Annotated in this window: 98 protein-coding genes and 1 pseudogene (2 of these 99 only partly in view); 49 read left to right on the top strand and 50 right to left on the bottom strand. The window is 73.3% G+C overall.

Going from position 1 to position 115,343, the window contains the following annotated elements:
* From purM to ACGFI9_RS21270, 3 genes are all read right to left on the bottom strand, one after another.
* A protein-coding gene (gene purM / locus ACGFI9_RS21280) for a phosphoribosylformylglycinamidine cyclo-ligase (protein WP_393180108.1) crosses the window boundary here: on the bottom strand, nucleotides 1-563 show its 5' end (the start). It extends 592 nt beyond the left edge of the window; only the first 563 of its 1,155 coding nucleotides appear in the window; the start codon lies at nucleotides 561-563; its stop codon lies beyond the left edge, outside the window.
* Between the two features lie 61 nt (nucleotides 564-624).
* Nucleotides 625-2,175 (bottom strand): amidophosphoribosyltransferase, encoded by a 1,551-nt coding sequence (purF, locus tag ACGFI9_RS21275; RefSeq protein ID WP_393180107.1) that lies wholly within the window; start codon nucleotides 2,173-2,175, stop codon nucleotides 625-627.
* 161 nt (nucleotides 2,176-2,336) lie between these two features.
* Complete coding sequence (locus ACGFI9_RS21270) at nucleotides 2,337-2,690, bottom strand: sterol carrier family protein (protein ID WP_393180105.1); 354 nt, start codon at nucleotides 2,688-2,690, stop codon at nucleotides 2,337-2,339.
* A gap of 163 nt (nucleotides 2,691-2,853) precedes the next feature.
* Between ACGFI9_RS21270 and ACGFI9_RS21265 the strand changes: the two genes are divergently transcribed.
* On the top strand, nucleotides 2,854-4,848 hold the full coding sequence (locus ACGFI9_RS21265; protein ID WP_393180103.1) for a carboxypeptidase-like regulatory domain-containing protein: 1,995 nt from the start codon (nucleotides 2,854-2,856) through the stop codon (nucleotides 4,846-4,848).
* Nucleotides 4,849-5,005: 157 nt separating this feature from the next.
* Here ACGFI9_RS21265 and ACGFI9_RS21260 read toward each other — a convergent pair whose 3' ends face one another.
* From ACGFI9_RS21260 to purS, 4 genes are all read right to left on the bottom strand, one after another.
* Complete coding sequence (locus ACGFI9_RS21260; RefSeq protein ID WP_393180171.1) at nucleotides 5,006-5,755, bottom strand: 2-phosphosulfolactate phosphatase; 750 nt, start codon at nucleotides 5,753-5,755, stop codon at nucleotides 5,006-5,008.
* Nucleotides 5,756-5,765: 10 nt separating this feature from the next.
* The gene (gene purL, locus ACGFI9_RS21255; RefSeq protein WP_393180101.1) at nucleotides 5,766-8,513 is read right to left on the bottom strand and encodes a phosphoribosylformylglycinamidine synthase subunit PurL; all 2,748 of its coding nucleotides are present in this window, start codon (nucleotides 8,511-8,513) and stop codon (nucleotides 5,766-5,768) included.
* A 67-nt stretch (nucleotides 8,514-8,580) separates the two neighbouring features.
* The gene (gene purQ / locus ACGFI9_RS21250) at nucleotides 8,581-9,264 is read right to left on the bottom strand and encodes a phosphoribosylformylglycinamidine synthase subunit PurQ (RefSeq protein WP_393180099.1); all 684 of its coding nucleotides are present in this window, start codon (nucleotides 9,262-9,264) and stop codon (nucleotides 8,581-8,583) included.
* Complete coding sequence (gene purS, locus ACGFI9_RS21245; protein ID WP_393180097.1) at nucleotides 9,261-9,524, bottom strand: phosphoribosylformylglycinamidine synthase subunit PurS; 264 nt, start codon at nucleotides 9,522-9,524, stop codon at nucleotides 9,261-9,263. Before purS ends, purQ begins: the two co-directional genes overlap by 4 nt.
* Nucleotides 9,525-9,971: 447 nt before the next feature.
* On the opposite strand from purS, the gene ACGFI9_RS21240 reads away from it, so the two are divergent.
* Nucleotides 9,972-10,550, top strand: coding sequence for a YbjQ family protein (locus ACGFI9_RS21240; protein ID WP_393180095.1), 579 nt, complete (start codon nucleotides 9,972-9,974; stop codon nucleotides 10,548-10,550).
* Between the two features lie 9 nt (nucleotides 10,551-10,559).
* On the opposite strand, the gene purB is transcribed toward ACGFI9_RS21240, so the two are convergent.
* Nucleotides 10,560-11,984, bottom strand: a complete 1,425-nt coding sequence (gene purB, locus ACGFI9_RS21235; RefSeq protein WP_393180094.1) for an adenylosuccinate lyase — start codon at nucleotides 11,982-11,984, stop codon at nucleotides 10,560-10,562.
* Between the two features lie 258 nt (nucleotides 11,985-12,242).
* Between purB and ACGFI9_RS21230 the strand changes: the two genes are divergently transcribed.
* The gene (locus tag ACGFI9_RS21230) at nucleotides 12,243-14,549 is read left to right on the top strand and encodes a PKD domain-containing protein (protein WP_393180093.1); all 2,307 of its coding nucleotides are present in this window, start codon (nucleotides 12,243-12,245) and stop codon (nucleotides 14,547-14,549) included.
* 170 nt (nucleotides 14,550-14,719) lie between these two features.
* Nucleotides 14,720-15,466, top strand: a complete 747-nt coding sequence (locus ACGFI9_RS21225; protein WP_393180091.1) for an SDR family NAD(P)-dependent oxidoreductase — start codon at nucleotides 14,720-14,722, stop codon at nucleotides 15,464-15,466.
* Between the two features lie 131 nt (nucleotides 15,467-15,597).
* Here ACGFI9_RS21225 and ACGFI9_RS21220 read toward each other — a convergent pair whose 3' ends face one another.
* From ACGFI9_RS21220 to ACGFI9_RS21210, 3 genes are all read right to left on the bottom strand, one after another.
* The gene (locus ACGFI9_RS21220) at nucleotides 15,598-16,371 is read right to left on the bottom strand and encodes a hypothetical protein (protein ID WP_393180090.1); all 774 of its coding nucleotides are present in this window, start codon (nucleotides 16,369-16,371) and stop codon (nucleotides 15,598-15,600) included.
* A gap of 410 nt (nucleotides 16,372-16,781) precedes the next feature.
* Nucleotides 16,782-18,074, bottom strand: coding sequence for an acetyl-CoA C-acetyltransferase (locus ACGFI9_RS21215; protein ID WP_393180088.1), 1,293 nt, complete (start codon nucleotides 18,072-18,074; stop codon nucleotides 16,782-16,784).
* Between the two features lie 197 nt (nucleotides 18,075-18,271).
* On the bottom strand, nucleotides 18,272-19,039 hold the full coding sequence (locus tag ACGFI9_RS21210; protein ID WP_393180087.1) for an ABC transporter permease subunit: 768 nt from the start codon (nucleotides 19,037-19,039) through the stop codon (nucleotides 18,272-18,274).
* Between ACGFI9_RS21210 and ACGFI9_RS21205 the strand changes: the two genes are divergently transcribed.
* Entirely contained in the window at nucleotides 19,029-19,178 is a 150-nt protein-coding gene (locus ACGFI9_RS21205; RefSeq protein WP_393180085.1) for a hypothetical protein, read from the top strand. The genes ACGFI9_RS21210 and ACGFI9_RS21205 overlap by 11 nt on opposite strands.
* A 39-nt stretch (nucleotides 19,179-19,217) precedes the next feature.
* Here the strand turns inward: ACGFI9_RS21205 and ACGFI9_RS21200 are convergent, their stop codons facing one another.
* Nucleotides 19,218-20,126: an ABC transporter ATP-binding protein gene (locus ACGFI9_RS21200; RefSeq protein ID WP_393180084.1), complete on the bottom strand. Its 909-nt coding sequence runs from the start codon at nucleotides 20,124-20,126 to the stop codon at nucleotides 19,218-19,220.
* Nucleotides 20,127-20,214: 88 nt separating this feature from the next.
* Here ACGFI9_RS21200 and ACGFI9_RS21195 point away from each other — a divergent pair, with 88 nt between their 5' ends.
* The 7 genes from ACGFI9_RS21195 (at nucleotide 20,215) to ACGFI9_RS21165 (ending at nucleotide 27,007) form a co-directional block, all read left to right on the top strand.
* The gene (locus ACGFI9_RS21195; RefSeq protein ID WP_393180082.1) at nucleotides 20,215-20,685 is read left to right on the top strand and encodes a GbsR/MarR family transcriptional regulator; all 471 of its coding nucleotides are present in this window, start codon (nucleotides 20,215-20,217) and stop codon (nucleotides 20,683-20,685) included.
* Nucleotides 20,686-20,745: 60 nt separating this feature from the next.
* The gene (locus ACGFI9_RS21190; protein ID WP_393180081.1) at nucleotides 20,746-22,104 is read left to right on the top strand and encodes a 3-oxoacyl-ACP reductase; all 1,359 of its coding nucleotides are present in this window, start codon (nucleotides 20,746-20,748) and stop codon (nucleotides 22,102-22,104) included.
* A 263-nt stretch (nucleotides 22,105-22,367) separates the two neighbouring features.
* Nucleotides 22,368-23,258 carry a MaoC/PaaZ C-terminal domain-containing protein gene (locus tag ACGFI9_RS21185; RefSeq protein ID WP_393180170.1) on the top strand — a complete coding sequence of 297 codons (891 nt, stop codon included), beginning with the start codon at nucleotides 22,368-22,370 and terminating at the stop codon, nucleotides 23,256-23,258.
* Nucleotides 23,259-23,339: 81 nt separating this feature from the next.
* Nucleotides 23,340-24,092: an NUDIX domain-containing protein gene (locus ACGFI9_RS21180; RefSeq protein ID WP_393180080.1), complete on the top strand. Its 753-nt coding sequence runs from the start codon at nucleotides 23,340-23,342 to the stop codon at nucleotides 24,090-24,092.
* Between the two features lie 57 nt (nucleotides 24,093-24,149).
* Nucleotides 24,150-25,109 (top strand): hypothetical protein, encoded by a 960-nt coding sequence (locus ACGFI9_RS21175; protein WP_393180078.1) that lies wholly within the window; start codon nucleotides 24,150-24,152, stop codon nucleotides 25,107-25,109.
* Nucleotides 25,106-26,341, top strand: coding sequence for an adenylosuccinate synthetase (locus tag ACGFI9_RS21170; protein ID WP_393180076.1), 1,236 nt, complete (start codon nucleotides 25,106-25,108; stop codon nucleotides 26,339-26,341). Before ACGFI9_RS21175 ends, ACGFI9_RS21170 begins: the two co-directional genes overlap by 4 nt.
* A gap of 48 nt (nucleotides 26,342-26,389) precedes the next feature.
* The gene (locus tag ACGFI9_RS21165) at nucleotides 26,390-27,007 is read left to right on the top strand and encodes a DedA family protein (RefSeq protein WP_393180074.1); all 618 of its coding nucleotides are present in this window, start codon (nucleotides 26,390-26,392) and stop codon (nucleotides 27,005-27,007) included.
* Nucleotides 27,008-27,082: 75 nt separating this feature from the next.
* Here ACGFI9_RS21165 and ACGFI9_RS21160 read toward each other — a convergent pair whose 3' ends face one another.
* Together ACGFI9_RS21160 and ACGFI9_RS21155 are read right to left on the bottom strand one after the other, a co-directional pair.
* The gene (locus ACGFI9_RS21160; protein ID WP_393180073.1) at nucleotides 27,083-28,291 is read right to left on the bottom strand and encodes a HEAT repeat domain-containing protein; all 1,209 of its coding nucleotides are present in this window, start codon (nucleotides 28,289-28,291) and stop codon (nucleotides 27,083-27,085) included.
* Nucleotides 28,292-28,328: 37 nt separating this feature from the next.
* Complete coding sequence (locus ACGFI9_RS21155) at nucleotides 28,329-28,967, bottom strand: TetR/AcrR family transcriptional regulator (protein WP_393180071.1); 639 nt, start codon at nucleotides 28,965-28,967, stop codon at nucleotides 28,329-28,331.
* A 78-nt stretch (nucleotides 28,968-29,045) separates the two neighbouring features.
* Between ACGFI9_RS21155 and ACGFI9_RS21150 the strand changes: the two genes are divergently transcribed.
* The 3 genes from ACGFI9_RS21150 (at nucleotide 29,046) to ACGFI9_RS21140 (ending at nucleotide 32,490) form a co-directional block, all read left to right on the top strand.
* A complete protein-coding gene (locus ACGFI9_RS21150; protein WP_393180069.1) occupies nucleotides 29,046-29,498 on the top strand; it encodes an SCP2 sterol-binding domain-containing protein in 453 nt (150 codons plus the stop codon).
* Nucleotides 29,499-29,500: 2 nt separating this feature from the next.
* Complete coding sequence (locus ACGFI9_RS21145) at nucleotides 29,501-30,715, top strand: acyl-CoA dehydrogenase family protein (RefSeq protein WP_393180068.1); 1,215 nt, start codon at nucleotides 29,501-29,503, stop codon at nucleotides 30,713-30,715.
* A gap of 209 nt (nucleotides 30,716-30,924) precedes the next feature.
* Nucleotides 30,925-32,490, top strand: coding sequence for an AMP-binding protein (locus ACGFI9_RS21140; RefSeq protein ID WP_393180066.1), 1,566 nt, complete (start codon nucleotides 30,925-30,927; stop codon nucleotides 32,488-32,490).
* A 32-nt stretch (nucleotides 32,491-32,522) separates the two neighbouring features.
* Here ACGFI9_RS21140 and ACGFI9_RS21135 read toward each other — a convergent pair whose 3' ends face one another.
* The 5 genes from ACGFI9_RS21135 to ACGFI9_RS21115 all read right to left on the bottom strand — a co-directional run bounded on the left by ACGFI9_RS21135 (nucleotide 32,523) and on the right by ACGFI9_RS21115 (nucleotide 37,745).
* Nucleotides 32,523-33,374 (bottom strand): hypothetical protein, encoded by an 852-nt coding sequence (locus ACGFI9_RS21135; RefSeq protein WP_393180065.1) that lies wholly within the window; start codon nucleotides 33,372-33,374, stop codon nucleotides 32,523-32,525.
* The gene (locus ACGFI9_RS21130) at nucleotides 33,367-33,885 is read right to left on the bottom strand and encodes a SigE family RNA polymerase sigma factor (protein ID WP_393180168.1); all 519 of its coding nucleotides are present in this window, start codon (nucleotides 33,883-33,885) and stop codon (nucleotides 33,367-33,369) included. Before ACGFI9_RS21130 ends, ACGFI9_RS21135 begins: the two co-directional genes overlap by 8 nt.
* Nucleotides 33,886-34,047: 162 nt before the next feature.
* Complete coding sequence (gene purD, locus ACGFI9_RS21125; RefSeq protein WP_393180063.1) at nucleotides 34,048-35,295, bottom strand: phosphoribosylamine--glycine ligase; 1,248 nt, start codon at nucleotides 35,293-35,295, stop codon at nucleotides 34,048-34,050.
* 90 nt (nucleotides 35,296-35,385) lie between these two features.
* Nucleotides 35,386-36,420, bottom strand: coding sequence for a type IV toxin-antitoxin system AbiEi family antitoxin domain-containing protein (locus ACGFI9_RS21120; protein ID WP_393180061.1), 1,035 nt, complete (start codon nucleotides 36,418-36,420; stop codon nucleotides 35,386-35,388).
* A gap of 35 nt (nucleotides 36,421-36,455) precedes the next feature.
* Entirely contained in the window at nucleotides 36,456-37,745 is a 1,290-nt protein-coding gene (locus ACGFI9_RS21115) for an adenylosuccinate synthase (protein WP_393180060.1), read from the bottom strand.
* Between the two features lie 122 nt (nucleotides 37,746-37,867).
* Here ACGFI9_RS21115 and ACGFI9_RS21110 point away from each other — a divergent pair, with 122 nt between their 5' ends.
* Both ACGFI9_RS21110 and ACGFI9_RS21105 read left to right on the top strand, forming a co-directional pair.
* Nucleotides 37,868-38,866: a hypothetical protein gene (locus ACGFI9_RS21110; protein WP_393180058.1), complete on the top strand. Its 999-nt coding sequence runs from the start codon at nucleotides 37,868-37,870 to the stop codon at nucleotides 38,864-38,866.
* A 74-nt stretch (nucleotides 38,867-38,940) separates the two neighbouring features.
* A complete protein-coding gene (locus ACGFI9_RS21105; RefSeq protein WP_393180056.1) occupies nucleotides 38,941-40,998 on the top strand; it encodes a chromosome partitioning protein in 2,058 nt (685 codons plus the stop codon).
* A 50-nt stretch (nucleotides 40,999-41,048) separates the two neighbouring features.
* On the opposite strand, the gene ACGFI9_RS21100 is transcribed toward ACGFI9_RS21105, so the two are convergent.
* Nucleotides 41,049-41,477: a DUF3151 domain-containing protein gene (locus tag ACGFI9_RS21100; protein WP_393180054.1), complete on the bottom strand. Its 429-nt coding sequence runs from the start codon at nucleotides 41,475-41,477 to the stop codon at nucleotides 41,049-41,051.
* Between the two features lie 316 nt (nucleotides 41,478-41,793).
* Here ACGFI9_RS21100 and ACGFI9_RS21095 point away from each other — a divergent pair, with 316 nt between their 5' ends.
* Nucleotides 41,794-43,008 carry an LOG family protein gene (locus ACGFI9_RS21095; protein ID WP_393180052.1) on the top strand — a complete coding sequence of 405 codons (1,215 nt, stop codon included), beginning with the start codon at nucleotides 41,794-41,796 and terminating at the stop codon, nucleotides 43,006-43,008.
* Nucleotides 43,009-43,063: 55 nt separating this feature from the next.
* Here ACGFI9_RS21095 and fbaA read toward each other — a convergent pair whose 3' ends face one another.
* Both fbaA and ACGFI9_RS21085 read right to left on the bottom strand, forming a co-directional pair.
* Nucleotides 43,064-44,089, bottom strand: coding sequence for a class II fructose-bisphosphate aldolase (gene fbaA, locus ACGFI9_RS21090; RefSeq protein ID WP_393180051.1), 1,026 nt, complete (start codon nucleotides 44,087-44,089; stop codon nucleotides 43,064-43,066).
* A 144-nt stretch (nucleotides 44,090-44,233) separates the two neighbouring features.
* Nucleotides 44,234-44,617 carry a phage holin family protein gene (locus tag ACGFI9_RS21085; protein ID WP_393180049.1) on the bottom strand — a complete coding sequence of 128 codons (384 nt, stop codon included), beginning with the start codon at nucleotides 44,615-44,617 and terminating at the stop codon, nucleotides 44,234-44,236.
* A gap of 152 nt (nucleotides 44,618-44,769) precedes the next feature.
* Between ACGFI9_RS21085 and ACGFI9_RS21080 the strand changes: the two genes are divergently transcribed.
* Nucleotides 44,770-44,982 (top strand): hypothetical protein, encoded by a 213-nt coding sequence (locus tag ACGFI9_RS21080; RefSeq protein ID WP_393180166.1) that lies wholly within the window; start codon nucleotides 44,770-44,772, stop codon nucleotides 44,980-44,982.
* Nucleotides 44,983-45,018: 36 nt separating this feature from the next.
* Here ACGFI9_RS21080 and ACGFI9_RS21075 read toward each other — a convergent pair whose 3' ends face one another.
* A complete protein-coding gene (locus ACGFI9_RS21075; protein ID WP_393180047.1) occupies nucleotides 45,019-46,080 on the bottom strand; it encodes an LCP family protein in 1,062 nt (353 codons plus the stop codon).
* A complete protein-coding gene (locus ACGFI9_RS21070) occupies nucleotides 46,080-46,562 on the bottom strand; it encodes a SigE family RNA polymerase sigma factor (protein ID WP_393180045.1) in 483 nt (160 codons plus the stop codon). The genes ACGFI9_RS21075 and ACGFI9_RS21070 overlap by 1 nt, the downstream gene beginning before the upstream one ends.
* Nucleotides 46,563-46,736: 174 nt before the next feature.
* Here ACGFI9_RS21070 and ACGFI9_RS21065 point away from each other — a divergent pair, with 174 nt between their 5' ends.
* The 5 genes from ACGFI9_RS21065 (at nucleotide 46,737) to ACGFI9_RS21045 (ending at nucleotide 55,048) form a co-directional block, all read left to right on the top strand.
* A complete protein-coding gene (locus ACGFI9_RS21065) occupies nucleotides 46,737-48,302 on the top strand; it encodes an LPXTG cell wall anchor domain-containing protein (protein ID WP_393180043.1) in 1,566 nt (521 codons plus the stop codon).
* Between the two features lie 174 nt (nucleotides 48,303-48,476).
* Nucleotides 48,477-49,979 carry a hypothetical protein gene (locus ACGFI9_RS21060; RefSeq protein ID WP_393180041.1) on the top strand — a complete coding sequence of 501 codons (1,503 nt, stop codon included), beginning with the start codon at nucleotides 48,477-48,479 and terminating at the stop codon, nucleotides 49,977-49,979.
* Nucleotides 49,980-50,154: 175 nt separating this feature from the next.
* The gene (locus ACGFI9_RS21055) at nucleotides 50,155-51,582 is read left to right on the top strand and encodes a 3' terminal RNA ribose 2'-O-methyltransferase Hen1 (RefSeq protein ID WP_393180039.1); all 1,428 of its coding nucleotides are present in this window, start codon (nucleotides 50,155-50,157) and stop codon (nucleotides 51,580-51,582) included.
* Nucleotides 51,579-54,095, top strand: a complete 2,517-nt coding sequence (locus ACGFI9_RS21050; RefSeq protein ID WP_393180038.1) for a polynucleotide kinase-phosphatase — start codon at nucleotides 51,579-51,581, stop codon at nucleotides 54,093-54,095. Before ACGFI9_RS21055 ends, ACGFI9_RS21050 begins: the two co-directional genes overlap by 4 nt.
* A 167-nt stretch (nucleotides 54,096-54,262) precedes the next feature.
* Nucleotides 54,263-55,048 carry a DedA family protein gene (locus ACGFI9_RS21045; RefSeq protein WP_393180164.1) on the top strand — a complete coding sequence of 262 codons (786 nt, stop codon included), beginning with the start codon at nucleotides 54,263-54,265 and terminating at the stop codon, nucleotides 55,046-55,048.
* A gap of 276 nt (nucleotides 55,049-55,324) precedes the next feature.
* Here the strand turns inward: ACGFI9_RS21045 and ACGFI9_RS21040 are convergent, their stop codons facing one another.
* From ACGFI9_RS21040 to ACGFI9_RS20965, 16 genes and pseudogenes are all read right to left on the bottom strand, one after another.
* Nucleotides 55,325-55,702 (bottom strand): helix-turn-helix transcriptional regulator, encoded by a 378-nt coding sequence (locus tag ACGFI9_RS21040; protein ID WP_007073957.1) that lies wholly within the window; start codon nucleotides 55,700-55,702, stop codon nucleotides 55,325-55,327.
* Between the two features lie 57 nt (nucleotides 55,703-55,759).
* Complete coding sequence (gene pyrE, locus ACGFI9_RS21035) at nucleotides 55,760-56,299, bottom strand: orotate phosphoribosyltransferase (RefSeq protein WP_393180036.1); 540 nt, start codon at nucleotides 56,297-56,299, stop codon at nucleotides 55,760-55,762.
* Between the two features lie 166 nt (nucleotides 56,300-56,465).
* On the bottom strand, nucleotides 56,466-57,275 hold the full coding sequence (locus ACGFI9_RS21030) for an SDR family NAD(P)-dependent oxidoreductase (protein ID WP_393180035.1): 810 nt from the start codon (nucleotides 57,273-57,275) through the stop codon (nucleotides 56,466-56,468).
* A gap of 284 nt (nucleotides 57,276-57,559) precedes the next feature.
* A pseudogene (locus tag ACGFI9_RS21025) lies at nucleotides 57,560-58,171 on the bottom strand (hypothetical protein); the annotation flags it as partial.
* Nucleotides 58,172-58,244: 73 nt separating this feature from the next.
* Nucleotides 58,245-58,973, bottom strand: a complete 729-nt coding sequence (locus ACGFI9_RS21020; protein ID WP_393180033.1) for a hypothetical protein — start codon at nucleotides 58,971-58,973, stop codon at nucleotides 58,245-58,247.
* An 85-nt stretch (nucleotides 58,974-59,058) separates the two neighbouring features.
* Nucleotides 59,059-60,051: a hypothetical protein gene (locus ACGFI9_RS21015; protein WP_393180162.1), complete on the bottom strand. Its 993-nt coding sequence runs from the start codon at nucleotides 60,049-60,051 to the stop codon at nucleotides 59,059-59,061.
* A gap of 37 nt (nucleotides 60,052-60,088) precedes the next feature.
* Nucleotides 60,089-61,657 carry a polyamine aminopropyltransferase gene (locus ACGFI9_RS21010; protein ID WP_393180031.1) on the bottom strand — a complete coding sequence of 523 codons (1,569 nt, stop codon included), beginning with the start codon at nucleotides 61,655-61,657 and terminating at the stop codon, nucleotides 60,089-60,091.
* Nucleotides 61,654-62,493, bottom strand: a complete 840-nt coding sequence (locus tag ACGFI9_RS21005) for a hypothetical protein (protein ID WP_393180030.1) — start codon at nucleotides 62,491-62,493, stop codon at nucleotides 61,654-61,656. The genes ACGFI9_RS21010 and ACGFI9_RS21005 overlap by 4 nt, the downstream gene beginning before the upstream one ends.
* Nucleotides 62,493-62,915 (bottom strand): DUF350 domain-containing protein, encoded by a 423-nt coding sequence (locus ACGFI9_RS21000; protein WP_393180028.1) that lies wholly within the window; start codon nucleotides 62,913-62,915, stop codon nucleotides 62,493-62,495. Before ACGFI9_RS21000 ends, ACGFI9_RS21005 begins: the two co-directional genes overlap by 1 nt.
* A gap of 35 nt (nucleotides 62,916-62,950) precedes the next feature.
* Nucleotides 62,951-63,376 carry a DUF4247 domain-containing protein gene (locus tag ACGFI9_RS20995; RefSeq protein WP_393180026.1) on the bottom strand — a complete coding sequence of 142 codons (426 nt, stop codon included), beginning with the start codon at nucleotides 63,374-63,376 and terminating at the stop codon, nucleotides 62,951-62,953.
* Nucleotides 63,373-63,864: a DUF2617 family protein gene (locus ACGFI9_RS20990; RefSeq protein WP_393180025.1), complete on the bottom strand. Its 492-nt coding sequence runs from the start codon at nucleotides 63,862-63,864 to the stop codon at nucleotides 63,373-63,375. Before ACGFI9_RS20990 ends, ACGFI9_RS20995 begins: the two co-directional genes overlap by 4 nt.
* 2 nt (nucleotides 63,865-63,866) lie before the next feature.
* On the bottom strand, nucleotides 63,867-64,496 hold the full coding sequence (locus ACGFI9_RS20985) for a DUF4178 domain-containing protein (protein WP_393180023.1): 630 nt from the start codon (nucleotides 64,494-64,496) through the stop codon (nucleotides 63,867-63,869).
* A 91-nt stretch (nucleotides 64,497-64,587) separates the two neighbouring features.
* Nucleotides 64,588-64,965, bottom strand: coding sequence for a hypothetical protein (locus ACGFI9_RS20980; protein WP_393180021.1), 378 nt, complete (start codon nucleotides 64,963-64,965; stop codon nucleotides 64,588-64,590).
* Nucleotides 64,966-65,107: 142 nt separating this feature from the next.
* Nucleotides 65,108-67,699, bottom strand: coding sequence for an ATP-dependent chaperone ClpB (gene clpB / locus ACGFI9_RS20975; RefSeq protein WP_393180020.1), 2,592 nt, complete (start codon nucleotides 67,697-67,699; stop codon nucleotides 65,108-65,110).
* Between the two features lie 206 nt (nucleotides 67,700-67,905).
* Entirely contained in the window at nucleotides 67,906-69,012 is a 1,107-nt protein-coding gene (locus tag ACGFI9_RS20970) for a hypothetical protein (protein WP_393180018.1), read from the bottom strand.
* A 32-nt stretch (nucleotides 69,013-69,044) separates the two neighbouring features.
* Nucleotides 69,045-70,127 (bottom strand): hypothetical protein, encoded by a 1,083-nt coding sequence (locus tag ACGFI9_RS20965; RefSeq protein WP_393180016.1) that lies wholly within the window; start codon nucleotides 70,125-70,127, stop codon nucleotides 69,045-69,047.
* Between the two features lie 31 nt (nucleotides 70,128-70,158).
* On the opposite strand from ACGFI9_RS20965, the gene ACGFI9_RS20960 reads away from it, so the two are divergent.
* From ACGFI9_RS20960 to ACGFI9_RS20950, 3 genes are all read left to right on the top strand, one after another.
* Nucleotides 70,159-70,656, top strand: coding sequence for a cation:proton antiporter regulatory subunit (locus ACGFI9_RS20960; protein WP_393180014.1), 498 nt, complete (start codon nucleotides 70,159-70,161; stop codon nucleotides 70,654-70,656).
* Nucleotides 70,657-70,663: 7 nt separating this feature from the next.
* A complete protein-coding gene (locus ACGFI9_RS20955) occupies nucleotides 70,664-71,872 on the top strand; it encodes a cation:proton antiporter (RefSeq protein WP_393180013.1) in 1,209 nt (402 codons plus the stop codon).
* A 171-nt stretch (nucleotides 71,873-72,043) separates the two neighbouring features.
* On the top strand, nucleotides 72,044-72,472 hold the full coding sequence (locus tag ACGFI9_RS20950) for a hypothetical protein (protein ID WP_393180011.1): 429 nt from the start codon (nucleotides 72,044-72,046) through the stop codon (nucleotides 72,470-72,472).
* A 58-nt stretch (nucleotides 72,473-72,530) separates the two neighbouring features.
* On the opposite strand, the gene ACGFI9_RS20945 is transcribed toward ACGFI9_RS20950, so the two are convergent.
* The 7 genes from ACGFI9_RS20945 to dnaK all read right to left on the bottom strand — a co-directional run bounded on the left by ACGFI9_RS20945 (nucleotide 72,531) and on the right by dnaK (nucleotide 87,472).
* Nucleotides 72,531-78,908, bottom strand: a complete 6,378-nt coding sequence (locus ACGFI9_RS20945; protein ID WP_393180009.1) for a PKD domain-containing protein — start codon at nucleotides 78,906-78,908, stop codon at nucleotides 72,531-72,533.
* Nucleotides 78,909-79,003: 95 nt separating this feature from the next.
* Entirely contained in the window at nucleotides 79,004-82,252 is a 3,249-nt protein-coding gene (locus ACGFI9_RS20940) for an ATP-binding protein (RefSeq protein WP_393180007.1), read from the bottom strand.
* 347 nt (nucleotides 82,253-82,599) lie between these two features.
* Nucleotides 82,600-82,809 (bottom strand): hypothetical protein, encoded by a 210-nt coding sequence (locus tag ACGFI9_RS20935; RefSeq protein ID WP_393180006.1) that lies wholly within the window; start codon nucleotides 82,807-82,809, stop codon nucleotides 82,600-82,602.
* Between the two features lie 255 nt (nucleotides 82,810-83,064).
* Nucleotides 83,065-83,505: a heat shock protein transcriptional repressor HspR gene (locus ACGFI9_RS20930; protein WP_393180004.1), complete on the bottom strand. Its 441-nt coding sequence runs from the start codon at nucleotides 83,503-83,505 to the stop codon at nucleotides 83,065-83,067.
* Nucleotides 83,506-83,535: 30 nt separating this feature from the next.
* On the bottom strand, nucleotides 83,536-84,720 hold the full coding sequence (dnaJ, locus tag ACGFI9_RS20925) for a molecular chaperone DnaJ (protein ID WP_393180002.1): 1,185 nt from the start codon (nucleotides 84,718-84,720) through the stop codon (nucleotides 83,536-83,538).
* A gap of 79 nt (nucleotides 84,721-84,799) precedes the next feature.
* Nucleotides 84,800-85,570, bottom strand: a complete 771-nt coding sequence (grpE, locus tag ACGFI9_RS20920; RefSeq protein WP_393180000.1) for a nucleotide exchange factor GrpE — start codon at nucleotides 85,568-85,570, stop codon at nucleotides 84,800-84,802.
* Nucleotides 85,571-85,618: 48 nt separating this feature from the next.
* Nucleotides 85,619-87,472 (bottom strand): molecular chaperone DnaK, encoded by a 1,854-nt coding sequence (dnaK, locus tag ACGFI9_RS20915; protein ID WP_393179998.1) that lies wholly within the window; start codon nucleotides 87,470-87,472, stop codon nucleotides 85,619-85,621.
* A gap of 208 nt (nucleotides 87,473-87,680) precedes the next feature.
* Between dnaK and ACGFI9_RS20910 the strand changes: the two genes are divergently transcribed.
* The 13 genes from ACGFI9_RS20910 to ACGFI9_RS20850 all read left to right on the top strand — a co-directional run bounded on the left by ACGFI9_RS20910 (nucleotide 87,681) and on the right by ACGFI9_RS20850 (nucleotide 103,616).
* The gene (locus ACGFI9_RS20910; protein ID WP_393179997.1) at nucleotides 87,681-89,519 is read left to right on the top strand and encodes an ABC transporter; all 1,839 of its coding nucleotides are present in this window, start codon (nucleotides 87,681-87,683) and stop codon (nucleotides 89,517-89,519) included.
* 17 nt (nucleotides 89,520-89,536) lie between these two features.
* Complete coding sequence (locus ACGFI9_RS20905; RefSeq protein ID WP_393180160.1) at nucleotides 89,537-91,195, top strand: GTPase; 1,659 nt, start codon at nucleotides 89,537-89,539, stop codon at nucleotides 91,193-91,195.
* A gap of 38 nt (nucleotides 91,196-91,233) precedes the next feature.
* Nucleotides 91,234-92,457 (top strand): hypothetical protein, encoded by a 1,224-nt coding sequence (locus tag ACGFI9_RS20900; RefSeq protein WP_393179995.1) that lies wholly within the window; start codon nucleotides 91,234-91,236, stop codon nucleotides 92,455-92,457.
* 38 nt (nucleotides 92,458-92,495) lie between these two features.
* On the top strand, nucleotides 92,496-93,278 hold the full coding sequence (locus tag ACGFI9_RS20895; protein ID WP_393179994.1) for a hypothetical protein: 783 nt from the start codon (nucleotides 92,496-92,498) through the stop codon (nucleotides 93,276-93,278).
* 628 nt (nucleotides 93,279-93,906) lie between these two features.
* Nucleotides 93,907-95,085: a pyruvate dehydrogenase (acetyl-transferring) E1 component subunit alpha gene (pdhA, locus tag ACGFI9_RS20890; RefSeq protein ID WP_393179993.1), complete on the top strand. Its 1,179-nt coding sequence runs from the start codon at nucleotides 93,907-93,909 to the stop codon at nucleotides 95,083-95,085.
* Entirely contained in the window at nucleotides 95,085-96,074 is a 990-nt protein-coding gene (locus ACGFI9_RS20885) for an alpha-ketoacid dehydrogenase subunit beta (protein ID WP_393179991.1), read from the top strand. The genes pdhA and ACGFI9_RS20885 overlap by 1 nt, the downstream gene beginning before the upstream one ends.
* Nucleotides 96,075-96,079: 5 nt before the next feature.
* Nucleotides 96,080-97,528, top strand: a complete 1,449-nt coding sequence (locus tag ACGFI9_RS20880) for a dihydrolipoamide acetyltransferase family protein (RefSeq protein ID WP_393180158.1) — start codon at nucleotides 96,080-96,082, stop codon at nucleotides 97,526-97,528.
* Between the two features lie 224 nt (nucleotides 97,529-97,752).
* The gene (locus ACGFI9_RS20875) at nucleotides 97,753-97,890 is read left to right on the top strand and encodes a hypothetical protein (protein ID WP_199737156.1); all 138 of its coding nucleotides are present in this window, start codon (nucleotides 97,753-97,755) and stop codon (nucleotides 97,888-97,890) included.
* 349 nt (nucleotides 97,891-98,239) lie between these two features.
* A complete protein-coding gene (locus ACGFI9_RS20870; RefSeq protein WP_393179989.1) occupies nucleotides 98,240-100,972 on the top strand; it encodes a hypothetical protein in 2,733 nt (910 codons plus the stop codon).
* A 178-nt stretch (nucleotides 100,973-101,150) separates the two neighbouring features.
* Nucleotides 101,151-101,282: a hypothetical protein gene (locus ACGFI9_RS20865; protein WP_393180176.1), complete on the top strand. Its 132-nt coding sequence runs from the start codon at nucleotides 101,151-101,153 to the stop codon at nucleotides 101,280-101,282.
* Between the two features lie 25 nt (nucleotides 101,283-101,307).
* Nucleotides 101,308-103,032 (top strand): recombinase family protein, encoded by a 1,725-nt coding sequence (locus ACGFI9_RS20860; RefSeq protein ID WP_393179987.1) that lies wholly within the window; start codon nucleotides 101,308-101,310, stop codon nucleotides 103,030-103,032.
* A gap of 81 nt (nucleotides 103,033-103,113) precedes the next feature.
* Nucleotides 103,114-103,416, top strand: a complete 303-nt coding sequence (locus tag ACGFI9_RS20855; protein ID WP_393179985.1) for a hypothetical protein — start codon at nucleotides 103,114-103,116, stop codon at nucleotides 103,414-103,416.
* On the top strand, nucleotides 103,413-103,616 hold the full coding sequence (locus ACGFI9_RS20850) for a hypothetical protein (RefSeq protein WP_393179983.1): 204 nt from the start codon (nucleotides 103,413-103,415) through the stop codon (nucleotides 103,614-103,616). Before ACGFI9_RS20855 ends, ACGFI9_RS20850 begins: the two co-directional genes overlap by 4 nt.
* 234 nt (nucleotides 103,617-103,850) lie before the next feature.
* On the opposite strand, the gene ACGFI9_RS20845 is transcribed toward ACGFI9_RS20850, so the two are convergent.
* Nucleotides 103,851-104,042 (bottom strand): helix-turn-helix transcriptional regulator, encoded by a 192-nt coding sequence (locus ACGFI9_RS20845; RefSeq protein WP_393179981.1) that lies wholly within the window; start codon nucleotides 104,040-104,042, stop codon nucleotides 103,851-103,853.
* Between the two features lie 384 nt (nucleotides 104,043-104,426).
* Between ACGFI9_RS20845 and ACGFI9_RS20840 the strand changes: the two genes are divergently transcribed.
* From ACGFI9_RS20840 to ACGFI9_RS20800, 9 genes are all read left to right on the top strand, one after another.
* The gene (locus tag ACGFI9_RS20840; protein ID WP_393179979.1) at nucleotides 104,427-104,672 is read left to right on the top strand and encodes a flavin reductase; all 246 of its coding nucleotides are present in this window, start codon (nucleotides 104,427-104,429) and stop codon (nucleotides 104,670-104,672) included.
* Between the two features lie 711 nt (nucleotides 104,673-105,383).
* Nucleotides 105,384-105,650, top strand: a complete 267-nt coding sequence (locus ACGFI9_RS20835; RefSeq protein ID WP_393179977.1) for a hypothetical protein — start codon at nucleotides 105,384-105,386, stop codon at nucleotides 105,648-105,650.
* Between the two features lie 73 nt (nucleotides 105,651-105,723).
* Nucleotides 105,724-106,554, top strand: coding sequence for a hypothetical protein (locus ACGFI9_RS20830; protein ID WP_393179976.1), 831 nt, complete (start codon nucleotides 105,724-105,726; stop codon nucleotides 106,552-106,554).
* 469 nt (nucleotides 106,555-107,023) lie between these two features.
* Entirely contained in the window at nucleotides 107,024-107,380 is a 357-nt protein-coding gene (locus tag ACGFI9_RS20825; protein WP_393179974.1) for a hypothetical protein, read from the top strand.
* Nucleotides 107,377-107,706, top strand: coding sequence for a hypothetical protein (locus ACGFI9_RS20820; RefSeq protein WP_393179972.1), 330 nt, complete (start codon nucleotides 107,377-107,379; stop codon nucleotides 107,704-107,706). Before ACGFI9_RS20825 ends, ACGFI9_RS20820 begins: the two co-directional genes overlap by 4 nt.
* A 193-nt stretch (nucleotides 107,707-107,899) precedes the next feature.
* The gene (locus tag ACGFI9_RS20815) at nucleotides 107,900-108,124 is read left to right on the top strand and encodes a hypothetical protein (protein ID WP_393179970.1); all 225 of its coding nucleotides are present in this window, start codon (nucleotides 107,900-107,902) and stop codon (nucleotides 108,122-108,124) included.
* A gap of 1 nt (nucleotide 108,125) precedes the next feature.
* Complete coding sequence (locus ACGFI9_RS20810; protein ID WP_393179968.1) at nucleotides 108,126-110,282, top strand: hypothetical protein; 2,157 nt, start codon at nucleotides 108,126-108,128, stop codon at nucleotides 110,280-110,282.
* A complete protein-coding gene (locus ACGFI9_RS20805; RefSeq protein ID WP_393179966.1) occupies nucleotides 110,279-111,334 on the top strand; it encodes a hypothetical protein in 1,056 nt (351 codons plus the stop codon). Before ACGFI9_RS20810 ends, ACGFI9_RS20805 begins: the two co-directional genes overlap by 4 nt.
* Nucleotides 111,335-111,840: 506 nt before the next feature.
* Nucleotides 111,841-113,676, top strand: a complete 1,836-nt coding sequence (locus tag ACGFI9_RS20800) for an NHL domain-containing thioredoxin family protein (protein WP_393180156.1) — start codon at nucleotides 111,841-111,843, stop codon at nucleotides 113,674-113,676.
* Nucleotides 113,677-113,742: 66 nt separating this feature from the next.
* On the opposite strand, the gene ACGFI9_RS20795 is transcribed toward ACGFI9_RS20800, so the two are convergent.
* Both ACGFI9_RS20795 and ACGFI9_RS20790 read right to left on the bottom strand, forming a co-directional pair.
* Nucleotides 113,743-114,492, bottom strand: coding sequence for a LamB/YcsF family protein (locus tag ACGFI9_RS20795; RefSeq protein ID WP_393179965.1), 750 nt, complete (start codon nucleotides 114,490-114,492; stop codon nucleotides 113,743-113,745).
* Nucleotides 114,476-115,343 carry the 3' portion of a biotin-dependent carboxyltransferase family protein gene (locus ACGFI9_RS20790; protein WP_393179963.1) on the bottom strand. Its footprint extends 80 nt past the window's final position, so only the last 868 of its 948 coding nucleotides appear in the window; its start codon lies beyond the right edge, outside the window; it ends in the stop codon at nucleotides 114,476-114,478. The genes ACGFI9_RS20795 and ACGFI9_RS20790 overlap by 17 nt, the downstream gene beginning before the upstream one ends.

Raw genomic sequence — 115,343 nt, 5'->3', positions numbered from 1 at the left:
GAGATGTCGTACTCGTCGGGGCGCAGCACGCCCGGGTGCTCCGCGGTCTCGCCGCCGAGCAGGGCGCAGCCCGCGTACCGGCAGCCGTCGGCGATGCCGGCGCCGATCTCGGCGACCTTGTCGGGGACGACCTCGCCGGTGGCGATGTAGTCGAGCAGGAAGAGCGGCTCGGCACCGCAGGCGACCAGGTCGTCGACGACCATCGCGACCAGGTCGATGCCGACCGTGTCGTGGATGTCGAGCTGCTGGGCGATCACCAGCTTGGTGCCGACGCCGTCGGTCGACGAGGCCAGGATCGGGTTCTTGTACTTCTTGGTGTCCAGCCGGAACAGGCCGGCGAAGCCGCCCAGGTCACCCAGGACCTCCGGGCGCCGGGTCTGCTTGACCTTGGACTTCAGCAGCTCGACCGCGCGGTCGCCCGCCTCGATCGACACCCCGGCGTCGGCGTACGAGACCGAGCGTTTGCGCGTCGTGCGGCTGGTGGCGGCCGTCCACGGCTGGCGGTCGCCGCCGGCGCCTGTCGGGCTGGTTCCTGCGCCGCTGCGCTCGGACACGTGGGTCACGGTTTTCCCCTTTGTGGTTCTCGCGGGCCGCTGTTGCGGAAGCGGACCCGCGTCGGAGGTGCTATGGGCGGTGGTTCACGGCGCCCGGAATGGCGGCGAGCGCAGCGGTGGGGTCAGCGGTGGGATCAGCGGTGGCCTGGGCCGCCTCGGCGGCGACCCGGCGGCCCACTCCTTCGAGCACATGCTTGCCGATCAGGTTCCCGGCCGGCAGTTCGATCGGGTACTCCCCATCGAAGCACGCCCGGCAGAGCCGGGTCTTCGGCTGCTCGGTCGCGGCGATCAGACCCGGAAGCGAAACGTAACCCAGCGTGTCGGCACCGATCGACCGCCGGATGCCTTCGTTGTCCAGCCCGTTGGCCAGCAACTCCGCCCGAGTGGCGAAGTCGATGCCGTAGAAGCAGGGCCAGCTCACCGGCGGCGAGGAGATCCGGACGTGCACCTCCAGCGCCCCGGCCTCGCGCAGCATCCGCACGATGGCCCGCTGGGTGTTGCCCCGGACGATCGAGTCGTCCACCACCACCAGGCGCTTGCCCCGGACGTTCTCCCGCAGCGGGTTGAGCTTGAGCCGGATGCCGAGCTGGCGCAGGGTCTGCGAGGGCTGGATGAAGGTGCGCCCGACGTACGGGTTCTTCATCAGGCCCTGGCCGTAGGTGATGCCGGACTCCTCGGCGTAGCCGATGGCGGCCGGCGTGCCCGACTCGGGCACCGGGATCACCAGGTCCGCCTCGACCGGGTGCTCCCGGGCGAGCTGGCGGCCGATCTGCACCCGGGCCGCGTGCACGTTCCGCCCGGCGATGGTGGCGTCCGGGCGGGCGATGTACACGTACTCGAAGAGGCAGCCCTTCGGCTCCGGCGCGGCGAAGCGGGTGGAGCGCAGCCCGTCCTCGTCGATGGCGATCAGCTCGCCCGGCTCGACCTCGCGGACCACGCTCGCGCCGACGATGTCCAGCGCGGCGGTCTCGCTGGCGACCACCCAGCCGCGCTCCAGGCGGCCGAGCACCAGCGGGCGGACGCCGTGCGGGTCACGCGCGGCGTAGAGGGTCGACTCGTCCATGAAGACGAAGCTGAACGCGCCCCGCAGCTGGGGCAGCACCTCGAGCGCGGCCGCCTCGACGGAGAGATCCGGCCGACTGGCCAGCAGCATGGTGACCAGGGAGGTGTCGTTGGTCGACCCGTCCGGGTCGATGCCCCGCTCGGCCACCTCGCGCTGGAGCTCGGTGGTGTTGACGAGGTTGCCGTTGTGGGCCAGGGCGATGGTGGTGCCGGACGTGGTCGCCCGGATCGTCGGCTGGGCGTTCTCCCAGGTCGAGCCGCCCGTGGTCGAGTAGCGCGCGTGGCCGATCGCGACGTGCCCGCGCAGGCTGGCCAGGGTCGGCTCGTCGAAGACCTGGGCGACCAGGCCGAGGTCCTTGTAGACCACCACGCCCGAACCGTCGCTCACCGCGATGCCCGCCGCCTCCTGGCCGCGGTGCTGGAGGGCGTAGAGCCCGAAGTAGGTCAGATTGGCGACCTCCTCCCCCGGCGCCCAGACGCCGAAGACGCCACACGCGTCCTGGGGGCCGGGTCGTTGGGGGTCAAGGTCGTGGCTCAGCCGGCCATCGCCTCGGGGCACCTGCCGCTCCCTCTGCTGGACTGGCCTGGCGGAGTCGGGGGGCAAGCTCCGCGTGGTCGGCCGGGACCGTCGTCGCCTGACAGTGTACGCGAATCCGTGTCGATACCGACAGTCACGATTCGCCTGCTGAAAGTGATATCCCCGGACCGGTGTCCGCCCAGCTAGATCGGCAGGTACTCGGAGAGGTCGGCGCGGATCCCGCTGACCCGTACGCGACCCTCGGTGACCGCCTCCGCCCAGCCGAGCCGCCCGGTGGCCAGCCGCAGCCAGGTCTCGGGGTCCGTTTCCACCACATTCGGCGGCGTTCCGCGGGTGTGTCGCGGCCCGGCCACACACTGCACGGCACCGTAGGGTGGAACCCGCACCTCCACCGATCGGCCGGGGGCGCGCTCCGCGAGGACGGCCAAGAGGGTACGGACCGCCTCCCGGAACACCGGCCGTTCGGGCGTACGCCCCTCATCCAGCGCCGTCAACGCTGCCGCAACCGCGGCGGACTTATTGTGCGGAGAGGACACGACGGGACGATACGACTCGACTCCACCACGGTCGAGGCCGGCCCTGGGTAGAGATGATCCGGTCAGACAAGGCATAGTTGCCGACGGCGTATTCGTACCGTGAGTGATCAACCTTGGTCCGGCACCCGGCCGGTCAGGAGATCAGACCCGGAAGGCGGTGGACGTGTCAACACACCGACGTGCCTGGAAGCAGCGGGCCGGTGTGGTCGTAGCGCTGGTCGTCGGCGCGCTGCTCGCCGTCCCCGCAACACCCGCCTTCGCCGCGCCGAGCATCGGCAACATCTCGGCCTCGCCGAGTTCGGTCGACGCGGGTGGCACCGTCAAGGTCACCTACAGTCTGACGATCGACCCGCTGTCGTCCGCCGACGTTTCGGTGACCTCCAGCAACTCGAAGCTCACCTGCGTCGACGGCTGCTCTCGCGGCCGGGTCCCGAGCGGCACCTACGACGCCACCTTCCGGGCCGCCTCGGACGCGCCCAACGGGTCGGCCACGATCACCGTCAAGGCCACCGACGCGACGGGGCCGGGCAAGGAAGAGGACTCGGCCAAGGTCGACGTCACGCTGGTCGCCAAAGCCCCGGAGGTGCAGACGGTCAAGTCCGTCTCCGGCAAGGTTGTCATCGCTGCCAACGGTGACCCCGTGGCGAACGCCCTCGTCATGCTCCGGGACAGCCAGGGCCGGCAGCGCCAGGCCACCAGCGACAGCAGCGGCAACTTCCGCTTCAGCGGCTCGACCTCGGACCCGATCGCGCCGGGCCGGATCGACCTGGGCGCCAGCAAGGACGGCAAGACGGCCACCAAGTCGATCAACGCCTCGGCCGGTCAGGCCGTGACCGGCGTCCGGCTCGGTGTGCCGATCGAGGTCAAGGCCAGCCCGAGCGCCACCCCGTCGGCCAGTGAGGAGGCCCTGCCGACCGACGAGGCGACCGACGAGGCGACCGACGAGGCGGCGAGCGACGCCCCGGCTGCCCAGCAGCCCGCCGCCAACGAGGACTCGGGCGGCTTCGGCTCCTGGCTGCTGATCCTGCTCGGCGGTCTCTTCGTGGCCGTGGGCGTCGGCACCATCGTGCTGCTCTACCTGCGCCGCAAGAACGAGGGCGACGACGCCGACGGGGACGGCCCGGGTGGGCCCGCCGGCGGGGCGGGCGCCGTACCGGCCGCCCGGGGCGGCTACCGCGGTGCCGACGACCAGACCCGGGTGGTCAACGGGATGGGCGCCGGGCCGGCGCCGACGATGGTCGGCGGCACCTCGCTCAGTGACGCGCCGACGATGATGCACCGCCCGGTCGTGGACGACGTCCCGCCGGACCCGTACGGCGCCCCTGCGGGGCCGGCGTACGGCGGCGGTGGGCAGGGCGGCTGGGCCGGCAGTGGCTACGGCGACGAGCCCGGCCAGGGTGGCTACGGCAACAACGGCTACGGCAACGCCCCGTCCTCGGGCGGCGGCTACGGCAGCGCTCCGCAGTCCGGCGGCGGCTACGGCAACGCGCCCTCCTCGGGCGGCGGCTACGGGGGCCGGGACTACGGCGCCGGGGCCGGCGGCTACCCGCCCGCCCAGGGCGGTGGCTACGGCGGCGACCGGTACGACGAGCCGACCGGCCGCTACAACGGCGACAGCACCCAGTACGCCCCGCCGGCCGACCCGTACCCGACCAGCACCTACCAGCCGGACCAGGGCCCGGGCTACGGCCAGCAGGACCAGGGCCACTACGGCCGGGGCCAGGAGCCGGACAGCGGCTACGGCGCGGGCGGCGGCTACGGCGCCCAGGGCGGCTTCGACAACGGCCCCGCCCAGCGCGGCGGCTACGACAACGGCCCGGCCCGGGGTGGCTACGACAGCGGCCCGTCCGGCGGCTACGACAGCGGTCCCTCCGGCGGCTACGACGGCGGCCAGCAGCCGGGCTACGACGGCTACGACCAGCGCGGCGGCTACGGCGGCAACGACGGTTACGGCCAGGCGTCGCAGGGCGGCTACGGCCAGCAGGGCGGTTACGGCCAGGAGCCGCCGCAGCAGCGGGGCGGCTACGACAACCGGGGCTACGACAACCGCGGCTACGAGCAGGGCGGCCCCTACGGCGACCCGGCCCAGGCCGGCCGTGGCCGTGGCGACGGCCCGCAGGAGCGCGGCGGTCGCCGCCTGGACTGGCTGGACGACTGACCGTCGGGGCCCGAGGCCCCGACCGAACCCGACAGTGGCCGCCCGGATCCTCCGGGCGGCCACTGTATTTCCGGAGACCCGACGTCGGCCGGCCTCTGACCGGTCGGTCATGAACCCGATGTCGGGAACGAATCCCGGCCGCGGGCGGACGGCGGGATCAGGCGGCGGCGAAGTAGCCCTGGCGGAGCACCGGCACGACCTCGGAGACACCGACCTCGACGGCGACCGCCACGTCCTCGGCGAAGCCGCCCTCGGTCAACTCCCGCCCGGAAACGCAGCCCCGGACGGCGGCCGGCACGTCGGGCGTGCTGGCCAGCGCGGCCAGCGCCATCGCCGCCTCCACCGAGAGCCCGCCCGGTACGCCGGAGAGGGCGTCCAGCACGCTCGCCGCCCCCAACTGGTCCTCCACGCAGGGGCGCAGCGAGCCGTCCGGCCAGCGCTCCCCGGCGGCCACCACGCCCACCGGGGCGTCGGTCGTGCCGTACCCCTGGGCGCGCAGCCATCGCCCGACGGCGCGGGCGTTACGCAGGCACGCCGCGACCACCGGAACGCCGGTGGCGCTCGCCGCGGCGCTGATCGCCGAGCCGTTCGGTGACGGCAGCACCAGGTCGTGGACGACCGGAGCGATCCGCAACGCCGCCGGCGAGAGCGACCACGGGTGCTCCGGGGTCATCTTCCGGCGGCCGACCGCGGCCACGGCACCGACCCGGCGGGCGTACTCGGCCGCCTGCTCCCCCCAGGGGAACGGGTGCACCCGCATGCCGCGGCCGACCGCCACCTCGACGGCGGTGGTGAACGAGAGCACGTCCACCACCACCAGGGCCGCGCAGACCCGGCCGAGCTCCGCCGCCCCGGTCAGGCCCCAGTCGAACCGGGCGCCGGCGCCGGGCTGGGCGTAGACGGCCAAGGCCAGGGCCTCAGCGCTGATCGGGCGCGGCGGGCTGGTCCGGGTCACCGGGAGCCGTCCCGTCCGGCCCGGCCTCGGTCGGGGCCGCCTCGGGCGCGTCGGCGGAGTCCTCGGCGACCGCGGCCGGGGCGTCGGCAGCCGGGGCGTCCGCCACCGGCTCGTCGACGGTCTCCGGAGCGGCCTCGGTACCGGCCGGCGCGGTCGCGTCCGCCTCGGCCGGCTGCCCGTCCTGCGTGGTCGCGCCGGCGGTCGGACCGGCCTGGGCGATCGGCTCGGCGGCCACCGCCTCGACCTCGACCTCCACCGGCTGCTCGGCGGTGGCCGGCAGGACGGTGGTGGTCCCGGTACGGGTCGCCTCCACCGCCACCTGGGCCGTCTCCGCGCCACCGAAGAGGCGCGGCAGCGTCTCGGTGTGCGCGGCGCGCAGCTCGTCGAGGCCGATCCGGAACTGGTCGTGCACCTCCAGGGCGCCGCCGGCCGGGTCGGTGACCCCGATGAACTCCCACGGCACCCCGTGCTCGGCGCAGAGGGCGGTGAACGCCTTCTCGTGCCCGCGCGGCACCGACACCAGCACCCGGCCGGCGGACTCGCTGAACAGGAAGACGAACGGCATCGAGCCGCCGGCAAAGTGCTCCGGCAGCACGACCCGGGCGCCGACGCCGCGCCGCAGGCAGGACTCGACCAGGCTCTGAGCGAGGCCGCCGTCGGAGAGGTCGTGGGCGGAGCTGAGGTGCCCCACCCGCGCGGCGGCGGCCAGCAGGTCGGCGAGCTGCCGCTCCCGGGCCAGGTCGACCTGGGGCGGGATGCCGCCGAGGTGCTCGTGGGTCACCCAGGCCCACTCGGAGCCGGAGAGCTCGACGTGCGTCTCGCCCAGCAGGAAGAGCTGGTCGTGGTCGCCGGCCGGGCGGGGCACGAAGCCCATCGGCACCCGGTCGGCGACGTTGTCCAGCACCCCGAGCACACCGACCACCGGGGTCGGGTGGATGGCCGCGGCACCGGTCTGGTTGTAGAAGCTGACGTTGCCGCCGGTCACCGGGATGCCCAGCTCCAGGCAGCCGTCCGCCAGGCCGCGGACGGCCTCGGCGAACTGCCACATCACGGCCGGGTCCTCCGGCGAGCCGAAGTTGAGGCAGTTGGTGACCGCGATCGGCTTCGCGCCGGTCACCGCCACGTTCCGGTACGCCTCGGCCAGCGCGAGCTTCGTCCCGTGGTACGGGTCGAGGCGCGCGTACCGGCCGTTGCCGTCGACGGAGAGGGCGACACCGAGGCCGGTCCGCTCGTCGATCCGGATCACGCCGGAGTCCTCCGGCTGGGCGAGCACGGTGTTGCCCAGCACGTACCGGTCGTACTGCTCGGTGACCCAGGTCTTGTCGGCCAGGTTCGGCGACGCGATCATCCGCAGCACGGTCTCGCGCAGCGCCTCGGGGGTGGTCGGCCGGGGCAGCGTCTCGGCCCGGTCGGCCTGGAGCAGGATGAGGTCGGCCGGCTCGCGCATCGGGCGGGCGTAGACCGGCCCGTCGTCGACCAGGGAGCCCGGCGGCACGTCGACCACCACCCGGTCGCGCCAGGTGATCAGCAGGCGGCCCGGCTGGCCGTCCGGCGCCGGCGGGGTGACCTCACCGATGGCGGTGGCGAGCACGCCCCACTTTTCGGCGGTCTTGAGCACCGCCTCCAGCTTGTCCGGCGCGACGACCAGCAGCATCCGCTCCTGCGACTCGCTGGCCAGGATCTCGTGCGGCTCCATCGAGGGCTCGCGCAGCGGCACCCGCTCCAGCCACACCCGCATGCCGGTGCCGGCCGCCGCGGCGGTCTCGGTGAGCGCGCAGGTCAGGCCGGCGCCGCCGAGGTCCTGGATGCCGACGACCAGCTCGGCGTCGTAAAGCTCGAGGCACGCCTCGATCAGCAGCTTCTCGGTGAACGGGTCGCCCACCTGGACCGACGGGCGGCGCTGCTCGCTGCCCTCGTCGAAGGTGGCGCTGGCCAGCACCGACACGCCGCCGATGCCGTCGCGGCCGGTCTTGGCGCCCATCAGCACCACGACGTTGCCGGGACCGGCCGCCTCCTTCTTCTGCAGCCGGTCGACCGGCAGCACGCCGAGGCAGAGCGCGTTGACCAGCGGGTTGCCCTGGTAGCAGGGGTCGAAGACGACCTCGCCGCCGATGTTCGGCAGGCCCAGGCAGTTGCCGTAGCCGCCGACGCCGGCCACCACGCCGGGGAGCACCCGGGCGGTGTCCGGGTGGTCGGCCGCACCGAAGCGCAGCGGGTCCATCACCGCGACCGGGCGGGCGCCCATCGCGAGGATGTCCCGGACGATGCCGCCGACCCCGGTCGCCGCGCCCTGGTACGGCTCGACGAAGCTCGGGTGGTTGTGCGACTCGACCTTGAAGGTCACCGCCAGCTCATCGGAGACCCGGACCACGCCGGCGTTCTCCCCGATACCGGCGAGCAGCCGGTCGCTCGGCGGAGCCTTCTCGCCGAACTGGCGCAGGTGCACCTTGCTGGACTTGTAGGAGCAGTGCTCGCTCCACATGATCGAGTACATGGCCAGCTCGGCCTGGGTGGGCCGGCGGCCGAGGATGTGCCGGATCCGGTCGTACTCGTCGTCGCGGAGGCCCAGCTCCGCGTACGGCTGGAGCTCGTCCGGGGTGTCCACGGCCTGGGGCACGGTGTCCACGCCGCGGGCCCAGTCGTCGGCCGGGCCGCCCTGCGGCACGACGGCCGGCGTCTCCCGCAGGGCCGGGTCCGGGTGGGTGGTCATGACCTCTCCTCGCTGCGCTCGCCGCCGTCCCGGCGGGTGAGCCGACCGATGATCCCGCCGCGCATGGTCACGCCGGCGCCCCCACCAGGTGCTTCAGCACCGAGGTGAAGAAGCCGAGACCGTCCAGGGAGGGGCCGGTGAGCTCCTCCACCGCGTGCTCGGGATGCGGCATGATGCCGACCACGTTGCCGGCCTCGTTGGTGATCGCGGCGATGTCGCGCTGCGAACCGTTGGGGTTGCCGCCCAGGTAGCGGGCGACGACCCGGCCCTCGGCCTCCAGCCGGTCCAGGGTCGCCGGGTCGGCGACGTAGCAGCCCTCGCCGTTCTTGACCGGGATGAGCACCTCCTGGCCCGGCTGGAACGCGTTGGTCCAGGCGGTGCCGACGGCCTCGATGCGGAGGATCTGGTCCCGGTTGCGGAAGTGCAGGTGCTGGTTGCGGGTGAGCGCGCCGGGCAGCAGGTGGGCCTCGCAGAGGATCTGGAAGCCGTTGCAGATGCCGAGCACCGGGAGACCGCCCCGGGCGGCGTCCACGATCGTCTCCATCACCGGGGCGAACCGGGCGATGGCCCCGCACCGCAGGTAGTCACCGTAGGAGAAACCGCCGGGCAGGACGACGGCGTCCACCCCGTGCAGGTCCGGGTCGCCGTGCCAGAGTCGGACCGGCTCGGCGCCGGCGATCCGTACGGCCCGGGCCGCGTCCCCGTCGTCGAGCGAGCCGGGGAAGGTCACCACACCGACGCGGGCGGTCACTGGTGCGCGTCCACGGTCTCGTCGGTCTCGACCACGCGGACGGTGAAGTCCTCGATGACCGGGTTGGCGAGCAGCTTGTCCGCGATCTCCCGGGCCCGGTCCAGGTCCGGTTCACCGGTGAACTCGATCTCGATCCGCCTGCCGATCCGGACCGAGGCGACGTCGCTGACGCCGAGCCGGGGCAGCGCGTTTGCGACGGCCTGGCCCTGAGGATCGAGGATCTCGGGCTTGAGCATGACGTCGACGACGACGCGAGGCACGGGGCACTCCTGACTGTGTACGCAGTTGGGTGCCGGCCCACTACGGGCGAGCGCAGCCAGCCTACCTGGCAGATACCGCCTGGCCCGAACCGGCCGGGGCCAGGCCAGGCAGTGATCGACGTGACCGGCCGCCGCGCCGGGACGTCGATGCGGGTTCGTTGCGACCTCGATACTGATTCGTTGCCTGGAATCGCGGCCGGGACCGGACAGCAGGCCCTTCACCAGGCGTTTTCCGATTCCGACCCGGTTGCGGGACCGGTTTCCGACAGACACCGCCGGCGGGCGGCCCGGACGACGCACCCCATCGACAGACCTCGAGCTGTGCCCTTGTGACGAACATCCACCGACCCTTGGCATTCACCGTTGGGCTTCGATGGATACGTCCGCAGTGTCGCGTACAACCGGACCTGGATCACCTCGGTGGCCGGTGTTTGACCGTTAGCGCCGGTGCGGCGCGGATGGGTCGGAGGCACCCCGACCGTCCGCGCCGCGCCGTTTTGCAGCATCCGATCAGGTGAACACAGCTCACGAACCGGCCGCCGACGCCCTGACAGCATCGGAACCGTGCTGGTCGTGACGACGGATCAACTGCCCGGCTACGAGATCCGCCAGATCCTCGGCGAAGTGGTCTCCTCGATGGCGAGGACCCGGAACCCCTACCGCGAGGGGGTCAAGAACCTGCGCGGCGGCGCGTACGACCCGATGGCGCCGGACAACCTCACCCGCTGGCGTACCGACTCCGTGGCCCGGCTGGGCGAGGAGGCCCGCCGGCTCGGCGCGAACGCGGTGATCGGCATGCGCTTCGACAGCCGGGACTGCGGCGAGATGTGGATGGAGATCTGCGCGTACGGGACGGCGGTGATCGTGGTACCCAAGATGCCGGACGTGATGCCGCCCGACCAGCCCATGGTGGCGGCCGAGACCGCCCACGAACCCGAGATCACCGAGGCCCCCGGCGGCATCGCCGAACCGGCGAGCGCCCCCAACCTCTCCTCGGCCGCCGAAACCCCCACCCGCGACTCCTGACCCTGCCGGTCAGAGGATGGGGGGTGGGGAGTAGGCGGCGGCCTCGGGGTGGGTTTCGACGATCTTGGCGATGCGGGCGGTCACCCGGTCGACCTGCGCTCCGGCCGCGCCGACGAAGGCGTTGCGGTCGGCGACCAGGGCGTCGATCTCGGCCCGGGTCAGGCCCAGGCGGCCGTCCGCGGCCAGGCGGTCGAAGAGATCGTTCTCGGCGGCGCCCTTCTCCCGCATGGCCAGCGCCACCGCGACCGCGTGCTCCTTGATCACCTCGTGGGCGACCTCCCGGCCGACACCCCGCCGCACCGCCGCGACCAGGATCTTGGTGGTAGCCAGGAACGGCAGGAAGCGCTCCAGCTCCCGGTTGATCACCGCCGGGTACGGCCCGAACTCGTCCAGCACCGTGAGGAAGGTCTGGAACAGCCCGTCGGCGGCGAAGAACGCGTCCGGCAGGGCGACCCGGCGGACCACCGAGCAGGAGACGTCCCCCTCGTTCCACTGGTCGCCGGCCAGCTCGCCGACCATCGACAGGTAGCCCCGGATGATCACCGCGAAGCCGTTCACCCGCTCCGACGAGCGGGTGTTCATCTTGTGCGGCATGGCGCTGGAGCCCACCTGGCCGGGCTTGAAGCCCTCGGTGACCAGTTCCTGCCCGACCATCAGCCGGATCGTGGTGGCCAGTGACGACGGCGCGGCGGCCACCTGGGATAGCGCGGCGATCACCGCCACGTCGATCGAGCGCGGATAGACCTGCCCGACGCTGTCCAGCACCCGGCTGAACCCGAGGTGCTCGGCGACCCGGCGCTCCAGCTCGGCGACCTTGTCGGCGTCGCCGTCGAAGAGGTCGAGCTGGTCGGCGGCGGTGCCCACCGGCCCCTTGATGCCACGCAGCGGGAACCAGTTGATCAGGTCATCCAGCCGCTCGTACGCGATCAACAGCTCCTCGGCGGCGGAGGCGAAGCGCTTGCCCAGCGTGGTGGCCTGCGCCGCGACGTTGTGCGACCGGCCGGTCATCACCAGGCCGGAGTACTCGTGGGCGTGCCAGGCCAGCCGGGCCAGGGTGGCGACCACCCGGTCCCGGATAAGCTCCAGCGAGGCGCGGATCTGGAGCTGCTCCACGTTCTCGGTGAGGTCCCGCGAGGTCATCCCCTTGTGCACGTGCTCGTGCCCGGCGAGGGCGCTGAACTCCTCGATCCGGGCCTTCACGTCGTGCCGGGTGACCCGCTCGCGCGCCGCGATCGAGGCCAGGTCGACGTCGTCGACCACCCGCTCGTACGCCTCGACGACCCCGTCCGGCACCGGCACGCCGAGGTCCCGCTGGGCCTTCAGCACGGCGAGCCAGAGCCGCCGCTCCATCCGTACCTTCTCCTCGGGCGACCAGAGGGCGACCAGTTCGGGTGAGGCGTACCGGTTGGCGAGCACGTTCGGGATCGTCGTCACGGCCCTCATTCTTTCGTACCCGCGGGGCGGCCGGCTCGGCGGGCGCTCATGCCGGCCCGCCGGGACTGCGGCACACCTGCGGCGACGCCGGACCCGGTCGCGCTGGTTGTCTGTTTGTACCTCGATGGGCGGAACGGGGCGTCGCAGGCGAGGCATCCGGTATGCCGGTCAGGGCGCCGCGGCCTCGGCCGTTAAGGGATCATGGCCCCATCCACCTCCGGGACCAGGCCGGATCTTCCTCATCCGTCGAGGATTCACATGCGCAGACCCTCCCTCGCCGGAGTCACCGCGATCGCGGTGACCGGCACTTCCCTGCTCGCCACCGCGGGCGCCGCCCAGGCGACCGAACCGGCAACCCTCTACGTCCGCCAGCAGTCCACCGCCTGCTCGGACACCGGTTCCGGCACGCTGGCGGAGCCGTTCTGCACTGTCGGAAAGGCCGCTGCGGTGGTCACCGCCGGGCAGACCGTCGACGTCGGCCGGGGTGACTACCCGGAACGCGTCACCATCGCCACCTCCGGCACGCCGGAACAACCGATCACCTTCCTCGCCAGTGACGTCGCCAGCCTCAGAGGGCCGGACGCCGGCTTCGTCATCGACGGCCAGCACGACGTGGTCCTCCAGGATCTCCGGGTCAGGGGAGGGGCCGGCGCGCCCGCCCTCGACCTCCACGCCGCCTCGGGCATCACGATCCGGGGCGGTAGCTACACGATGGCGAACGCGCCCACGGCACCGGCCGTCCGGCTCGCCGGCGTCACCGGCTCAGCGCTGACGCAGTTCACGATCAGCGGAAACAACCTCGCCGACGGTGTGACGACCGACGCCGCCACCAGCGGAGTCACCATCGACCGCCTCAACGTGGTGAGCGCGGACACCTCGGCGCGGGAGAGCGCCGGCATCCGGAACGGCGGACCCGGCAACACCATCGTCAACAACCTCATCAGCGGCTTCGGCAGCGCGGCCATCGCCGTCGGGCCGGGAGCGACCGGCACCGTGGTGGCCAACAACGACGTCAGGGGCGGCATCGGCTACGGCATCCACAACCGCGGCGCCACCGGCACGGCGATCACCAACAACTCCGTGCAGGGCCGGTGCCAGGACGGCATCCGGGTCGACGAGACCTCGACCGGCGTCTCAGTACAGAACAGCTACCTGATCTCGAACGGGCTCTTCGGCCAGAGCTACTGCCCCAGCTCGGGGCCCGGCGGCGCCGAGATCGGCATCGACGGTGCCGGGGACACGGTGGTCGACTACAACAACACGTACCACAACGCCTCGCCGTCCGGGGCGGCCTACTCCTGGAACGGCACCCGGATGAGTCTGGCCGCGTTCCGCACCGTCTCCGGCCAGGCCACCCACGACATCGACACGCCTTCGAGCAGGGACAGAGAGGACTCGGCCAACTCGGCGGCGCCCGGCTACCAGGCGACCGACCGGCTCGGCACCGCCCGGGCGGACAACCCGGCGGTGGCGAACACCGGCGCCGGGCCGGTCCCCTGGGCCGACCGGGGTGCCACCGAGTTCTATGGCAACCCGTTCGCCCGGTTCAACACGGCGTTGGACCTCGGCACCGGCTCGGTCACGGTCGACGCCTCCGCCTCGACCCCCGGCTATGTGCCGATCACCTCGTACGTCTTCGACTTCGGTGACGGGACGATGGTCACGCAGGACACGCCGGTCGCCACGCACCGATACGCGGCGCTCGGCGACTACAACGTCTCGGTGCAGGTGTCGGGCAGCGACGGTCGGTCCAGCACCGCCACGCCGCAGGCAGTCAGCGTGCTGCGGCGTACCGGCACGGTCGGGCTGCTCGCCCTGACCAGCCTCCGTTACGCGGCAGCGGCCAGCACGGGCAGCCAACTGCTGGCCGACCAGCCCCGGCTCGGCGCCACCGCCCAGTTCGACCTGGCGGACGCCGGCGGCGGCCAGGTGGCCCTCCTTTCCCGGGCCGCAGGCCGGTACGTGAGTGGCAACGGCACGCTCATCCCGGCGGGCACCTGGGCCAGCACGGCGGAACGGTTCCACCTGCTCCGCAACACGGACGGCACGATCAGCCTGCAGGCGGCGGCCAACAACCGTTACGTGACCGCCGCGTCGGCCACCGCCGCACTGGTGGCCGACGCGACCTCGATCGGGGCTCCGCAGAGGTTCTACCGGGTCAACATCGCCGACTCGGGTCGGTCGTTCAAGTCCCGCGCCAACCTGCGGTACGTCCGCTCGGACGGCGCGAACGCGAAGCCGCTGATCGCCAGCAGCACCAGCGTCGGGCTCTGGGAGCGGTTCGACCTGGTCGACCTCGGCAACGGGCAGATCGCGCTGCTGGCACAGTCGAACAACCGCTTCGTCACCGCGCCGAGCGCCGGCACCCTGCCGCTGATCGCCAACCGCACCGGCGTCGGGACGCCGGAACGGTTCACACTCGTCCGCAACAGCTACGGCACGGTCAGCCTGAGGGCAGCCGTCAACAACCGCTACGTCACCGCGCCGAGCGCCGGCGCGAAGCCGCTGATCGCGAGCAGCATCAGAATCGGGATGGGCTCGTGGCAGAGGTTCAGCCTCGGCTGATCCACGGCACAGCGACCGATGCCCGTCCGGGTACCACCGGACGGGCATCGCCGTTTCTTCGAGCCGCCGCCCGCGGGCCGGAGCAGAGGAAGGGCGGCCAGATCTATCGCCGGCCCGGGTGCCGGATAGGGTGATCGCCGTCCTGAGTCGACGGACAGGATTGGGGAAGAGTGTCCAGTCTTACCGGCAGGGTCGCCCTGGTCACCGGCGGGAGCCGCGGCATCGGCGCCGCCGTCGTACGCCGGCTGGCCCGGGACGGCGCGCACGTCGCGTTCACCTATCGCGAGGCGGAGGAGAGCGCGAAGGCCGTGGTGGCCGGCATCGAGTCGTACGGCCGCACCGGCCTGTCGATCCGGGCCGACAGCGCCGACCCGACGGCACTGGTCGGCGCGGTCGAGCGGACCGTCGCCGAGCTGGGTCGGCTGGACATCCTGGTCAACAACGCCGGGGTGTTCTCGTCGGCGCCGATCGAGGAGGTCGGCCTCGACTACCTGGACCTGGCCATCGCCGTGCACGTACGCGGGGTGTTTCTGGCCACCCAGGCGGCGGTACGCCACCTCGGTGCGGGTGGCCGGATCGTCAACATCGGCAGCAGCTTCGCCAGCCGCGTCCCGACCCCGGCCCCGGGCGTGAGCGTCTACGCCATGACCAAGAGCGCGGTCAACGGACTGACCCGGGCGCTCGCCCGCGAGCTCGGCCCGCGCGGCATCACCGTCAACCTGATCCTGCCCGGTTCCACCGACACCGACATGAACCGGGCGGACAGCGCCGGCGCCGACGCGCAACGGGCGCAGATCGCCCTCGGCCGGTACGGCACGCCGGACGACGTGGCGGCGATGGTCAGCCACCTGGTGGGCGAGGGCGGGCGGCACATCACCGGCGCGTCGATCGCCATCGACGGCGGCGCCACCACCTGACCCGGCCGCCGCTCGCCGGTGTGCCGCGCCGACCACCGTGCCGATAGCGGCGGCGAAGGCGAGCACGGCCGACATGCGCCCGGACGCAACCGCTGTGGGCACCCACCCCGGGCGCCCACAGCGGACGGTGGCTAGTACGTCCAGTTGTACCGGAGTTCGGCCTGCCAACCGTTGTTCGGGAAGTAGTTGTGGATGATGTACGCCGGACCGAGGCCCTTGGCGAGGATGTGGTCCCGTTCGTGCCGAAGTTCCAGCGGACCCCCGGCTACGCCCCCGTTACCCGGGTTGTTGTCCTTCCAGACCTCGTACTGCTTGATGCAGGTCTGGTTCTGGTAGTACATGTTGTTGCAGGTGGGCGGCGACGGCGGGAACCAGACCTGCTTGTGGTAGAAGTCGACCGGGGTGCCACCCGGGATGAGGATCTGCCCCCACGCCTCCAGGCAGTACGCGGTCGACTGGATGTTCCACTTCACGTAGTGCTGCTTGCCCCCGTCCCAGGGCAGCGCCGTCATGTTCTGGCAGTTGACGTCACCGATCAATTCCCTGGTGACCTGCTGCGGCAGGAAACCGGTGTTGTCGCCGTACCCGTCGAGCAGCACCCACTGCCCGTCCAGGCTGCGCTCGAACCGCTCGTAGTTGGCCGGTGGCCAGGCGGCCGGATCCCCCCACCTGATGTGCGAGACGTTCAGGCCCTGCGGCTCCCAGGCCCACTGGTTGCGCCAGCTGCCCGACCAGAATTGCCCGGCGCTGCGCTCGAACATGCGCGAGTAGTCGCCGTACGTGCCGAGGCTTGCCGGCTCGATCAGACCGGCGACGCTCTCGGCCTCTGCCGTGCTGGCCTGCGCCGTGCTGCCCGGAAGGGCTACCGCCAGTGCCGCGGTGGCCGCAAGGAGCACCTTGGACAACCTGTTCAATCTTCCCCCAAAGGAGCGCGGTTCGGGCACGGAACGGCGACACCTCGTGCCGCACCTGCCGTCGCTTGACTTCGTCCCGGCTGGGCTGGCGGATCCGCCTGCCGCTCAGCATGCTTGGCCAGGCACCATCTGCTGTGTGGATGTCGGCGGAACCCGCAAACGGGATCCGACGGATTGATCAAGACCATACCCATGCCAGCCCGAGAAATCCATTTCCCGGGCATCCGGAAGTTCGCTGGCCCGCCATCGCACGAGGCCAGGACGCGCGGCCAGGAGCCAACGACGTGTTCTCATGGTGAATCTCCTGAATTAGGGCGATCAACGCCCTCATCGTGGGAGGTTCACAACATGAATCTGTACCTTCCGGTACCGAAAAGGAGTAAAGCCCGATTTCTCCCGGTTCACCGCTCCAGGATCGCGGTCACGCCCTGCCCGCCGGCCGCGCAGATGGAGATCAGGCCCCGCCCGCCGCCCCGCTGGTCGAGGAGCTTGGCCAGGGTGGCCACGATCCGACCGCCGGTGGCGGCGAACGGATGCCCGGCGGCCAGCGAGGAGCCGTTGACGTTGAGCTTGTCCCGGTCGATCGCGCCGAGCGGGGTGTCCAGGCCCAGCCGCTCCTTGCAGAACTCCGGCGACTCCCAGGCGGCCAGGGTGGCCAGCACCTGCGAGGCGAACGCCTCGTGGATCTCGTAGAGGTCGAAGTCCTGGAGGCTCAGGCCGGCCCGGGCCAGCATCCGGGGCACCGCGTACGCGGGGGCCATCAGCAGCCCCTCGTCGCCGTGCACGAAGTCGACCGCGGCCGTCTCGGACCAGGAGAACCAGGCCAGCACCGGCAGGTTGTGCTCCCGGGCCCACTCCTCGCTGGCCAGCAGCACCGTGGACGCGCCGTCGGTGAGCGGGGAGGAGTTGCCGGCGGTCATGGTGGCCCGCTCGGCGTCCGGGCCCTTGGTGCCGAAGACCGGCTTGAGCGAGCCGAGCTTCTCCAGGCTGGTCTCCGGGCGGAGGTTCTGGTCGCGGGTCAGCCCCAGGTAGGGGGTCATCAGGTCGTCGAAGAACCCGTTCTCGTACGCGGCCGCGAGCCGCTGGTGCGAGCGGAGCGCCAACTCGTCCTGGGCCTGCCGGTCGATGTTCCAGCGCAGCGCCGTCCGGGCGGCGTGCTCCCCCATGGACAGTCCGGTGCGCGGCTCGGCGTTGCGCGGGATCTCCGGCTTGAACGGCTGGTGCGGGCGGAGCTTCGCGGCGACCTTCAGCCGCTCGCCGAGGGTCCGGGCGGAGTTGAGCTGGAGCAGGGTACGGCGCAGGTCCTCGTTGATCGCCAGCGGCGCGTCCGAGGTGGTGTCCACGCCACCCGCGATGCCGACCTCGATCTGCCCGAGGGCGATCTTGTTGGCGACCAGGATGGCGGCCTCCAGCCCGGTGCCGCACGCCTGCTGGATGTCGTACGCCGGGGTGTGCGGGTCGAGGCGGGAGCCGAGCACCACCTCGCGGGTGAGGTTGAAGTCCCGGGAGTGCTTGAGCACCGCGCCGGCGACCACCTCGCCGACCCGCTGCCCGGCCAGGCCGAACCGGGCGATCAGACCGTCCAGGGCCGCGCCGAGCATGTCGGCGTTGGACGCGTGCGCGTAGCGCGAGTTGGACCGGGCGAAGGGGATGCGGTTGCCGCCGATGACCGCGACCCGCCGGACACTCTGCACGATCGGCCTCCTCTGAAGCTGTTGCCCGAACCCTACTCGCCAGTAGGCTACGCCGCCGGGTGGCCGCGACGCGAGTCCTGATGGCATCAGCCCGGCACGCCTGTCGCATGCCGGCCGGACAGCGCCGGCAGCGGCAGGTGTCAGCAGGGTCCCCCTGTACAACGCGAGGCGTTAACAGGGGGCCCCTCCTTTCAATCTCAGCGGCCGAGGTCGCGCCGTGCGAACCGCAGGATGCTCGCGCAGAGCAGGACGGCGGTGGCGACGGCGAGGACGGCCATGTCGGTGGGGCCGAAGCCGTACCGCAGCGGCTCGCCCCCGATGTAGTAGTGGAACGGGGTGACGTGGCGCAGCCACTCCGCGCCGATCTGGGGAGCGAACCCGTTCAGGGCGTAGCCGAGCACCCCGAGGCCGGCGGTGAGGCCGAAGACCGTGGCCCGGCTCTTCCCGGTGGCCGCGCCGACCGCCGTCGCGAGTGCGCCGAAGAACAGGCCGAGCAGCGCCAGGTTGACCGCCTGGGCGGTGAAGTTGGCGACGCTGATCGTGTCCAGGCGGGCGGACGTCCGCACGGCGAGGACGGCGACCAGGACGGCGGCGGAGAGCGCCACGGCGCCGACGGCGAGCGCCGCGAACCGGTGCAGCAGCAGCCGGGCCCGCCCGATCGGGTGCGCCAGCAACAGGTCGAGGTAGCCCGACTCCTCGTCGGCGGAGGTCATCCGCGCTCCGGTCGCCGCGCCGTAGCAGGTGGCCAGCAGCGGCACGAGCAGCCCGAACACCGCGCCCTGCAGGTAGCCGGCCGCGGTGGCGGTGTCGTCCAGCCCGAAGCCCCGCATCGCCTCCGGCACGCTCGCCACGGACTCGGGGGACAGTTGCGGATAGAAGCTGCCGTACGCCATGGCGAGCAGGCCGGTGGCCAGCGCCCAGACGGTGAAGATCCGGCGGTTGTCGTAGAGCGTCTTGCCGAACATCGACCGGCTGAAGGCCCGGGCGACCGTCGACGTGCCGGGGACCGTGCCGACGGAGGAGACGGAGGAGGTTGCCGGACGGGCCGCGCTGGCCCTCGCCGCTGCTGAATTCATCGTGCCGCCGTTCGTCGCCGCGCCCTGATGGGCGTCGGAGTGGGTTGAGGGGAGGGAGGTACGGGCGTCAGGCGACATCGCTGGTCTCCTGCCGCCCGGTGTAGTAGCCGTGGAACAGCTCTTCCAGGTCCTGGGTGTCGGCGTGCAGCCCGGTGACGGTGTGCCGGGCAGCGGCCTTGATCAGGGCGTCCGGGGTGCCGTCGAGCCGGCAGTCGAGGACCGGGCCCTGCACGACCAGGTCCCGGACGCCGGGCACGGCCGCGAACTCCGCGGCGGGGACTGGCTCGCTGAAGGTGATCCGGATCCGCAGCTGGGACCGGTCGCGCAGGTCGACGACCGTGTCGAGGGCGACGAGTCGACCTTCCCGGATGATCCCGACGCGGTCGGCGACCGCCTCGACCTCACTCATCACATGGCTGGACATGAAGACGGTCCGCCCGTCCTGCCGGGCCTCGGCGACCAACTCCAGGAACGTCTGCTGCACGAGGGGATCCAGCCCGGACGTCGGCTCGTCCAGGATCAGCAGCTCGGGCCGGTGCATGAACGCCTGCACCAGTCCGACCTTCTGCCGGTTGCCCTTGGAGAGGCTCTTGATCCGGGCCTTCAGGTCCAGGTCGAGGCGGTCGGCCAGCTCGACGATCCGAGCCGCGGGTACGCCGCCGCGTAGGTTGCCCAGGAAGGTGAGGCACTCGCCGGCTCGCTGGCGACCGTCGACCACGAAGTCACCGGCGAGGTAGCCGATCCGGCGGTGCAGGTCGACGGCGTCGGAGCCGGGGTCCAGCCCGAGGACCCGGGCCGAGCCCGAGGTGGGGCGGATGAGGTTCAGCAGCAGCCGGATGGTGGTGGACTTTCCAGCACCGTTGGGGCCGAGGTAGCCGAACACCTCGCCCGGCTGCACATCCAGCGTGAGGTCGGTCAGGCCGCGCCGGGATGCGTACGTCTTGGTGAGCCCGTTGAGCTCGATAGCGGGAGGCATGTCCGCAAGCTATCAGAGTGTTCAGAGATTTTTGAAGACTAAGAGATGTTAAAGTTGGCCCGGATCACACCGAAGGAGGGCGACGACCTTGGCGGACACCACCGCGGCTGCCGAACGGATGGCGCTGGCCCTGGCCCAGGGCGGGCTGCAGAAAGCGACCGCACGGGTGATGGCGGCGTTCCTCTTCGCCGACACGGAGAGCGTGACCGCGACCGAACTCACCGAACAGCTCGGCGTCAGCTCGGGCTCCGTCTCCGGCGCGATCAAGATGCTGTCCACCGTGGGCCTGATCGAACGGGTCCCGGCACCGGGCAGCCGCCGGGAGCACTACCGGCTGCGCGAGGGCGCCTGGGCGACCCTGATGTCGACGCAGAACGGCCTGGTCCAGTCGATGTTCGCGGCGGCCGACGAGGGGATGGCCGCCGCGGGGAAGGACAGCCTCGCCGCCCGACGGCTGGCGGAGATGCGGGACTTCTACGGCTTCATGTTCCGCGAGCTCCCCGCGCTGGTGGATCGATGGCGGGCCGGACGGAGCGCCGGGCCCGGTGCGGACGCCTGACGCGGCCGGCCGCGGCAACATAGGGCTTGCACTCAACCTACTCGCCAGTAGGCTACGGGCATGAGCGACCGCTACGCGAGCTTCGTCCAAACGGGGGCCGGCCGCGCGCTGGTCAAGCGCCTCGGGCTGCCCGACCCGCCTCGACTGCGCCGGCACACGCCGGGCGATCCGCTCGTCCCCGGGCCGGTCCTGCTCGGCGCCGCCACCGGCGGCCGGCTCGCCGAGCAGGTCACCAAGCTGCTGACCTTCGCCGGGGTCGAGCTACGGGACCCGGCCGCGGCCACCGACGCCACGGCGCGCTACGCCGGCCTGGTGTACGACGCCACCGGCATCACCGACTCCACCGGGCTGCGCCAGCTCTACGACTTCTTCCACCCGCACGCCCGGGCACTGCTGCCGAGCGGCCGGGTGATCGTGCTGGGCACCCCGCCGGCCGAGTGCGGCTCGCCCCGGGAGGCGACCGCCCAGCGCGCCCTGGAGGGGCTCACCCGCAGCATCGGCAAGGAGTTCGGCCGGGGCGTCACCGCCCAGCTGGTGTACGTCACGAAGGACGGCGACGCCGGCACCCCGGTGAGCCTGGAAGCCACCCTCCGCTTCCTGCTGTCCGGCAGGTCCGCGTACGTCTCGGGTCAGGTGATCCGGGTCGGCGCCGGCACCGCCACCGCGCCGGCCGACTGGGACCGGCCGCTGGACGGGCAGGTCGTCCTGGTCACCGGGGCGGCCCGGGGCATCGGCGCGGCGCTGGCCAGGGTGCTCGCCCGGGACGGCGCCACGGTCGTGGCGCTGGACGTGCCGGCCGCCGGGGACGCGCTGGCCGAGGTGGCCAACGAGATCGGCGGCACCGCGGTGCAGCTCGACCTGACCGCGCCGGACGCCCCGACCCGGCTGGCCGAGCACCTGGCGAGCCGGCACGGCCGGGTCGACGTGGTGGTGCACAACGCCGGCATCACCCGGGACCGGACCCTCGGCCGGATGGACGCGGACCGCTGGGACCAGGTCATCGACGTGAACCTGTCCAGCCAGGAGCGGATCAACGACGTGCTGCTGGAGCGCGACCTGATCCCGACCGGCGGCCGGATCGTCTCGGTCTCCTCGATCGCCGGCATCGCCGGCAACCGGGGCCAGACCAACTACGCGACCAGCAAGGCGGGCGTGATCGGCCTCGTCGACTCGCTCGCCCCGGTGCTGCGGGAGCGGGGCATCAGTCTCAACGCGGTCGCGCCCGGATTCATCGAGACCCGGCTGACCGCGCGGATCCCGCTGATGATCCGCGAAGCGGGCCGGCGGATGAACAGCATGGCCCAGGGGGGCCTGCCGGTCGACGTGGCCGAGACGATCGGCTGGCTGTCCTGGCCGGCCACCGGCGCGGTGACCGGCAACGTCGTCCGGGTCTGCGGCCAGAGCCTGCTGGGGGCGTGATGGCACGTCGGAAGCGGCGGTCGGAGGAGCCGGCCGAGGAACTGTCGGTGCACGAGCTGATCGAGGGGCCCACCCAGGACCTCACCGCGGCCCGGAACGCCCTGGCCGCGCAGGGCGGCGCGGAGTCACCGCGCGACGCGGCGGCGGACCGGCCCGCCCTGTCCGCCGAGGCGACCCAGGACCTGTCCGCGCTGGCGGACGACCTCACCCACGACCTGTCCGCCGCGGCCGCGGCGGTCGCGTCGAGCCGGTCGACGGGCACGCTGACCGCTCCCGCGCGCACCGGTCCGGAGGGGCGGGTCCGCATCGACCTGCCCCGGCTGCCGGCGCCCGGCGCGCTCTACCGGCGCGCCCTGCTCGGCGCGCTGCCCGGCACGGGTGGCCGGCGCGGCCGGGACGTGCCCGAGGTGGAGCTGTCTGTCACCGGGGTGACGGTGGACCGGGCCCACCTGGCCGACTACGACCGGGTCTGCGGGTTCCGGCTGGCCGACCGGCTGCCGGGGACGTACCTGCACGTGCTCGGCTTCCCGCTGGCGCTGCGGCTGATGACGGCGGCGGAGTTCCCCATCCCGCTGACCGGGGTGGTGCACGTGGCGAACCGGATCACCGTGCACCGGCCGGTGGAGGCCGGCGAGACCGTCGACTTCCGCACGTACGCCGAGAACCTGCGCCCGCACGAGCGGGGCCGGCAGCTCGACGTGGTGCTGGTCGGCTCGGTCGACGGCGAGGAGGTCTGGCGGGGCGTCTCGACGTATCTCGGCCGCGAGCGGACGGCGGGCGGCGGCCCGCGGCGCGACCGGGGTGACCGCCCGACCCCGCCGGCCTCGTCGGCGCACTGGCGGGTGACGCCGCGGGTCGGGACGGACTACGCCCGGGTCTCCGGCGACCACAACCCGATCCACACCTCGCGGCTGGGGGCGCGGCTGTTCGGCTTCCCCCGCCCGATCGCGCACGGCATGTGGAGCAAGGCGCGCTGCCTGGCCGCCCTGGAGAGCCGGCTGCCGGAGGCGTACACGGTGGACGTGGCGTTCAAGCTGCCGGTGCCGCTGCCGTCCACGGTGGCCTTCGGCGCCACCGCCGCCGGGACGGGCTGGGACTTCGCCCTGCACAGCGCGCGGGACGGGCGGCCGCACCTGGTGGGCACCGTCCGCTGAGGAAAGAGGGGCTTGGCGTACCCCTCTTTCGTGCGCTAAGTTGTTCTCAGATTGAGTTGTTCTCGAAGTGAGAGAGACGCCGTGAACGAGCAGGACTTCCTCGCCGCGTACGACCCCCGGGACTACCCGGCGGTCGCGGTCACCGTCGACGTGGTGGCGCTGACCATCCGCGAGGGCGCGCTGCACCTGCTGCTGATCCGCCGGGGCGCCCCGCCGTACGAGGGCCACTGGGCGCTGCCCGGCGGCTTCGTCCGCCCCGACGAGGACCTGGCCGCCGGCGCCCGCCGCGAGCTGGCCGAGGAGACGGGGCTCGGCGGCGAGCGGCTGCGCCGCGTACACCTGGAACAGCTCGGCAGCTACGGCGCTCCGGACCGGGACCCCCGGATGCGGATCGTCTCGGTCGCCCACCTGGCCTTCGCCCCCGATCTGCCCGACCCCGCCGCCGGCACCGACGCCGACGACGCGGTCTGGCTGCCGGTGACCGCGCTGACCAGCCGGCAGCTCGCCTTCGACCACGGCCGGATCATCGACGACGGCCTGGAGCGGGCCCGGTCCAAGCTGGAGTACACCCCACTGGCCACCCGCTTCCTCGAACCCGAGTTCACCATCACCGAGCTGCGGGCGGTCTACGAGACGGTCTGGGGGCACCCGCTGCACGCGGGCAACTTCCACCGCAAGGTGCTCTCCGTGCCGGGCTTCGTGGAGAGCACCGGCGCCAGCACCGAACGCGGCGGGGCGCGCGGCGGCCCCCGGGCCAAGCTCTACCGCGCCGGCGACGCCCGGCTGCTCCACCCGGCGCTGCTGCGCCCCGCCCGGGAGGAGACGGTGCGGTGAGGACCGAGAACCCCCGCACCTTCCGACCGTCCACCCTCAACCCGTAGGGAGGCTGCCATGGGCAGCGGAATCTGGTCCACCGACGTGTACGACGCCGCCGACCGCTACCGGCGGGCCACCGGAAAGAGTGCCTTCTCCTACAGCGACAGCGGGGCCCGGACGGTGCACCCCGCGCTCGACCCGCGCGGCGTCGTGCGGGAGAGCCGCGACTCCGCCGAGCACCCGGAGTCCACCGCCATCGCGGTCCTCTTCGACGTCACCGGCTCGATGGGGCACGTCCCCCGGGTGCTCCAGACCAAGCTGCCCCAGCTGCTCGGCCTGCTGCTGCGCCAGGGATACGCCCGCGACCCGCAGATCATGTTCGGCGCGATCGGCGACGCCACCTGCGACCGGGTGCCGTTGCAGATCGGCCAGTTCGAGTCGGACAACCGGATGGACGACGACCTCGGCCGGATCGTGCTGGAGGGTGGTGGTGGCGGCCAGATGACCGAGTCGTACGAGCTGGCCCTGTACTTCATGGCCCGGCACACGGTCACCGACTGCTGGGAGAAGCGGGGCCGCCGCGGTTACCTGTTCATCATCGGCGACGAGCTGGCGTACCCCCGGGTGAAGGCCCGTGAGGTGGCCCGGCGGATCGGCGACGACCTGCGCGAGGACCTGCCGGTACGGCAGATCGTCGACGAGGTGACCCGGCGCTGGGACACCTACTATCTGCTCCCCGCCGGCAGCGCGTACGCCGGCAACCGGCAGGTACTGGACTTCTGGCGCGGCCTGCTCGGGCAGCACGCGGTCGAGCTGGACGACCTGGACGCGGTCTGCGAGACCATCGCGCTCACCGTCGGGCTCGGCGAGCAGGCCATCGACCTGGACGAGGGGCTGCGCGACCTGGACCGGGCCGGCTCGACGGCCGGCCGGACGGTGTCCCGGGCACTGGCGAGGCTCGACGGCGGCCGGCGGACGTCGGTGGCGGCGCTGCCGTTCACCCCGACCGACGGCAGCGGGGGCACCCGGCGGTGAACCACGTGATCGTGGTCGACCTCGGCTACGGCGACGCCGGCAAGGGCACCGTCGTGGACCGGCTCTGCGCGAGCCGGCCGGTGCACACGGTGGTCCGGTTCAACGGGGGCGCGCAGGCGGCGCACAACGTCGTGCTGCGCGACGGGCGGCACCACACGTTCGCGCAGTTCGGTGCCGGGACGTTCCGTCCCGGCGTCCGTACCCACCTGTCGCGGCACGTGGTGGTGGACCCGCTGGCGCTGGCCGCCGAGGCCGACCACCTCACGTCCGTGGGCGTGCCCGACGCGCTGGACCGGCTGACGGTGGACGGCGAGGCGCTGCTGGCCACGCCGTACCACCGGGCCGCCAACCGGGCCCGGGAGATCGCCCGGGGAGCCGACCGGCACGGCTCCTGCGGGCTGGGGGTGGGCGAGGCCGTCGCGTACGGCCTCGCCCACCCCGAGGAGGCGCCCCGGGTGGCCGACTGCCGCCGCCCGGCCGTGCTGCGCCGCCGGCTCACCGCGCTGCGCGACCGGCTCACCGCCGAACTGGGCCCGCTGGACGCCCCGCCGGTCGAGGACTGCCTGCCCGCGTACGCCGGGTTCGCCGCGCGGGTGGCGATCGTCGACCGGACGTACCTGGCCGGGGTGCTGCGTGCGGGGACCTGCGTGTTCGAGGGGGCGCAGGGGGTGCTGCTCGACGAGTGGCACGGCTTCCACCCGTACACGACGTGGAGCACCACCACCTTCGCGAACGCCGAGGCGCTGCTGGCCGAGGCGGGCCTGGCCGGCACCGCGCAGCGGCTCGGGGTGCTGCGGGTGACCACCACCCGGCACGGCCCCGGGCCGCTGGTCACCGAGGACCCGGCGCTGCCCTTCACCGACCCGCGCAACCCGACCAACCCCTGGCAGGGCCGGTTCCGGTTCGGCCACTTCGACGCGGTGGCCCACCGGTACGCCCTCGACGTCGCGGGCGGCGTGGACGGCCTGGCCCTGACCCACCTCGACCTGGCCGGCCCCGGGCTGCGGATCTGCCACCGCTACGACACCCTCGACCGGCTCGTCCCCGGCCCGGCCGGCGACCTGGACCGGCAGGCCGCGCTCACCGCCCGCCTGCTGCGGGCCCGCCCGGTGTACGACGACCCGCCCGCCGACTGGCCTGCGGCGGTGGCGGCCGCGCTGGGCGTCCCGGTGGTGCTCACCTCGCACGGCCCGACCGCCGAGGACAAGGTCGAGGCCCTCCTCCCGGTGTGATCCGGTGACTCGGCCCGCGGCCGGTCGGCGAGCACGGAGCATGAGGGCATGGGGGACGTGCTCGACCTGCTGCAGCAGACGGTGACGTCGCCGTGGGTGTACCTGGTGATCATCGCGGTCACCGCGGTCGACGCGTTCTTCCCGGCGGTGCCCGGCGAGACCGTGGTGATCAGCGCCGCGGTCTTCGCCGCCGGCGGGGAACCGAACCTGCTCGCGGTGATCGTGGCCGCCGCGGTCGGCGCGCTGGTCGGCGACCACCTCTCGTACGCGATCGGGCGCGGCGGCGGCGCGCACCGGCTGGCCCGGCTGCCCGCCGACAGCCGGCGGCGGGCCGGTTCGGAGTGGGCCCGCCGGGCGGTGGACCGGCGCGGCGGGATCATCCTGACCACCGCCCGGTACGTCCCCGGCGGCCGGACCGCGGTCACCCTGACCATGGGCGCGGTCCGCTACCCGCTGCGCTGCTTCCTGATGTACGACGCGCTCGCCTGCGCCATGTGGGCCAGCTACTGCGGACTGCTCGGGTTCTTCGGCGGGCTGGCCTTCGAACACCACCCGGTCAAGGGTCTGTTTGCCGGCATCGGCCTCTCCCTGGCGGCGACGGGCCTGTTCGAACTGGCCCGCTGGTCCCGCCGCCGCGCCCGCACCCGCGCCGCCGTACGGCGGTGACCGCTGCGCCGGCAGCTCGCGCGGCTGGTGCGGGCCGCGATCGCCGCCGGACGCATTCACCGGGAAGCCCGGTCACTACCGCTCAGCCACCGCTGGGGCACCGTCCAGGTACGTCCGCAGCTGCCCGGCCTCGTCGGGGAGCCCGTACCCGTGCACCAGCATCCTGAGGTTGCCGAAGGACCGGCCGTTGATCAGCCAGGTGTCGGGCGAGCCGGCGAGCGTCGCGGCGAGCCGGCGCTGCGGCTCGGTCAGTGCCGCCGCCGGCGTGCCGGCCGGCAGTGGCCCCTCCGGGAACGCCAGCCGGAGCGCCTCCGCGACGACGGGCAACGCCTCCTCGCCGGAGGCGGTGGGAATCCGGCGCAGCAGGGCCTCGAAGCCCTGGCCGGCACGGTCGGGACCGAGTTGGCGCAGCGCCAGGGCCGCCAGCCCGGCAAGGTCGCCGTCGAGGAAGGGCACGCCGGTGGCCCGTCCCGACCGGCGCCCGGCCCAGGCGAGCAACTCCTGCACGGTCCCCTCGTCGGCGTCCCGGCCGAGAACGCGGGCCCGGCCGACCGCCGCACCCCAACGCACCTCGGGACGCGGGTCGGCGAGCAGCCCGGCGTCCGGTGCCTCGCCGAGCAGTCCGGCCGTGACGAGGGCGGTCGCCGCGATCGGCGGGTACTCGTCGTGCCGCAGGGCGGCGAGGACCGGCAGGGTGCCGGCGGCGTCCTCCGGGAACCAGGCCAGCGCGTACGCCGCACAGGCCCGCAACGGCGGCTCGGGCCGGGTCAGCAGGTCACGGAGGAGCGGGACACCCGCCCGCACCGCCTCCCACGCCACCAGGGCGACATGGGCGTCCAACCGGTGCTGGTCGTCCTCGGAGAGCGACTCCAGGTACGCGTAGTCGCCCTCGTCCTCGTCGAAGTCGTCGTCTCCCGGGCGGGGCGCGGCGGCCAACAGCGCCTCGCCGCCCGCCGCCGCCCGGCGCCACTCGGCGACCGGCAGGCCGTCGGGCAGCCAGTTCTCGTCGTAGCCGATGGCAATCGAGACCAGCAGCGCGAGCAGCTCGGTCGGTTCGGGAGTGGTCGGGTCGGCCAGCAGCTCCAGCAGGAACGGCACGGCGTACGCGCTGGCCTCGTACCGGCTGCCCTGATGGAAGATGTTGCCGTACAACTCGTAGCGGGCCCGGGCGCGGGTCTCCGGGTCAGCCGACGCGAGCGCCCGGATCTGGTCCGGTACGTCGTCCGCCGGGCCGTACGCGTGGCTCAGCCGGGACCAGTCGATGTCGTCGATACCGTTCAGCACGCGAGGATCGTGCCGTCCCGGTCCGACAAGTTCCCGTTCAGCCGGCCGGCGGACGCCAGGTGACGCCGCGCAGGAGCTGGTCGGCGCCGAGCCAGGCCACGTTCATCATCCGGGTGGCGGTCTTCTCCGGGTCGGCATCGGGGTGGTCGGCGAGCCAGTCGGCCAGCGACTCGGTGGCCCCCACCAGGGCGTACGCGACCACCTCCAGGTCGGTGGCGCGGACCTCGCGGCCCTTGGCCCGCAGCGCGTGGTCGAGCATGCCGGCGACCACCTCGACCAGCCGGCCGCGCATGGTGGCCAGCTCGGCGGCGAACGGCTGCTCGCCGCGGGCCTGCCGGTAGAGCACCGCCCAGCCGTCCCGGTGCGCGCCGACGAAGCCGAAGAAGGCGCGCAGCCCGCGCCAGAGCCGCTCGTCGGCGGGCAGGTCGGGGGCCGCCGCCCCGGCGATGGCCTCCATCATCCGGGTGCCCTCGCGGTGCAGGCAGGCGACGAAGAGCTCCTCCTTCGTCCCCAGGTACGCGTAGACCATCGGCTTGGAGATGCCGGCGTCGTCGGCGATCTCGTCCATGCTGGCCGCGTGGAAGCCCCGGCGGGAGAAGACCCGGACCGCCGCGTCGAGCATCTGCTGCTCCCGTACGGCCCGGGGCAGGCGCTTGAAGGTGGGTGTGCTGGACACCCTTGCGAGCATACCTACTCGTGCGTAAGGTTACGCGAGAGTAACCAAAGTCGGCCCGCTCCGAGAGGTGCATCCCCCATGACTGACTTCGACCCGGCCAACTTCGCGAACGTCGGCCCCAAGGAGTTCGCGCAGCTGGTCAAGTCCACCCCCGACGACAAGATCGCCGAGATCATGTCGGGCGACCTGCGCGGCAAGGTACTGAGCGAGGTCTTCAACCGGATGCCGACGCTGTTCCGCGCCGACCGCGCCGGCTCGACCAACGCGGTCATCCACTGGAACATCACCGGTCGCCCGGACGGCGGCACCGACACCTACGAGATCGTCATCGAGAACGGCACCTGCGCCGTCTCGGAGACCCCGACCCGGGACCCGAAGCTGAGCCTCACCATGGGCCCGGTCGAGTTCCTGAAGATCGTCTCCGGTGGCGCCAACCCGGTCATGATGTTCATGACCGGCAAGCTGAAGGCCAAGGGCGACCTGGGTCTGGCGGCCAACATCGCCAACCTGTTCGACATCCCCAAGGCCTGACCATGGCCGAGTTCTCGCTCGACCTGAACGAGGAACAGCGGGACCTTCGCGACTGGGTGCACGGCTTCGCCGCCGAGGTCGTGCGCCCGGCCGCGGCCGAGTGGGACGCCCGGGAGGAGACTCCCTGGCCGATCATCCAGGAGGCCGCGAAGGTCGGCCTCTACGGCTTCGAGTTCCTCGCCACCTGCTGGGCCGACCCGACCGGGCTCTCCCTCCCGATCGCCAGCGAAGAGCTCTTCTGGGGCGACGCCGGCATCGGCCTCAGCATCTTCGGCACCTCCCTCGCGGTCGCCGCCATCTACGGCGCCGGCACTCCGGACCAGCTCGTCGAGTGGGTGCCGCAGTGCTTCGGCGACGTCGACCAGCCGGCCGTCGCCGCGTTCTGCACCACCGAGCCGGAGGCCGGCTCCGACGTCGGCTCGATGCGGACCCGCGCGGTCTACGACGAGGCCACCGACGAGTGGGTGCTGAACGGGCAGAAGGCGTACGCCACCAACGGCGGGATCGCCGGGGTGCACGTGGTCACCGCGTCGGTCGAGCCCGAGCTGGGCTCGCGCGGGCAGGCCGCGTTCGTCGTACCGCCGGGGACGGCGGGGCTCAGCGCCACCCGCAAGCTCCGCAAGCTCGGGCTCCGCGCGTCGCACACCGCCGACGTCTTTCTCGACGATGTACGGGTGCCGGGGCGCTGCCTGCTCGGCGGCAAGGAGGCCCTGGACGAGCGGATCGCCCGGGCCCGGTCCGGGCAGCGCGCCTCCGGCCAGGCGGCGATGCGGACGTTCGAACTGTCCCGCCCGACCGTCGGCGCCCAGGCGCTCGGCGTGGCCCGCGCCGCGTACGAGTACGCCCTGGACTACGCGAAGGAACGGGTCCAGTTCGGCCGGCCGATCATCGAGAACCAGGCGGTCGCGTTCGCGCTCGCCGACATGAAGATGGAGATCGACGCGGCCCGGCTGCTGGTCTGGCGGGCCTCCTGGATGGGCCGGAACAACCGGCCGTTCAGCGCCGGCGAGGGCTCGATGTCCAAGCTCAAGGCCGGCGAGGTGGCCGTGTCGGTCACCGACAAGGCGGTCCAACTCCTCGGCGGCGCCGGCTTCCTGCGCGACCACCCGGTCGAGCGCTGGTACCGGGACGCCAAGATCTACACCATCTTCGAAGGAACCTCCGAGATCCAGCGGCTGGTCATCTCCCGGGCCATCTCCGGGATGCAGATCCGCTGATCGCCGGCGGACCCCGACCCGACCCGCGACCGCGCCCGCCGTGCCGGGCGGTACGTCCGTCGCGGGTCGGGCCGCCGGTCCTCTCTCACCGTCCGTAAGGGTCACGACACCACGGGGTGTCCGCAAGCTGGGCAGATACTCCGCCGGCTGGGCTCCCCGCCACTCCGGGTGCATGATCGGGAGAAACTCTCGCGAAGGAGGGCCGCGGCTTGGACCTGCCGTTCATCGTCGCCACGCTGACCCGACGCGGACTGCTCACCCCAGGCCGCCCGATCCGGGTCGCCTCCCAACTCAACGCGCTACGCCGGTGGGGCTGGAGCCTTGCCGGTGAGCTGCGCCAGGCCGCCGCTCGTGACCCGGGGCGTACCGCCGTCATCGACGAGCAGGGCACCACGCTGACGTACCAGGAGCTGCTGGACCGGGCGGAACGGCTGGCCCGGTCCATGCGGGCCGTCCTCGGCGTGCAGTCCGGCGACCGGGTCGGGGTGCTCTGCCGCAACCACCACGGGCTCATCGAGGCGATCGTGGCGGCGATGCTGCTCGGTGCGGACGCCGTCCTGGTCAACACCGGACTCTCCGCGGCGCAACTCGCCACCGTCGCCGAGGAGCAGCGGCTCCGGGTGCTGGTGCACGACGCCGAGTTCGCCGAGCGGCTCCTCGGCTTCCCCGCCGACGTGCAGCGGGTCGACGAGCGCGGGCAGGAGGAGCTGATCGCCGGCGCGCTCCCCGGGGACCAGCTCCAGCCGCCGGACCGGGACGGCCGGACCATCGTGCTCACCTCCGGCACCACCGGCGCCCCCAAGGGCGCCCGGCGCCCCACGCCGAACGGGTTCGGCCCGCTGGTGTCCATCATCGACCGCATCCCGCTGCACGCCCGGGACACCGTGCTGATCGCCGCGCCGATCTTCCACACCTGGGGGTACGCCGCCCTCCAGGTGTCGTTCGCGCTGCGCGCCACGATCGTGCTGCACCGGCGGTTCGACCCGGCCGCCACGCTCGCCGCCCTGACCGCCCACTCCTGCGACGCGCTCTTCGCCGTACCGGTGATGTTGCAACGGCTGATGGAGGTGCCGCCGCCGGAGCAGCGCCCGCCGCTGAAGGTGGTGGCGGTCAGTGGCTCCGCGCTCCCCGGCGGTCTCGCCACCGCGTTCATGGACCGCTACGGCGACGTCGTCTACAACCTCTACGGCTCGACCGAGGTCTCCTGGGCGTCCATCGCCGGCCCGGCGGACCTGCGGCAGGCGCCCACCACCGCCGGCCGCCCGCCGCACGGGACCCGGTTGGAGATCCTCGACGAGGCCGACCAGCCGGTCCGGAACGGGCAGGTCGGGCGGATCTTCGTGGGCAACGAGATGCTCTTCGAGGGGTACACCTCCGGGGCCACGCGGGAGAGCCACGACGGCCTCCTCGACACCGGCGACCTGGGCCGGCTCAACGCCGACGGCCTGCTCTTCGTCGACGGGCGGGCCGACGACATGATCGTCTCCGGCGGGGAGAACGTCTTCCCCTCCGAGGTGGAGGACCTGATCGCCCGGCTCCCCCAGGTACGCGAGGTCGCCGTGATCGGCGTACCGGACGCGGACTACGGCCAGCGGCTGGCCGCGTTCCTCGCCCTGCACCCCGGCGAGCGACTCGACCCGGAGGCGGTACGCGAGTACGTCCGGCACTACCTGGCCCGCTTCTCGGTGCCGCGCGACGTGGTCTTCGTGAAGTACCTGCCGCGCAACGCCACCGGCAAGGTGCTCAGCCGCGAGCTGCGCCGCTACTACGGCTGAACCGGCAGGGGGTGCGCGGTGGGCACCCCCGGTCAGGGATAGAGGGTCAACCCGGGCGACAGGGCGGCGGCGGCAAGCTGGTTCATGGTGAGCAGCGGCGCGTCAGCTGTCTTCGTGCTCACCATCTGTCCGCCCACCACCTCGTTGCGGAAGTTGTTGGTGATGACCCACACCGTGGTCCCATCCGGGCGCGCCAGCCACAACGACAGCTGCACCTGACCCGGCCCCGCATCCATGCGGCTCTGCGCCGCCACCGAGCCGTCCTGGTAGTGGACGATCTCGCAGTCCCCCGGCTTCATCCAGCGTGAGCAGTCGGGGAGGGTCCCGTCCTGGGCGCTCGGCCTCACGTTGAGCGAGAACAGGCCGCGCTCCTTGCCCCGCCGCAGCGCCGCGCCGACGTCGTACTCCTGGTAGCGGGGGTGGTACTGGAACTGCGGCTTGGCGCAGCCCGGTTGCAGTGACTCGGCGCGTACGCCGGCGGGCAACCATCGGCGCAGGCCGTCGCGAAACGCCCCGGTCAGCCGCGCGACGGCCGCGGCCGGATCCTCCGTCGGCCGGGGACGCACCGTGTCGTACGTCTCGAGTGGCGTCTGCGGACCGCTCGGTTTCGGGGTCACCCCGGTGCAGAGACGCACCCCGGTGGAGGGAGCGACGGCGGTCGTCGGCCCGACGGCCGGCGCCGCCAGAGGTCCCGGCGCTCCGGCGAAGAGGGTGGGGGTGGTGATGGCGACCGCAGCGACGGCTGCCGCCGCACCGGTCGCGCTCAGGACCCACGATCGGTGTCGACGGCGACGCAGCTCGGACCGGATCAGGTGATCGACGTCGATCCGGGTCGGCGGCGCGTCGATCACGGCGGCCTGCAGCTGGTTCGAGATCTCATTCATCGGTACGTGCCTCCCGAATTGTGGCCGGAACGCCGAGGAGCCGGTCCCGGAGCGCGTCGATCGCCCGCGCCGCCTGGCTCTTCACGGTCCCCGGACTGCAGCCGAGCTCGCGAGCGGTCTCCTCGACGGAGAGGTCGCAGAAGTAGCGGAGCACGAGCACCGCCCTGCGGCGCGGGGGCAGCTCGGCGAGCAGGGCGAGGATGGCGAGGCGCTCCGCCGTGCAGTCCGTGTCCGCGCGGACGGCAGTGTCCGGCACCTCCGCCCACGCCGACTCCCGCCGCCACGGCCGGCGGCGCTCGTCCAGCCAGACGCGCAGCAAGGTACGCCGCACGTACGCGTCGGGGCTGTCCATGGCGGACACCCGCCGCCAGTGCCGCAGCAGCTTGACCAGCGCCGTCGACACCAGATCGTCGGCGGTGTGCCAGTCGCCGCAGAGCAGGTACGCCGTCCGGCGCAGCGGCTCCAGCCGCGCGCCCACGTACTCGCGGTAGCCCTCGATGTCGACCGGCAATCCCGCCACCCCCTCACCTCACCGCTTGAACGGAAGCGGTGGCGTTCGGGGTTGCCCGGGCCGGCCGGAAATCCTGGTGCCGGTCATCGCTGCCGCGTTGCGGCTGCTCTGAGCAGGGCCCGGGAGGTCCCGGTCGCCGCGCGGCGCCGGGACGTCGCCGGGTCAGCCGGGGATGGCGATCCGGCCCTCGACCGCGCCGGCGGCGATGTCGGAGCGGTGGTGCGAGCCGGCCAGCTCGATGCCGCGTACCAGGGTGTAGGCGGCGTCCCGCGCGGCGGCCAGGTCGGGGCCGGTGGCCGTGGCGCAGAGGACCCGGCCCCCGGCGGAGCGCAGCGTGCCGTCGGCGTCCCGGCGGGTGCCGGCGTGGATGACGCCCGGCTGGTCCGCGCCGGTGATCGGGTCGCCGGTGCGCGGGGCCGCCGGGTAGCCCTCGGCCGCCACCACGACGGTGACCGCGGCACCGTCCCGCCAGCGCAGCGGCGGGTGCGTCGACAGCGTGCCGGTGGCGGCGGCATGCAGCAGCCCGGCCAGCGGGGTCTCCAGCAGCGCGAGGACGACCTGGGTCTCCGGGTCGCCGAACCGGGCGTTGAACTCGATCACGCGGGGGCCCGCGGCGGTGATCGCCAGGCCGACGTAGAGCAGGCCGGCGAACGGGGTGCCCCGGCGGCGCAGCTCGGCGAGCGTCGGGTGCACGACGTCGCGCATCACCTCGTCGACCAGCCCCGGCGGCGCCCAGGGCAGCGGCGCGTACGCCCCCATGCCGCCGGTGTTCGGGCCGTTGTCGCTGTCGCCGACCCGCTTGAAGTCCTGCGCCGGCAGCAGCGGCAGCGCGGCCTCGCCGTCAGTGACCACGAAGAGGGAGACTTCGGGGCCGGCCAGGTACTCCTCGATCACCACCCGGCCGCACTCCGCCGCGTGCTGCTCGGCGACCGCCCGGTCGCTGGTGACCACGACGCCCTTGCCGGCGGCGAGCCCGTCGTTCTTCACCACGTACGGCGCCCCGAACTCGTCCAGCGCCTTCGCGACGCTCTCCGGGTCGGTGCAGGTGTACGCCCGCGCCGTCGGTACGCCGGCGGCGGTCATCACGTCCTTGGCGAACGCCTTCGAGCCCTCCAGCCGGGCCGCCTCGGCGGACGGGCCGAACGCCGGGACGCCCTTGGCGCGTACCGCGTCGGCGACCCCGGCCACCAGCGGCGCCTCTGGGCCGATCACCACCAGGTCGGCCGCCACCTCGACGGCGAGCGCCGCCACAGACGCCGGATCGGTCGGGTTCACCTCCCGCAGCTCGGCGACGCCCGCGATGCCCGGATTACCCGGCGCCGCGACCAGCGCCTCGACGGACGGATCGGCAGCCAGCCCGAGCGCGAGCGCATGCTCCCGCCCCCCACCACCCACAAGAAGTACCCGCACGACCCCGCATCCTACTGACCACCCCACCCACCCCTGTTGATCAAGGAGTTTGCGTCTCATTTTCGGCTTCGGGAGACGCAAACTCCTTGATCAACGACTTCTGCGCAGGGCCCGTCTGACGGTTTGGGGGATGTAGTCGGGGCGGAGGGTGTCGGTCCAGGTGAAGCGGAGGACCATCCAGCCGGCGTTGATCAGGCGGTTCTGCCTCAGGCGGTCCTCGTAGAGGGCCATCGGTGTGCGGTGCGGGCCTCTGCCGTCGGCCTCGGCGATCACCCGTGCGCCGCGCCAGCCCAGGTCACCGATGCCGAGCAGGTAGCCGTCGTCGTCGCGTACCTCGAGTTGCAGCACGTCAGGCCGCACCCCACCATCCACGCACCGCAGCCGCGCTCGGGTCTCCAGTGGCGACTGCGCGCGGCCGTCCGCTTCTGCCAGGTGACGTCTCGCCACGACCGCACCGCGCCGGCCGGCGATGAGCGCCTGCACCAGCGACAGGTCGTGCTCGGTCAGAAGTCGCCGATTGAGCGCGGAGTCGATGACACACACCGCCGGATAGCGGGCCGCCCGCAGAATGACGTCGGCCACGGTACGGACCGCGGTGGTGACCTGCACGCCGTCGACCGCGCAGACGTCGTCGGGACCGAGGGTGAGCTGGTGCACGACGAGGTTCGGATCGGCGCGGCGCTGCATCGTGGGGCGATCCGCCGGCACGGAGACGTGGATGGCACCCGTGGCCCGGAGGCCGCCGATCCGGTGCAGCTCGGCAGCGGTGTCGAGGACCGCCACCGCGCCAGGCCCCAGACTGGTGACGGCGGCACGGATCCGCGCCCGGCGCGGCGCTGCCACCTGAGCCTCAGGGGCCGGGACGAAACAGCCGCGAGCAACCCGGGTCCACTTCCCGGACCGCGCCAGATGCCGAATCTGGTCCCGGGTGAACCCCAGCCGCAACGCCTGGCCGGCCGTCACGACCCCGTCCTGCTCGCCAACCAGGCGCCTCAAGCCGTCGACATCAACCACCCACCCACCCTGACGCCCCCACCACCCACTCACCACCCCCTGTGGACAACCCGCCCACCAACGAGCTTGATCAAGGAGTTTGCGTCTGATCCAGGCTGAATCCAGACGCAAACTCCTTGATCACCAAGGTTGCCTGTGGGGAGGGGTTAGGGGAGGAGGGGGTGGCGGACTACGTTTTCTTCGCGGCCGGGGCCTACGCCTACGACGCTGACGCGGGTGCCGGTCAGTTCTTCGATGCGGGCGATGTAGCGGCGGGCGTTCTCCGGGAGGTCGTCCTCGGTCCTCGCCTTGGTGATGTCCTCCCACCAGCCGTCGAGCTCTTCGTAGATCGGTGTGGCGTGGTGGAAGTCGGTCTGGGTCATCGGCATGTCGTCGTGCCGCACGCCGTTGATCTCGTAGCCGACGCAGATCGGGACCTTGGGCAGGCCGGTGAGCACGTCGAGCTTGGTGACCACCAGATCCGTGACGCCGTTCAGGCGGGACGCGTACCGGGCGACGACGGCGTCGAACCAGCCGGCGCGGCGCTGCCGGCCGGTGGTGGTGCCGTACTCGTGGCCGATCTTGACCAGGTGCTGGCCGTTGTCGTCGAAGAGTTCGGTGGGGAACGGGCCGGCGCCCACCCGGGTCGTGTACGCCTTGCTCACCGCGATGACCTTGGTGATCGCGGTCGGCGGGATGCCCGCGCCCACGCACGCCCCACCGGCCGTGGGGTTCGACGAGGTGACGAAGGGGTACGTGCCGTGGTCCATGTCGAGCATGGTGGCCTGGGCGCCCTCCAGCAGCACGGTCTCGCCGCGGTCCAGCGCGTCCCAGAGCATGGCCCGGGTCTCCGCGATGTACGGCGTGAGCCGCTCGGCGTAGCCCAGGTACTCCTCGATCGTCGCGTCGACGTCGATCGCCTTGCGGTTGTAGACCTTGAACAGCACCTGGTTCTTCTCGCGGAGCGTCAGCTCCAGCTTCTTGCGCAGGATGCCGGGGTCGAGCAGGTCCTGTAGCCGGATGCCCATCCGGGCGACCTTGTCGCCGTACGCGGGACCGATGCCCCGGCCGGTGGTGCCGATCCGGGAGCTGCCGAGGTAGCGCTCGACCACCCGGTCCAGCGCCCGGTGGTGCGGCATGATCAGGTGCGCGTCGCCGGAGATGCGCAGCCGGGAGACGTCCACGCCCCGCTCGGCGAGGCCGTCGATCTCCTCCAGCAGCACCTTGGGGTCGACCACCACGCCGTTGCCGATGACGATCATCGCGTTCGGCGAGAGCGCGCCGGACGGCATGAGGTGCAGCGCGTACTTCTGGCCGTCCGGGGTGATCACGGTGTGACCGGCGTTGTTGCCGCCGGAGTAGCGCACGACGTAGTCGACCCGCTCACCCAGCAGGTCGGTAACCTTGCCCTTGCCCTCGTCGCCCCACTGGGCGCCGAGGAGCACGATCGCTGGCATCTTCTCCGCCTCCAGAAGGCTCGGGTGCCAGGTGGCGACCGGTCAGCGAGCCCGGGGTGTCAGGCTAACAAGTAGTGACGGCGGGACCGGCAGGGGTTCGTCGAGAAGCAGGAGGCTCCTTCGTGTACGACGTGGTGCTGCTCACCCTCGGCTCGGAGCGGGACGCTTCCGGCGGGGGCTGCGGCAGCGGTGGAGCCTGCTGCGGTGGCGCCGCCGAGGCGGCCGGCGAGAAGTCCGAGGAGCGCTGCGAGACGCCGCGCGTACCGGTGCTGGCCTGCGCGGACGCGCTGACCGCCCGGGGGGCCCGGGTGGAGACCGTCACCGCCCGCTCGGACGCCGAGATCGACGAGGTGCTGGCCCGGCTCGACGGGCCACCGCGCGCGGACGGTCTCACCTGGCCGGACCCGGACTCCAAGACCCGGCTCGTGGTCGCTACGGCCAGTGACGGACAGTTACGCGCCGTGCTGCGCCGGCTGGTCCGGCGGTACGCCCCGCCGCCCAGCCGCCGGCCGGACGACCTGCCCGGCAACCGCACGGTCCCCGACCTGCCGCCGGTCGGCGTACTCCCGCTCGACCCGGCCCGGACCGGCCCGGCGCGGGACCTGGCCGCGCAGCTCGGGCTGCCCCGCGACCCGGCGGCGGTGGCCGCGGCGGTGCTGGACGGTACGCCCCGCCGGCTCGACCTGCTGCGCAACGACGGCGGCTCGGTGACCCTGGACGGCGCGCTGCTCGGCGCGGCCGACGACGCGGGCCGGCCGCTGCACTGGCGGGCCCGGGTCGAGGTGGACGACGCCGTCCTCTCCCACGGCGACGACCCGATCCTGGCCTGCGCGATCGGCAACGCCGGCGGGTACGCCCGGCTGGACGACGTGACGCTGCTGGCGGACCCGGACCCGGCGGACGGCCGGGTAGAGGTGGCGGTGGCCGTCTCCGTGGTCACCCGGTCCGCGTTGGGCAGGAAGAAGGTACGACTCGAGGTGCGCCGCGCCCGGGGCCGGGCGGTGGCCGTCGTACCGCGCGACGCGAAGGTGCCCTTCCTCGACGACGGCGTCGAGGGCGAGCTGGGCCGGAAGCGGTCCTGGTGGATCGAACCAGGTGCCTGGGCGGTCTGGACGTCCTGACCTCCGTCGATCTCCCGTCGGTCCGCCCGGCCAGCCGGACGGCCTATCCTCGGCGGGAGGAAGGGGGAGGAACCGTGGTGCACGAGAACGCTGACCGGGCCCACGTGCCCGGTCAACCGCAGGTGCCGGAGCGGGACATCGAACCGCTCTGGCCGCCCGAGCAGACCGACCCGGCGACCACCCCGCCGTGGGCGACGCCCGCCCAACCCGGCGCGCCCACCTGGCCGATCCCGGCCACCTCCGCCACACCCCCGTCCATCCCCTGGCCGCCGCCGGCCGCCCCGGCCGCCGAGTCGCCCCCGCAGCAGCCGGCCACCGCCGACCCGGGACCGGCCGAGGTACGACCGGATGTGCACGTACCGGCACCGCGGGCGGCGCGGCCGGCGGTGGATCTCGACCTCCCCTTCACCCTCGACCAACCGCCCGCACCGACGGCCGGGAGGGACACGCCGCCCCCGACCCAGCCGGCAACCCCGGACGGCCCGCCATCAGGCGGCGCGATGACAGGCGGCGCGATGACAGGCGGCCCGACCGCAGGCGGCCCGACCCCGGACGGCGCGACCCCGGACGTCCCGACCGCAGGCGTCGCGGCGAAGGACGGTGCTTCGGCAGAGGCGGCGGGCGGCTCCCACCAGGCCGGCGGCGCGACGGCCAATGGCAGGTCCGAATCGCCCTGGTCGCAGCCGCCGCAGCGGGCGGCCGCACCCGAGCCGTCGAGCGGGCCGGCGACCAGCACCGACCCCGGGCCTCCCGAACCGCCCACCGCCCCGCCGCCCCCGCCCGGGCCGGAGGCCCCGGCGCCGGTCCATGCCGGCACCGGGCCCGGTCCGGCCGAGGCATTCGGCGACGAGGCGACCCCCACGCCGGCCGGTCCGGAGACCGAAGCGCCCGAGGCCACCCCGGCACCGCCGCGGCTCGGGCCGTTCCCGCCCGCGCCGGGTGTGCCGCTCCAGCAGCCGGCGTACGGAAACGGGTACCCGCCGGCGCCCGCCGGCTACGGGCAGCCGGGCTACCCGGGTGATTCGGCGTACCCGCCACCGCAGGCGGCCGGGCCCGCACCGGGCTGGTACCCGCCCAACTGGCCCCAGGCAGGCAACCCGCAGCAGTCGGGCAGCCCCGAGCCGCCGCGGCAGCCGGCCGCGCCCCCGCCCGAGCAGCCGACGCCGGGCGCCTACCCGGACCCGGCCTGGACAGCCGAGACCGGGGCGACGCCGACCGCGGAGGACTTCGCCCGGCGCCGCCAGGCCAAGCCGGCCGATCCGGTGGCCACCATGGGCGTACGTGCGGTGGTCAACAAGATCGGCCTGGTCCGGCTCCCACCGGGGCGGCACGAGCAGGAACTGAAGCGGGATATCGAGATGGTCCGCCGCAACTTCGGCGGACTGCGCCAGGTGACCGTGGTCAACCCGAAGGGCGGCGCCGGCAAGACCGTCGCCATCCTGCTGCTCGCGATGACCTTCGGCCAGAAGCGCGGCGGGTACGTGCTGGCCTGGGACAACAATGAGACCCAGGGCACCCTGGGCATGCGGGCCCAGCAGGACTTCCACTCCCGTACGGTCCGGGACATGCTGCGCGACCTGGCCCAGTTCCAGGGGCCGCACGGCCGGGTCGGCGACCTCTCGCAGTACGTCCGCTCGCAGGGCGAGGGGATGTTCGACGTGCTCGCGTCCGACGAGTCGGCCACCGGGGGCGAGATGCTCACCGCCGCCGCGTTCGCCGAGATCCGCGAGGTGGTCAGCCGCTTCTACAAGCTGATCTTCGTGGACACCGGGAACAACGTCCGGGCGCAGAACTGGCAGGCCGCGATGGACGCCACCGACCAGCTCGTGGTCACCATGTCGGCCCGGAACGACTCGGCGGAGACCGCCGCCCGGATGCTCGACCACCTGGAGCAGAGCGGCCGGCAGCGGCTGGTCCGGCAGGCGGTGACGGTGGTGTCGATGCCGCCGTCGCGCAAGGAGATCGACCTGCCGGCGATCCAGGCGCACTTCGCCGCCCGTACCCGGGCGGTGCTGCTGGCACCGTACGAGCGGCTCATCGACACCGGCGAGCCCATCCGGTACGGCCAGCTCTCCTCGGCCACCCGGGACGCCTGGCTCAAGATCGCCGCAGCGGTGGCGGAAGGGCTGTAGCGGCACGCGCGACGGCCGGCCCACGGCGGGCCGGCCGTCGGGTCACGGCGTCAGCGGCTGGCGAGGGCGTCCGCCGCAGCCGGGTCGCAGTCGCGGAGGAACTGGGCGCAGCGCGCCGCCTCGTCCGCCTCGCCGATCTCGCCGGCCGCGCGGGAGAGCACGTAGAGGCAACGGAGGAAGCCCCGGTTGGGCTTGTGCGACCAGGGCACCGGACCGTGCCCCTTCCAGCCGCTGCGCCGCAGCTGGTCCAGGCCCCGGTGGTAGCCGGTACGCGCGTACGCGTACGCCAGGATGACCTGGCCCGCGGCGAGCGCCCGGGCGGCCAGCGCACCCCAGGCCGCGCTGTGGCTCGGGAAGCGGGCCGCGACGTCGGCGAACGCCTCGTCGGTGTCCTGCTCGGCGGCGGCGGCCAGCGCGGCGTCGGCCTCCTCGTGCGCGGGCAGGAGAGTGGCCGGTGGCTCAGGCAACAGGTTCTGCATCGTCCCATTCAACCCGCTTCGCCGTCCGGTACGCGAGAGACTCCGCCGAGCCGCTCGGCTGAACGGCTGAGGGTTTCGTCACGCCTGCGGCCCGCAACCCACGTACCTGCGGCCCGTCGGCCACGTACCTGCGGCCCGCCGCCCGGTACCGGCGGCCCATGCCACGCGGAGATGTTTTCCACTACAACTAATGGTCCGGAGCCTCCCCAGGACCCGGTTACGCAGGAGCCCGGCGGCCTGGCTGCCGGGCTCCTGTCGTACCGGGGCGTGCCGGCCGGTGGTTTGCCGGCTTGCCCGGCACGGGCAGGATGATCTGGTGCCGACCCCACCTCCCGCGGACGTCATCGAGCCGCACGACACCAGCATCGACGAGATCGAGACCCGGGCCGAGTTCGACCGGCGGATGGCCGAGGGCAGCCTCGCCGGCCTGACCGTGCAGGGCCTCCGCCTGGACCTCGATCCCGTTCCCGACCTGCGCGACGTCGAGGTCGCCGGCGCCCTCTTCGTGGGGTGCCGGTTCACCGACCGGGAGGTCGGCGCGGACCTCGTCCGCCGCGGGGCCAACGTGGTCCCGCCCTTCTCCGGACTGCCCTACCCGACCCAGCCGTCGCACCTCTACACCGCCGACGACCTGGCCGCCGGCTTCGCCGAGGGTGGCTTCGCCGGGATGTACGACACCCGGGTGTACGCGCACTTCCGGGCGCACGGCGGGGCGCTGCCGGACGTCCGTGAGGCGCTCGGCCAGCGGCTGCACGACCACGGGGTGGACAACGCCCTGGCCGATGCCACCCGGACCTGGTTGGCGGTGCACGGGCCGCAGTCCGTGGTGGGCGTGATGGGCGGCCACGCGGTGCCGCGCGGCAGCGCCGCGTACCGGATGGCGGCGGTGCTGGGCTGGGAGCTGGCGCGGGCCGACCGGCTGGTGGTGACCGGCGGCGGTCCGGGCGTGATGGAGGCGGCCAACCTGGGCGCGTTCCTGGCGGCCTGGCCGGCGGAGGAGCTGACCGCGGCGATCGACCTGCTCGCCACCGCGCCGGACTTCACCGACCACGACCGCTACACCGAGGCGGCGCTGCGGGTCCGGCAGAAGTACGTGGCGGGCCCCACCCTGCCCACCCCGCGTCCGGCCGCCGCCGGCACCGAGTGGGCCCGCTCCGGCGGCCTGGCCATCCCCACCTGGCTGTACGGGCACGAGCCGGCGAACCTCTTCGCCGGGCGGATCGCCAAGTACTTCTCCAACGCCATCCGCGAGGACACCATCCTCCGGCTGGCCCGGGGCGGGATCGTCTTCGCACCCGGCCGCGCCGGGACGGTGCAGGAGGTGTTCCAGGCGGCCACCAAGACCTACTACGGCACCGACGGGGCGAGCGGGGCGTACATCTTCCTGGACCGGACGTACTGGACCACCGAGCTGCCGGTCGAGGCGCTGCTGCGCCCCCTGTTCGCCGCCTCCCCGTTCGGTGACCTGTCGGCCACGGTGCACCTCACCGACGACGTCCGCGAGGCGGTCCGGGTGCTGACCGCCGGCTGAGACGCGCGGAGGCCGGCTCCCCGGGCGGGGAGCCGGCCTCCGGCCGAGCGGATCGTTACTTGTTCATGGTGGTGCCGGTGGAACGCAGCGCCTCGCAGGCCTCGACGACCCGGGCGGCCATGCCGGCCTCGGCGGCCTTGCCCCAGACCCGCGGGTCGTACATCTTCTTGTTGCCGACCTCGCCGTCGACCTTGAGCACGCCGTCGTAGTTACGGAACATGTGGTCCGCCACCGGCCGGGTGAAGCAGTACTGGGTGTCGGTGTCGATGTTCATCTTCACCACGCCGTAGTCCAGCGCCTCGCGGATCTCCGACAGCAGCGAGCCGGACCCGCCGTGGAAGACCAGGCTGAGCGGCTTCTCCTTGCCGTGCTTGGCGCCGACCGCCACCTGGATGTCGTGCAGCACCTCGGGGCGGAGCTTGACGTTGCCCGGCTTGTAGACGCCGTGCACGTTGCCGAAGGTCAGCGCCGCCATGTAGCGGCCCTTCTCGCCGAGGCCGAGCGCGTCGACCATGGCCAGACCGTCATCGACGGTGGTGTAGAGCTTCTCGTTGATGGCGTTCTCGACGCCGTCCTCCTCGCCGCCGACCACGCCGACCTCGATCTCGAGGACGATCTTGCCCTTGGCGGCCTCGGTGAGGAGCTGCTCGGCGATCTCCAGGTTCTCCGCCACCGGCACGGCCGAGCCGTCCCACATGTGCGACTGGAACAGCGGCTCCTCGCCGCGCTTCACCCGCTCCTGGGAGATGCCCATCAGCGGCCGGACGAACTTGTCCAGCTTGTCCTTCGGGCAGTGGTCGGTGTGCAAGGCGATGTTCACCGGGTAGTTCTTCGCCACCTCGCGGGCGTACAGGGCGAAGGCGGTGGCGCCGGTGACCATGTCCTTCACCGACGGGCCGGAGAGGTACTCGGCGCCGCCGGTGGAGACCTGGATGATGCCGTCGCTCTCCGCGTCGGCGAAGCCCTTGAGCGCCGCGTTCAGCGTCTGCGACGAGGTCACGTTGATCGCGGGGTACGCGTAGTGGCCGGCCTTGGCCCGGTCCAGCATCTCCGCGTAAGCCTCGGGGGAAGCGATGGGCATGTCGAACGCTCCTTACTTACCGCTGTCGGCCGTGCAGGCCGCTGTCTTCCTTGGGTGCGCCGGACCGCGCTGTCCACCGCGGGCAGTATCCCGTAGGCGGCGGCGACGGGCACAACCGACCCGGAAACGGCTCGCTCCGCTCACTCACGGGCGTTCCAGGCGGTCCGGCACCACGACGCTGATCAGCCAGCTCACCACCGCCATGACGATGGCGCCCCAGAAGGCAGCCCAGAAGCCGTCGACGTGGAACGGCAGGTGCAGTTGACGGGCGATCCAGTCGGTGAGCAGGAACAGCAGGGCGTTCACCACGAGGGCGAAGAGACCGAGCGTGAGCAGGTAGAACACGCAGCCGAACACCTTGATCACCGGCTTGAGCACCGCGTTGACCACGCCGAAGATGAGCGCCACCACGATCAGCGTGAGCGCCGTGTTCGTTCCGTTCCGGCCGGTCACCTCCACCCCGGGGACGATCAGCGTGGTGATCCACAGCGCGATCGCGGTGATCGCCAGTCGGATCAGGAAGCCCACGCCACCATCCTGGCACCGGGCGCACCGCCCGGAGGGACAATCCGCCGACTCCGCGCGGTCGCCGCCACGGTTCGGCTCGCCACCGAGCGGGGGGCGGCACCAGCCCGTACGGTGTGGTGGTGACTGTCCGCACCGAGATCCAGGGAGGGACGATGGGTCAGCCCGACGAGGACTTCGCCCCGAGCGACCACCTCGCTCCGGAAGAGCGGGACCTGGAGGCGGAGCCGGCCGACGCGGTCGAGCAGGCGGTGACGGTCGGCCCCGAGGACGGCGACGGTGAGCCGCACCGCGGCCTGGAGGTCGACGACTGGGACGCGATGGAACAGGCCCGGGTGGTCGCCGCCGACGAGGACGACTACCGCTGACGCGGCGGGGAGGGGCGGTCGCCGCCCCTCCCCCCGTCAGCGCAGCCTGGTCACCTGCCCGGGGTGGGCGGTGACCCACTCGCCCAGCCGGTCGGTGCGCAGCGCGTCGAGGAAGCCCGGCCCGAGGGCCGGATCGAGTCGGAAGCGGACGTCCCCCGGCTTCTCCCCGTGCGTGCCCGGCGGGAGGAGCCCGACCGGCTCCGCGCCCGCCGCCTTCGCGGCCGCCAGCCCCAGTGCCGGCAGGGAGCTGTCGCCGGTGTCGGCGACCACCCCGGAGCTGAGGTGCTGGAGCAGCTGGTTGAGCACGACCGGATTGGTGAACGTGTCCCGCTCCTGGAGCCGGCGCAGCAGGCCGGCCGCGTACCGCTCGGCGTTCCGGTCCCGATCCAGGGCAAAGTCCGGCAGGTCGACCCGCTGGCGGAGCAGGTCCACCGAGGCGCTGCCGTCCAGCCGCTGGCAGCCGGGCGGGAAGACCCGGTCGGTGTGCACCGATCGGACCCGCTGCGGCAGGCAGACCTGCACGCCGCCGATCGCGTCGGTGAGCTTGCGCACCGCCGGGTAGGTGAGCACCCCGCCGGCGTCGATCCGTACGTCGAGGGCGTCCGCCACCGCGTCCCGAGTGGCCCGGTACCCCCGGTCGAGGTCCGGGTGCGGCTGGCCGGCGCCGAACGAGAAGGCCGCGTTGAGGTGCTGCGTGCCCCGGCCGGGGACGGTGACCTCCAGGTAACGCGGCAGCGAGACCAGGTAGAGCCGGCTGCGGTCGGCCGGGATGTGCACCAGCAGGACCGAGTCGGCGAACCGGGCCTGCCGCTCGGCGTTCCCGTCCACACCGACGAGCAGCACGTTCAGCGCCCCGCTGGGCGTCGGCGGTGCCGACTCACCCAGCGGATGGGCGGCCTCCGGCTGCCGCGGCACCATCGCCGTGAAGCCGGTCAGGGTGGCGGCGGCCACCGCCAGTGCCGTACCGGCGAGCCGGAGCCGGAGGCGGCGCCGCCGGCGCCGGACCACGGTCCGGTCGATGGCGGTGCGGAGCGGGCCGGTCGGCGGAGTGAGTGCCTCGTGCCGCGCGAAGGCCGCCCGCAGGTCGTCCTCGATCATCAGTGAACCTCCACGTACTCGGCTCGGAGGGTGGCCAGCGCCCGGGAGATGCAGGACCGGACCGTGCCGACGGCGCAGCCGAGGATCTCGGCGATCTCCGCGTCGGGCAGGTCCTCGTAGTAGCGGAGCACCAGCGTGGCGCGCTGCCGGCGGGGCAGCCGGGACAGCCAGGACCAGACCTGGTCCCGGTCCACGGCGGACTGCGCGTGGTCGCTCGGCGCCGGCACCGCCTCGTCCGGCTCGCCGCGCAGCAGCACCCGGCGCGCCCACGACCCCCGCCGCCAGTCGATGAACTGGTTGGTGAGCATCCGGCGGACGTACCGCTCGGGGGCGTCGCTGCGGGCGACCCGCCGCCAGTTCAGCTGGACCCGCACCATGGTCTCCTGCACCAGGTCCTGCGCCTGGTGCGGATCCCCGGTCAACATGACCGCGTACCGCAGCAGGGCGCCCAGCCGCGCGTCCGCGAACTCCTCGTACGTCACTGCACCTCCCGGTGTCCCGCCCTGTTGACGGGTGCGGGCCGGTGGAACATTGCGACGACCTCGCTCGTCCGTTCGGTCAATATCCGCTCTTCACGGCCGTCCCGGGCAGCGCCGTGCCTTAGGGGATCTTTAAGCTCCACGGGCCGCACCTGGCATCCCCACGGGAGGACCCCCTTGAAGCTCACCCCCTCGACTCGGCGCTGGCTGGCCGGGATCGGCGTCGCAGGCGCGTTCGTCGCCGCCTCCGCCAGCCCGGCCGCCGCCGAGACCACCCCTCGGATCTTCGCCTTCTTCCCGGACACCACCGTGGCCGCCGGCACCGAGGGCGTGGTGAAGTCCGCGGTCCTCTACGCCGAGGACAGCACCGTCCTGCGCGACGTCGCGATCCGGTACGACTACCGCACGCTGGCCGGGAAGGTCACGCTCACCGGCGAGAACGACAGCGACGACTGCACCGCCCCGGAGGCGGGTGTCCTCGTCTGCCGAGAGCACTTCGACGTCGTCGTGGACCCGTACTTCGGCGGCTTCCCGACCCGGGTGAAGATCGCGCCGACCGACGCCGCCAAGCTCGACGACAAGGGCGACCTGAAGATCACCGTCCAGACGGGTGACACCGACCGAGCGACCTGGACGTCCCAGATCCGCGTCGGTGAGGGCGTCGACCTGGCGGGCGGTCCGGACACCGAGCTCAGCGTCGACATCGCGAAGAACTACGGCAACTTCTCGGCACCGGTCACGGTGAGCAACGTCGGCGGGACCACCGCCAAGGGCGTCGTGGCGCTGTTCGACCAGGACTGGGCGATCACCCCCGCCGACCGGTGGAGCAACTGCTACTACCTCGACGACATCCTCATCGCCTGCGAGTTCGACGAGGAGATCGCGGCTGGCGAGACCCGCTCCACCACGTTCCACTACTCCCTCCGGCCGGACACCTACGCGCCGGGCACGGCCCACGGCTACACCCAGTTCATCACCCCGGGCGACTTCGAGGACCTGATCGGTGCCGCCGAGAAGGCCGGCGTCAAGACCGCGAAGCGGGGCACCGGGGCGAAGCTGACCCTCGGCAAGGCCACCAGCAGCCGGGCCGCCCAGACCGACGTCGACCCGACGAACAACTCCTCGGGCCTGACCGTGCACGTGCTCGGTAAGCGTGGCGCCGACCTCGAGGCGATCGGGGCCAAGCTGAGCGGCAAGAAGGGCGAAGTCGTCCGCGCGGTTGTCGGCGTCCGCAACAACGGCCCGGCCACGGTGGACCACGTCCGCTCCGGCTCCGACGTCACCTTCGTCGACGTGACCGTGCCCACCGGCACCACCGCGGTGCACGTGCCGTGGGACTGCGTCCCGTTCAAGGGTGACGGCACCAAGTTCGACGACAGCGCGGGCAAGCCGGGAGCGGCAAAGTACCGCTGCTTCGCGGGCCCGATCCTCTTCGCCGGCGAGATGATCGACCACCCGTTCGGCCTCCGGATCGACAAGGTCGTGCCGAACGCGACCGGCAGTGTGCAGATCAACGTCGAGTGCAAGTGCGAGGGCGGCTTCAAGGACGACCTGAAGCCGGCCAACGACATCGCGAAGATCGTGGTGAACGCGACCGGTGACGGTGGCCAGGGTGGCGGCGGCACGCTGCCGATCACCGGCTCCTCCACCGGCCTGATCGCCGCGATCGGCGCGCTGCTGCTCGCCGCCGGCGCCGGCGGCTACGTGGTGGCCCGCCGCCGCCGGACCCGCTTCGTCGCCTGATCCGTACGACAGCACCGCCGCCCCGTCGACCCGTCCCCGGGTCGGCGGGGCGGCGTCGTTCCCGGGCCTCTCGTCGTCAGGACGCCGACCTCGCCGCACAGGGGCAGCGCGGCACCTTAAGAATTCCTTAAGCTCTATGGATCGCGCCGGCATCCCTCGACGGGAGGATTCCTGATGCTCACCCGCTCCGCGTGGCGCTGGCTGGCCGGGCTCGGCGTCGCGGGCGCGTTCGTCGCCGCCTCCGCCGTGCCCGCCGCCGCCGCCGACGCCCCCTTCACGGTCGTGGCGGCCGACCTGCTCGTCGCCCCCGGGCAGGCCACCCAGGGCGTCGTCCGTGCCGCGTCACCCGACCCCGACCGCCGGGTCGAGTTCGGCCGCACCACGCTGGACGTCGACTTCTCCGGCATCTCGGGCTTCGCCGTGCTGTCGCCCTCCGTCGGGGCTGACGGCTGGATGTGCGACCACTCCGGGTCCACCCTGCACTGTGAGGCCGACATCGGCGACGGCGACGAGCCGAGTCTGGACTTCCGGATCACCGCCAGGAAGGACGCGGCGCCGGGCGGGAAGGGTGATGTCAGCTTCTCCCTGCGCAGTGCCGGCCAGCAGGCCGCCACGAGCGCCACGGTGACCCTGACCGAGGCCGTCGACCTGCAGGCCGGCCCGCCGCTCGCGGCCAGCGCCCCACCGGCCGGCGAGTTCGGTGTCCGGCCCACCGTCCGCAACGGCGCCGAGGTGACCAGCCACGGAGCGGTGGTGAACTTCACCGCCAACTACCACATGCAGTTCATGAACGAATTCACCAACTGCCGGTACAACCTGTGGGGCGGGACCGCCTGCACCTTCGACCAGGACCTGGAGCCGGGCCGGACGTACCAGGTCGACAGCGACCTGCGGGTCAAACTCTTCACGGACGCCCGCTCCGGCGCCCACTACACCGCCACGGCCCAGTGGTGGACCAAGGACGACTGGGCGGAGGCCATCAAGGACCAGCCGCCCGGCGACACCGGCGAGGACCGGGAACTGCGCCTGGTCGAGGTGACCGGCGTACGGGCCCGGACGTCCCAGACCGACCCCGACCCGGCCAACAACCGGACCGACATCACGGTCACCGTGACCGGCGACCAGTACGCGGACGCGACGGTCACGGGCGCGAAGGCCAGCGGCCGGAAGGGCGACGTCGTACGGGTCGTGCCGACCCTCCGCAACCTCGGCCCGGCGTTGATGGAGTACCAGCACGGCCCGCTGGTCCGGGTGGCGATCCCCCCGGGCACCACCGCAGTCCGGGTCGCCCGGGAGTGCCAGCCGTACACCACCGACGAGGCATGGGACCCGTCGAACGGCGACTGGGGCGAGCCGGGCGCCCGGCAGTACGCCTGCTATGCCAGCGACACCGGGGCGGATTGGCATTACCGCTACGCCTTCCAGCTCCGCATCGACAAGGTCGTGCCGAACGCCACCGGTGCGGTCCGGGTCAAGCTGCCCGGTGACCCGAACAGCAGCAACGACAGCGCCGCAATCGTGATCAACCCGACCGGCGACGGCGGCCAGGGTGGCGGCGGCCTGCCGATCACCGGTCCCCCGACCGGCCTCATCGCCGGCGTCGGCGCGCTGCTGCTCGCCGCCGGCCTGGCCACCTACGCCGCCACCCGCCGCCGCAACACCGACGTCCCCACCTGACCCACCCACCAAGACCAACAAACACCAGCAGCACGGCACGGTTGACGAACGACCACGACAGGTTTCCGGGGAGCCCCGCCCGCGGAGGGATCAAGCCTGACCGCCCGGAGCGGGGGGCTCCCCGGAAACCCCACGAGAACAGAAACAAATCGACAGCGGTGAGAAGATCAAGAACGTGCTGCTGACCCTGACCACCACCCACCGCCCCGCGACCGATCTCGGCCACCTCCTGGTGAAGCACCCGGACCGCGTGCAGAGCTTCGACCTGCCCGCCGGCACCGCGCACGTGCTCTACCCCGAGGCGGACGAGCATCGCTGCACGGCGGCGCTGCTGGTCGAGGTCGACCCGCTGAAGCTCGGCGGCGGCCGGGGCCGCAAGCAGGCCGCCACCCCGGACAGCTTCACCCTCGGCCAGTACGTCAACGACCGCCCGTACGCGGCGTCCAGCCTGCTCTCGTCGGCGCTGGCCAAGGTGTTCCGGTCGGCGCTGCGCGGCGAGTCCCGGGACCGGCCGGAGCTGGCCGCCACCCCGATCCCGCTGGCGGTACGGGTGCCGGTGCTGCGCTGCCGGGGCGGCGCCGAGCTGGCCGTACGGGTCTTCGCCCCGCTCGGCTGGACGGTGACGGCCACCCCGATCCCGCTGGACGAGGCGTACCCGGAGTGGGGCGACAGCCGCTACGTCGACCTGACGCTGGCCGGCACGCTGCGGCTCGCCGACGCGCTCAACCACCTGTACGTGCTGCTGCCGGTGCTGGACGACGCCAAGCACTACTGGGTGGCGCCGGACGAGGTGGACAAGCTGCTCCGGGCGGGCGCCGGCTGGCTGGCCGACCACCCGGAACGTGGCCTGATCACCCGCCGTTACCTGGCGCACCGCCGCGCGCTCGCGGGCGAGGCGCTGGCCCGCCTGGCCGAGCTGCGGCTGGCCGACGAGCCGCCCGCCGACGACAGCGTCGAGGGCGCGGAACGGGCCGAGGCACCCCGTGCGTCGCTGGCCGCACAGCGGCGGGAGGCGGTGCTGGCCGCGCTGCGGGACAGCGGCGCGAGCCGGGTGCTGGACCTGGGGTGCGGGGGTGGTGCCCTGCTCACCGCGCTGGTCGCCGACCGGCGGTTCACCGAGGTCGTCGGCACCGACGTGTCCAGCCAGGCGCTGACCGTGGCCGCCCGGCGGCTGCGGCTGGACCGGCTGCCGGAGCGGCAGCGGGATCGGATCACGCTGTGGCAGTCGGCGCTGACCTACCGGGACGACCGGCTGCGCGGCTACGACGCGGCGGTGCTGATGGAGGTCATCGAGCACCTCGACCCGCCTCGCCTGCCCGCGCTGGAGGACGCGGTGTTCGGGCACGCCCGACCCGGCACGGTGGTGGTGACCACCCCGAACGTCGAGTACAACGTCCGCTACGAGGGGCTGGGCGCGGGTCGGTTCCGGCACGCCGACCACCGGTTCGAGTGGACCCGGGCCGAGTTCGCGGCCTGGGTCGAGCGGGTGGCCGAGGCCCACCGCTACACCGCCACCATCGGCGGCGTCGGGGACGAGGATCCCGAGGTGGGAAGCCCGACGCAGATCGCCGTGCTGCACCGGAAGGAGGAGATCAGCGCATGACCACCCTGGACATTCCCGAGCTCGCCCTGGTGGCGCTGGTAGGCGTCTCCGGTTCCGGCAAGTCCACCTTCGCCCGCCGGCACTTCCGGCCCAGCCAGGTGCTCTCCTCGGACGCCTTCCGCGGCATGGTGGCCGACGACGAGAACGACCAGTCGGCCTCCGGCGACGCGTTCGACGCGCTGCACCACGTCGCCGGGATCCGGCTGCGCCGGGGCCGGCTCACCGTGGTCGACGCGACCAACCTCCAGCCGCACGCCCGGGCCGCGCTGGTCAAGGTGGCCCGCGAGCACGACGTGCTGCCGGTGGCGATCGTGCTGGACGTGCCGGAGGCGCTGGCCTGGGAGCGTACGCAGTCCCGGGCCGACCGGACCCACGGCCGGCAGGTGCTCGCCCGGATGCAGCGCGACCTGCGGCAGTCGTACGGGCGGCTGGCCCGGGAGGGCTTCCGCAAGATGCACGTGCTGCGCGGGACGGCGGAGATCGACGCCGCCGAGATCCGCTACGAGAAGCTGTTCAACGACCGGCGCGAGCTGACCGGGCCGTTCGACATCGTCGGCGACGTGCACGGCTGCCGCGAGGAGCTGGAGGCGCTGCTGGTCCGGCTGGGCTACGCCGTGCACCGCGACGGCGCGGGCCGCCCGGTGGACGCGGTGCACCCGGCCGGGCGTACCCCGGTCTTCGTGGGTGACCTGGTGGACCGCGGCCCGGACTCGCCCGGCGTGCTCCGCCTGGTGATGGGCATGGTGGCGGCCGGCCACGCGATCTGCGTGCCGGGCAACCACGAGCAGAAGCTGCTGCGCAAGCTGCGCGGCCGGGACGTGCGGCTCACCCACGGCCTGGCCGAGACGATGGACCAGCTGGCGGCGGAGCCGGAGCGCTTCGTGGCCGACGCGGCGGCCTTCATCGAGGGCCTGGTCAGCCACTACGTGCTGGACGGCGGCCGGCTGGTGGTGGCGCACGCGGGCCTGAAGGAGGCGTACCACGGCCGGGCGTCCGGCCGGGTGCGGTCGTTCGCGCTGTACGGGGAGACCACCGGCGAGACCGACGAGTACGGCCTGCCGGTCCGCTACCCGTGGGCGCGCGACTACCGGGGCGCGGCCACGGTCGTGTACGGGCACACCCCGACGCCGGAGCCGGAGTGGGTGAACAACACCATCTGCGTCGACACCGGCTGCGTCTTCGGCGGCCGGCTCACCGCGCTGCGCTACCCGGAGAAGGAACTGGTCTCCGTCCCGGCGGTGAAGGAGTGGTACGCCCCGGCCCGGCCGCTGGTCGCGCCCACGGCCGCCCGGCCGGACACCGTGCTGGACCTGGCCGATGTCACCGGGCGGCGGCACCTCACGCACGCGTACGGGACGCTGACCGTGCCGGCCGAGAACGCCGCCGCCGCGCTGGAGGTGATGAGCCGGTACGCGCTCGACCCGGGCCGGCTGGTCTGGCTGCCGCCGACCATGGCGCCCTGCACGACGTCGACCGTCGACGGGTTCCTGGAGCACCCGGAGCAGGCGTTCGCCGACTACCGCGCGGCCGGCGTCGAGCGGGTGGTCTGCGAGGAGAAGCACATGGGCTCGCGGGCCGTGGTGCTGGTGGAGCGGGAGCCGGGGCGGTTCGGGGGCGGGGCGGTGCACACCCGTACCGGCCGGCCGTTCTTCGGGCCGCCGCTCGACGACGAGCTGCTGGCCCGGGTCCGCGCGGCGGTCACCACCGCCGGCCTCTGGGGCGAGCTGGACACCGACTGGCTGCTGCTCGACTGCGAGCTGCTGCCCTGGTCGGCGAAGGCGGGCAGCCTGATCCGCGAGCAGTACGCCGGGGTCGGTGCGGCCGGCCGGGCCGCCCTGCCCGCGGTACTCGCCACGCTGGACGCCGCCGCCGGCCGGGGGCTGCCGGTGGGTGAGCTGCGCGGCCGGATGGCCGACCGGGGGGCCGAGGTCGAGGCGTACTCGGCGGCGTACCGGGCGTACGTCGGGCCGACCGACGGGCTGCGCGGGGTGACCCTGGCGCCGTTCGCGGTGCTGGGCGGGGCCGGGGTGAGTTACGCGGACCGCGACCACGGGTGGCACCTGGCCCTGGCCGACCGGCTCTGCGCGGCGGACCCGGAGTTCTTCACGCCGACCCGCCGGCAGGTGGTCGACCTGGCGGACGAGGCGGCGGTGGCGGCGGCGACCGACTGGTGGCTGGCGCTGACCGCGGGCGGTGGCGAGGGCATGGTGGTCAAGCCGTACGCCGGCCTGGCCGCCCGCTCGCCGAAGGGGTCGCTGCTCCAGCCGGGGATCAAGTGCCGGGGCCGGGAGTACCTGCGGATCATCTACGGTCCCGGATACACCGAGCCGGGTCAGCTCGGCGCGCTGCGGAAGCGCTCCCTGGGGCGCAAGCGCGGCCTGGCGCTGCACGAGCACGCCCTCGGCCTGGCCGCCCTGGACGCGCTCGCCGAGGACGCCCCGCTCTGGCGCCGCCACGAGCTGGTCTTCGCCATCCTCGCCTGCGAGTCCGAACCGGTAGACCCGCGCCTGTGACCCCCGCAGCAGGGACCTGATTCACGGAAAGAGTGGCTGTCCGATGTCGGATGGCCACTCTTTCCGAGAATGTGTGGCTTGCTTCGGCGGTCGGCGGGCGGTCCGGCGCGGCTCCGGAGCGGGCCCGGGTACCCTTTGTGGCCGTGGACACAGCTGAGAAGACCCGGATGATCTCCGAGAGCGTCGCTCTGAACCCGCTCGATCCGAAGGACCTGATCCACACCTTCGGGATGATCGGCGTCTGGGCGATCCTCTTCGCCGAAACCGGCCTGCTGGTCGGCTTCTTCTTCCCGGGCGACTCGCTGCTCTTCCTGGCCGGGGTGGCCGCCTCACCGGTCGCCGACGCGATCTTCGGGGCCGGCACCCGGCTGTCGCTGGCCGGGCTGCTGATCGGCGGCCCGCTCTGCGCGATCGCCGGCGCGCAGCTCGGCCACTGGCTGGGTGCCCGGTACGGCCGGCGGATGTTCGACCGCCCCAACTCCCGGCTGTTCAAGCGGGAGTACGTGGAGAAGGCCGAGTACTACTTCCAGAAGTTCGGCCCGGCGAAGGCCGTGGTGCTCGCCCGGTTCATCCCGATCGTGCGGACCTTCCTCAACCCGGTGGCCGGCGTGCTCGGCATGCCCGCCCGGCAGTTCTTCGTGTGGAACGTGGTCGGGGCGGTCCTCTGGGTGGACGGCATCCTGCTGGTCGGCTACCTGCTGGCCGACCAGATCTACAACGCGATCGGCGACAAGATCGACCGGTACATCCTGCCGGTGGTCGCGCTGATCATCCTGATCTCGGTGCTGCCGATCTTCTTCGAGTTCCTCCGCGACCGGCGGGCCCGCAAGCGCGGCGAGGCGGCCGCGGTGATCGCGGCGTCCAGCGCGGCCGGTGCCGTCGAGGCGGTGCGGGACGCGGTCGAGGGCGACGACCACCGCCGGCGCGGGCACGGCCCGCAGCACGGCCGCTGATCCCGGGTACGCCGATGGCCGGTCCCCTCGCGGGGGCCGGCCATCGTCGACCTGCGGGTGGTACGGGTGACGGGCAGCCGTCACCTATGGCCATCCGGGCTCGGCGCGTCTGACGCCGCGCCACGACCCCGGACAGCCATCCGGTGGTGGCGCCACCCCTGGCACGCCACCCGACGGCACACTCAGTCGAGGCGGCCTACGGCCATCGAGGCGCGACGCTTCTGACGCCGCGCCACGACCCCGGACAGCCGACCCGGACCGCGGACACGTGCGGTTTCAGCGGGCCTTCTTGGTGGCCCGCTTGCGCGGCGGGGTGAGCAGATCCGCGATCGTGGCGATCGCGGTCGGCACCAGCCGGTAGTACGCCCAGACACCGCGCTTCTCCCGCTCCAGCAAGCCGGCCTCGGTGAGGATGCGCAAGTGGTGGCTGACCGTCGGCTGCGAGAGGCCGAGCGGCGCGGTGAGGTCACACACGCACGCCTCGCCCTCGGGCGCCGACTGGATCAGGCTGAGCAGCCGCAGCCGGGCGGGGTCGGCGAGGGCCTTGAGGACCCCGGCGAGACGCTCGGCATCGGCACGTTCGATCGGCTCGCCGGCAAGCGGCGAGATCTGAGGCATGGTCATTTCAGCCAACGCAGTTCCCACGTATTCCATCCTTCCACCAGCAGCATCGATCCGCCTGCATATCAGCAGATCCGAATCGGCAAACTTTTACGCCACAAGGCCGAGGTCAGCCAACGTATAGGCCGCCCGATACGGCAGTCCGGCGGCTCGCACCGCGTCGCCGGCGCCTCGATCAACAATAACCGCCACACCAACCACCTCGGCCCCGGCCTCACGCAACGCCTCGACCGCGGTCAACACACTGCCGCCGGTCGTCGAGGTGTCCTCGACCGCGAGCACCCGCCGGCCGGCGACGTCCGGCCCCTCGATGCGCCGCTGGAGGCCGTGTGCCTTGCCCGCCTTACGAACCACGAAGGCGTCCAGCGGCCGGTCGGTCTCAGCCGCCGCGTGCAGCATCGCGGCGGCGACCGGGTCGGCCCCGAGGGTCAGCCCGCCGACGGCGTCGTACTCCCAGTCGGCGGTGAGGTCACGCATCACGCGACCGACCAACGGTGCCGCCCGGTGATGGAGCGTGACGCGACGCAGATCGACGTACCAGTCCGCCTCACGGCCCGACGAGAGCACCACGCGACCGTGGACCACAGCCAGATCGGTGATGAATTTACGCAGGTCGTCGTGGTCGCCCATGGCGATAGAGGGTACTGCGCAAGTCTGGGAGCCGTCTGTCGGGTCCACCCAGGTCAACCCTGCGGGCGACCGACGAGTGGCTATGTCCGACTACGCTGTGCGACTGCGCCTCGGGACCGACGGGCGCCGATCCCAGCGACGGGACGCCCGTCCAGTGGGCCGACGGTCAGCCGCCGTCCCGCCCCACCCGGCCGCGGCTGTCCCGCGAGACGCCCCGCAGCAGCCGGCGCGGAGCGTGCCGCAGGCCCGCCACGGCCAGCTTGTACTTCCAGCTCGGCACGCTGACCAGCTTGCCTCTTCGCAGGTCGCGCAGCCCTTCGTCGGCCACGTCGTCGGCCCGCAGCCAGAGCCAGCGGGGCGTACGGGACATGTCGATGCCGGCCCGCTCGTGGTAGCCGGTACGCGTGTAGCCGGGGCAGAGCGCCATGACCCGGACGCCGAGCGGGGCCACCGAGAGACCGATCGACTCACTGAAATTTGTCACCCAGGCCTTGCTGGCCGAGTACGTCGAGCCCGGCATCGGCACTCCGAAACCGGCAACCGAAGAGACATTTATCACTGCCCCGCCGCCCCGCTCGATCATGGGTTCGAGCGCCGCGTGGGTCAGCCGCAGCACCGCCAGCACGTTCAACCGGAGCAGGCGGGCCTCGTCCTCGACGGCCGACCGGACGAACGGGGTGTTGAGGCTGATCCCCGCGTTGTTCACCAGCAGCTCGACCGGCGGGACGGCGACGAGCCGACGCTCCACGGTGGCGCAGCCGTCGTCGGTGGACAGATCGGCGGAGAGGGTCTCGACCTGGCGGCCGTACCGGCCGGTCAGCTCGGCGGCGGTGGCCGCCAGCCGGCCGGCGTCCCGGGCCACCAGGATCAGGTCCCAGCCGTCGGCGGCCAGCCGGCGGGCGAATGCCTCGCCGATGCCCAGGCTGGCTCCGGTGATCAGCGCGCGGCGCGGGGAGGGCTGGGGTGCGTCGGTCACGGACGATCCTCGGGGGGTGGGGTCGGCTGCGGGCCGGTGGGCGGCGGGGCCGGCGGGGTCGACACCGGACCCGGCGGCGGCGCCCACGGCGACGCGGGACCGTGGGCCGGCGGAGCGGAGGCGGGACCGTAACCCGGGCCGGACGGTGGGACCGGACCGGCCGGCGGGAAGGGACCAGCCGGCGGCACGGGACCGGCTGGCGGGAAGGGACCGGCCGGAGGCGTGGGGCCGGCGGGCGGGGTGGGACCGGCCGGAGGCGTGGGGCCGGCGGGCGGGGTGGGACCGGCCGGAGGCGTGGGGCCGGCGGGCGGGGTGGGGCCGGCCGGGGCGGGGACGCGGCGGAAGAAGGCACCGGCCGCCGGGGAGACCAGCAGCGCCGCGACCACCAGGTAGCCGAGGACCTGCGCCACCGACAGGGTGGCGTTCACCGGTATCCACCAGTCCGGGTACGCGTCGGCGAGCCGGCCGAACAACTCGGCGGTGGCCCGGCCGTCGGCACCGACCTGCAACGGGGTGGCCCGCTGGCCGACCAGCACGGCCAGCCCGCAACAGCCGCAGAACAGGCCGAGGCCGGCGACCACCCAGGTGGCCACCCGGGCGCCGGAGCGACCGGAGCGCAGACCGAGGGCGAGTCCGACCAGCACCAGAGCCATCACCACGCCGACCACGGCGGACAGCACCGTGGAGCCGCGCAGCACCGACACCACCTCGTCGATCTCGCGCTGGCCGGCCCCGGTGGCGCTCGCCGCGGCACGGAACCGGGTCACCGTGCCGCCGACCACGGCCAGGCCGGCGATCGCGTACGCCACGGCGCCGACCGCCATCAGCAGCAGCAGCGCCGCCGCCGAGACGACCGCCCCCGGACGGCGGGGCGCGGCCTGAACGGGGTACGACACGACGAATCCCTCCGGTAGGCGTCGGCTTGCAACCTACTCGGAGGGATCGTCGGCGTCGCTCTTATCCGGGGAGTCAACTTCCGGGTGGCGGCTCCGGTTCGCGGCGCTCGCCGGACTCCGGCGGCTGGCCCGGAGTCGGCGGGTAGCCGGGCGCGGACGGGTAGCCGGGCGCGGACGGGTAACCGGGCGCCTGCGGCTGACCCGGCCAGGCGGCACCCGGGACCGGCGGCTCCCAGACCGGCTGGCGCGGCTTGCGGAAGAACTCGTTGGCCGCCGGCAGCGCCAGCAGGATCAGGGCCGCCAGCAGGGCGAGCAGGGCGACCACGCCGAGCAGCGTGCTCACCGGACCGAACCAGCCGGGCAGCGCGTCCGCCAGCCGGCGCTGGATCTCCTGCCCGCTCGGTACGTCACCGGTGGTGGAGCCGCCGCCCATCGTGCCGCCGAGCGTGTTGTTCACCAGGCTGCCGCCGGTGCAGCAGAGCAGGATCCCGCCCAGCACCCAGGTGGTGATCCGGGCACCGTTGCGGCCCCGGTTGTTCAACAGCGCGAGCACCACGAGCGCGACCGCGAGGAGCAGCGTCAACACCGCCCCGACGAGGCCGAACACCCAGGCGATGTCGGCCGCCTGCTCGACGGAGGTGCCCCGGTAGGCGTCCCGCAGGACCTCCCGGACCGTGCCGATGGTGGCGAGCGTCAGGATCAGGTTCACCACCTGGATGGCGGCGACGAGGATGAGCAGCCAGCTGGATACCGTCACCACGCCCGGGCGGGCGCGGGCCGGCGTTCCGGAGGCATCGACCATGATTCTCCTTCCCTGGGCAGCACGACCACGGTAACCAGGTCCGGCCGGGACGGCACGGCACGCGGGCCGGGATTCGCCGGGTGGTTCAGCGGGACGTCTCCCGCCGGCAGAGCCGCCGGTACTCGGCGGTCACCACCGCGAGCAGCAGGAGGTCCACGCCGAGCGCGAAGACCGCGCCGAACTGGTTGACCGTGAAGCTGAAGATCTGCCCGAACAGCAGGTCCACCAGGAGCGCGAGCTTGAACAGCCGGAAGGCGCGTACCTGGTTGCTGGGCAGCAGCAACGCGCCGCGGATGGCGAGCACCGCGGTGATCGCCGCGGAGATCGCCACCCCGAGCACCGCGCCCCACTCCCGCTGGTCGGGCAGTTGGCCGGTGATCGCCTCCTGGAGGACGTTGAGCACGACGACGAACGGCTCGCCGACCACGTAGAGGACCACGAGGGAGACCACCCACCGGTGCGTGGTCACCCAGATGAACGCCCGGCGGGCCCGGATGAACCAGGGCTGCCAGAACCGGGGGGCGGGTGGCTCGCGTCGGGGCACCGCGTCCAGCAGCCGGGCCACCGCCTCCTCGATGTCCGGGCCGCAGCCCCGGACCAGCCGCAGCACGGCGGCGCGGCGCCGCGCGGTGAGGCCGGTGCCGAGGCCCCCGACCACCGTGTACAGGGCGTTGGCCGTCCGCTCCGGCCCGGTGAGCCGGGTCCGGCCGCGGATCGCCTGGGTGATCACCACCAGCAGGGCGAACGCGCCGTAGATGATGCTGGCGGCCGGGGCGTAGAAGTAGTCGGTGCCGGCGGTGACGAACTTGCCGACCTCGTCGATGAAGAGGCCGAACCCCATCCCGCCGAGGATGGCGCCGATGACGCGTGCCGCGCTGCCGAGGAAGACCAGCGCGACACCGAGGCCGGCGGTCATCAGCAGCCCGCCCCAGAGCACGTGCGCGATGTGCAGCCCGCCGCCACCGAGCTGCGGGTACCCGGCCGCTTGGAGGAACGCCCGGGTGAGCAGCACGGTCACCACCCCGGAGAGGACGAACGCCTGGAGGTACGACGGCGCCTCCAGGACCCGGGGCGGCATCGACCGGCGGGACGGGCGACGTGCCATGATCCCGACGTTAGTAGCCGCGCCACTCCGTACGGGCGTACTCCAGCACCCTGGGCTGCAACAACGTGGAGGCGGGTACGTCCAGCCGGGCCCGGTCGGCGGGGAAGGTGGCCGCCGCGGCGAGCACCGCCGGGGTGAGGAAGCGCAGCGGCGGCGCGTCGGCGGGCAGCGCCAGCACCGGCGGGGCGGTGCCCGGCGCGGCGAGCACGTACCCCCAGTCGCCGAAGCTCGGCACGTCCACGTGGTACGGCACCGTGGCGTAGCCGGCCTCGCGGACCGAGTGCTCGATCGACCAGTACGACCGGGGCGCGAAGTACGGCGAGCCGGCCTGCACCACCAGCCGCCCGTCGGGGGCGAGGACCGAGCGGATCAGCGCGTAGAACTCGACGGTGTAGAGCTTGGCGGTGGCGGTCTCGTCCGGGTCGGGCAGGTCGGCGATCACCACGTCGAATCGTTCCGTGGCGGTCCGCAGCCAGCCGAACGCGTCCAGGTTGAGCACCCGCACCCGGGGATCGGCGAACGAGCGGTGGTTGAGCTCGCGCAACTGCTGCTCGGTCCTCGCCAGCCGCACCACGGCCGGGTCGAGGTCGACCAGGGTCACCCGGCGCACGTCCGGGTATTTCAGGATCTCCCGCAGCGCCAGCCCGTCCCCGGCGCCGAGCACCAGCACCTCGCCGCGCGGCCCGCGCATGGCCGGGTGCACCAGCGACTCGTGGTAGCGGTACTCGTCGACCGAGCTGAACTGGAGGTCGCCGTTGAGGAAGAGCCGCAGGTCGGTGTCCGCGTGGCCGATCTCCCGTACCGACCGGGTCAGCACGATCTCCTGGTAGCGGCTGCGTTCGGCGTGCACCACCGGATCCCGGTAGAGCTGCTGCCGCGCGGTCACCTCGAAGTCCTGCGCCGTCACCCAGGCGTACCCCAGGCAGAGGGCGACCACGACGCACCCGGCGCCGAGCGCGAGCCGGGCGCGGCCCCCCAGGTCGGCGCGGAAGACCGTGCCGACCAGCGCGAGGCCGGCGACCGCGTTCACCGCGCCCACCACCAGCGCGCCCTTGAGCTGCCCGAACACCGGCATCAGCAGGAACGGGAAGGCCAGGCCGCCGAGCAGCGCGCCCACGTAGTCGGCGGCGAACAGGTCGGCCACCGCGCTGCCGGCGGACTGCTCGCGGATGCGTTGCAGCAGCACCATCAGCAGCGGGATCTCCGCACCGATCAGCAGGCCGAGCACGAACGCGGTGCCGACCAGGGCCGGCCCGTACAGGTCGAGCCAGGCGAAGGCGGCGTAGAGGCCGAGCACGGAGAGGCCGCCGAGCAGGGCGAGGGTCAGTTCGATCGCGGCGAAGGCCGCCGCCGCGCGGGACTGCAACGGCTTCGCCACCAGCGCGCCGACGCCCATCGCGAAGACCATCACGCCGAGCACGATCGACGCCTGCCCGACCGCGTCGCCGATCAGGTAGCTGCCGAGCGCGACCAGCGCCAGCTCGTACACCAGGCCGCAGGCCGCGCAGACGAAGACGGCGAGCAGGACCGCCGCGCGGGCCGGCCGCCACCGCGGCCGCGCCGGCGCGTCGGTGGTCACGCCTGCTCCCGGGTACGCGGGGCCTCCGGGTCCGCCCCGGCGCGCTGCGCGGGCACGACTCCCGGGCGCTTGCGACCACTCCGGCTCGGCGCGTCGGGCACCGCGCCGCGACCCGGAGCAGTCGCCCGCCGGCGGCTCGCCACGCCCACGCCGATCAGCAGCGCGGCGAACAGGAGCAGCCCGACGGCGGCGAGCAGGGTGCCCCAGCGGTCCCGCAGCAGGTCGCTGCCGGCGTCCGGCAGCGGGGAGGGGCTGGCCGGCCCCGGGGCCGGGGTGGCGACGACCGCCTCGACCAGCTCCGCCTCGACGGCGAGCAGCGGCAGCATGACGGCCGCCCGGGTGGCCGCCCAGCCGGGATCGTCGATGAACACCTCGTCGGTGAGCCCGAGCCGGTCCAGGCCGCTGCGCATCCGAACCAGCGCGGCGGAGTCGATGTCCGGGGAGCCGGTCACCTCGACCTGGGCCGTGTCGTTGCTCTCGCTGCTCTCCGAGACGTAGCGGATGGTGGCGGTCACCTGCACCCACCGCGGGCAGCTCGGGTTCTCCTCGACCCGCACCCCGTCGCCGAGGTTGGAGCCGGCGCTGATCACGTCGTCGCCGTACGACCAGTAGTCCTTGAGCACCCAGCCGTAGCAGAGGCCCTGGCTGGCGGTGGAACTCCGGAGGATCGCCACGGTGTCGGCCCGCTCGTCGGCAGCCGGTGCCGGCACGTCGGTGCTTCCGTCGTTGTTGAGCACGCCCGCGATGACGCAGCCGAGCACGACCAGGCCGGTGGTCAGCCAGAAGACCCAGATGGCGGCCTTGTGCTTCGTCGCCGGTGGCTTCGCGGCGGCCATCAGCTGATCGCGGCGGCGATGATCGCGCCGGTGGCCAGGTGGACCACGGCGGAGACCCAGACGGCGGGGTGCGGCTCCGGGTCGACCAGGATCTCCCCGAGCCGGCCCGGGGTGGCCATGTCCAGCAGCAGGAACGCCGCCGCCATGATGACCAGCCCGAGGATGCCGTACGCGGCCGCGCCGACCAGGCCGAGGACGAAGTCGTCCGCGCTGGCGACGATGGCGGCGACCACGATGGTGCCGACGCCGGCCAGGTTCGAGGCGAGCAGCAGCGCCGCGTTGCGGTTGCGGTTGACCCAGATCAGCTCGTGGAGCTTGCCGGGGGTGGCGACGTCGACCAGGACGTAGCCGACGGCCATCAGGACGACACCGACCACGCCGTAGGCGAGCGTGACCAGCAGATCGGTGACCAGCGTCTGCACAGGGACTCCAGGGTTCTCAGGTGGGAGGGGTCAGCTCACTTGCCGGCGCCGGGTCCGCCACCGCGGACCGTGCTGCCCCGGCCCCAGCCCCAGTGGTTGCCCACCCGGGAGTGGTAGCGGGGATACGCGGTGCCCAGCCGCTCCAGCAGGATCACCGAGCCGGCGGCGATCGGCAGGATCACCACCGAGTCGTCGTCGTAGCGCAGGTAGACGCCGCTGCCGTCGACGTACTGGTCGGCCGGCTGCCAGGCGTCGGTGACGTCCTTGGCCACCTGACTGGGGGTCTGGTTCGAGGTGTACGCGATCGCGTCGCTGCCGATGTCCCGGCCGGCGGCGCGGGTGTAGCGGTCCTCGACGTAGCCCCGGGGCGAGAAGTTGCCGTAGAAGATGGCGAAGGCGGCGACCAGCGCGCCGATGACGGCGAACGCCACGCCCACCACGAACCACCGTCGGTACGTCACCGTGCCACCACCGTCTCGGTCAGGACCAGCTCGTTGGTCTGGGGATACGCGTGCCAGGTGCGCCAGGCCACCGAGCCGTCCGGCGGGTCGGGGCGTACGGAGAGCGCGGTGACCGCGTCGACGTCCCCGGGGAAGACGCCGACCAGCGCGTACGGGTCGTCGGCCAGTTCGGCGCGGAGCGCGGCGACCCGGGTGCGCAGGCCGTCCCCGGCGGGCCGGAGCACCGTGGCGGTGAACCGGTAGCCGGCGCTCTCGTCGTGCAGGGTGTCGGGCAGGTGCGGCACGCGCCCGGGCAGGCAGGCGACGGTCTCGGTCAGGTCGCCGCAGACCACCTGGTGCGAGGCGCCGAGCAGGCGCAGCCGCAGCCGCAGGCCGCCCGGGAGGGTCAGCTCGCGGACGTGCAGGGCCGGGCGATCCGGGCCGCCCAGGCTGAGGCTCAGGTCGGCGGCGCGGGTGTCGACGTACGGGGCGACCAGGTCGACCAGCACGTTCAGGCCACCGTCTCGGGGCCGCCCTGCGGGTAGATCATCACCTCGGCGCGGTGCAGTTGCTCGCCGAGGTTCACCTCCCAGCCGGCCTCGCCGTACGCCTCGAAGGAGAGCCTGGCCCCGCCCGGGGCCTGGTAGTCGTGGTAGCGCATGGTGCCGCGCGGGTCGAGGCCGGTGCCCTCGGTGGCGGTGTACTTCGCCTGGCCGGACTCGTCCCACTGGTAGCGGCGGCCGGCGATCTCCAGCGTCGGGGCGCCGGGGGTGACGGTGGCGGACGGCTCGCCGGTCCAGAGCACCAGCTCCAGGTCCGGGTCCTCCTCGACGGAGAGCCAGCGCTTCACCCCACCGGCGTCGTCGAGCAGGTGCTCGGCCCAGCTCCAGCCGCCCTCGACCAGGTGCACCGAGCCGCGCACGGTGTAGGACACCTGGCGGATCTCCACGATGTCGCCCGGCTTGAGCGTGCGGGGGTCGCCGCGCAGCGCGTCGGCGTCCCGGTCGCGGAACGGGTCACCAGGGGTCTGCGGTCGTGCCTTGGACCGGGCCCTGGTCAGCGCCACCACGGCGATCACGACCCCGGCCACCCCGAGCAGGCATCCCGCTCCCGCCACCAGGTACGCCAACGTTCCGTCCACGACCCCGCCTCCCCACGTGCGTCGGCGGAGACGGTAACAACCCGGCGCACGCGTGCCGAAGCCCCGCTCACTGAGTGAGTGAACAGTTACATCAGGTCCCGGCCAGGCGTTCGGTGGCGTACTCGCGCAGGGTGGCGCGGCCCATCACGCAGCCGCTGAACGTGGTGAACTCGCCGTCGTCGTGGCGCAGCCGCTCCCAGGCCGCCCGGCCGGCGGCCCGGTCGACGGTGTCCAGCAGCGCGGCCGCGTACGCCTTGCCGGCGGGCGATCCGTGCGTGAGCAGCCAGTCGACCTTCTTCCGGGCCTCCGCCGGATGCTCCTGGAGGACCCGCTCCACATAGCGGTACGCGTCCGTGGCCGGCAGGATCTGCGACGCGATTCCCACCCCGCCGAACGCGAGCGTGTCCGCCCCCGCGAGCTCCCGGACGGCCGCCTCCAACTCCCGGTCCTTCTTCCCGATCCCCAACATGCCTCCCTACTGCCCGCCGCCATGCCATCCGACCCTGTTGATCATGAAGTTGTCGCCCGCCGCACGGCGTGTCGTGACAACAACTTCATGATCGACGGAAACGGCCGGGGTCCCGCGTGGTGCGGGACCCCGGCCGGGTCGGTCAGGCGGGGGTGACCGTCAGGGCGTCCCTGGTGTCGGCCAGGTCGACCTTGACCGTGTCGCCGTCGCGGATCTGGCCGGCCAGCAGCGCCTTGGCGAGCTGGTCGCCGATCGCCGACTGGACCAGCCGGCGCAGCGGACGCGCCCCGTAGATCGGGTCGTACCCGTGCTCGGCGAGCCACAGGCGGGCGGCGTCGGTGATCGCCAGGCCGAGCCGGCGGTCGGCCAGCCGGCGGCGCATCCGGTCCAGCTGGATGTCGACGATGGCCCGCAGATCCTCGCCCTGGAGGGCGGCGAACACCACGATGTCGTCGAGCCGGTTGAGGAACTCCGGCTTGAAGTGCGACCGGACCACCGCGAGGACCCCCTCCCGGCGCTCGTCCTCGGTCAGCGTCAGGTCGCTGATCACCGACGACCCGAGGTTCGAGGTGAGGATCAGGATCGCGTTGCGGAAGTCCACCGTGCGGCCCTGGCCGTCGGTGAGCCGGCCGTCGTCGAGCACCTGGAGCAGCACGTCGAAGACGTCCGGGTGGGCCTTCTCCACCTCGTCCAGCAGGATCACCGAGTACGGCCGGCGACGCACCGCCTCGGTGAGCTGGCCGCCCTCCTCGTAGCCGACGTAGCCGGGCGGGGCGCCGACCAGGCGGGCGACGGAGTGCTTCTCGCCGTACTCGCTCATGTCGATGCGGACCATGGCCCGCTCGTCGTCGAAGAGGAACTCGGCGAGCGCCTTGGCCAGCTCGGTCTTGCCGACGCCGGTCGGCCCGAGGAAGAGGAAGCTGCCGGTCGGGCGATCGGGGTCGGCGACGCCGGCCCGGGCGCGGCGGACCGCGTCGGAAACCGCGGCGACCGCCTCGGCCTGGCCGACCACACGCTCGCGCAGCGACTCCTCCATCCGGAGCAGCTTGGCGGTCTCGCCCTCGAGCAGCCGGCCGGCGGGGATGCCGGTCCAGGAGGCGACCACGGCGGCGATGTCGTCCGCGCCGACCTCCTCCTTGAGCATCGCGCCGTCGGCCTGGAGCCGGGCCAACTCCTCCTCGGCCCGCTTCAGCTCGGCCTTGAGCGCCGGGATCCGGCCGTACCGCAGCTCGGCGGCACGCTCCAGCTCGCCGTCGCGCTCGGCCCGCTCGGCCTCGCCGCCGAGCCGCTCCAGCTCCTCCTTCGCGGTGGAGAGCTTGGTGATGTGGCTCTTCTCCAGCTGCCAGCGCTCGGAGAGCGCCGTGAGCTGCTCCCGCTTGTCGGCCAGCTCCTTGCGCAGCCGCTCCAGCCGCTCGGCGGAGGCGGCGTCGGGCTCCTTGGCCAGCGCCATCTCCTCGATCTCGAGCCGGCGCACCGCCCGCTCGATCTCGTCGACCTCGACCGGACGGGAGTCGATCTCCATCCGCAACCGGGACGCGGACTCGTCGACCAGGTCGATCGCCTTGTCCGGCAGGAACCGGTCGGTGATGTAGCGGTCCGACAGGGAGGCGGCGGCGACCAGCGCGGCGTCGGTGATCCGTACGCCGTGGTGCACCTCGTAGCGCTCCTTGAGGCCGCGCAGGATGCCGATCGTGTCCTCGATGGTCGGCTCGCCGACCAGCACCGGCTGGAAGCGGCGCTCCAGCGCCGGGTCCTTCTCGATGTGCTCGCGGTACTCGTCCAGCGTGGTGGCGCCGACCATCCGCAGCTCGCCGCGGGCCAGCATCGGCTTGAGCATGTTGCCGGCGTCCATCGAGCCCTCACCCTTGCCGGCGCCTACGACGGTGTGCAGCTCGTCGAGGAAGGTGATGACCTGGCCGTTGGAGTTCTTGATCTCCTCCAGCACGGACTTCAACCGCTCCTCGAACTGGCCGCGGTACTGCGCGCCGGCCACCATCGCGCCCAGGTCGAGCGAGACCAGCTTCTTGTCCCGCAGCGACTCGGGGACGTCACCGGCGACGATGCGCTGGGCGAGGCCCTCGACGATGGCGGTCTTGCCGACGCCGGGCTCACCGATCAGCACCGGGTTGTTCTTGGTACGCCGCGACAGCACCTGGATCACCCGGCGGATCTCCGAGTCCCGGCCGATGACCGGGTCGATCTTCCCCTCGCGGGCGCTGGCGGTCAGGTCCACGCCGTACTTGGCCAGGGCCTGGTAGGTCTGCTCCGGGTCGGCGGTGGTGACCCGCCGGTCCCCACCGCGGACGGTCGGGAAGGCGGCGACCAGGTTCTCCTCGGTGGCCCCGGAGTTCTTCAGCGCGACGGAGACCGCGCCACCCACCCGGGCCAGGCCGGCGAGCAGGTGCTCGGTGGAGGTGTACTCGTCGCCCAGCGGCCGGGCGATCTGCTCGGCGGCGCCGATGGCGTTGACGAACTCGCGGGCCAGGGTCGGCTCGGCGATGCTGGAGCCGTGCGCGGCGGGCAGCGCGTCGACCGAGCGCTGGGCGACCCGGCGCAGCTCGGCGGGGTCGGCCCCGACGGCGCGCAGCAGGCCGGCGGCGGTCGAGCCCTCCGTGTCCAGCAGCGACAGCAGCAGGTGCCAGGGCTCCACGGTGGCGTGACCGCGCTGGTTCGCCAGCGCGACGGCACCGGTGATGGTCTCGCGGCTCTTGGTGGTGAGGCGTTCCGTGTTCATGGGCTCCCCTGGATCGGCGTGTCCACTGGGAAGGACACAACCAGAGTTGAGTCTATTCCGCTCAACTCCGAAGGTGTGACCCCCATCACTACCCCGCCAGGTGGAGTGAGGCAGGGCCATGATCCTTGACGGCCAGGCTGCATTCTTCTCGGCGTGTCGAGTCGCTGAGCTGCCAACGATCACGGCTGGGGCTCGGCGGCCGGTCGTCAGTCCCGGGTCAGGGTCAGCCTGATCCAGCGGCGGTTGCCGACCGGGCCGATGTTCAGCACGATCTCGTCCGGTGCCCGGGCCAACAGCGTCCCGTCGCCGAGCAGTTGCAGGTAGTGCTCGGGCCCGACCGGCCAGTCCACCCGCGCGTACCGGCCGTCGACCACGATGCCCACCCCGTCCGGGCCGGTCACCGCCACCCGGCCGTCGCCAACCGGCACCGCCGACACGATCCGGTCCGGGTGGCCGTCCGCCCGTACCGTCTCCCACCCGCCCCGCCACCGCCAGAGCGCCGGGAAGCCCCGCCGGTCAGGTCGCTCCCCGACCAGCCACGGCTCGCCGTCAGGCGCACGCATCGCACGGACCACACCCACCGCGCCGTCCGGCGCCGGCACCGGCGTCCGCTCCCAGCTCCGCCCTTGGTCGGCCGAGACCGCAGCGTATGGGCGGCCGGCGTCGTCCGCACCGGCCGCCACCAGCAGGTCACGGGCCTCGACCGCGCTCTGCACCCGGGGCAGTCCGGGCTGCACCGGCAGCGGCCGGAGCCGCCGGCCGTCCCACCGGGTCACCCGCCCGCCGCCGTCGTCGGTCACCTGGAACCGGCCGTCCGGCCCGGTCAGCCCGGGCGGCGGCGCGATTCCCGGGTAGTGGGTGAAGGTGGCGCCGCCGTCGGTCGAGGCGTACCAGCCGAAGGGCTCGGCACCGAGCACCAGCAGGCCGTTCGGGGCGTACAACTGCTGGTTCTCGGCCACCGGGCGGGGATGCGGCAGCGCGCGCCAGGAGCGGCCACCGTCCCGGGTGGCGAAGAGCAGCGCCGGGCAGTCCCGGCCGGGCGGCCGGCCGTCGCAGATGGCGAAGAGCGCGTACGCGTGCTCGGCGTCGACGAACTCGACGTGCGGCAGGCCGTACCCCTCAGCGACGGCGACCCCGACGTGGCGTACCTCGTCGACGTCGGCGACCGGCCGCGGCGCCGGCGTGCTGACCGCCGGCCGGGGCGACGCGGACCTCCGGTCCGGCGGCGGCCGGCGGACGTCCCCGATCGAGCAGCCGGCCAGCAGTGGCAGGAGCAGCAGGATGATGACCTTGTGGCTCGCGGGCCGGCCCATTCACGCCTCCATCGACCCAAGGGTACGACCGGTCACTCGTCGGTGCGGGGCCGCCGGCTCTCCACCACGATCCGGACCCACTGCGGCTCGTCGCCCCGGCCGATGAGCAGGTCCTCCGGCCCGCGCGCGAGCAGCGCCCCGTCGGCGAGGAGGGTGAGGCGCTGGTCGCCCTGCAGCGGCCACGACTTTTCCCACAGGTCGCCGTTCCCGTCGGCGACCACCACCGCGCCGCCCTCCCGGCCGCTGACCGCGAGCCGGCTCTCCCCGAAGGGCACCATCGACGTGTAGGGCCCGGGATCGCGCGGCGGCACGATCGGTCGCCACTCCCCGTCGTAGTGCCAGAGCGCCGGAAAGCGGCCCGGCTCTGCCCGTTCGCCGATCAGCCACACGTCGCCGGCCGGCGAGGCCGCCACCCGCAGCGTCGCAACCGGGCCCTCCAGGGTGACCAGCCGCGGCCGCTGCCAGGTCAGGCCCCCGTCGAAGGACACGGCCAGCAGCGGGCGGCCGGCGGCCACCCTGGTCACCACCACCAGTCCGTCCGCGCCGTGGACGCTCGTCGGACGGGTCACCGGCGACGGGGTCGGCAGGGGACGCCAGGTGCCGCGCTGCCAGCGGACCAACTCACCGGTGCGCTCGTCGACCTTCACGGGTGCACGCAACGCGTCCAGCACCCCCGGCCGGGCCGGTCCGGCATCCCGCCGGAAGCTGGTTCCCTGGTCGAGGGAGTAGTACCAGCCGTCCCCGACCACCCGAAGGGCGGGCACGTCGGCGATCACCTCCAGCCGCTGCCCGGACGCGAGCGGGCGGGGATGCGGGACCCGGTGCCAGGTCCGCCCGCCGTCGTCGGTGGCGTAGAGGCGGGCCGGGCAGTCCGACGAGGGTGGCTGCCCGGCACAGGAGGCGAAGAGGGCGTATCCGTGGTCGGCGTCGCCGAACTCGACGTAGGGCCGGTCGTACCAGCGCGGGACGCCGACCTCGACGCGGCGCACCTCGGTGCCCGCCGCACGGGACGGCGTCGGCACCACTACCTGAGCGGGCGGGGGGCCGCTGCCGCCGACCGCCGTGCAGCCGTTGAGCAGGAACACCGCGGCCAGCAGGGTTGATCTTCGGCGCATCGGCCCTCCAGCGCAGGGTAGCCTCACCTGGGTGCGTGTACGTGTCGAACAGACTGCCCTACCGGGAATCGGCGTACGTCACGATCTGGTGACGGAATCCGGCCGCCGGATCGGCGTGGTCTCCCACCGCAATGGCCGCCGGGACCTGGTCCTCTACGACCCGGACGATCCCGACTCCTGTCAGGCGGACATACCGCTGACCGACGACGAGGCGGAGGCGCTGGCCGACATCCTCGGCGCGTCGCTGATGCTCGGCCAGCTCTCCGGGCTGCGCGAGCAGGCCGCCGGGCTGCTCACCGAGCAGATCGCCATCCCGGCCGGCTCCAAGTACGTCACCAGGCGGCTGGGCGACACCAAGGCGCGGACCCGCACCGGCGCGTCGATCGTCGCCGTGCTCCGGGACGGCGAGGTGATCGTCTCGCCGGATCCCACCTTCCGCTTCGCCGCCGGTGACGTGGTGGTCGTGGTCGGCACCCGCCAGGGGCTCGACGGGGTGACCGCGATTCTCGCCGAGACCCCGGACGGCTGAGGCGCGGATGCACGAAACCACAAGTCTGCTCGTCGAGGTCGGCGCGCTCCTGCTCCTGCTCGGTCTGCTCGGCCGGCTCAGCCGTCGCGTCGGCGTCTCGCCCATCCCTCTCTATCTGCTCGCCGGACTCGCCTTCGGCCACGGCGGCCTGCTGCCGCTGAACGCCAGCGAGGAGTTCTTCGCGGTCGGCGCGGAGATCGGCGTGATCCTGCTGCTGGTCATGCTCGGCCTGGAATACAGCGCCAACGAGCTGGTGGGCAACCTCCGCTCGGCAGCCCCGGCCGGCCTGATCGACGCGGTGCTCAACGCGCTGCCCGGCTTCGCCTTCGCCCTGCTGCTCGGCTGGGGCTGGGTGGCCGCCGTGGTGCTCGCCGGCGTCACCTGGGTCTCCTCCTCCGGCGTGATCGCCAAGGTGCTCGGCGACCTCGGCCGGGTCGGTAACCGGGAGACCCCGGTGATCCTTTCCGTGCTGGTCATCGAGGACCTCGCGATGGCCCTCTACCTGCCGCTGCTCACCGCGCTGCTCGCCGGGGTCGGCCTGGTCAAGGGCGGCATCGCGCTCGCCGTCGCGGTGCTCACCGTGGTCGTCGTACTGGCCGTCGCCATCCGGTACGGGAACCTGATCTCCGCGGCGCTGTCGGCGAAGGACCCGGAGGCGCTGCTGCTCGGGGTGCTCGGCCTGACGCTGCTGGTCGCGGGCATCGCCGCCAAGCTGCAGGTCTCGGCCGCAGTCGGGGCGTTCCTGGTCGGCATCGCCCTCTCCGGGCCGGTGGCGCACCACGCGACCGAGCTGCTCTCCCCGCTGCGGGACCTGTTCGCCGCGGTCTTCTTCGTGTTCTTCGGGCTGGTCACCGACCCGATGGACATGCCACCCGTGCTGCTGCCGGCGCTGCTGCTGGCCGTGGTCACCATGGGGACGAAGCTGCTCACCGGCTGGCTGGCCGCCCGCCGGGCCGGCATCGCCGAGCCGGGCCGCTGGCGGGCCGGCTTCGCGCTCACCCCGCGCGGCGAGTTCTCCATCGTCATCGCGGGACTCGCGGTCGCCGCCGCGTACCCGGTCGAGCCGAAGCTGGCCGCGCTCGCCACGGCGTACGTGCTGATCACCGTGGTGACCGGGCCGATGCTGGCCCGACTGCCCGATCTGCCCTGGTTCAAGCGCTGGCTGCGCCGGCGCAGCGCCGCCCGGCGACCCGTGCCCGCGGGAGTGGCGGACTGACCCCGGCCGGGCCGGGTCGACCGTACGGTGGACCCGGCCCGGCCATCGGTCGCGGAATTGATTCCGGGAAGGTCTACCGCTGACCTGCACAAGCGCGTTACCGTGTCGCCCCAGCAGCCAGGGTCCGCGGGTGGCCAGCGCCTCCCGCCAGCGGTAGCGGAAGGTTGGCCGGTGAGCGTGCAGGAAGAGACGTTCCACGGCTTCGCCAACCCCGTCGACCCGTCGCCGGCGGAGCTACGGGCGTGGGCGTACCACCCGGACTCCGTACCGCTGACCTCGATGCCGCCGGACTGGGACCTGCTGGTCGCCGGTGACCACCTGGTGCAGACGCTCTTCGAACTGGCCATGGACCAGGCCTGCCCGGCCCGCCGGTTCGCCCTGCACTGCCTCTACATCTACGCGGCCGACGGCATCCGGACGAACTTCCGGGCCCACCCGAAGCGCCGCTTCCGCAAACTGGTCGAGCAGGCCGAGCGGGCCGGCGACGAGCTGATGCGCAACTGGGCGCACAACAGCCGGGTGCTGCTCGCCCGACCGGACCTCTTCGTCTACCGGGACTGGTGCGAGGGCGGCCTGGTCCGCGAGAACCGCCGCCTCTGATCCGTGACGATGGGGCGGGGCGCACCCCCCCGGTGCGCCCCGCCCGTCGAGCACCCCGCTACGGGTGCACGACCAGGTTCCCCCCGTCGATCGCGGTGGTCGGCTCCGCGGTGAGCGGGGCATCGGGCTGGGTGTCGTACACGACCGTCCCGGTCGCGACCTCCCACACCTTCACCCGTACCCGGTCGGGGCCACCGACCACCTCGCCGTCGACCACGCTCACCAGGAACGCGTATCCGCTACGCCCACCGAGCGTTCCGGTGCCCTGGTACGCGGCCCGGCCCGGTCCGACGGTCAGCCAGTCGTAGCTGGTGCTGTGCAGGTCCAGCCCGCTGGCCCGGACCGACAGCTGGGTCTCCCCGCTCGGCGTGGTGGCGTCCTTCTCGTAGCGGGCGACGAAGCCGAGGGAGGTCTTCTCGCCGCCCACCGTCAGCCGGACCCCGCCGGTGACGAAGCCGCCGTTCGGGTCGTACACGACGACGTAGGCGTCGGCATCTCCCACGGTGCCCACGCTCCCGCTGCCGCCCTCGTCGTCGGTGACCGTGAGTTGGATCGGATACACGCCGGGCGCGGTGAACGTCCGGGTGGCCGCCACCGTCCCGGAGCCGTCCTGCTCGACGACCGTGCCCGGCACCGCGACGCCGTCCACGACCCACTGCGCCGTGTGGGTGTCGTTCCGCCCGGCGTCGGTAAACGACCCGGCCAGCCGCACCTCCGTGCCGACCGGCACGACCAGGCCCGACGTGGGCGCGTCGATGCGTACCCGCGGCGCGGCGTTGAGCACGACGACCCGCACGGTCGCGCTGTCGCTACCGCCGCGTCCGTCGTCCGCGCGCACCGTGATGGTCCGCTCGCCGTCCTCGGCGTAGGTGTGGTCCAGGACGAATCGGCCGTCCTGCACCGGTACCGGCCGGACCTCGGTACCGTCGCCGTAGTCCACGGTCACCGTGACGTCGTCGCCGTCCGGGTCGCTGACCGCGCCCGGGATGGACAGCGGCTCACCCTCGGCCGGCGTGGCGGCCCAGGGCATCCACTCCAGGTGGGGAGCCTCGTTGCGGGCCCGGACGGTCACCGTGAAGGTCGCCGTGCCGGCGCCGCCGTCGTCGTCCCGGGCGGTCACCGTGACCGGGTACGTGCCGGCTGCGGCGTAGCCGTGCGAGAGGGCGAAGGTACGGCCGGCACCGAGCGGCAGCGGTTGTGCGCCGGTGCCGTCGCCGTAGTCCACCGTCGCGGTAACGCTGTCCACCGGGCTCGGGTCGGTGACCGAGCCAGCCCGGGTCAGGGTGTCGCCCGGCTCCAGGGTCACGCCCGGCCCGGCCGACACGGTCGGCGCGACGTTCGCCACGGTGAACGGCGCGGGAGCGAAGCCCACCTCGCCCTTGCTGTCCGTCACGATCACGGCCGCGGTGTCCGAGAAGTTGTCGGTGTACGTCCACGTCGCCGTGACCGTCCCGCTGCCACCGCTCTCCACCACCTTGGCGGGGACCGGTCCGGGCATCGGCTGGCGGGGCCAGACCACCTGGGCGGTGTGGGTGTCGGTGGTGTCCGCGTCGGTGAACGGCACCGTGAGGACGACCTCGGAGCCCTCCGGCACGGTCACCGGGGCCGGCGCCGTGACGACCGGCCGGGCGTTGGCCGCGATCCCGTTGCCGTCGACCGCCACGGTCAGCGTGGTCACGTCGGTGGTGATCTTCACCGTGCCGGTCCGCGTGCCCAGGGCGGTCGGCGTGAACGTCACCTCCACCGGGCACGACGCTCCGGGGGCCAGGGAGGCCGGGCAGGTGGTCGACGCGGCGAAGTCGCCGGTCGCCGACACCCCGGTCACCCGCAGCGGCACGTCGAGCCGGTTGGTCAGAGTGACCGCCGACGGGTAGCTGGTCGAGCCCAGCCGCTGGTCCCAGAACTTCAACGCGGTCTTGTCGAACAGCTGGACCACCTGCGTGGTGGCCGTCGCGGCGTCGTTGTCGCGGTGCAGGTCCGGCACCGGGCGGGACCAGGCCTGCGCCTTCGCGGTCAGCGTGCCGCCCGGCTCGGCCGTGACCGTCCCGCGCACCGTGACCTGGACCGACTCGCCCTTGGCGAGCTCGGGCAGGACCACCGAACGCAGCGCCGCGTCGGCGTCACAGGACTCGCCGGTGCTCACGGTGCAGCCGGTGATCGAGACCCCGTCGGGCAGGAGCGTCTCCAGGTGTACGGCGGTGGCGGTGTTCGGGCCGGCGTTGGTCACCGTGGTCGTCCAGGTGACCGGGGCGCCCGGGACCGTGGTGGCCGCCGAGACGGTCTGCTTGACGTCGAGGTCGGCGGTCGCCGTCACCGGAGTCAGCAGCAGGGTCCGAGCCACCCGCAGCACCGTCTTCGGGTCACCGGGCTTGCGGGTGGTCACCGATCCGTTCACCAGGATCTGTCCGCGCTCGTTGACATCGACGGCCGAGGTCAAACCCACGCAGGGCGAGCTGTAGACCTCCTCGCCCTCGCCCTGGCAGGCGCCGCCGGCCAGGCTGGCCAGCTCGTACTTGACGCCGTCCTGCCAGAGCACCGCCCGGCCGGTCGAGTCCCACGACAGGGTCTGCCCGGTGCCGACCACCAGGCCGGACTCGTTCACCGCGTACGCGATGCCGCGCCCCAGGTCCGTGGTCTTCCCGTCCCGGGAGACGAAGGCGTTCTTCTGGTCGAAGACCTCCAGGGTGCAGAACTCCCCGACCACCGTGCCGTTGTCGGCGATGTCGTGCGCCCGGCTGCCGTTGGCCCCGCCGCAGGTCTCCGGGACGGCGACGGGGGTGACCTCGCCGTCGGCCCAGGCCGCCGCCCGCCAGCCGTCCGGCACGTACTCGTGCCCGACCACCGCACCGGAGCCGTTGATGCCGGCGCGGGTGGGCGCGGACTCGAAGTAGAGGTCCTGGGTGGCGTCCGTACGCTCGCCCGACGCGTTCCAGCGGACCGCCCACCACCGGTAGTCCCAGTCCGGGTCCTGCTCCATCGAGTGTCCGATGATCTCGCCGTCGTCGTTGATGCCGTACGCGCTGGCGAAGCCGCCGCCGACCGCGTCGGGCATGCTGGGCAGGGCCGTCATCCTGCCGTCCGCCCAGCGGAAGGCGTGCCAGCCGTCCTTGTGGTCGCTGCCGTGGTTGACCTCCTCGCTGGTCCCCACCACGACACCCGCGTTGTTGATGTCACCGGCGAAGCTCACGCACTGCCCGTCCGCGCCCGTGCTGGTGGTGCACGGCAGGGTGCCGAGGTTGCGCATCGTCCCGTCCTCCCAGAGGAAGGCGCGGGCGGTCTTGCTGCCGTCCCGGCGGACCACGATGGTGCGGCCGACGACCTGGCCCTTGTCGTTGAGCGCGACGCCCTCGACCGCGTCCTGCGGGTCCGGGGAGAGGCTGCCCAGGTCGGTGATGGCGTAGGTCAGGAACTTCGCCACCACCACGTGGTCCCGGTCCATCTTCAGCTTCAGGTCCCGGGTCACGCCCGCGGGTTTGCCGTCCACCGTCCAGCCTTGGAGCAGGAAACCGGGCTTCGGCGTGGCGTGCAGGGTCACCTCCGTACCAGCCGGGTACTCGTCCTGCTGCGGGTCCACGGTCACCTGACCACCGGGCCCCGCCTCCGCGGACAGCGTGTAGGAACCGGTGTCGACCGGCTTGACCTCGACGGCGGTACGACCCACCCGGGTGCCCTGGTCGGACCTGGCCAGCACCACGATCGAGTGCGGGCCGGCGGCCAGCACGGTCTGCGAGGCGTACACGCCGTCACCGGCGGCGCCGTCGTCGTGGGTGCCGTCGTCGTGCAGGGTCAGCTCGGCGCGGTCGCCGCGCTCACCGAGCACCACCGCCTTGACGTCCGCCCCCGGCACGGCCTTGCCGTCGTTGTCGAGTCGGGCGGACACCCGTACGGTGCCGTCCGGGGCGACCTGCGCCGCCGTCACCTCGACGGTGAGCGGGTTGCCGGCGATCCAGGCGCTCAGCGGCACCCGCACCTCGCCGCTGCCCGTGTTCCTCAGCCGGAGCGTCCAGCGACCGGCGGCGGGATCGTCGACGACGAGCCCACGGAAGGGCTGGTCGGCGTCGGCCGCGGCCGGAGAGCTGCCGCGCTCGGCCCCGGACGGGTCGAGCAGGGTGAGACCGACGGTCGGCGGGGCCATGGTGACCACCCCGGCCTGCTCCCCGGCCGGTACGTCCAGCGGCACGTCCACGGTCGCGCCGGGCGCGACGGTCGGCGACGCGGCCCCGATGCCCTGCGGTGCCACGATGGGTGCCTGCTCGTCACCCGGGGCGAGGGTGGTGGCGCCGTTCCGCCGCGGGTCGGTGGCGAGCCGGGGCAGCACGTACGCGTCGAAGTCCGACTGCGTCTCGGTCATCTCCGTGTGCATGGTGTCGCTCTCGGGCACGTCGTCGTAGACGTAGCGGGCGCTGGCCCGGGGCACGACGATGTCGCCGGTCCCGGCGTAGTAGCAGGGCACGATCTGCCCGACGCCGACCATGTTGGAGAAGGTCACCCCGCGCCGGTCGACGATGTTCGGGTTGAACGACAGCGCGTTGTACGCCGTGCTGAGCTGCTGGGTGGCCGGCATCAGCGGCGCCTCCTGGCCGAACAGGGCCGCGTCGTCCAGGATCAGGTCGGCGCAGGGCGAGCCCATGTTGGGCGTACCCATCATGATCAGCCGGTTGACCACCGGCCGGGAGTCGGTCTGCTCCGGCATCAGCTCCTGCACGTACCAGCGGGAGATCAGCCCACCCATCGAGTGCGCGACGATGTCGACGTGCCAGGCGTCGGTACGGTTCCGGACGCCCTCGATGTACATCGCCTCCTGCTGCGCGTTCTCGGAGATCGTGTTCGTCCGCTCGAACGGCTTGTCCAGCGAACCGGTGTTGAGGACACCCTCGGACTGCCCGTCGCCGACCGCCCAGCCCTTCAGCAAAGGGTGCCCGGAGCTGAGAATCGGCTGGTACTTGCCCCAGGAGGAGGCCGCGTTGCTCTTGTAGCCGTGGACCAGGATCACCGGCCGCGGCTTCACCAGCAGCGACACCTCCCGGGCGTCGCGGACCCGCTCGGAGGTGCGCAGCCGGACGATCAACCGACGCGGGTCGGGGTGGGCGGTGCCGTCCCTGTTCCACGCCAGGCCCACGGTGTCCCAGCGGAACTGGCGGGCCAGGCTCTCCCCCGGGTCGAGGACCTCCAGCCGCTTGCCGTTCTCCACCACCTCGCCGGTCTCGGCGTCGACGAGCTCGATGATGGTGATGCTGGCCAGCTCGCTGCGGTTGGTGACCCGTACGGTCACCCGGACCGTGTTGCCGTCGGTGGTGCCGTTCCTGGTGGCGTCCACCCACGTCCCGGTCGGGTACTCCTGGTGTTCGACGCGGACGCTGTCCAGCACCGGCCCCTCGCCGAGGGTCATGAGGAACGCGTGCTGGTCGAAGTCGCCGTTGCGGCGGCCGTAGCCGCTGATCTGCCCGGCGTCGTTGATGCCGGTGGCCGCCACCAGCTCCCAGTCGCTCCCGTCCGGCAGCAGGGTGTTGAGGTCGGTGACCGCACCGTCCTGGAACAGCGCCGCGTGGTCGAACTGGGAGTTCAGGATCCGGATCGATCCGACGCCGGCACCGGCCTCGTTGATCGCGGCGACCTCACCCCCGTAGCTGGTCCGGTAGAGGGCCGGAGTGCCGTCGGCCTGCCAGATGACCGGCTGGTGTCCGCCGCTGCCAGGTTCGCCACCCCAGCCGGCGACCTGCCCGGCGTTGTTGACGTCGAAGGCCTGCGAGCGCCCGCCGAGCGGGGAACCGAGGCCGTCCCTGGTGGAGATGGGCTCGCCGGGCTTCGTCCGGAAGGCGCGGGGGGACAGCACGTCCGGCGCCGGGTCGGTGTCGGAGACGCCGACGACCACGCCGGCGTCGTTGACGCCGTCGGCGTGGGTCTGCCCGCCGCCGAGGCTGCCCAGGCGCAGGACCTTGCCCTGCGGGTCCCGGACCCAGTCCCCGCCGGCGACGAAGCCGGTGTTGCTGATCGCCTCGGCGCTCTGCAGGTCGAGGCTGGTCATAGCGCCGTCGTGGTAGAGGAACGAGCCCGCCGAGGTGCCGGAGTTGGTCCAGTAGCCGACCGCGTCGCCGGCGTCGTTGACGTCCCGGGTGATGCTGCCGCCGGCGTCCGGGATGAGCGGGTGCAGGTCGACCGGGGGCTTTCCGGCCTGGAGCAGCAGAGCGCTGGTGTGTGACTCGACCCCCTCGATCCAGCGTCCGGCGGCGACGAGGCCGCCGTCGTTCAACTCTCCGACGCCGGTGCTCACGCCCGTGAGTCGGCCCATGACGCCGAGGTCGACGACGGTGACGGTGGGGGTGGTCGTGGCCGCGGCCGCCGGGGGCGGCGAGGTCACCGACCCGAGCACGGGCGCGGCCACCACGCCGGCAAGCAGCGCGGCGAGGCGTCGGCGGACGGACAGGGCGATGGGCATACGGATCTCCGGGCATGGTGGGACAACCTCCGCACCCTGTCAGCCGGCGCTTGCGGGAGCCTTGCGCGGCGCTAGCGCCCGGCCATCGCCGCCGCTCAGGCGGGTCGGTCCACCGAGTACAGCGGACGGGGGCCGCGCAGCCGGTCGACGAAGAGCGCCGCGCCCTGCTGCTGGCCGACTTCCAGCCCCCGCCGCACCGCCAGGGTCGCCGCTTCGTGGTCGCCCAGTCGCTCGAGCGTCCGCGCCCGCAGTCGGTACAGCTCGACCAGGAAGAACTCCTCGCCGTTGCGGTCGGAGGCTTCGATGCCCCGGTCGATCGCGGTCAGGGCTTCCGCCGGGCGGCCGGCGAGCAGTTCCAGCTCGCCGAGAATCCCGAGCAGCAGGTGGCTGAACATCGCCCCGGCCCCGGCGAACACCTCGACCGCCGTCCTGACCTCGGCGATCCCGGCGGGGTCGCCGCCGCGTACGCGGCCCCAGCCGAGCGGGCCGAGGGAGAACGCCTCGAGCTGCGCGAAGCCGCGCTCCCGGCAGATCGCGAGACCTTCGGCCGCCGCGCTGAACGCTCCCGCGGCGTCGTCGAGCCACAGCCGCCGCCAGGACTCCAGCACCTGCAGATACGCCTTCGTGTACGGATCGCCCAGCTCGTCGCCACGCCGGCGCGCCGCGGCCGCCGCCTGCCCCGACTCGTCGCGCCGGCCGAGCATCGCCAGCACGATGGAGAGCCAGCCCCGGCTGGTCGCCGCCGGATGCTGGAGGAAGATGTCCAGCCGTACCGCCTCGGCATGCCGGTCGGCGAGCGGCACGCACGCCTCCAGCTCGGCCCGGGCCTCGGCGAGCCGGCCCTGGTGCCAGCGGACCTGTCCCCGCGCGTGCAGCGCCGCGATGCGCAGCAGGGCGTCGTCGCGCTCCACGGCTGCCTCGTCCAACTGATCCACGGCCAGGTCGGCGTCCTCGATCCGTCCGCTCACCAGTGCGGTGCCCCAGATACCCCAGAGCGCCGAGAGCAGATCGTCCACCGAGCCCGCCGCGCGGGACAGCGCCAGGGCGAGGCGCCGCTGCTCGGCGACGGCCGGGGCGTCGTAGCCCAGCGCGAGGGTGAGCAGCGAGCCGAGCGCTGTGCGCGCCTGCAGCTCCAGCTCCCGGCCCGGTTGGCCGGGTACGAGCACGACGCGGTCGAGCGCGGCGCGCAGATGCCGCTCGGCCTCGTCGAAGGCCCACCGGCCGCGGGCGTGCTCGGCGGCGAGGAGCGTGTGCCGCACACAGCGCTCCGGGTCGGTGCCGCTCGCGGCCAGGTGGTGGGCCAGCACGGCCGCGTGCTCGGCGAGACTGTCCGGGTACCGGGCCTCGATCGCGGCGGCGGCCCGGTCGTGCAGCCGGGCCCGGCGGGCCCGGGGCACCTCGGCGAGCAGTGTCTCCTGGACCAGCGCGTGCGCGAAGCGGAAGCGCGGGACCGGGGCCGGCTCCTCGCTGAGCAGACCGGAGCGCAGTGTCCGGTCCACGGCCGCGTCGATGGTCGGCGCGGGCACGCCGGAGACCGCCGCCAACAGCGGCAGATCGAAGACCCGTCCGGCCACCGCGGCCGCCTCCAGCACCGCCCGGTCCGCGGGCTCGACCCGGCGCAGCCGCCGCGCCACCGCCTCGCGGACCCCCTCGGGTACGACGCCGTCGTCGAGGACCGCGTCCGGGCCGCCGAGGCGGACCACCTGGGTGATGAAGAAGGGGTTGCCGTCGGTACGCGCGGCCACCGCGCTCGCCACCTCCGGTGACACCGTTCTGCCCGTCGCCTCGGCGATGTAGGTCCGCACCTCGTCGACCCCGAGACCGCGCAGCGTGACCCGGTGGGCACCGACCCGGGCCAGCCCGGCGAGCAGGTGCCCGCTCGGGTCGTCGGTGACGTCGTTGGGCAGGCGCACCGTGGCCACGACGGCGACGGGGACGTCGCGCAGGTGGGCGGCGACCAGCTCGAGCAGGTGCAACGACTCCTGGTCGGCCCAGTGCAGGTCCTCGAGCACGACGAGCAGCGGCCGGCGGCGGCCGGCCGCGGCGAGCAGCGCGACGACGGCGTCGACCAGCTGGGCGCGAGCCTGTGCCGGGCTGGTCGCGTCGGGGGCCGTTCCACGAGCCCCCAGCTCCGGCAGGAGGAGTGCCGCGGGGGCGGCGCGCCCGGAGAGCAGCGCCCGTCCGTCCGGACCGTCGCCGACGACGTCGCGCAGCGCCTGCGTCCACGGCCAGAGGTCAGGCGCGCCCTCGTGCTCCCAGCAGCGGCCCCAGACCACCTGGGCACCCGCGGCGGTGGCGCGTACGGCCGCCTCTTCCGCCAACCGGGTCTTGCCGATGCCCGCCTCACCGGTCAGCGTGACCACGGTCGTGACCCCGGCCCAGGCGGTGGCGAGCGCCGCGTCGAGCCGGGCGAGTTCGTCGTCCCGCCCCACGACGGGAGGCCGGCTGGGCGCGACCGGTTGCGGGGCGGGGGCCGATGGTGCGACCACGGTCCGGACGGGGGCGACGGGCAGGTCGAGCGTCGGGTCCTGGCGCAGCACCCGCTCGTACAGTTGCTGCAGCTCCCGCCCCGGGTCGACCCCGAGCTCGTCGGCGAGCAACCGCCGGCCCTCGTCGTAGACCGCGAGCGCGTCGGCTTGCCGGCCGCTGCGGTAGAGCGCGAGCATGAGCGCGCCGCGCAGCCGCTCGCGCAGCGGGGCCTGACCCACGGCGGCGAGCAGCTCGTCGGCGAGGTGCCCGTGCCGGCCGAGCGCGAGGTCGAGTTCGGCGGCGAGCTCGCGGGCGGACCAGCGCCCCTCGTCCAGTCGCACCGCCTCGGCCCGCACCGCCGGCACGGGAATGTCGGCGTAGGCCGGGCCGCGCCACAGGGCGAGTCCCTCGTCGAGGACCCGACGGGCGTCGGTGAACCGGCCGGCGTCCCGCAATTCGTGAGCGGTGCGTACCGCTTGTTCGAAGCGGGTGGCGTCGAAGGCGTCCCCGGCGAGGGCCAGCAGGTAGCCGGACGGCCGGGTGGCGAGGACCTCGGCGGCCGGTACGCCCGCCTGGTCGAGCAGCCGGCGCAGGCGGGAGACGTACGCCTGCAAGCTGCCGCGGGCGCTCGCCACCGGCTTGTCGGACCACAGCCGGTCGACGAGCGTCTCGGCGGGCACCACCCGGTTGAGGTCGAGCAGCAGGGCGGCGAGCAGCGTACGCAGCTGAGCGGCCGCGAGATCGACCGGTACGTCTCCGACGCGCACCTCGACCGGTCCGAGCACGCGGACCTCCAGCGCGCCGCCGTGCCCCACCACGCCGTCCACCACACCTTCCCCGCCGGCCGCATGCCGTCCGGCGCCCCGGACCGGCATGCTGCCAGAGTGGAGCCGGCAGCCGGCTCGACCATTCGGGCCGCTAACCGGGTGATCCGGACCATGGGACCCAGCGGGTCGGTCAGAAGGATAAGTACGGCGAGCCGCCATCCGGCCCGGCCGCCACCGACGTTCCACCGAGTGCCGGTGGCCGGCCGGAGGGTGGTGGGAACCCTGTACGGCGAACGGGCCGGGACCCCCTCCCGCGGCGTCACCGCGTCCCGGCCCGCCCGGGTACGACGAACGGGCCGGGACCCCCTCGCACGGCGTCACCGCGTCCCGGCCCGCCCGGGTACGACGAACGGGCCGGGACCCCCCGTGGGTCCCGGCCCGCACGTCGCGGATCGTCAGCGTTCCGATCCGCCCTGGCTCCGGCGCCTCGTCTCGGCGCGCCCCTGGTCGATGCCGTGATCGACCTGGTCGGCGAAGCGCCCTTCCTTGATCTTGTCGGTGAAGCGTCCCCCGGTGACCCGGTCGAATCGCTCACGGACGTTCTCGGCCACCTTCTCCAGCCGGTCCTCCGCCTGTTGTGCCACCTTCTTCGCCGATTCCGCCATGGCTCCCCCTGCCAGTTCGGCGTCCGGATTGAGCTGGTTGGCCCTGATTCACAGGCTAGCGAACCCCACCCCTCGCACGCCTCACTTTCCCGGAACCCACTGCCCGCCGCGTCATCCACGGCGAGATCTTGGAAGATTTCGGCCCCTCCGGGGGCCGTCTCCTTCCAAGATCTCCGGATGGCAGAAGCGTGAAGGCCGGCGCGGCCCCGGAGGGGGGCGCGCCGGCCTTCGGCAGCGGAACTGGTGGCTACGCGGTCAGCGGTCGGGAGTGCGGCGAGGGCGCCAGACGACCAGCGCGGTCGAGGTGCGGTTGGTGGGTACGAGGTCGCCGCGCGAGAAGCCACCCAGCGACTCCAGCTCGGCGATCCGGCGATACGCGGCGTCCAGCTCCGCCTCCAGCCGGGCCACCCGCTGCTGAGCCTCCTCCAGCAGGCGCTCCAGCCCGATGATCCGCTTGACCCCGGCCAGGTTGATCCCGTCGTCCTGGCTGAGCCGCTGCACCTCGCGGAGCAGCACCACGTCCCGGACGCTGTACCGGCGACCGCCGCCGGCGGCCCGACCGGCCTGGACCAGACCCAGTCGGTCGTACTGGCGCAGGGTCTGTGGATGCATGCCCGCCATCCGCGCCGCCACCGAGATCATCAGCACCTTGGCCTCGTAGGCAGGGTCACCCGAGCCGACGAACTCCTCCGACATCCCCGCTCACCTCCGCTGCCTTCCACCCGGTCAACTGAATCGACGCACCCGCGCGTCGAGATGTTCCCGCGCGGCCGGCGGCGTCTGCTCCGCGAACGCCTCGAGCGCCGCCCGCGCCTCGTCCGACACCTTCGCCGGGACCACCACGTCGAGGGTGACCAGCAGGTCACCGGCGCGGCCGTCCTTGCGTACGACGCCCTTGCCCCGGGCCCGGAGCACCCGACCGCTCGGCGTACCCGGTGGCACCCGGAGGGTCACCGTGCCGTCCAGGGTCGGTACCCGCAGATCGGTGCCGAGCACCGCCTCCGCGAACGTGACCGGCACGGTCAGGGTCAGGTCGTCCCCGCTGCGCCCGAACAGCTCGTCCGGGCGGACCTTCACCTGGACGAACAGGTCGCCCGCCGGACCGCCCCGTTCGCCCGGTTCGCCCCGGCCGGCCAGCCGGATGCGCTGGCCGTCGGCCACCCCGGCGGGGAAGCGGACGTTCAGCGTCCGGGTCTTGGTCACCCCGCCGGTGCCGTGGCACTCCGGGCACTTCTCCTCGACGATGGTGCCGACGCCCTGGCAGTTGCGGCACGGCTCGGAGAAGCTGAACGACCCCTGGTTGCGGGTGGTCACCCCGGCGCCGTGGCAGACCGGGCAGGCCACCGGCTGGGTGCCGGGCTTCGCCCCGTTGCCGTGGCAGGTGTCGCAGACCCCGGGGGCGCGCAGCGTCAGCGGGAGGGTGACCCCGCGTACCGCGTCCTCGAAGTCGAGCGCCACCTCGGCCTCCACGTCCCGGCCCTTCGCGGGACCGCGCGGGCGGGTGGCGCCACCGGCGCCGCCGCCGGTGAAGAGCGAGCTGAACAGGTCGCCCAGGCCACCGCCGCCGCCGAACCGGGCCTCGCCGCCGGCCGCCCCGCCGAACAGGTCGGAGACATCGAACGGCATGCCGCCCGGCTGGCCACCGCCACGGGCGCTGCGGCGGAACGCGCCGGAGCCGAAGAGGGACCGCATCTCGTCGTACTCGCGACGCTTCTTGTCGTCGCCGAGCACGGCGTACGCCTCGGAGACGGCCTTGAACCGCTCCTCGGCCTTCGGGTCACCGGGGTTGTGGTCCGGGTGCGACTCCCGAGCCAGCTTCCGGTACGACTTCTTGATCTCGTCCGAGGAGGCGGACTTCTCCACGCCAAGCACGGCGTAGTAGTCCTTCTCGATCCAGTCCTTGGAACTCACCGGTCCACCCCCTTCCACGGGACGTACCCCGATCGTCCCGCCCGCCCGACGTGGGCGGGCGGGACGTCACGGGTCGGCACTACTCTGGATCGGCGACCGCGACCAGGGCGGGCCGCAGCAGCCGTTCGCCGAGCTGGTAACCCCGGCGCATGACCTGCACGCAGGTCGGTTCGGTCACGTCGGCGGAGGTCTGGTGGGCCACCGCCTCGTGCCGGGTCGGATCGAACGGGTCGCCCTGCTCGCCGAACGCGGTCAGGCCGAACTTGCCCAGCGCGGTGGTGAGCTGCTCGGCCACCGAGCCGAACGGTCCCACCAGGTCGCCGTGCTCGCGGGCCCGGTCCAGGTCGTCGAGGATCGGCAGCAGCGCGGTCAGCACGCTGCCGGTCGCCTGTTCCTGGACCAGGTTGCGGTCCCGGTCGACCCGCTTGCGGTAGTTGGCGTACTCCGCCGACACCCGCTGGAGGTCCCGGGTCCGCTCGTCCAGCTCGGCCCGGAGCGCGTCCAGCTCGGCTCCGAGCGGACCGCCCGGCCTGACGATCTCCTCGACCGCCTCGGCCTCCTCGCTGGGCTCGGCGGGCGCGTCGACCACGGGCGGGCCGGAGACGGGGGCCTCGGCCTCGATCTCGTCGACCACGACCTCGGCCTCCTCGACCAGCCCCTCGGCCGGCGCGTCAGCCGCGGCGTCCGCCGCCGCGGCGTCGGTCGGGGGCTTCTCGGTGGTCTTGCCGATCTTGCGCTTGTCACGGATGACGACCCGCGGCTCGTCGCCGGCGCCCTGCCCGGCGGTCGCGGAGCCACCCGGCGCCGACCCGGTGGCGCCCGGGTCGGCGGCTCGTGGCTTCTCCGTCATGCGGTTACCTCATCCCTCTGCGGTCGAGTACGTGTCCGGGACGGAAGGTCACTTCTTGTCCTCGTCCACGATCTCCGCGTCGACCACGTCGTCGGCACCGCCGGGCGTCGCGCCGCCGGTCGCACCCGCGCCCGGCCCGGCCGCCCCCGGCGCACCCTGCTCGCCCTGCTGCTGCGAGTAGAGCAGCGAGCCGGCCTGCTGGGAGACCTGGGCCAGCTTCTCGTGGGCGGCCTTGATCTTGTCGATGTCCTGGCCACCGAGGGCGCTGCGCAGCTCGCCGAGGGCCTCGTTGAGCTGGTCGCGGTTCTCGCTGGGCAGCTTGTCGCCGCTCTCGGCGAGGAACTTCTCGGTCTGCCACTGGAGCGCCTCGGCCACGTTGCGGGTCTCCGCCTCGTCGCGCCGGCGCTTGTCCTCCTCGGCGTGCTCCTCGGCGTCCCGGCGCATCCGCTCGATGTCGTCCTTCGGCAGCGAGGAGCCGCCGGTGATCGTCATCTTCTGCTCCTTGCCGGTGCCCAGGTCCTTGGCGTGCACGTTGACGATGCCGTTGGCGTCGATGTCGAAGGTGACCTCGATCTGCGGCACGCCGCGCGGCGCCGGCGGGAGGCCGGTCAGCTCGAAGGTGCCGAGCTTCTTGTTGTAGGCCGCGATCTCCCGCTCGCCCTGGAACACCTGGATCAGCACCGACGGCTGGTTGTCGTCCGCCGTGGTGAAGACCTCGGAGCGCTTGGTCGGGATGGTGGTGTTGCGCTCGATGAGCTTGGTGAAGATGCCGCCCTTGGTCTCGATGCCCAGGCTCAGCGGGGTCACGTCGAGCAGCAGGACGTCCTTGACCTCGCCCTTGAGCACACCGGCCTGGAGGGCGGCGCCGACGGCGACGACCTCGTCCGGGTTCACGCCCTTGTTGGGCTCCTTGCCGGTGAGCTGCTTGACCAGGTCGGTCACGGCCGGCATCCGGGTCGAGCCGCCGACCAGGATGACGTGGTCGACGTCCGAGACCTTGATCCCGGCGTCCTTCACGGCCTGCTCGAACGGGCCCTTGCAGCGGTCCAGCAGGTCCTGCGTCATGCGCTGGAACTCGGCGCGGCTCAGGGTCACGTCGAGGTGCAGCGGGCCCGCCGAGCCGGCGGTGATGTACGGCAGGTTGATGTTGGTGGTGGTGGCGGCGGACAGCTCGATCTTGGCCTTCTCGGCCGCCTCCTTGAGCCGCTGCATGGCCATCTTGTCCTGGGACAGGTCGATGCCGTGCTCGCCACGGAAGGTCTTCACCAGGTGGTCGATGATCCGCTGGTCCCAGTCGTCGCCACCGAGGTGGTTGTCACCGCTGGTGGACTTGACCTCGATGACGCCCTCGGCCAGCTCGAGCAGCGAGACGTCGAAGGTGCCGCCACCCAGGTCGAAGACCAGGACGGTCTGCTCCTTGGAGCCCTTGTCGAGGCCGTACGCCAGGGCGGCCGCGGTCGGCTCGTTGACGATCCGCAGCACGTTGAAGCCGGCGATCTCACCGGCCTCCTTGGTGGCCTGGCGCTGGCCGTCGTTGAAGTAGGCCGGGACGGTGATCACCGCGTCGGTGATCTGCTCGCCCAGGTACGCCTCGGCGTCCCGCTTGAGCTTCATCAGCGTCCGGGCCGAAATCTCCTGCGGGGTGTACTTCTTGCCATCGATGTCGACGGTCCAGTTGGTGCCGATCTCCCGCTTGACCGAGCGGATGGTCCGGTCGGGGTTGGTCACCGCCTGGCGCTTGGCGACCTCACCGACGAGCACCTCGCCGTTGCGGGCGAACGCGACGATCGAGGGGGTCGTCCGCGAGCCCTCAGCGTTGGCGATGACGGTGGGCTCACCGCCCTCGAGAACGCTGACGCAGGAGTTCGTCGTGCCGAGGTCGATGCCGACCGCACGTGCCATGTTCGCTTCCTCGCTTCGTAACGGTGAGCAGGTCAACGGGCCTGCCCGGCGGGTCGCCCGCAGCGACCGCACCACAAGTTGAGTGAACTTGACTCAATAGTGCCACGCCGCCGGCAAACCGCAAGTCGAGGTTGAGTCGACCCGACGCAACCCGACCGTTATTACCGTCCGGTTGTCTTACCTTGCGTCGGTCGGGCACGCTTTAGCGGTGACGACGCATGGCGATTCCGCCACCCGTTCCGGCGCGCCCGCCGTCGCAGCCCGCACCGGACCCGCCACCGGGGACGACCCGCCCGCCACCAGCGCGGATGGCCTCCCCGCCGCGCTCGCCGGCCTGCGGGCCGCGATCGAGGCGGCCCGATTCCCGCTGGCCCTGCCCTCCGCCGAGCCGGCCCGGCGGACCGCCGCCGGCCTCACCGACCAGCTCGACGACTACGTGCTGCCCCGGCTCGCCCGGCTCGACGCCCCGCTGCTGGTGGTGGTCGGCGGCTCCACCGGCGCCGGCAAGTCGACGCTGGTCAACAGCCTGGTCCAGGCCCGGGTGAGCGCAGCCGGCGTGCTCCGCCCCACCACCCGTTCCCCGGTCCTGGTCTGCAACCCGGCCGACTCGGCCTGGTTCCGGCAGGGCGAGCTGCTGCCCGGCCTCACCCGCACCAACGAGCCGAGCGACGAGCCCGGCACCCTGCACCTGGTCACCGCCCCGGCGCTCCCGGCCGGGCTGGCCTTCCTCGACGCGCCCGACATCGACTCGGTGGTCGACGCCAACCGCGCGCTCGCCGGGCAGCTGCTGGCCGCCGCCGACCTCTGGCTCTTCGTCACCACCGCCGCCCGGTACGCCGACGCCGTGCCCTGGGAGCTGCTCCGCACCGCCCGGGCCCGGGGCACGGCGATCGCCATGGTCCTCGACCGGGTGCCCCCGGAGGCGGCCGACGAGATCGCCGGCCACCTGTCGGAGATGCTCGCCGCGCAGGACCTGGGCGCCGCACCGCTCTTCGTCCTGCCGGAGACCTGGGTCGACGGGCAGGGGCTGCTCCCCGACAAGGTCACCGCCCCGCTGAGCGCCTGGTTCGCCCGGCTGGCCGCCGACGCCGAGGCCCGCTCGGCCGTGGTCCGGCAGACCCTGGACGGCGCGATCGCCGCCCTGCACCCGACCGTGGACGCGCTGGGCGACGCCGCAGACGAGCAGGTGGCCGCCGCCGACGCGCTGGACGAGCGGGTCCGGGCCGCGTACCGGGGGGCGGAGCGGACGGTCGACCAGGGGCTCCGGGACGGCCGGCTGCTCCGCGGCGAGGTGCTGGCCCGCTGGCAGGAGTTCATCGGCACCGGCGAGTTCTTCCGCACCCTGGAGGCGCGGATCGGGCGACTGCGCGACCGGCTGGTCGCCGCCGTCACCGGGCGTCCCGCCCCGGCCGCCGAGCTGAAGAACGCCATCGAGTCGCAGCTCGTCACGCTGCTGCGCGGGGTGGCCGCCGAGGCGGCGGAGAACGCGTACACGGGCTGGAAGGCGCACCCGGCCGGGGCGGCGCTGCTCGCACCGGAGCTCGCCCACGCCTCGGCGGACTTCGCCGAACGCGCCGAGCGGCTGGTCCGCGACTGGCAGCGCGGGGTGCTGGAGCTGGTCCGGGCCGAGGGGGGCGACCGCCGCTTCGTGGCCCGCACGGCCGCGTACGCGGTCAACGCGACCGGGCTGGCCGTCATGATCGCGGTCTTCGCCTCCACCGCCTTCATCCCGACCGGCCTGGAGGTGGCCACCGGCGCCGGCACCACCGTCGCCGCCCAGGCGGTCCTCCAGGCGATCTTCGGTGACCAGGCGGTACGGAACCTGGCCACCAAGGCCCGGGTGGACCTGCTCGACCGGGTGAACACGCTGCTGGCGGAGGAGGCCGACCGGTTCCTCGCCCGGACCGGGGCCGCCCGCCCGGACGCCGGGGCCGGCGACGCGCTGCGTCGGGCCGCCGTCGAGGTGGAGAAGGCCCGGCACCGCAGTGGCCTGTCCGACCCGGACGGCCCGGTGCTGCCCGCGGCCGACCAGGGCGGTGGCCGGTGAGCAACATCGTCGGCCGGATGCGGGAGGCGTTCCGGGGCGAGCAACGGGTCGACCCCGACGCCCTGATCGCCCGCCTCCAGGCGGTCCAGCGCTTCCTCGCCGCGACGGACGGCCTGGTGCCGGACCCGCAGCTGGTGCCCGGGCACACCGTCGTCGAACGGGCCGGCACGCGGCTCGCCCTCTCCGGGCACCACACCGTCGTCGCCCTGGCCGGGGCCACCGGCAGCGGCAAGTCGAGCCTGTTCAACGCCCTCGCCCGGCTGGACCTGTCGCCGGTCGGCGTACGCCGGCCCACCACCGGGGTGGCGCACGCCTGCGTCTGGGGGCCGCTGGACGGCGCGTCCCGGCTGCTCGACTGGATCGGGGTGCTGCCCCGGCACCGGTTCGTCCGGGAGAGCGCGCTCGACGCCGACGACGAGTGCGACCTGCACGGCCTGGTCCTGCTGGACCTGCCCGACTTCGACTCGGTGCAGCGGACCCACCGGCTGGAGGTGGACCGGCTGCTCGGCCTGGTCGACCTGGTGGTCTGGGTGGTCGACCCGCAGAAGTACGCCGACCGCGTGATCCACACCAGCTACCTGCGCGAGTTCCACCGGCACCGGGACGTGACGGTGGTGGTGCTCAACCAGGCCGACCGGCTGCCCCCGGCCGAGCTGCCCAAGGTCCTCGGCGACCTGCGCCGGCTGCTGGACGCCGACGGGCTGGGCGGCGTGCCGCTGCTGCCCACGGTGGCGGTGGACCCGGCCGGGCTGGACGGCCTCCGCGCCGAGCTGGCCCGTACGGTGGCCGAGCGGCAGGCCGCCCTGCGCCGGCTGGCCGGCGACGTGGACATCGTGGTGGACGGGCTGGAGCCGCTGGTCGGCCCGGAGCCGCCGCGTACCGGACCGGGCGACACGTCGGCGAAGGAACTCACCTCGGCGCTGGCCGGGGCCGCCGGGGTGCCGACCGTGGCGGAGGCGGTCGAGGCGGCGTACCGGCACCGGGCCGGGGGTGCGACCGGCTGGCCGCTGGTCCGGGGCTGGCGGAAGCTCCGGCCGGACCCGCTGCGCCGGCTGCACCTGCCCGGCGGGGATCCCGACGCGCCGGCGGAGAGCCTGGTCGCGGCGACCTCCGTACCCGATCCGACCGCCGCCCAGCGCTCGGCGCTCAACCTGGCCATCCGTGCGGTGGCGGACCGCTCCGCCGCCGACCTGCCGGCGCCCTGGCCGGCCACGGTCACCACCGCGGCCCGGTCCCGGCTGGCCGACCTGCCGGGCGCGCTGGACCACGCGGTGGCCGCCACCGACCTGGGCATGGCCCGCCAGCCCACCTGGTGGCGGGTGGTGGGCGGCCTCCAGTGGCTGGTCACCCTGGCCGCGGTGGCCGGGCTGGGCTGGCTGGTGCTCGGCTACGCGCTGCGCGCGCTCGGCCTGCCCGCCCTGCACCACCCGGAGCTCGGCACGGTGCCCTGGCCGACGGTGCTGCTCCTCGGCGGCCTGCTGGCCGGGCTGCTGGTGGCGGCGCTGACCCGGCCGGTGATCGGGTGGGCGGCGCGGCGGGCCCGGCAGCGGGCGGAGGAGCGGCTGCTGACCTCGGTGGGCAGCGTCGGCGAGCGGTACGTGCTGAACCCGGTCTGGGCGGTGCTGGCCCGCTACGCCGAGGCCCGGGAGGCGCTGCGCGAGGCCGCCCGGCGCTGACCCGTGTCCCGGCCGGCCGGGGGGCGTAGGGTCGGTGCATGGCCACGCCACAGACCCCCTACGAGGCGGTGCTGCACGCCGCCCGCGACGTGACGAGGCTCGACTCCGCCCTCGACGCGGAGATGCTCGGCGCCGCCCTGCTGGGCAGCGTCTACGCCGTCGCGGAGACCGACCGGGAGAATGCCGTCCGGGAGTTCGTGACCGGGTTCCTCGCCGCCACCGCGCGGCGGCGCAGCGCCGCCGCGACCACCATCCGCGCCGTCTTCGCCGCCCTGGTGCCGGACGCCGAGGGCACCGCCCGGGTCCGCCCCGGCGCGTACGCCCCGGCCTGGGCCGGGCAGCTCGGCCGGGTGCACCTCACCGGCACCTGGGCGTACGGGGACGTGTACGGCGACCAGACCTCCTACCTGGCCACCTTCGGGTACGACGACGCCGAGGGCGGGCCGGATCACGCCCTGGTCGCGCTGGTCGACCACAACATCGGCATCACCAAGGACGTCTTCGTCGGCGGTCCCGCCGGCCGGATCGTGGAGCAGGCCCGGGAGATCTGCACCGAGGACGAGTTCACCTGGTTCCGTACCGAGGATCCGGCCCGGATGCACGCGGAGGTGAGCCGCCACCTGGCGGTCACCGACCAGCTCGGCGAGCTGCCGGCGCAGGGTTCGCTGGCCACCGACCGGGCGCTGGTCGGGGCGCGGCTGGCGGTGCTGCCTGGCGGACCCGGCGGCGTCGGACCCGAGGAGGCCGCGCCGGCCACCGACGAGGAGCGGACCCGGCTGGTCCGGGGCTTCCTCGGCTCGCCGGAGGCCGCCCGGTTCGGCCTGGACGCGGCGACCGACGCGGAGCTGCCCTCGCTGCACTTCTGCCTGGGCCTGCTGCTGGACCACTCGGCGAGCTTCCCGGACGCCGATCCGATGCGGTGGAGCCCGACCGTCGCCGAGCTGTTCCTGCTGGACTGGGTGCACCGCCGGGCCGTGCTGGACATGGACGACGCGGCGATGCTGCCCCGGGTGCTGCGGGGCTGGACGGCGTACGCGGCCCGCCAGCGCGGGCTGCTGGCCGCGGCGGCCCGCCGGACGGACGAGGCGATCGAGGAGATGGTCCCGGAGTTCGCCCGGCTCTACAGCACCGGCGAGCGGCGCAGCCCCGCCACCGCGGCGGTCGCCCAGCTCATGGCGGACGGCGTCGACCCGGACGATCCGGCCGCCCTGGACGCCTGGATCGAGGCCAACCGGCACCGCCTCACCGACGACCCGGCCTGAGCCGGGCGGCTCAGGCGAGGGCTGCCGGGTCCGTACCCGTGCCCCGCTCGGTGGCACCGGGTTCGGCCGGCGGCTGCGGGGACGGGCTGGGCACCGACACGGGCACCATCGGTGGCCGGGGGCGCGGCGCCGGGGCCGGGGCCGGCCGGTCGATGCGGTCGCCGGGGCGCTGGTGCGGCGTACCCGACGGGTGGCGCGGAACCGGCGGGGTGGGCCTGCGGCCCGGGTCGGCCGTGGGGCTGGGGCTCGGCGCGGGCGACCCGGTCGGGGCCGGGCTGGTCGGCGGCGGGGAGGGTGCGGGCGAGGGGGTCGGCGTGGGGCTCCCGCTGTCCGACGGCTCCGGGGTGGCCGACGGGTCGCTGGTCGGGCCGGAGAAGGTGCTGGTCGGCTCCGGCGTGGCGGTGGGCGTCGGCGTGGCCGACGCGGAGGCCGACGGTGACGGCGACGGATCGGGCCTGGTGGTCGGCGGGGTCCGGGTGGGTCCGGGAGCGGGCGGTGACGGGGGCACGGCCGGCCGGGGCCGCCCCGCCGAGCCGAGGTCGGAGTCGTCCGGCAGGGCCGGGGCGGCCGGGATCAGCGGCAGCGCGGCCGCGGGCAGGGTGGTGGTGGCGGGGCCGAGCGGAGGCTTGCGGCTGGGCCCGATCGCGGGCTGGCTCCCGCTCGGCGGCGGGACCACCACCGGCCCGATCGAGGGGGTCGGGATGAACGCGGTGCCGCTGTCCGGCAGGGCGCTGTTGCCGACGCTGGCCGACCCGGCGCTGAAGGCCGCGAGGATCGGCATGGACGCGGTGCCGGCGAGCAGCGCGACCGTGAACAGGTAGCCCCGCGTGGGGACCCCGGCGCCGGGCGCGCGGTGCGCCCCGATCACCCGGCGGTAACCGGCCCTGGGGGTCGCGCGGTGGCCGCCGAGGAGCGGCGCACCCGGACCCTCTGCTGGCTCGGACACCGGCCCACTCCTCGTACGTCGACAGCTGGCAACGATCCGCCTGAGGCGTGGCACAGAAACGGACAAAGGCCGTTAAACACCCGGCGGCAACACCAGTCAGCTTGACCCAGTGACGCTCAGTTCACCAGGCGCCACAGCGTGTCGACACACAAATTGTCCGTCGGGTGTGGGCAGTCCTGAGCGACAAAACCCTCATCCGTCGCAAACGAGACGGAACGTGACCGACAGGGGAGGCCATACTGTGGGCCCGCTCACCTCCTCTGCAATCATTCAGGCACGACGGCAACGCAGCCGCTACCTCCGCGCACCCCGCGGCTGGTGCGGAACGGCGCCGGCGCTCCCGGGCCGGGTTCACCACGGACCCCGGCTCACGCCGCGCGGCAACCCTCACCGGGGCTAGGCGCGGCCGCCAGGGACCGACCCGGCACCAGCCGGGCGGGCGCACGATGTGCGCGGCACGGGTCACCCCCCGGGGCCGGCGCAGACCAGACAGGGAGAGACGGATGGCAAAGGGCGACCCCGGGGCCGCCGCCCGCACCAGGCGGGCCGCACCCCGTTCCAAGCGCGCCGCCGCAGCCGGCGAGCCGGAACTCGTACAGCTGCTGACGCCGGAGGGCGAGCGGATCGAGAGCGCGCTCGGCCCGGACGGGACCGAGTACCGCGTGGACTTCACCGACGAGGAGTACCGCGGGCTCTACCGCGACCTCGTGCTGGTCCGCAAGCTCGACGCCGAGGCCACGGCGCTCCAGCGCCAGGGCGAGCTGGGCCTCTGGGCCAGCCTGCTGGGCCAGGAGGCGGCGCAGGTCGGCTCCGGCCGGGCGCTGCGCCCGCAGGACATGGCCTTCCCGACCTACCGGGAGCACGGCGTCCTCTACTGCCGGGGCATCGACCCGATCATGCCGCTCGGCCTGTTCCGCGGCGTCGACCAGGGCGGCTGGGACCCGAACGAGTTCAAGTTCAACATGTACACGATCGTCATCGGGGCGCAGACCCTGCACGCGACCGGGTACGCCATGGGCGTCGCGATGGACGGCAAGACCGGCGGCGACGACGGCGAGGCGGTGATCGCCTACTTCGGCGACGGCGCCACCAGCCAGGGCGACGTCAACGAGTCCTTCGTCTGGGCCAGCGTCTTCAACGCCCCCCTGGTCTTCTTCTGCCAGAACAACCAGTACGCCATCTCCGAGCCTCTGGAGCGGCAGACCCGCGTCCCGCTGTACCGGCGGGCGGGCGGCTTCGGCTTCCCCGGCGTCCGGGTGGACGGCAACGACGTGCTCGCGTCGTACGCGGTGACCCGGCACGCGCTGGACAACGCGCGGCACGGCCAGGGCCCGAGCCTGATCGAGGCGTACACCTACCGGATGGGGGCGCACACCACCTCCGACGACCCGACCCGCTACCGGATCGCCAGCGAGGTCGAGGCCTGGCAGGCCAAGGACCCCATCGCCCGGATGAAGGCGTTCCTGACCAAGCAGCAGATCGCCGACGAGTCGTTCTTCGCCGAGGTCGACGAGCAGGCCCGGACCGAGTCGGTGCACCTGCGCGAGCGGGTGCTCGCCATGCCCAACCCGGAGCCGGTGACCATGTTCGACCACGTCTACCCCAACGGGTCCCCCGAGCTCGACGAGCAGCGGGCCCAGTTCAGCAAGTACCTGGAGTCGTTCGAGGGGAGTGCCCACTGATGGCCACGGAGACGCTCACCCTCGGCAAGGCCCTCAACACCGGTCTGCGCAAGGCCCTGGAGAACGACCCGAAGGTCGTGATCATGGGCGAGGACGTCGGCAAGCTCGGCGGCGTCTTCCGGATCACCGACGGCCTGCAGAAGGACTTCGGCGACCAGCGGGTGATCGACACCCCGCTCGCCGAGTCCGGCATCATCGGCACCGCGGTCGGCCTGGCCATCCGCGGCTTCCGGCCGGTCTGCGAGATCCAGTTCGACGGCTTCGTCTACCCGGCGTACGACCAGATCGTGTCGCAGGTGGCGAAGATGCACTACCGCTCGCAGGGCAAGGTCCGGATCCCGATGGTCATCCGGATCCCCTACGGCGGCGGCATCGGCGCGGTCGAGCACCACTCCGAGTCGCCCGAGGCGTACTTCGCGCACACCGCCGGTCTCAAGGTGGTGACCTGCGCGAACCCGCAGGACGCGTACTCGATGATCCAGCAGGCGATCGCCTCGGACGACCCGATCGTGTTCCTGGAGCCGAAGCGGCGCTACTGGGAGAAGGGGCCGGTCGAGCTGGACGCCCCGCTGTCCGAGGCGTACCCGCTGCACGCCTCCCGGGTCGCCCGGACGGGCACCGACGCCACCGTGCTGGCGTACGGCCCGATGGTGCGCACCGCGCTGGACGCGGCCACCGCCGCCGCCGAGGACGGCCGGGAGCTGGAGGTCATCGACCTGCGCTCGCTCTCCCCGCTGGACCTGACCGCCGCGTACGAGTCGGTGCGGCGCACCGGCCGCTGCGTGGTCGTGCACGAGGCCCCGGGCAACCTGGGCCTCGGGTCGGAGATCGCGGCCCGGATCACCGAGGAGTGCTTCTACTCCCTGGAGTCCCCGGTGCTGCGGGTGACCGGCTTCGACACCCCCTACCCGGCCGCCCGGGTGGAGGAGGAGTACCTGCCCGACCTCGACCGGGTGCTCGACGCCGTCGACCGCACCTTCGGCTGGTGAGCGGCATGTCGCGGATCAAGGAGTTCAACCTCCCCGACCTGGGTGAGGGCCTGACCGAGGGCGAGATCCTCGCCTGGCTGGTCAAGGTGGGCGACGTCATCGAGCTGAACCAGCCGATCGTCGAGGTGGAGACCGCCAAGGCGGCGGTCGAGATCCCGGCGAAGTGGGCCGGCCAGGTCCGGGCGATCTTCCACCCGGAGGGGACCACCGTCGAGGTGGGCACCCCGATCATCGCGATCGACACCGACCCGGGCGCCGGGCCGATCGAGGAGTCCACGGACGCCTCCCTGCCCACTCCGTCGGCGGCCTCGCTGGCCGCCGTCGAGGTCGCGCCCGAGGAGGGCATGGTCGAGCCGGGCCTGATCGGCGGGGTGGCGCCGGGCGGGCGTACCGCCGTGCTGGTCGGCTACGGCCCGCGGAACGCGCCGGCCAAGCGCCGCCCGCGCAAGGGCGGCGTCCCGGCCCAGGCGGCGGCCGCGCCGATCCAGGCCGCGCCGGCTCCGGCACCGGTCGCGCCGGTGTCGCCCGCGCCGGCCGTGAACGGCAACGGCCGGGCCACCGGCCCGGTGCTGGCCAAGCCGCCGGTCCGCAAGCTCGCCAAGGACCTCGGCGTCGACCTCGCCACGCTGACCGGCTCGGGCCCACTCGGCTCGATCACCCGGGAGGACGTACAGCGGGCGGCGAGCGGGACCCCGGCGGCGACCGAGCCGCTGACGGTCGCGGCCCCGGCCACGGCGGCCGCGAGCTTCGGCGCGGACCGCGAGCAGCGCATCCCGGTCAAGGGGGTACGCAAGCTCACCGCCGAGAACATGTCCCGCTCGGCGTTCACCGCCCCGCACGTCACGGAGTTCCTGACCGTCGACGTGACCCGGGCGATGAAGGCCCTGGACCGGCTCCGGGGGCGGCGCGAGTGGCGCGAGGTGCGCGTCTCTCCGCTGCTGCTGGTCGCCAAGGCGGTCCTGCTCGCGGTCAAGCGTCACCCGATGGTCAACTCGACCTGGGCCGGCGACGAGATCGTGGTCAAGGAGTACGTCAACCTGGGCATCGCGGCGGCCACCGAGCGCGGCCTGATCGTGCCGAACATCAAGGACGCCGGCCGGCTCTCGCTGCGCGAGCTGGCGGACGCGATGACCGAGCTGGTCCAGACGGCCAAGGCGGGGAAGACCTCCCCGGCCGACATGTCCGGCGGCACGCTGACCATCACCAACGTCGGCGTCTTCGGCGTCGACACCGGTACGCCGATCCTGCCCCCGGGCGAGTCGGCCATCCTGGCCTTCGGCGCGGTCCGGGAGATGCCGTGGGTGCACAAGGGCAAGGTGAAGCCGCGCCTGGTCACCACCCTGGGCCTCTCCTTCGACCACCGGATCATCGACGGTGAGCTGGGCTCGAAGTTCCTCCGCGACGTCGGGGACTTCCTCGCCGATCCGGAGGCGGCGCTGCTGGCCTGGACCTGACGGGTCCACCGTTCCGGCGACGGCCGGTGTGCGACGGGTGAACGCCCGGCACACCGGCCGTTGCCGTTGGGAGACGAAATCTTCGGCATATCGGGGTCCTCAACCTACGATCCTTAGGTGCGTGGTTCAGCTCACCTAATAATCGATGGAAGTTGGCGGCGTTATGCGGTTCAATAGAGACATCAAGGGGCCGACAACCGAATAGCCAGGAGGAGAGACCCAAGATGAGCATGATCGAGCGAATCCGTAGCCGCCGCGACGCCAACCGCCGTGCCCGCGCCATCGAGCACGCCCTGCGTTCCGCCAACTCCCCCGCGGTCCGCGAGGAGCTCCTCGCCATCGCCCAGCGTCACATGAGCTGACGCTCCCCTTCTTTCCTCACCTCCTCCAGTTCGAAGGCCCGCCCGGTCACCCCGGGCGGGCCTTCGGCGTGTCACGGCCATTGACACCGGGATTCCACCTCGCGGCACCGCCCGGTACGGTGGGGCTCGGTCGCCACCCGCCCGCCCCGGACCGATCGCGACGAGCAGGAGCCGATCGCCAGCGTCCGGCGACGGAGAGTGACGGCCGGTGCTCCCCCGGACGCCTCCGGGCGGCCACCGGATACGGTGCGGGGAGCCCGCACGGCCGGTACCCGCCGGCAACGCCGGCGACCATGCCGACGGTCCCGATCGGCATCGGTGGCCGACATGTGATGGAGGAGGCGCACCCATGACGTCCGAGGCCCCGCACCGCCCTGGCCAGGAGCCGGGCGAGGTGTCGCCGGGTGCCGGTGGACCGGCGCCGTACGGCGACCGCCCGGCTCAGCAGGACAACGGGTACCCCGGCGCTCCCGACCTCGGCTGGGCCCCGCCCCCGCCGGCCGGTCGGCCCACCCCGCCCGCGCCCGCCTGGGCGGCGCAGGACGACCAGCCGCCCGCCTGGGCGCAGTCGGGCGGCGGTCAGCCCACCCCCAACCGGGGCTCCGCCCAGGTGTCGCCGCCCGCCGAACCGGGCGCGTGGGGCGGCTCCCCGCAGCCCGCCTGGGCCGCACCAGAGCAGAACGCCCCGGCCTGGGCCACGCCGTCGGCCCCCGCCGGCGAGCCGACTCCCCCGGCCTGGGCCGCCCCGGCCGAGCAGGACGCCCCCGCCTGGGCCGCCGCCCCGGCGCACGGCGAGCAGCCCGCCTGGGGCCAGCCCGGCGAGCAGGCCGCCCGCGGTGCCGCGCAGGTGCCCGCCCCCGCCACCCCGCCGCACGAGGCGTGGGCCACCCCCGCCGGGCAGCAGGACGACCCGAACCGCTCCGGCGGTTGGCACGCGGACCCGCAGCAGGGCGACGATCCGGGTCGCGCAGGGGACTGGTCGGCCGCCGCCGGGACGCCGGTGGACCGCTCCGGCGGCTGGGCCGTGGGCGCCGGCGCCCAGCAGCCGGACGACCCGAACCGGTCCGGTGGCTGGGGCGCGCCGCAGCAGGACGAGCAGCCGGCCTGGGGCCAGCAGGGCGACCAGTCCGCGCCGGCCTGGGCTGCGCCGGCCGAGCCGACCGCCCGGGCCGCCGCCAAGGTCCCGGTGCCCGGGCAGGGCGACAACGCCTGGACCCCGCAGGACGACCCGGCCCGCTCCGGCGGCTGGGACGCCGCCGGCCCGCAGGACGACCCGGCCCGCTCGGGTGGCTGGCCGGCCGGCCCGGCGGCTTCGCGCGACGACGACCCGGACCGCTCCGGCGGCTGGGCCGCGGGCCGGGCCGCCGACGCCCCGCACCAGCCCGCCTGGGGTACGCCGGACGAGCAGCGCCCCGCATGGGGCGACGCCGCGGCCGAGCCGCAGCAGCGGGACCAGGACGAGCCGGCGCAGGCCGGCTGGGCCGGCGAGATGTCCGGTGACCGGCCGGAGCCGGGCGCCTGGGCGTCGGCGGAGGCACCAGCCCGGGCCAGCGCCTCCGTCCCGTCCCCGGACTCGCCGCCGGCCTGGGGCGCCAACCAGGACAACCCGGCACAGTGGACGCCGCAGCGTCCCACCATCCCGGAGGCCGAGCCGTGGGCGGCCGGCGAGGCGTGGGGTCGGAGTGCGGAGGCGGAGCCGGCCGAGCCGGCCTACCAGCCGGCCCCGGGCCCCGGCATCTCCCCGGCGAACGCCGTGCCGCTCCCGCCGCAGGAGCAGCGGGTGCCCGGTGCCGCCCTGGCCGCCTCGCCGCCCGCCGACTACACGCCGTCGGCCCAGTTCGGCCCGGGTGCCGAGTCGGCCGAGCGCGACCCGCAGGGGTACGAGCCGGCCGCCTGGGGTACGCCCGAGCCGTCCCGCGAGGAGCCCCAGTCGCCGGCCGGGCCGGTGGTGCCCGCGCCGCGTACCTCGCCGGAGTCGGGCGCCACGGGGGCCGTGTCGGCCAGCGCGTCGGTGCCGATGGCCAGCCGCGTGACGCCCCCGAGCGACCAGCCGCTGCACTCGGCCGGCGTACCGGCCCCGCAGCCCCGGGTGTACGGCCGGCCCGCCCGGCCGGAGGCCGACGAGGCTCCGGGCCAGGACGCCCCGCACGGCTTCCCGGAGCAGGGGCCACGCTTCGACGAGCACGGCCCGCAGCCCCGGATGGACGAGCCGGAGCGGCCGAACGCCTTCGGCGAGGCGCCGTCGGCCCCGCCGTTCTCGCCCGCCGGTCCGCCGCCCTTCCCGCCCGGCGTGCCGTCCTTCGTGGACCCGGCCGGCAACAACCGCCCGGTCAACGGGGTGCACCCGCAGAGCGGCGAGCGCCCCGGCGACCCGTTCGCCGCCCCCGGTGACCCGTTCGGCGCGCCCGCTGAGCCCTTCGCCGGGCCCGGTGGCCAGCGCGACCCGTTCGGCGGCCCGGGCGGGCAGCCGGGCCAGTTCGGCGGCCCGGGCGGGCAGCCGGGCCAGTTCGGCGGCCCGGGTGGACACCCGGACCAGTTCGGCCAGCACGACCCGTTCGGCGGGCCGGCCGGCGGTCGCGCCGTGGTCGGCGTACCGGGCCAGGGGCCCGGTGGCATGGGTGAGCCCGGGCCGGGTGGCTTCCCGCCCGCCTTCCCGCCGCCGCCGCAGCAGGCGCCGCCGGCCTGGCAGCAGGGTCCCGGCAACGACCCGGACCAGGGCCGCTTCGACGCGTTCAAGCCGGACGCGGCGCCGAAGACCGAGGCGCCCGCGCCCAAGGTACGCAACGGCAAGGTGCTCGGCCTCGTGCTGGTCGCGGCGGTGCTGATCCTCGCCGTCCCGCTCGGCCTGCTCCTGCTGCTCGGCAAGATCGGCGGCGACGAGGAGAAGCCGGCGCCGTTCAACCCGGCCGTGGGCTCCTGCGTCAAGCAGTCCGGCGGCGGCGCGGTGGCCGCCGACTGCGGCGAGCAGGGCGCGTTCACGGTCGTCTCGAAGGTCGACAGCAAGGACAAGTGCGCCGACCCGGCCCAGCCGACGGTGGGGATCGGAAACCAGATCCTCTGCCTCAAGCCGGCCGGCAGTTAGCGCCCGAACCCCGCCCACTGAGGGGCCTCTTTCACGGAAAGAGTGGCTGTCCAGCACGTGGATAGCCACTCTTTCCGTGTATCTGCGCACCCAGCACGCTACGGCGAGCCCTGTCGCGTACGCCTCTCTCACCGCCCGTCCGGGCGGCTGCCGGCCGATCGTGCGGCACGATGGGGGCATGAGCGCACGCGTACGCGCCCCGGAGCTGCGGGGTCGGGCCTGGCTGAACACCGGCGGGAAGGCGGTCACCCTGGCCGACCTGCGCGGGAAGATCGTCCTGCTGGATTTCTGGACGCCTCTTACGGTCTAACGAACTCCTTGCTAACGTCCTCGGCATGCAACCCGCCGAGGTACCCGACCCGTCCCGAAGCTGCGCCCTCTACCTGCGCCGCTCCCACCGCAACGCCGAAGGCGACGCCCGCAACGGCCGTTCGCTCGCTGAGCAGGAAGCCGAGCTTCGCGAGCTAGCCGCCCGCCTCGGTCTCGTCGTCCTCTACGTCTTCGTAGAGCGGGAGGGGACCGGCGCGTCCCGCTTCTCTACCAAGGCCCGCCCCGAGTGGAAGAAGGCCCTCGAATGGCTGCGGGTCGGCGACCGCTTCCGCACGCTCCTCGCATGGTCGCTTGACCGCGCTGACCGTCGCGGGGCCGTCGAGATCGGCCGACTCCTAGACGAGCACGCCGACGGCTCGCGGCGGATCGTCGGGGCGGACGGAACCGACACCAGCGACCCGCGCCGCCGGCTAGAGCTGATCATCCGAGCCGAGATCGCGCGCGAAGAGGTCGAGAACCTGTCACGCCGGGTCAGCCGTACGAAGAAGTTCCGCCGCGCCGAGGGCCGCTGGCTCGGCGGCCCTGCGCCGTACGGCCTGCGGATCGAAGACGGTCAGCTCGCGCACGATCCCGAGACCTACCCGACCGCCCGCCGGATCGCCGACAAGCTTCTGACCGGGGCGACCATCTGGGCGACCGTCAAGGGCCTGAACGACGACGGGATCCCCTCGCCGCGCGGTAAGTCCTGGGGTGTCGGCACGGTCGCAGCCCTCGTCCGGTCGCCTGGCTGGGCCGGCCTCCAGTCAATCCGCGAGCGGACGCCCACCGGGCGATGGAAGTACATCGCCGAGCCGTACCGCGACGAACGGGGCCAGACGGTCAGCGTTGGCGACGGAGTGATCACGCCAGGGGAGCGGGCTCGCATCCTGCGCGCGATCGGCGATCGGTCGGCGACCATCGCGCAGCACGGCCGCTTCCTGAGTCGAGGCGACCGGCGATCGTCGACCCTCCTCGCTGACGCGCTCCGCTGCCCGTACTGCGAGGGCCGATCGGCGCAGAGCGGGGCCGCTGGCCGCAAGGTGTACCGCTGCGGCGGCTACGGGAACGGCCGAGCCTGCGAAGGCTTCACCGTGCCGATGGCGGAGACCGACGAGGCGGTTTCGCTGGCGTTCCTCTGGCGGCTCGCCGCCTTGGAGCCTGGCGACCCGCTTCTAGAGGCCGTCGCCGACGCCTGGACCGCCCGGGTCGCCCGTGACGATATCGAGGCCCGCGACGCGGCTCAGGACGCCCTCGACGAGGCCCGCGCTGATCTTGCCCGCGTCCGTCGGCTTGTCGCCGCAGGCACCTTCACCGAAGAGGACGCCGCCGACGTCATGCCGGACCTCCGGGCGAAGGTCAAGGCCGCTGAGGACGCTCTCGCCCGCATCCCGGTTCCTGAGGCTGATATCTCGCCCCTCCTGGACCTTGCCCAGAGCGTCCCGGCCTTCTTCGATCTCCCAGACGCCGAGCGCCGGGCCCTCCTCGGCCTCGCTATCGCCGAAGTACGCCCCACCCGCGCCGGTACCCGGGGCGTCCGCTTCAAGCCGTCCGAGCGCCTTCTGATCGTCTGGGCTGACGGGACCACCTCGCACCCGGCCGACTTGCCCGACAAGACGACCGAGAAGGTCTGCGCCCTGCTCGCCGGTAACCCCGCGATCACTGTCGAGGAGGTAGCCGAAGCGATCGGCCGGCAGCCTCGGACGGCGCGGCGCTACCTCGAATCGGCGCGGTCTCTCCTCGCCGCACACTGACCCAGCCGACCCAATAAGACAGGCCCCGGCCTAGCGATTCCGGCGCTGACCAGGGCCCTAGACGGAAACGGAGCTTCCGCCATGTCCCACAACCCTACCCGCCTGTACCTGGCGGCCCCCACCCGCAGCGCCGCCGCGCTGGCGACCGCGACCGCCGCCCTGATCGCCGCTGGCTTCCTGGTCACCTCGGCGACCGTCGCCGACACGCGGGACGCGGACGACCTGGTCTCGGTCGTCGCCGACGACCTGGACGCCGTCGCCGCCGCGGACGCCCTGGTGACCGTCGGCGACTGCTCGGCGCTCTTCGAGCCGGTCATCGCCGAGATGTGCGGCGTGCCGGTCGTGACCCTCGCCGACGTGCTCGCCGAGGCGGTCGCGCTGTGACCCGCCCGCAGCGTGACGCGCTCCGCGCCGCGTCGTACGACCCGGCCGGCAAGGTCTACGCCGGGTCGATCTCGCCGGCCACGCTCGCCGCGCTCGCCCGGCGGGGCCTCGTGACCCTCTCCGGCGCCGGCACGGTCGCGACGCTCACGGACGCCGGTCGCGCCGCCGCCCGGCGGGCCGCCCGTCACCGCCCGGCGTAACGCCCAACCGCCCGGCGTCCCGCCCGTCGTCGCCCTGGCGTACGGGCGGGGCCGCCCGGCAGTCGCCCGAGCCGCCCAGGCGTCCCGCCCGAACCGCCCGAGTCCCGCCCAAGCCCCGCCCAGGCGGCCGAGCAAACCCGCCGGTCACAGCCTCGGGCGGGCTTCGGGCGTGCTGTGGGCGGACGCCCGAGGTCGACCGGGCGGGGCGCGCCCGGGTCCCGCCGGGCGAGACGCCTACGCCTCGCCCTCGACGTCGGCGATCTCCCGGCGGTGCTCGGCTATCCACGCCTCGACGTCTTCCGCCAGCCAGACGCGGCCCTGTTCCAGCTCGGCGACAGGTTCGGGGAACGACCGGCGCATGGCCAGTTCGTAGACACGCTGTCGACTGATGCCGCCCAGGCGCACGCGAATCTCATGCGTCCCCATCAATCGAAGCCTCGCCACGGTCCGACGGTCGCACACGGGTACCGGTCGTGTGCCAAGCCTGACGCACGACCACCCGTCATGGGTACTTGACGGGCGACAGGTCCCGCGTGACGCTGAGGGCATGCGCCTACGCCGAGCCACGAAGCCGATACCGTCCGATCTCCTCCACCGCCGCCGCTGGCTGCTCTCGCGGCGGTGCGTGTGCGGACTGCCCTTCCGCCACTGCCCGGACCGCTTCCGCACGCCCCCGCCGGCCGAGCCAGCGCCGCCGGTCGTCGTGGCGCGGTGGGAGACCGTCTACGCCGCGTCGGCCGCGCGTCAGGTGGGTCGCGTCGGCCGCCTCACCCCCGCGCAGGCGCACCGCGCCAACGGCGGGGGTCACTGGTGAACGACACGCACCTTCCCGAGCGCCCCTCCTGGCGTTGCAAGGTCGATGGCGACCCGTGGCCCTGCGAGGCTGCCCGGACGGCCCTCCTGGAGGAGTACAAGGGGTTCCGGACGGCCCTCCTCCTGTACCTCGGCGCACAGATGGCGGTCGCCCGCGAAGACCTCGCCGAGCTGGACCACGTCGCCGCGCCGGACGACCTGACGGACCGCTTCATTGGCTGGGCGCGTACGGCGGCTGAGTAGACCTGGCGCGGGAAGGGGTCGCGCGCACCCCACAGGAAAGCCGTAGAGCGCCGAACGGGGCCGCTTGGCGGCCCATTTCCATTTCCGCCGGGGAGCGCCGGGAGGGGCGGGGCGACGCCGGGAGGGGCCGAGGGGCCGCCGGGTGACGAAGTGACCGTAGTTTCGTCACTTCCCTATTACTCTCTCTAGAGCTTCTTCTTCTATAGACAAGAATACGGAAGTGACGAAACGTGGGTCACTTCGTCACCCCGGCCGCCCCCGGCGCGCTCGCCGCGCCCCTCGGCGCTCTCTTGTGACCTATCCGTTATTCGGCACCGTGAACACTTCGCCCTCCCAGGCCCACTAACAGAGAGACGGGTGGACCGACCCGTTTGTGAGGCGTGGCGGGTCGGTCCTCCTTTTTGTGCCTCGAATTTGGGACTCACGAAGAGAGGAGGGGGCGCGTGCATGAGAAATGCAGCGAGTGCCGCCGGGACGTTGCACAGGTAGCCGGTAAGCGGGCGCGGATCACATGCGGGGAGGCGTGCCGGAAGCGGCGATCACGCCGCCTTCACGCCGAGGCTGACGCCCGCTTTCGCGCCGCCGCTCTCGCGCTACTTCGGCGCCAGACAGCGGCCGTCATTGCAGGCGACCGGGCCGCCCTTGCGGCCATCGACCGAGAGGCGGCCGTCCTCTTCGGCACCACCTGACCGCGACCAGCGAGGAGCCACCATGCCCGCCCCCACTGACCCCCGCGTCGCGCGCGTCCTCGCCGAGGAAGTTCTTCGCGGTCAAGGCACCTACGCCGCGACGCCCGGCGCGCTGCGCAACCTTTTCCGCGCCGTGATCGCCGACAGCCCGGCCGCTACCAGCCCAACCGCCGCCGTAACGGCCGCGAGGCTCGCCAGGGGCGACCTCGCCGGCCTCGGCATCGCCGTTCGTCGTCGCCAGGTGCGCGCCGGACAGCGCGAGTGGGTTTTCACCCTCGGCGGTCAGTGACCGCCCCGTTTACACGCCTCGACCACCCGCCGGGTAGCCGCCCGGCCGGGACGCCTCGCCCTGAGAGGGAACCATGCACCCCGACTACGACGAATTTCCCGAGCCAACCCGCCCCACCTACCCGCCGGCCGGCGTCACGCTCCCCGAAGACCTTGCCGCCGCCCTGGACGCCTTCAGGGCCGCTGACGACGCCTGGCTGACCGCCGTCGAGGCCGTCGAGGAGTACCGCACCCAGGCCCGCCAGAGTCGCGCCGCGCGTGCCGCCGCCGTCCGCGCCGCCGGGGACGCCGTCGCGAGTGGCCGGAAGCGTCCGGCCATCCCGGACGAGATCACCGAGGCCGCCGAGCGGACCGAGGTCGAGATCCTGTCCCGGGTCGTGGCCGTCCGCCGCGAAGAGGCCAACCGCGCCGCGCGGGCGGCTAGCGCCCTGGTCGCGGCGCACGCCGGGGAGTGGGTCGAGCCGGTCGGCGCGGGCTTCCGTCCGGCGATCGCCGAGGCGCAGGCCAAGATCGATGAAGCTATCGCCGCTGTTGCGCGGGCCGAGAACATCGTTAGCGAGGTCGCGCGGCTGCGCGCGACGGCGTACACCGAGACGCTTCGCGAAGTCGGCGAGTTTGTCGGTCGGGACACGCTGCGCGACTCTGCCGCTTCCTTCTGGGAGGCGATCTCTAGCCGGGCGTACCGGGTGCGCGTCGCACGCCACGCCACGCCGGCCGACGCCCTGGCGGATGCCAAGCACGCGCTTGAGGCGCTGGCGGAAAGCGACCTCGCCGAGGTCCCGCACCCCGACACCCTCGGGGCGGTCTCGGGACGCCCCTCCTGGACGGCCTGGCACCGCGTCTTCAGCGCCGCCCCCGCCGCTGTCCGCGAGCGACTGGCCACGGCGCTGCGGCTCGGAGACTGACCCCGCGACCGACACGCGAGGGCCCTCGGAGAGACCCGGGGGCCCTCTTCGCGCCCGCCCTCCAGAAAGGACCCCCGCCCGTGAAGACCCCCACCCCCGCCCCGTCGCGTGCCGTCCGGCGTCGGCTGTCCCGCGCCCGGCGTACCCGCCGCGTGGCTGGCTATCGCTGCTGGTGCAGTAGCGCCGCCTCGGGAGTGGTCCGGTCCGACGGCCGCGACCTCGCCGCGTGTTACCGCCACTTGACGGCCCGGCCCGGCCGCGCCTCGGCCGCGACGCACGACCGCGACCGGACTGACTGGACGCGGCACTTGCTCGCCGTGCTTCGGCGTGACGCTGCGACTCGCGACGACGCAGCGTGACCCCCTGGGGAGGTGCCCCCTTGCCCCCTCCTCCCCTCACCGAAGCGGCATAGCGCCTGCCTGTGCGTGCACGCTCCGTCCCAGTTTTCGACTACAGAGAGCTACAAGAAATGACCGCTGAAACTGAGCCGGACGGTCTCCCCGAGAACTGGACGACCGGGGCCCGCGAGACGTTCGCCGCCGTCACCGAGGAGCGTCCCGACCTGACCGCCGCCGAGGTCGCCGAGCTGTTCCACGCGTGCGCCCTGGAGAGCGCCGCCGAGCGCCTGGACGGCGTCGCCCTGGCGGCCGGCATGGTCGCCCGGGGGTCGACCGGGCAACCGACCGTCCACCCCGCCGCGATCGAAGCCCGTCTAGCCCGGACGGCCGCCGCGCAGATCCTCGGCCGACTGCACAAGCCGTCGCACGGCTCGCCGTCCGAGCGCGGTCGCCGCGCGGCCCGCGCCCGGTGGAGCGGTGACCGATGACCAATCCGAAGATGCGTCGCCGAGCGCCCCGTCCGAGCAACGTCTACGCCGTCCCGGTCAGCCTGGCCGGCGTGCCGCTGCCCGAGTTCACCCCAAGCGAGCACGTCAACCGCCCCGCCGAGGGCTGGACGGTCGAGACCGTCTGGCTCGCGGCGGTGCGCTACGCCCGCGCTCACGAGCTGCGCCGGGGCGGTGCCCGCGTCGCCTGGCTGGCGTTCTCCTCGGCGTACGACGCCGCGACCGGCGCGAAGCTGCGCCGGGAAGAGATCCGGATGCGCCTCACTGGCCACGATCCGGAGCCCGCGGCTTGGGCGGTCGACGAGTAGTCGCTCAAGAGACGGCCTGAGAGCCGTCGAGCGACCCGACCCCTACCCGACCCACCCCCGGCCCGAGATCGGCCGTCTGAGCAAGCCCTACGGGCTGCGCGCGGGCCGTTCCTGCATGCCTTCACACCGGCTTAGTGCCGCGCTCCGGTATCCGCGCCCGGGGCGCGGCACTCCCCATTTTGGAACAGAGAAGATGCCCAGAATAGAAGTCCCGTACGGCGGACACGTTTACACGATCCGGCCGAACCCCGAATCACTCACCACCGCGCGCGCCGCGCTGAAGGCCGGCCGCTCTCGCGCCGCGCTGAAGGCGATTCTCGGCCCCGCACAATTCGCGGTCTTCACGCAGCGACACAGCACCTATGGCGAGTTCGAGGACTTCGTCCTCGCGATCGGCCGCCGGCTGGGGGTGCTCTGAAATGTCTAACGTCGGATTCGCAACCCTTCAGGTCCTCCCCTCGCTGAAGAACCTTCACCGCAACCTGACGAAGGAAGCCAGCCCGGTCCTGACCAAGTGGGCAAAGGACGTCGGGAAGGACCTCGGCGAACAGATCTCGAAGGAGGCCAGCGCCGGGGTAGGCGACGGTCTGGCGAAGGCCGTCCGGTCCGGCGTCGAGGACGGCGCGGACCAGGGCGGCCGGACCCTCGGCGCGCGGGTCGCCCGGACCGCCCGGAGAGCCGTACGGGAGTCCGTCCGCGACGGCCTGGACGAAGGCACGCGGACCGCCGCGCCGCGCCTGCGGACGCACGTACACACCGCCCTGCGCGACGGCTTCCGGCGCGGCTTCCGCTTCATGTTCACCGGCTCGCAGTCGCAGGGCGACCGGATGCGCCGGTCCCTGGCGCTGGGCGTCGCGGGGGGCATCGTTCGCGGCATCGCGGAAGGCTTCGACGCCGCGAAGGACACCGTCAAGGCGTTCGTCAGCAACGCGAACGACGCCCTGAAGGACCTCGGGAAGACCGCGCTCACCGGCATCCGGGGCGCGCTCGAAGCTGCCGCCGGCACGACCGCGACCGGCGGCCTGAACCTGCTCATCGGCGCGACTCTGGCGCTCGCTGCGGCGGTTCCCACAGCCGTGACGGCCGCCGTCACTGGCCTCCTGGCGCTGGCCCCGGCCGTCCTACTGGTCGGCGGTGCCGCCGGATCGCTGACGACGCTCGCCTTCGGCGGTGCCGCCGCGCTCGGGGTCTTCGCCCTGGCGACCCGGGGCCTCGGCGACGCCTTCAAGGAGATGTCCGAGAAGGGCAAGCTCTCGAAGGAGACGCTGAAGAAGCTCTCGCCCGAGGCCGCGAAGTTCGTCCGCGTCGTCGGCAAGCTCAAGAAGCCCTTCGGCGAGCTGGCGAAGTACGTTCAGGGCCGCCTGTTCGCCGGCCTCGCGAAGCCCGTAAAGGACCTGGCGAAGACCTGGCTTCCGGCGCTGCGGCCGATGCTCGGCGACCTCGCCGGCCGGTTTTCCCGGCTCGCCCAGGGCATCGCGAAGGCCCTCGGGAAGCCCGACTTCATCGCCAACATCCGTGCCGCCGTCGCAGGCTTCGGCGGCTTCGTCGACCGGATCGGCAAGGGCCTTCAGCCCTTCCTCGGCGCTCTCGGCAAGCTCGCGAAGGCGAGCGTCCCCTTCCTCGCCGAGCTGGGCGACGGCCTCGGCGGCGCGCTGGAGAAGTTCTCCGCGTGGATCGCCAGGGCCGAGAAGTCCGGCGCGCTGACTCAGTTCATGAAGGACGCCGCGCAAACCCTGCGCGACATCTGGGATATCGGCGGCCTGGTCGTCGGCATCGTGGGCGAGCTGATCGACACCTTCTTCCCGTCCTCGAAGCGCGCGAGCGGCACCTTCCTCGACGGCGTGAAGTCCGGGCTTCAGGAAGTGAAGGACTGGCTCGCCGACCCGAAGAACAAGAAGGCAATTCAGGACTTCATGAAGGGCGTCGGCGACTTCGTCAAAAAGGTCGTCACCGAGTGGGTGCCGGCCGTCATCAGTTTTGGCGTGACGGTCGCCGACTGGGTCGACAAGGTCAAGGAGTGGGGCGACAAGCTAACCACCTTCGGCACGGCGGTCTCGGCGTTCTGTTCGGGAGTCGCGGCGGCTCTCTTCGCCCTAGCGTCGCCGATCGCCTACGTAACTGGGGCTTTTGGCCTCCTCCCGTCTGGCGCGAAGAAGAACGGCGATGAGACGACCGGGATCTTCCGGACCCTCCGCGCGACGCTGATCGCCGTCTTTGACGGGATGCCCGGCCGCATGTTCGGGATCGGCGCGGCGATCGGCGCCGCCCTGGCCGCCGGCCTGCGCTCCCAGTTGGGCGAGGTCCGAGGCGTCGGCCGCGCTCTCGCGAACGCTGCGGCGACTGCGGCAGCGGCGGGGGCCCAGGTCATTAATCCGCCTCCGGGGCGGGTCACGAAGAAGTCCGCCGGGCCAGTAACCCGCGCCGCGACGATTCGGCCCCGCGGCGGGGACGCGCCCTCGGGCGGGCCGCTGATCGGCTCGCTGACGCTGGCCCCGTCCCGCGAGTCCGCTCGCGACCAGCTCGAAGAGGTCAACTTCGCGCTTCGGCGCATCCAACGGGGAGGTATCTACGCATGACCGATGTCTACGCGCTGGCCGCTCGGCTCGCGGACTACGAACGCCGCCTAGCGGCCGTCGAGCGCACCGCGCAGGCACCGCGAACGACCGTCGAGGGCGGAACCTTCTCGGTCGTCGACCCGGACGGTAACCCGATCTTCCTTGTCAGCGAGGACGAGGAGGCCGGGGGCTACGTGGCCCAGGCCGCGAACGGCGCAACGCTGGTCGCGTCGGATCTCGACCTTCCCGGCGGGACGATCACTGAGACCGACATCAGCGATGAGGCGATCAGTACGCCGAAGCTGACCGCAAACGCCGTCACGGCCGACAAGATCGCAGCCGGGGCGATCACAGCGGACAAGATCGCCGCGAACGCTGTCACGGCCGACGCGATTGAGGCCGGCGCGATCGACGGTCAGGAGATCACCGGCGCGACCATCACCGGCGGCCTGTTCCGGACGTCCGGCACCGCCGATGAGTTCCTGGAGATTGGCGAGGCCGTCACCTACAACGGCCACGCCGGCATCCGGTGGAACACGGGCCTCGGCACGTGGGCAGAGCCGAGCATCATCGGTTCCGAGAACCCCTCCGGCGGCAACCCCGGTCAGCACGTCCTCGAACTGTCCGGCGGCGCGGGCGGGGGCCGGACGGCGACGGTAACCCTCTCGGACTGGCGGCCGTCGGTCGAGGTCCAGACCGCCGACACGTCCGCCGGTACGAGCACCCGGGTTGTCGTCTCGCCGGACAGCGGGGTCGAGGTGCAAGCGAACCTGTCGGTCACCGGCTCGGCGACCGTCGGCGGGCGAAACGTCGTCACGGGCCCGGGTCGGGTGTACTGGTTCACCGGCACCCTGACGACCAACGCTTCCGGCATAGCGACGATTACCCACGCCGCAGGGTTCACGCCGCAGGCAATCGCCCTCAGCCAGAACGGCGCGACCGGGTCGTCCGGCGTGAACCTCCTGTACGTCACCGGCACCGCGACCGCGACCAGCTTTCAGGTCAAGGCGACCTTGAACGGTTCGCCCTTTGCCAGCGGCTCGGTTGGCTTCGCCGCCTTCCTGGGCGGCTGACCTCGCACACAACGAAAGCCCCGCATCCGGACCGCCCGGGTGCGGGGCTTTCGCGCGTTTACACGCCTGGAGCCGCCACCCCGCGTTTGTCGCCGCCTCGGGCTACGTTGTCCCGTATGCCCCCCACTGTCGCCGCTCCCTCTCCGCGCCGATGGGCCGCCGTCCCGACCTCCGTCAGCATGGCCGACCGCCCCGCCGCCGGGTCCCCCGCGACGATCGTCGTCGGCGACGACGCGTATCCCGCCGTCGTGACCCGGGCCAGCCTGACCGCCGTTACCGTCCGCCGGGTCGAAGCTGGCGAGTCCCGGCGCAACCGCGATCACACGGCCCTGGTCGCCCGAGGCGACCTGTCCCGCCCGGTCGGCCCGCCCGAGGTCTACCGACTGCGCGACGGCCGGTATCGGACGGCGTCCGCCGTGCTCACCTTCGGCGAGGCGGTGTCGCGTACGCCGCTCCCGCCTCCCCGTCGGGCCGGCTGGGGGCCGCTGGTACGGCACGATGGAGTCATGAGCGCACGCGTACGCGCCCCCGAACTGCGGGGCCGGGCCTGGCTGAATACCGGCGGCAAGATCCTCCGTTTGGCCGACCTTCGAGGTCGTATAACCGTCCTAGATTTCTGGACCTTCTGCTGTATCAACTGTCTCCACGTGCTCGACGAGTTGCGCCCGCTCGAGGAGAAGTACGGCGACTTGCTGGTCGTGATCGGCGTGCACTCGCCGAAGTTCGAGCACGAGAAGGACCCGGACGCCCTGGCCGCGGCGGTCGAGCGGTACGGCGTGCACCACCCGGTGCTCGACGACCCCGAGCTGAACATGTGGCAGCAGTACGCGGCGAAGGCCTGGCCGACCCTGTCGGTGGTCGACCCGGAGGGCTACGTGGTCGCCACCATGGCCGGCGAGGGCCACGCCGAGGGGCTGGCCAAACTGATCGACGACCTGATCGCCACCCACGAGGCGAAGGGCACCCTGCACCGGGGCGAGGGCCCGTACGTGCCCCCCGCCGAGCCGGAGACCACGCTGCGCTTCCCCGGTAAGGCCGTGGTGCTCGACGGCGGCAACCTGCTGGTCTCGGACTCGGCCCGGCACTCCCTGGTCGAGCTGGCCCCCGACGGCGAGAAGGTGCTCCGGCGGATCGGGGCCGGCACCCGGGGCCACGCCGACGGCCCGGCCGGGAGCGCCACCTTCTCCGAGCCGCAGGGGCTCTGCCTGCTGCCCGCGCACGCCGCCGAGGTGGCCGGGTACGACGTGGTCGTCGCGGACACGGTCAACCACCTGCTGCGCGGCGTGAAGCTCGACACCGGCGAGGTGGTCACGGTCGCCGGCACCGGCCGGCAGTGGCGCTCGACGGTCGACGACCACGCGCACGACGCGCGCGCAGTTGACCTCTCCTCCCCCTGGGACGTCGCCTGGTACGACGACAAGGTCGTGATCGCCATGGCCGGCATCCACCAGCTCTGGTGGTTCGACCCGACCCGGCGGACCGCCGGCGTGTACGCCGGGACCACCGTCGAGGCGCTGCGCGACGGGCCGCTGCCGGACGTCTGGATGGCCCAGCCCTCCGGCCTCTCCGTCTCGGCCGACGGCAGCCGGCTCTGGATCGCCGACAGCGAGACCAGCGCCGTCCGGTACGTCGAGGACGGGGTGATGCACACGGCGGTGGGCCAGGGCCTCTTCGACTTCGGGCACGTGGACGGGCCGGCCGAGCGGGCGTTGTTGCAGCACCCGCTGGGGGTGTGCGCGCTGCCGGACGGTTCGGTGCTGATCGCCGACACGTACAACGGCGCGGTGCGTCGCTTCGACCCGGCGACCGATCAGGTGGCCACGGTGGCGGACGGCCTGGCCGAGCCGAGCGGGCTGGTGCTGACCGCCGAGGGCGACGTGCTGGCGGTCGAGTCGGCGGCGCACCGGCTGACCCGGCTGGCCCCGGGCGCGCTCACAGCGGCGGGCGCGAGCACGGTGGACGGCCCCCGGCACAAGCTGGAGCGGAAGCCGACCGACGTGGCGGCCGGTGAGCTGACCCTGGATGTGATCTTCACGCCCGCACCGGGGCAGAAGCTGGACGAGACGTACGGGCCGTCGACCCGGCTGGTGGTCTCGGCGTCCCCGCCGGAGCTGCTGGTCGAGGGGGCCGGGACGACCACCGACCTGTCCCGCCGGCTGGTGGTCAACGGCGCGGTGGCGCAGGGCGTGCTCCAGGTGACCGCCCAGGCGGCCACCTGCGACGCCGACGTCGAGCACGCCGCCTGCCACCTGACCCGCCAGGACTGGGGCGTCCCGATCCGCGTGGTCGAGGACGGGACGACCCGCCTCCCGCTGGTCCTCCGCGGCATGGACGAGGGCTGACGCCCGCCCCGGGTGTTAAGAAGGGGCCCCTTCTCTACCGCAGGCGTTGAGAAGGGGCCCTTCCATTCACGCGAACGGAGCGAGCGTGACCCCGGCGTCGATCAGGGCGGCCCGGACCAGTTCGGCGGAGCGGACCGCGCCCGGGCTGTCCCCGTGCAGGCAGATCGACTCGACCTGGCACGGGACGACGCTGCCGTCGACCGCGACGACGGTCCGTTCGGTGGCCATCCGGACCGCCCGGGTGGCCACCGCGTCCGGGTCGGTGACCAGCGCGTTGGCGGCGGTACGCGACACCAGTTGGCCGTTGGGCAGGTAGTTCCGGTCGGCGAAGCCCTCGGCGATCACCCGCAGTCCGGCGCCGACGGCGAGCTGGGCGAGCACCGAGCCGGGCGGGCAGAGCAGCGGCAGTTCGTGGTCGTAGCTGCTGACCGCGGCGACCAACGCGGCCGCCTGGGCCTCGTCGCAGGCCGCCGCGTGGTAGAGCGCGCCGTGCGGCTTGACGTAGCAGACCCGGGTGCGGAACAACTTGCAGAACGCGTCCAGCGCGCCGATCTGGTAGATCGTCTCGTCCCGGAGTTCGGCGAAGTCGTACGCGATGTGCCGGCGGCCGAAGCCGGCGAGGTCCCGGTAGCCGACCTGGGCGCCCACCGCGACCCCGCGCTCCGCGGCCGCGGCGCAGACCCGGTGCATCGTGGACGGGTCGCCCCCGTGGAAACCGCAGGCGACGTTGGCGGAGGTGATCAGTTCCAGCAGCGCCTGGTCGTCGCCGAGCCGCCAGATGCCGAATCCCTCGCCGAGGTCAGCGTTGAGGTCCATGGAATCTCACCGTAGTCCCTGGCCGGGCCTGCGCGAGCGGGGTCACGTCGTCCAGCACCCCGACGACCGGGTACCCGCCGGTGGTGGGGTGGTCGGCGAGGAAGATCAACGGTTGACCGTCCGGTGGCACCTGCACCGCGCCGAGGACGAGGCCCTCGCTGGGTAGTTCGCCGGCCACCGCGCGGGGCAGGGCCGCGCCGACCAGTCGCGCACCGACCCGGTTGCTCAGCGGGCTGATCGCGTACGCGGTGTGGAACAGCAGGTCGAGCGCGGTGTCACCGAACCAGTCGTGCCGAGGGCCGAGCCGGAGGGCCAGCCGCAGCTCGGCGGGGACGGGCGGGGTGACGGTGAGGTCCACCGGGGCGGGCGGGCCGACGGGCGGGCCGAGGGGCAGCCGGTCGCCGTCGCGTACCAGGGGCGGGCCGAGGCCGGAGAGGGTGTCCGTGGCGCGGCTGCCGAGCACGGGTTCGACCGCGATCCCGCCGGAGACGGCCAGCCAGGTACGCAGCCCGGTGCGGGCGGGCCCGATCCGCAGCACCGCCCCGGCGGGCAGGGAGAGCGGCCGCCCCACGTCCCCCGGCCGACGTTCGACCGGCCGGCCGCCGGGCGGTGCCGGGTCGGCCCGGCTCGCGCGCCCGGCCGGCGGCGGCTCGATCCGGACGTCCACCTCGGCGCCGGTGAGCGCCACGGTGACCGCCCGGGTGAACCGCAGGTCGCAGCCGGTCAGGGTGATCTCCAGGCCGGCGGCGGTGGCCGGGTTGCCGACGAGGCGGTTGGCCAGGCGCAGCGCGGCCGGGTCGAGCGCGCCGGAGCGGGGGACGCCGAGGTGGGCGTACCCGGGGCGGCCCTGG

The sequence above is a fragment of the Micromonospora sp. NPDC048930 genome (genome assembly GCF_043197935.1).
Taxonomy (GTDB): Bacteria; Actinomycetota; Actinomycetes; order Mycobacteriales; family Micromonosporaceae; genus Micromonospora.
Note: the sequence above shows the minus strand (reverse complement) of the source record. Positions and strands in the feature narration are given on the sequence as shown.

Bases quoted from the DNA above. Each gene is read 5' to 3' on its own strand.
- purL (WP_393180101.1), bottom strand. From the start codon at position 8,513: ATGACCACCCACCCGGACCCGGCCCTGCGGGAGACGCCGGCCGTCGTG.
- ACGFI9_RS21230 (WP_393180093.1), top strand. From the start codon at position 12,243: ATGCGCAGACCCTCCCTCGCCGGAGTCACCGCGATCGCGGTGACCGGC.
- ACGFI9_RS21210 (WP_393180087.1), bottom strand. From the start codon at position 19,039: ATGTTCGGCAAGACGCTCTACGACAACCGCCGGATCTTCACCGTCTGG.
- ACGFI9_RS21200 (WP_393180084.1), bottom strand. From the start codon at position 20,126: ATGCCTCCCGCTATCGAGCTCAACGGGCTCACCAAGACGTACGCATCC.
- ACGFI9_RS21190 (WP_393180081.1), top strand. From the start codon at position 20,746: ATGAGCGACCGCTACGCGAGCTTCGTCCAAACGGGGGCCGGCCGCGCG.
- ACGFI9_RS21175 (WP_393180078.1), top strand. From the start codon at position 24,150: ATGGGCAGCGGAATCTGGTCCACCGACGTGTACGACGCCGCCGACCGC.
- ACGFI9_RS21165 (WP_393180074.1), top strand. From the start codon at position 26,390: ATGGGGGACGTGCTCGACCTGCTGCAGCAGACGGTGACGTCGCCGTGG.
- ACGFI9_RS21150 (WP_393180069.1), top strand. From the start codon at position 29,046: ATGACTGACTTCGACCCGGCCAACTTCGCGAACGTCGGCCCCAAGGAG.
- ACGFI9_RS21145 (WP_393180068.1), top strand. From the start codon at position 29,501: ATGGCCGAGTTCTCGCTCGACCTGAACGAGGAACAGCGGGACCTTCGC.
- ACGFI9_RS21135 (WP_393180065.1), bottom strand. From the start codon at position 33,374: ATGAATGAGATCTCGAACCAGCTGCAGGCCGCCGTGATCGACGCGCCG.
- ACGFI9_RS21115 (WP_393180060.1), bottom strand. From the start codon at position 37,745: ATGCCAGCGATCGTGCTCCTCGGCGCCCAGTGGGGCGACGAGGGCAAG.
- ACGFI9_RS21100 (WP_393180054.1), bottom strand. From the start codon at position 41,477: ATGCAGAACCTGTTGCCTGAGCCACCGGCCACTCTCCTGCCCGCGCAC.
- fbaA (WP_393180051.1), bottom strand. From the start codon at position 44,089: ATGCCCATCGCTTCCCCCGAGGCTTACGCGGAGATGCTGGACCGGGCC.
- ACGFI9_RS21080 (WP_393180166.1), top strand. From the start codon at position 44,770: ATGGGTCAGCCCGACGAGGACTTCGCCCCGAGCGACCACCTCGCTCCG.
- ACGFI9_RS21075 (WP_393180047.1), bottom strand. From the start codon at position 46,080: ATGATCGAGGACGACCTGCGGGCGGCCTTCGCGCGGCACGAGGCACTC.
- ACGFI9_RS21060 (WP_393180041.1), top strand. From the start codon at position 48,477: ATGCTCACCCGCTCCGCGTGGCGCTGGCTGGCCGGGCTCGGCGTCGCG.
- ACGFI9_RS21050 (WP_393180038.1), top strand. From the start codon at position 51,579: ATGACCACCCTGGACATTCCCGAGCTCGCCCTGGTGGCGCTGGTAGGC.
- ACGFI9_RS21045 (WP_393180164.1), top strand. From the start codon at position 54,263: ATGATCTCCGAGAGCGTCGCTCTGAACCCGCTCGATCCGAAGGACCTG.
- ACGFI9_RS21040 (WP_007073957.1), bottom strand. From the start codon at position 55,702: ATGGAATACGTGGGAACTGCGTTGGCTGAAATGACCATGCCTCAGATC.
- pyrE (WP_393180036.1), bottom strand. From the start codon at position 56,299: ATGGGCGACCACGACGACCTGCGTAAATTCATCACCGATCTGGCTGTG.
- ACGFI9_RS21020 (WP_393180033.1), bottom strand. From the start codon at position 58,973: ATGGTCGATGCCTCCGGAACGCCGGCCCGCGCCCGCCCGGGCGTGGTG.
- ACGFI9_RS21015 (WP_393180162.1), bottom strand. From the start codon at position 60,051: ATGCCGCCCCGGGTCCTGGAGGCGCCGTCGTACCTCCAGGCGTTCGTC.
- ACGFI9_RS21005 (WP_393180030.1), bottom strand. From the start codon at position 62,493: ATGGCCGCCGCGAAGCCACCGGCGACGAAGCACAAGGCCGCCATCTGG.
- ACGFI9_RS20980 (WP_393180021.1), bottom strand. From the start codon at position 64,965: ATGTTGGGGATCGGGAAGAAGGACCGGGAGTTGGAGGCGGCCGTCCGG.
- clpB (WP_393180020.1), bottom strand. From the start codon at position 67,699: ATGAACACGGAACGCCTCACCACCAAGAGCCGCGAGACCATCACCGGT.
- ACGFI9_RS20970 (WP_393180018.1), bottom strand. From the start codon at position 69,012: ATGGGCCGGCCCGCGAGCCACAAGGTCATCATCCTGCTGCTCCTGCCA.
- ACGFI9_RS20965 (WP_393180016.1), bottom strand. From the start codon at position 70,127: ATGCGCCGAAGATCAACCCTGCTGGCCGCGGTGTTCCTGCTCAACGGC.
- ACGFI9_RS20955 (WP_393180013.1), top strand. From the start codon at position 70,664: ATGCACGAAACCACAAGTCTGCTCGTCGAGGTCGGCGCGCTCCTGCTC.
- ACGFI9_RS20945 (WP_393180009.1), bottom strand. From the start codon at position 78,908: ATGCCCATCGCCCTGTCCGTCCGCCGACGCCTCGCCGCGCTGCTTGCC.
- ACGFI9_RS20940 (WP_393180007.1), bottom strand. From the start codon at position 82,252: ATGCCGGTCCGGGGCGCCGGACGGCATGCGGCCGGCGGGGAAGGTGTG.
- ACGFI9_RS20935 (WP_393180006.1), bottom strand. From the start codon at position 82,809: ATGGCGGAATCGGCGAAGAAGGTGGCACAACAGGCGGAGGACCGGCTG.
- ACGFI9_RS20930 (WP_393180004.1), bottom strand. From the start codon at position 83,505: ATGTCGGAGGAGTTCGTCGGCTCGGGTGACCCTGCCTACGAGGCCAAG.
- grpE (WP_393180000.1), bottom strand. From the start codon at position 85,570: ATGACGGAGAAGCCACGAGCCGCCGACCCGGGCGCCACCGGGTCGGCG.
- dnaK (WP_393179998.1), bottom strand. From the start codon at position 87,472: ATGGCACGTGCGGTCGGCATCGACCTCGGCACGACGAACTCCTGCGTC.
- ACGFI9_RS20905 (WP_393180160.1), top strand. From the start codon at position 89,537: ATGCGGGAGGCGTTCCGGGGCGAGCAACGGGTCGACCCCGACGCCCTG.
- ACGFI9_RS20900 (WP_393179995.1), top strand. From the start codon at position 91,234: ATGGCCACGCCACAGACCCCCTACGAGGCGGTGCTGCACGCCGCCCGC.
- pdhA (WP_393179993.1), top strand. From the start codon at position 93,907: ATGGCAAAGGGCGACCCCGGGGCCGCCGCCCGCACCAGGCGGGCCGCA.
- ACGFI9_RS20885 (WP_393179991.1), top strand. From the start codon at position 95,085: ATGGCCACGGAGACGCTCACCCTCGGCAAGGCCCTCAACACCGGTCTG.
- ACGFI9_RS20880 (WP_393180158.1), top strand. From the start codon at position 96,080: ATGTCGCGGATCAAGGAGTTCAACCTCCCCGACCTGGGTGAGGGCCTG.
- ACGFI9_RS20875 (WP_199737156.1), top strand. From the start codon at position 97,753: ATGAGCATGATCGAGCGAATCCGTAGCCGCCGCGACGCCAACCGCCGT.
- ACGFI9_RS20870 (WP_393179989.1), top strand. From the start codon at position 98,240: ATGACGTCCGAGGCCCCGCACCGCCCTGGCCAGGAGCCGGGCGAGGTG.
- ACGFI9_RS20865 (WP_393180176.1), top strand. From the start codon at position 101,151: ATGAGCGCACGCGTACGCGCCCCGGAGCTGCGGGGTCGGGCCTGGCTG.
- ACGFI9_RS20860 (WP_393179987.1), top strand. From the start codon at position 101,308: ATGCAACCCGCCGAGGTACCCGACCCGTCCCGAAGCTGCGCCCTCTAC.
- ACGFI9_RS20855 (WP_393179985.1), top strand. From the start codon at position 103,114: ATGTCCCACAACCCTACCCGCCTGTACCTGGCGGCCCCCACCCGCAGC.
- ACGFI9_RS20845 (WP_393179981.1), bottom strand. From the start codon at position 104,042: ATGGGGACGCATGAGATTCGCGTGCGCCTGGGCGGCATCAGTCGACAG.
- ACGFI9_RS20835 (WP_393179977.1), top strand. From the start codon at position 105,384: ATGCCCGCCCCCACTGACCCCCGCGTCGCGCGCGTCCTCGCCGAGGAA.
- ACGFI9_RS20830 (WP_393179976.1), top strand. From the start codon at position 105,724: ATGCACCCCGACTACGACGAATTTCCCGAGCCAACCCGCCCCACCTAC.
- ACGFI9_RS20825 (WP_393179974.1), top strand. From the start codon at position 107,024: ATGACCGCTGAAACTGAGCCGGACGGTCTCCCCGAGAACTGGACGACC.
- ACGFI9_RS20820 (WP_393179972.1), top strand. From the start codon at position 107,377: ATGACCAATCCGAAGATGCGTCGCCGAGCGCCCCGTCCGAGCAACGTC.
- ACGFI9_RS20815 (WP_393179970.1), top strand. From the start codon at position 107,900: ATGCCCAGAATAGAAGTCCCGTACGGCGGACACGTTTACACGATCCGG.
- ACGFI9_RS20810 (WP_393179968.1), top strand. From the start codon at position 108,126: ATGTCTAACGTCGGATTCGCAACCCTTCAGGTCCTCCCCTCGCTGAAG.
- ACGFI9_RS20805 (WP_393179966.1), top strand. From the start codon at position 110,279: ATGACCGATGTCTACGCGCTGGCCGCTCGGCTCGCGGACTACGAACGC.
- ACGFI9_RS20800 (WP_393180156.1), top strand. From the start codon at position 111,841: ATGAGCGCACGCGTACGCGCCCCCGAACTGCGGGGCCGGGCCTGGCTG.
- ACGFI9_RS20795 (WP_393179965.1), bottom strand. From the start codon at position 114,492: ATGGACCTCAACGCTGACCTCGGCGAGGGATTCGGCATCTGGCGGCTC.